The sequence below is a fragment of the Peribacillus sp. NPDC097295 genome (assembly GCF_044761665.1).
Taxonomy (GTDB): Bacteria; Bacillota; Bacilli; order Bacillales; family DSM-1321; genus Peribacillus.
In genome coordinates this window covers 1-115343 of the sequence record NZ_JBIWCW010000002.1, presented here as the reverse complement: position 1 = coordinate 115343, position 115343 = coordinate 1, and the positions used below count along the sequence as shown (strand labels likewise).

Genomic DNA, 115343 nt, shown 5'->3' with positions numbered 1-115343 from the left:
CTCTATGTATGGCTTTTTTAGCCAATTATCCAATTGTCATTGCTCCCGCGATGGGGTTGAATGCCTATTTCGCTTACTCTGTCTTAGGCACTCATGATATCTCATACACGGTCGCCTTTTCGGCAGTCTTTGTTACAGGGATTATCTTTGTCGTTTTATCGCTTACTTCCTTCCGGTCTAAACTGATCGAAGCCATTCCTAATAATCTGAAACACGCTATAAGTGCGGGGATTGGATTGTTTATCACCTTTATCGGGCTTCGTTTATCAGGGGTCGTTGCTAGTCATGAATCGAATCTAGTCGCCCTTGGAAGCTTTAGGGACCCTAGTGTAGCACTTACATTGATCGGTTTGGTAATAACCATCGTCTTGATGGTCCGTAAGGTTCAGGGTTCGATTTTCATCGGGATGATCATTACAGCCATCATCGCCCTCTTTACAGGTCAGCTAAAGATTGATCGTTTCGTTTCAATTCCGTCATTACCGGAAGGCATCATTGTTGCAAACCCTATCACTTCTTTTGCGGATGTCATAAACTACGGACTATATGGCGTAGTATTCTCCATCCTACTCGTCATGTTATTCGACACTACAGGAGCCTTAATTGGGATTGTGCGTCAAGCCGGTTTATTGAAAGACGGAAAGTTGGAGAAAGCAGGCAGTGCTTTCTTTGCGGATTCTGTCGGTACAACAATCGGAGCTATGTTCGGTACAAGTCCAACCGCTGCTTCCGTTGAATCTTCTGCTGGTGTAGGATCAGGTGGGAAAACAGGGTTAACTGCTCTTGTTGTAGCCATCCTTTTCTTGATAACAGCCTTTTTCAGCCCACTTATCGGTGCTGTCTCAAATATTGCGGCCATCACTGCACCCAGCTTGATCATAGTAGGCAGCATGATGATCAAAAGCATTAATGAGATTGACTGGACTCATTTCGATGAATCCTTTCCAGCCTTTTTGGTCATTGTGACGATGCCACTTACTTCAAGTATCGCCAATGGTATAGCACTTGGATTCATTTCTTATCCTATACTGAAAATTGCCAAAGGGAAGTTCCGGGATGTTCATCCGTTGGTGTACATTTTTGCCCTCCTTTTCCTTTACCAACTCATTTTCCTAGCATAAAAAAAGGAACCGTGAAATTTCACGGTTCCTTTTTCGTTTCTTACTTATTACAATAGATAACAAAAAGAAGGTATCCGACACACTGTTGGATATCCTCTTATATTTACTGGTTCATTTGATCAAGAAAATCACCAAGGAGGTCATCGAGGTTTTCCTCTTCAGATTCCGGATGCTCGGCCTGCTCGGACATATTTTCCGAACTCCAATCAAAGTCATCCAAATCCATTTCAGGTATGTCTCTCTGTACCTCTTCCACATTTTCTTCTACCGTTTCTACCTGATCCTTTAAATAGACATCCTCATTGATCACATTGCTGTTGAGTGAGGCTAATAATGCCGTGGCCCGCAATGGGTCGGATAAAAGGTGGTATAAAATCGTTCCAAGCATTGCTTCTGAGTGGGAATGCTTAAGCCAGTCACGCTGAGATTTACTAAGCTTGTTCGGCATGGGCAAGGCAATCATTTCCCGTTCCTGATGGGAGGATTGCCCGACGCCATCGAGAACATACTCAGCAATTTTACTGGAAAAATTCCTTCTTTCCGTTTCCTTTAACTTCTGCAGCTGTCTTAACGTATAATCTGATACATCTGAAGGGATACGAAAAGTGATGGCCTGTCCTCTTTTGATTTCAGAAGAAGCTGTTTTTTTCATCTTCTCACCTATTTAACTGAACCTGTACGTTGTTCTTTCTTCGTAGGTTGTGAATGTTGCTGTTCTTTTGAATTCCGGCGTTTAAAATCGGAAATCAACTTATAATAAGCATTGGCCATCATCCAAACGCTTTCTCTTTCATCTTCAAAAAAGTCGATATTGTACCCATCAAAGTTTTGATTGAGTGTTTTTAAGTAATCTTTCAGTACGATTGAACCTCCACCAACGAAATAACAAATCTCCGTCTGCGAATTTTTTTTCCAAACGTTACGAAGATGACGGTATTGTTTTTTTGCCAGTTCTCCTAGAATCCGGTCAACAATATCATGTACACTTGTCCGGCTTCCGCGAACCATAATATGGTTGCGATCATTTTTCTTCGTAATAATCTCTACCACGTCGCGTCTGCTATCCAGCTCGACACCATGTTTTTTCCTAATCTCTTCTCGAATTGACTCAAGAGCCTCAGCCACACCTAGATTGAACCCTTGGGCTTTATCATCATCCACTTTGCGATTCTTGATGACCGCGATATCCGTCGAAAGTCCACCGATATCTTGAATAAGGATTCTTTTATCGATTAGTTCACGGTTAATAATATTCAAATCATTGTCCATGACCAGGTTGATGTAAGCTGCAAATCCTTCTGGATAGACCTTGACTTCGTCAAATTTGATATTAACCTTCAGACCCTGGTATTTGGGTGTAATTAAAAATTCCACCTGGTGCACGGAGCCGACTAATTTAGAGCGGTATCCAACATCTTTCCCTTCCTTCACTTCACGGAGCGGTAGGCCCGTCCCTAACGTATAATTGGCTTCAACAACATTATTAACCTTTTTAAAACGATCATTGCTCCCTTGTTTAGCCGCATCCAATGCCAGCGCTGCAAAAAGCATAATTAACGTTTGATCTTCTTCCGATTTACTGCTGCCTAAATCCAATTCTGAAGGATTGTCACTTTTTGTCGCTAAATTGCCGACACGGTAAATGGCATTATTATCTTGTAGCGCCGGTGAGTGGACTCTAATGTGAATCCCATCTAACGGATTATTCTCATCAAGTTCTTCTATCCCAATTACCGGACGGTCCTCAATATCCTTTGCAATAACATTCGGTATATATAGTTCTGACTCTAGTTTTCCAAAAATAGCTTTGATAGCATCGTTTCCAACATCTACTGCTGCGATTCTAGAACTCATCTTAAAACATCCCCTTTTTTAAAAAAATTTAAGACTAAGACTGTGTACCTTAATAACAATAGAAAAAAATACCAAATTAGTCAATGATACATTAGGTATACATTTTTCCGTAATATGTATTCTTTTTGTATACATAGGAACAAATATGTACACATCCTTATATATAGCCATGTATACATCTTTGTAAACATGTATACATAATTGTTTACAAACAATCTTATTTTGTTTACAAGTATACATTTTTGTATACACTATCAAAATAACCTTTTCAATTCATCTTTCTCTACCAAAAAAAGAGAATATTAAAAAGGAATAATGGGAATGGTAATATACGGTAATAACTCTTAAACCTCTGGAGGTATATCAATGACTGATAATAATACAGAACTTCCTCAATACCCTGAACCCTTCTGGAGAAGCACATTGTCGTTCCCTTCATTCCCAAAGGTCGAATCAGATATCCAAACCGATGTCTTAGTTGTAGGAGGAGGGATTACAGGAATAACTTCTGCTTATCTTTTAGCCAAGCAAGGAGTTCAAGTCACACTCATTGAAGCTAGCGAAATCCTTAATGGGACAACAGGCCATACAACAGCCAAGATTACTGCCCAGCATGGCCTGATTTATGACAAATTGATTACTGAACATGGTGAAGAAAAAGCAAAGTTATATTACGAAGCAAATAAAGAGGGCATGAACATTATCAAAGGTTTGATAGATGAGCACTCCATCGAATGTAATTTATCCACTCAGGATGCTTACGTGTATGCCAATACCGATGAATATGTCAATAAAATCCGAAAGGAATTGAGAGCCTATCATAAACTGGAGATACCCGGTGATTATACCGACAACATCCCTTTCTCCATTCCTTGCAAAGCTGCCATAATCATGAAGGATCAAGCTCAGTTCCATCCTTTAAAATATTTAATGGCTCTCACCTCCCCCATTCTTGAAAGTGGCGGAAAAATTTATGAACATACCACAGCCATGAAGATTGAAGACGGCGCTAAACCGACCATTTTGACTGAGGACGGGCATAAAATCACCTGTAACCATGTCATTGTCGCGTCTCATTTTCCTTTTAACGACGAAATGGGATTATATTTTGCCCGTGTACATGTAAAAAGATCGTATGTACTTGGCGTTAAGACGAAAGAAGAATATCCAGGAGGCATGTTTTACAGCGCCGATACCCCCTCCCGATCGCTTCGCTATACGGAAAACGACGACGGGGAAAAGCTAATCCTTGTCGGTGGAGAAGGACATAAAACCGGGCAAGGCATATCCACGATAAAACATTATGAAGCGTTACAGGATTTTAGCTCTCACTATTTCGATGTGGAGGATATCCCTTACCGTTGGTCCGCTCAGGATATTATGACTCCCGATGACCTACCATTCGTCGGACCATCTACTCCGAATCACCCACGGGTGCTCATAGCAACGGGTTATGCAAAATGGGGCATGACCAATGGAACGATTGCCGCCAAGATCTTAACCGACCGAATTCTACAAAAGGACAATCAATTTACAGACCTGTACGATCCAGCCAGACTAGATGGAATTAAAAACATGGTGAAAGATAATACTGATGTCGCCAAGCATATGATTCAAGGTAAGCTCTCTATCCTTCATAAAAAGCCAGAAGACATAGGGATTGATGAAGGAGCCATTGTCAAAGTGAACGGAGATAAAGCCGGGTGTTATCGTGATAAAGAGGGGCAGCTATTTATCGTGGATTCCACATGTACCCATATGGGGTGTGAGGTAGCGTGGAATAGCGGCGACCGGACTTGGGATTGCCCATGTCATGGCTCACGTTTCTCTATTACGGGAGACGTAATAGAAGGGCCAGCTGTCGAGCCACTCAAAAAGATACGCTAAATGGTTAAGATATGGTCGTTACCACCTATTATTCGACTAACACAACTGTTTTCCTTATACTGAAGGTAATGCATTATCTTGCAAATACCTCTAAAAGGGATTGAATAAATTATGAACGGTAAAAATCGCAAAGATATCACACCGGGAACTTCTGTGGATATTGTATTAAAAGCAGATCAACGGAGTGGCAAACTAACAAGTGGAACAGTGAAGGACATTTTAACTAACTCCAGCAGCCACCCACATGGGATAAAAGTGAGGTTGACGGATGGACAGGTTGGTAGGGTCCAGGTCATCCACAAATAAAAACACTCGGCTCAAACCGAGTGTTTTTTTGTATCCTTCCCTCTGTCAATATAAAAGAGAGCATGTTTTCCCTTTTAGCTTCGTACAATAGGGTAAACTCATTATTAAAAAAGGTTGGTGTCATCATGAATCAGGAATTTAGCGCACCCAATCGCAACACTCGTCATAAGCCTCATGTTTTAAAGGTTTCCGGCTCTGAAACGCTTCAGACTGCCCCTGACCAAGCCACCATTACCCTTGGGGTCATAACAGAAGATCAAGATCCCCAGAAGGCTCAACAGGCCAATTCTCAAAGCATTGCACATCTCATTACCGGACTCCAGTCCATAGGCATCTCCGAAGATCAATTGAAAACGAGCGAATACAAGATTGACCCGCAATATGATTATATTGATGGAAAGGAATTCTTCAAGAATTATAAAGTTCAATATATTATCCAAATCCAAACCACTGAGATTGAAACGATTGGAAGCATAATCGACACCGCTGTCAGTCGTGGGGCCAATTCCATTTCCAGTATCCGCTTTTCGTTATCATCTCCAGAGCTCTACTATAACCAAGCTCTTTCGCTGGCTTTAAAGAATGCATATGAAAAAGCACTTTCCATGGCACGAACCATAGGAATCACCCTGAAACCCATTCCCATTCTGGTGGAAGAAATATCGGACACCACGCCTCCCATTCTCTACCAAACCAATTCCTATACCAAGATGGCCTCCACCCCCATCCAGCCTGGGGAACTAAACATAACAGCTACTGTAAGGATGGAATATACCTATTAAAGTATCGCATTCCAAAAACCCTCTATCGGCGAATGTTCTACGCTAAAAGAGGGTTCTGCTTTTTAAAAAACTACCGTTTTGTTTTCATGAACAAGAACGCGGTCTTCCAAATGCCATTTCACAGCATGAGCAAGCACCCTGCGTTCCGCAGAACGACCAATTTTCTTCATCTCTTCTGCAGAGTCCCGATGATCGACACGTTCAATGTCCTGCTCGATGATGGGACCTTCATCTAAATCATTAGTTACATAATGTGAAGTGGCCCCAATTAGCTTAACCCCACGGGCATAGGCACGTTCATATGGACGCGCACCAATGAATGCAGGTAAGAACGAATGGTGGATGTTGATGATCCTATTCGGATGAGCCGCAACGAACTCTGGCGTCAGAATCTGCATATATCGAGCCAATACGATTAAATCGATCTTATAATCCTCCAACAGTTTAAGCTGTTGTGCCTCTACTTCTTTACGAATATCCTTATTTGCTGGAATATAGTAAAAAGGAATGTTCATCGATTCGACAATCTCTCTATTATCTTCGTGATTACTGATGACAATCGCTATATCAGCTAATAGATTCCCACTTTGCCATTCCCATAACAGCTCAAGCAAGCAATGTGGTTCTTTAGAAACGAAAATCGCCGTCCTCTTTAAATCACTTACGTAATTAAACGTCCACTGCATGGAAAATCTTTCTGAAATTTCTTGAAATTCTTTTTCCATGTCTCCTGACTTTGCCTTTAAGCCTGGGCAATCAAATTCTATTCTAGTAAAAAAGGTCCCTCCATTAGGATTCATGGAGTACTGACTCAATTCAACAATATTCGCTCCATATTCTTTAAGGAATGCCGTTACCGTTGCGACAATTCCTGGTTGGTCTGGACACTTTATTATTAAGCGACCTCTATCTTCATTCTTTTCACGATATGCCTGTAACTGATCTTGCACGAAGTTATTCACCATTATCCCCACAGCCCTTCTTCTTTTTTGCTATATTATACTTTATTTCAAAGGCAAAGTTAATGTCAGTCCATCTAGAAGGAGGAAAAGCAAGGTCCAAAACCTCTATGCTGACATAATAAAAACAGAATAAATGACAGGAATCGACCCGTTCAAGGTCGGTTTTTTTGTCATTTAGGACGTTATACCTGAAATAGGAGGTTATGACAGATGACAACTGGGTATAGAACACTTTATTAGTTCTAAAAAGGGGGATTAGAAACAATCATGAAATTATCGGTAAAATTCATTCTTGCATTATTGGTCATAATTAGCCTCCTGTCCGGCTGTGCCGAGAAAGATCAGCTAGAGGATGGCAGTAAACTGATTAATGAAGATCAGTTCGTATTCGCTTCCTCAGGCGAGTTCAAACCCTTCAGCTATGTTAACGATGACATGACTGTGACGGGTTTTGATGTCGAAGTGGGAACGGCCATTGCCAAAGAATTAGGTCTTAAGCCAGTCCCTAAGCGAATAAAATTCAAAGGAATCGTTGAGGGGGTCAAAACCGGACGGGCAGATGCCGCTGTAGCCAGCCATACAATCAATGATCAGCGTAGTAAACATGTTGCCTTTTCCACCCCATATTACTACTCAGGTCCACAAATCTTTGTTCGACCCGATAGTGATATCAAGACAATTAAAGATTTAAAAGGAAAAGAAGTTGCCGCCTCTAAAGGCTCTACCTACGCGAATACCGCTGAAGAGTATACAACTAATGTAAAAACCTACGATAGTGACATCACTGCGCTGAAAGCACTGAGCGGGGGGCGTCATGATGCTGTCATAACTGATTTTGTCACTGGAAAAGAAGCCGTGAAAGAAGGCTTTGACATTGAAGGGAGACAGTTGATTGAACGTAGCGAACAGGCCATTGTATTGCCACAGGATAATCCTAAATTACTAGTGCGCGTCAATGGTGCCCTAGAAAACCTTCGTGAAGACGGAACACTTGCTGAAATCAGCAAAAAGTACTTTGGAGAAGATATCACAACCAAACCTGAATAAAGATTGAAAGAAAGGGAGTTGTCACATTGCCAAGTTTTTCACATTTTTTTGATACATTATTTAGTTCTTCGGATGTGTTCATCCGAGCCATGCTCCTAACCTTGGAGCTTACTGTCGTATCCATTTTAGTAGGGACCGTCATTGGATTACTTTTTGCACTCTTAAAAATTTCTAATATAAAAATTCTTGCCTGGATATCAGATGCGTATGTTTTCCTTGTCCGAGGCACGCCATTGATCGTCCAAATATTCATCCTCTACTTTGGTATAAGCAACATCTTCCTGCTTCCCGATTTCTGGGCAGCTTCCCTTGCCCTCGCCTTCCATAACGGGGCTTATATTTCCGAAATCTTACGCGGAACCATTCAATCCATCGATAAAGGACAGATGGAGGCTGGACGTTCACTAGGTATGAGCAGGTCCCTAACATTAAGAAGGATTATTTTACCACAAGCCTTCCGCCGTGCACTACCGCCACTAGGCAATCAATTCATCATTGGCCTTAAGGATTCTTCACTGGCCGCATTCATCTCGATGAATGAGCTCTTCAATGTAGCCACCACATTAGGTTCAAATAATTTTGATGAAATGACTTACCTACTGATTGTAGCTGTTTATTACTTGATACTTGTGGCCATCTTAACCATAACCGTCAATGCATTCGAAAAGAAATTGTCCATAAGTGATCGATAGGGGGAATTGAAAATGGAACAAAAAGAAATGATTCGCATAAGGAACTTAAATAAATCATATGGAGACCTACATGTCCTTAAGGATATTGACATGAAGGTTCTGGATAGCGATGTCGTCTGTCTGATAGGCCCTAGTGGTTCCGGTAAAAGTACATTGCTCCGTTGCCTTAATTATTTAGAGAAAAAGGACAGCGGACAGATTCTGATTGAGGGAACGGAAATTAAGCCTGGTAACCAGGATATTAATAAAATTCGTGAAAAAGTGGGCATGGTCTTTCAGCATTTTTATCTTTTCCCACATATGACCGTACTCGAGAACATCATAGAAGCGCCAACTCATGTTAAGAAGATCCCTAAATCCCAAGCCATCAAGGAAGCAAAAGAATTATTGGTTAAAGTGGGACTCTCGGATAAAGCGGATGTCTATCCAAGCAAACTGTCCGGTGGGCAAAAACAGCGTGTTGCCATCGCCCGGGCTCTAGCCATGAAGCCTGACATCCTGCTCTTTGATGAGCCCACTTCCGCCCTCGATCCTGAACTCGTCGGTGAAGTGTTATCCACGATGAAAGAACTTGCCATCGAAGGAATGACGATGGTCGTCGTGACCCATGAGATGAGCTTTGCCCGTGAAGTTGGCGATTGGATTGTCTTCATGCACAATGGGCGGGTCATCGAAAGTGGTCCTCCAGCTGAATTTTTCACCAACCCAAAAGAAGAACGGACGAAGGAATTTTTACAAACAACGGTATTTTAATCAATGTCATCCCGAAGCAATGCAGAAAAGTTTCTGCATTGCTTCTTTTCTTAACCTGATACTAGTTATATAGATTTAGGGACTACTTTCAAAGTTTCAGGGATATATTCTGCCCAGATGCACAAACTAAATACTAGATGAATTGTACAGAACATGTCCTTATCTCCCCATTCCGGCTCTATCATGGAAAAATGTCTGTATTTATGGTATATATACAGGTAAAATTAAAAGAAGTATATAAATGAAAGAGGTCGAATTCTGTTGGAACATAACTCTTCAAATTTTATTAAAAACATCATAAACGACGATTTAGAGTCCGGAAAACATGATCATATCATCACCCGCTTCCCTCCCGAGCCAAACGGCTACTTACATATCGGGCACGCAAAATCCATCATACTGAATTTTGGAGTGGCTGATGAATTCAATGGTAAAACGAACCTGCGTTTCGATGATACAAACCCATTGAAGGAAGATATTGAGTATGTCAATTCCATCAAAGAAGATGTCAAATGGCTTGGTTATGAGTGGGATAACCTTTTCTTCGCTTCCAATTATTTTGATGAAATGTACAAAAAGGCTGTATTGCTTATCACGAAAGGTCTAGCCTATGTTGATGACCTAAATGCAGACCAAATCCGTGAATACCGTGGATCGTTAACGGAGCCTGGTAAAGACAGCCCTTACCGCAATAGAACGGTTGAGGAAAACCTTGAGCTATTTGAAAAAATGCGCAATGGTGAATTTGAGAATGGCACAAAAGTATTGCGGGCAAAAATTGATATGAGCTCGCCAAACATTAACCTACGGGACCCGGTTATTTACCGTATCTCCCATACGGAGCATCACAACACTGGAGATAAATGGTGCATTTATCCAATGTATGCATTTGCCCACCCAATTGAAGATGCCATCGAGGGGGTCACTCACTCTATATGTACGCTGGAGTTCGAGGATCAACGTCCCCTTTATGATTGGATTGTTGACAATTGTGAAATGGAAAGCAAACCGCACCAATATGAATTTGGCCGTTTAAATCTGACGAATACGGTAATGAGTAAGCGTAAATTGAAACAGCTTGTCGATGAAAGTTTTGTCGATGGCTGGGATGATCCACGCATGCCGACTATCTCCGGCTTACGGAGACGAGGCTATACCCCAGAAGCCATCCGTGCCTTCTGCCAAGAAATAGGTGTGGCAAAAACCAGCGGCGTAGTCGATTCACAAATGCTCGATCACTTTGTACGTGAAGATTTAAAGTTGAAGGCTCCCCGCACCATGGGTGTTCTAAAACCACTTAAAGTCATCATCACCAACTATCCTGAAGGTGAAGTTGAAATGTTGGAAGCGGAAATCAATCCCGAAGTTCCTGAGATGGGTACACGACAAATTCCATTTTCACGTGAAATATACATCGAACAAGACGACTTCATGGAGAACCCACCGAAAAAGTATTTCCGTCTTTTCCCGGGTAATGAAGTGCGTTTAAAACACGCTTATTTCATTAAATGCGAAGAAGTCATAAAGGATGAAGCTGGAAATGTCATTGAGCTTCACTGCACATACGATGTTGAAACAAAAAGCGGATCTGGTTTCACTGGTCGTAAGGTGAAGGGTACGCTTCACTGGGTCGAAGCTACACAAGCCGTTTCGGCAGAGTTCCGTAACTTCCAACCTCTCATCTTGGATAACGAGGACAGCGAGGAAGAGGAAAAATCATTTTTAGAGCGTGTGAACCCTGAATCCATTGAGATTTTACAAGGATTCGTTGAGCCTAACATGAAAGACGTTAAGCCACAGGATAAATTCCAGTTCTTCAGACATGGCTATTACAATGTTGATCCGAAACTTACTTCATCCAATCAACTTGTCTTCAATCAAATCGTTGGCTTGAAAAGTTCATTCAAATTATAAAAAGCATTAAAAAGGACCAAATTCCATTATGGAGTTTGGTTCTTTTTATTCATTTTTTCATTCTTTTCGTATAGTTTAATCCCTTGTTTAATGAGTGCTTGTTTGAGGGTGCTGTGAGTTCGAACGTGACTGAAGTCAACATCAAGCTGAATGGATGTCTGTGCGACCTCAGGGCGTATCCCGGAAATCGTCGCTTCAATGCCCAACAAATTCAAGGTGCTGATCAATTGGTAAATTTGATGGGCTACCATCGTGTCTAAAAATGAAACACCGGATAAATCGATAAATAAATGAGAAACGTTTCGTTCAATACATTTAGATGGAGTCAAATTCAAAATTTCCTTTGCCCTAAATGTATCAATTTCTCCGATTAAAGGTAATACCGCAATAGCATCAACAATCGGAATCACTGGCGCACCGATTTCATTAATTATTTCCTGTTGAGCTATTAACTTCTTTTCCGTCAACCTGTAGTACTGTTCGGTAAACTCACGGTTCAACTGGTCAAAAGCCGCATGAATCAAGTCGCTCCACTGGATAATCATCTCCTTCGTGACTGCCGGTTCCTCCTGTAACATATAATCCTTCATAAAGGTCCAATATGTTACTCGTACTTTATTGAGGGCATCTAACACTTCGTATATGGGGGTTTCGAAGTCAACCCTGCTTTTCGCAACAATTAATGCCCAATTTTCCATATTTTCCATGAAAATAGTTTGGTCATCCAGTAAGATGCTTGTTACGGTCTTTATGGTCAGTGTATTTTGTTTTCTGAGAAGCGCTTCCACTTCATCATGATTGTCTACCGAATAAATGGATCCATCCACTTTTTCACGTAAAGCCAACCACCTTTCTGTAATCGTGGAAGAGTGGTCCATAATATAGCGATATAACAATTCATTAGCATGATTCATCATGTATTCTCCTATCTCTCAACAACATCATTTCATTCGGAATAGCAATAATAGGTCTCCGTACCCTTCCTGTTCCATTTCACTTTTAGGAATGAACCGGAGGGCTGCCGAATTGATACAGTAACGATTACCTTGTGGTGCCGGCCCATCCGGAAATACATGTCCAAGATGCGAATCTCCTTCCCTGCTTCTTACCTCAGTACGAGTAGACCGGTAACTTAGGTCAATTTTTTCATGGACACTTGCGGACATGATGGGCTTTGTAAAACTTGGCCATCCACAACCGCTATCATACTTATTCTTGGAACTGAATAGGGGCTCTCCAGAAACGACATCCACATAAATGCCTTCTTTGAAGTGATCCCAATATTCATTATCAAAAGGCGGCTCTGTGCCATTTTCCTGTGTAACGTAAAACTGACTTTCCGTTAAGATTTCTTTAAGGTGGGTTCGATCTTCGGGCCAGTTTTCTTTTAAGAAAGCATCCCGGCCTGAACCTTTGCGGTACAAGGCATATCGAAATTGATTCTTTCTGTAGAAGTCTTGATGATATTCCTCGGCTTCATGAAACTCCATTGCCGGTACAATGCTCGTTACAATCGGCTCATTGAATCGATTGCTCTCTCTTATTTCTTTCTTGGATTCCTCAGCTTCTTGTCTTTGACGCTCGTTATGATAAAAAATCACAGATCTATATTGCTTACCCCTGTCCGAAAATTGACCACCTTCATCGGTGGGATCAATCTGCTGCCAGAAAACCCGGAGTAACTCTTTATAAGATATGAGGCTTGGATCAAATACCATCTGAACCGCTTCTACATGATCGGTCTGCCCTGAAATCACTTGCTTGTATCTTGGATTGATAGTCGTTCCACCTGTATAGCCGGACATCACCTTTATCATTCCATCCATTTCATCAAAGGGAGCCACCATACACCAGAAGCACCCCCCTGCAAAAGTAGCTACCTCTCTTTCATTCCCCGTCATACATAGCATCCTCTCCGACTATTTATTCTGTTATATTATTACATATCCTAACAATAAAACCCTTCTATTCCCATGAAAATTTAATACTAAGCCAATAAAAAGGCACTTAGGATTTGTCCTAAGTGCCTTTCATCATCATTTATTATCAAGAAATGCATTAAAGGATGACGCTGACAATGATGGCTGAAAGAATGCTGACAAGCGTCGCACCATAAAGTAACTTCAAGCCAAATCGAGCCACAACGTTCCCTTGCTTTTCATTTAAACCTTTGACTGCACCTGCAATAATCCCGATTGATGAGAAGTTTGCAAATGATACCAAGAATACCGATACGATTCCCAAAGTCCTCTCACTAAACCCTGCATCCGCTAAACTCAGCATGGCAACAAATTCATTCGTAACTAATTTCGTAGCCATGATTCCACCTGCAGATACAATTTCCGACATCGGTACACCCATGATGAATGCAAACGGTGCGAAGATATACCCTAGTATTTCTTGGAAGCTGATACCTAGTACCAGATCGAATAAGCTGTTGATACCCGCAATCAAAGCGACAAAACCTATTAACATGGCCGCAACTGTTATTGCCACTTTAAATCCATCCATGATATATTCTCCAAGCATTTCGAAGAAAGATTGCTTTTCTTCCCCTTCTTCAACAGCAAGGATATCCTCTTCTTCGGACACCGTGTATGGGTTAATAATCGAAGAAATAATAAATCCGCCAAACATGTTAATAACGATTGCCGTCACAACATACCTTGGTTCGACCATGGTCATGTATGCCCCTACAATCGACATGGATACCGTGGACATGGCAGAAGCACAAAGCGTATACATACGTGAAGGCGGTATGGCTCCTAGCTGCTTTTTCAACGTGATGAAAACCTCTGATTGACCAACGATAGCAGAAGCAACCGCATTATAAGATTCCAGTTTACCCATTCCATTTATCTTACTGATCAGTAAACCAATCCACTTCATAATAAACGGCAGGATCTTTAGATACTGTAAGATCCCAATCAAGGCAGAAATGAACACGATCGGAAGAAGTACATTTAAAAAGAAGGGTGACGCTCCTTCATTGACGATTCCGCCGAAGACGAATGTTACGCCTTCATTAGCCCATTTCAAAAGCATTCCAAATGCGTCAGCAATGGCATTGATAATCACAAGACCAAACTTCGTATTCAATAATATATACGTCAATATAAGCTGTATCACAATCATTAAGATGATTGGTTTAACTTTGACCTTCTTACGGTCACTGCTCACTAATAAAGCAAGTCCAAAAACAACGATCAGCCCTAAAATTGCTATCAGAAATTTCATTATGCGGCCTCCACTTAGGTGAATTTAATTTATTTTACATTAATAACTGGTACCTTAAAGAATTATGCAAGCGTTTTCTCTTTTAGCCAAAATATCTTGTCCGTACCTCTTCAATTTTATATACTATACTAATAATTTTTTTAGTGCAATAATATTTTTTCTATTTAATCATTATGAAATGGTAAGCGACCTTTTCTTTAAATCATTCCCTTTATCGTGGCTCCATATCCACCCCTGTCCATGAAGAGCTTTTTCTCGTAGTTGACTATCCTTTTCCGATTAACATTTAACTTAAATTACCAGTAAATCCCCTTCTGTAACCCGATCCACTGTCAGCTTCAATATCTTTTTTTTACACTTTTTTTGTATCCTATTGCAGGTACATCATTGTGCCAATAATCGCTTGCACGATTAAAAAATTGAAACATATATCGCTATCAAGCTTTGAATTATTCGATTTTTTTCATTTCCCTCTATGAAATAAAAGTTATCTTAGTAAAAGGATTATCCAAAAGACCCTAACTTTCCATTAATTAAATGGGAAATCAGAGCCTTTTTCATTCATCATTTATCCCTTTGATTTCTTGGGAATGTTATGTCGAAACGTGTACGTTTATTTTCCTCGCTCGTCACTTTAATGGTCCCTTGGTGTGATTGGACAATCCATTTAGCGATAGAGAGACCAAGTCCAGAGCCTTCGTTCGAAGAGCGGGATTGTTCCACTTGATAAAACCGATCAAAAATTTTCGAGATTTCCTCTTGAGGGACCCCCTTTCCGTCATCCTCTACGGAAAGAATGATGGACGAGGCACTCTTGACGCACGATATAAAAATATTCCCGCCTTCCTCCGTAAACTTCAATGCGTTATCTACCAATATCACCAGTAACTGATGAATCCTTTCTTTATCCCCAAAAAACATAACTTGTTCGGAAGCAAAGCTAGTCATCGTTTTATTTTGGAAAGAAGCTATATCAGTATACTGTTCGACAATCTCGTTAATTAAATCATCCAAGAAAAAGCTGTCTTTCTTGACCTCCATTTGGTTCGAATCCGTTCGAGTCAAAATCAAAAGGCCATTAACTAACTTATTCAATCGCCGGACTTCTTTAGAAATAATCGAGATATCAACTGCCTTTTCCTCTATTGTCGCAGAAGGTGATTGAAATAAGAGGTCCGCTCTCGATTGAATGACAGCTAGGGGCGTCCTGATTTCATGAGAAGCATCGGAAACGAACTGTTGCTGTTGCTCCCACGATTTTTTTATCGGAATCAGTGCCCTCCCCGCTAAAAGGTATCCAGCCCCTATAGCCAAAAGGCTTCCCATTCCTCCGCCCATAATCAAAATGAGCAATAAACGATTAAGCATGGCTTTTTCTGAATCTACATTCCGTATGAATTGCCAGGTCATTTTTCCATACTCTGTATCGACCTGGGTGGAAATCGCCCGATATGTAGCCCCATCGACTGAAATTTCTTCAATCTCACCGAAGGTTTTCGGGAAAAATTCCGATTCATTGACCTTAAAGAAACTCTCTTCGTTTAATCTTGGCTCAATGATTGTTTCGGTCGGACCCCAGACGATCACACTCGGGCCTGGCCCTAATTGAAATTCACCTGGAGGTCGGTTTCCACCCGGCATGCCTCCCAGCCTTTGTTCAAGTAATGAATCATTAACCTCCCTGTAAATCTGGGTTTCTGTATAGAAATATATCGTTCTGCTTAATATGGCAATAAGAACAATGAAGACAATTGAATTTAAAAGGGTTAATTGAAGCCTCGTTTTTTGAAACATGCGATTCTCCCTTACGGTTGTTTTAACATATAGCCAATCCCCCGGACAGTCTGGATATCCTTATGGTATTGAAAGGGTTCTAGTTTCTTTCTTAAATGGTGCACAAACACTTCAACGATGGCAATCGTCGTATCGGAGTCGAACCCCCAAATCCGATCAAAAATCTGTTCACGGGTTAAAATCTTTCCTTTATTTTGAATCAAATATTCGAGCAGCTCATATTGTTTCAACGTTAACTTTACCGGCTCGCCGTCTACTAGAATATCTTTTTCCCTCTCCAATAAGTCGATTCCTCGATATTTCAAGCCCTGCTCAAGTGAAATAATTCCACTCCTGCGCAGAAGGGCCCGTATCCTCGCCTTTAGTTCGGCTGCTTGAAAGGGCTTCACCAAATAATCGTCCCCTCCAAGTTCCAAGCCCTTTACACGGTCCTCCAGGGAATCTTTTGCGGTTAAGAATAAGACACATGTATCAATTTTAGCGCTCCTCATTTGGCGGATGATCTCGAATCCATCCATACCCGGAAGCATTACATCCAAAAGTATGATATCGTATATACTTTGCTGAGCTAAAAAAAGGCCCTCTTCTCCATTATCAGCGGTATCGACTTCATATTCATCCTCTAATATTTGCCTGATCGATTCTAATAGTGAAAGGTTGTCTTCTACCACTAAGACCTTCATCAAAAGGGTCCCTCCCCACGTGCTTTTTTTCTGATATATTTTGTAATTTTATCCTTTTTTATATACAAAAGAAAGATGAATTCCCCTAGTATACTTTCTTATGATGAGAAGTTCTTTTTTCGTGTCTATATGCCTGTGTCGTGTTTAAGTAGTCGTCTTATTGGCAGGAAACACACCAAAAACAAAACCGATAAACATGAGGAGTTTCGACAATAACCAACGCTCTCAACTTGCCCAGAAAGAACACTTCATCGGTATCAGAAGAACGAAGGTCCTCTCTATGTGGCAGCGACCGAACCAGAACCGCTGATTTGCCCTTCCCATCATATTTCAACTTTTGAAGTCATTGTCTTGGCAAGAACATTACCGTTATCCTCTTCCATCACGGTTTTTCCCCTTTATGATTTCAATCATTAGATCATTATCGCGAAAGAAGCTTAATTTTTCCTTAATGATAGTTCTTGATTTTTATAAATCAAAACTAATTCTGGCCTCTTTTCATCGCTAAATACTATGTCGAATAAAAAAAAGGGGTTTTTTAAAAATTAAATTTACAAAATATTCTAATAAATATATACTGAGAGTGTTATCGGATCTTCTTGGTAAAAAATCTTGATTTATAAAGGGGGAACCACATTGCCATCCAACGAATCAGTGGCAAAAGACCAAAAAGAAAGCGCTTCCAGAAATTACACCGAAATTGTCCAATCTCCATCATTCCAAGAGCTCCTTAGAAAAAAACGTAAATTCATCGTTCCACTGTCCATCTTTTTCATGGTCTTTTATTTCTCATTACCCGTTCTCACTTCCTATTCTACCTTGCTCAATTCATATGCTTTCGGTGCTATCAGTTGGGCCTGGGTTCTTGCCTTCGCACAATTCATCATGACCTGGACCCTTTGCGTGCTTTATTCCAAAAAGGCGGCAACTTTCGATATACTCGTTGAAAAGATCATAAATGAAGTGAAAGGAAGAGGGTGATAAAGGATGAATGTACTCGCTTTTACATTATTTCTTCTTATAGTTGGACTAACGTTAGTCATCACCTTCTTTGCCTCACGCCGTACCAAAACGACTGCTGACTTCTATACGGCAGATAGTAGTCTGACTGGGTGGCAAAATGGCTGGGCTATAGCCGGGGACTATATGTCCGCTGCTTCATTTTTGGGAATTGCGGGGATGGTCGCACTCTCTGGATTCGATGGATTCTTCTATAGCATCGGTTTTCTAGTCGCTTACCTCGTCGTACTCTATATTGTAGCCGAGCCACTTCGTAATCTTGGGAAATACACCCTTGCTGACATGATCGCTGCACGCTTCAATGAAAAGAAGGTGCGTGGTGTAGCTGCTTTGAATACGATCTCCATTTCGACCTTTTATATGATTGCCCAACTTGTTGGTGCAGGCGCCCTCATAAAATTATTACTTGGAATCGATTATTTATACTCCGTTATCATTGTTGGGATTTTAATGACGGTATACGTCGTCTTTGGAGGAATGACGGCAACCAGCTGGGTGCAAATCGTCAAAGCCGTTTTGTTGATGGCCGGTACCTTCATCATCTCCATTATTGTCCTGGCAAAATTCGACTTCAGCGTGTTGGAAATGTTCAGGCAAATGAAAACAGCCACCCCTCTTGGCGGCGATTTCCTAAACCCTGGCAACAAGTTTAAAGATCCATTGGACACTTTATCACTCAACCTGGCTCTTGTACTCGGAACAGCAGGACTACCTCATATCCTCATTCGATTCTTTACGGTTAAAGATGCCATCACCGCACGAAAGTCCGTGGTATATGCAACATGGATCATCGGGATTTTCTATATCATGACCATTTTCCTTGGCTTTGGGGCTGCAGCTTTCGTAGGCTATGACAAAATCATTGGCGCTAACGCAGCTGGCAATATGGCGGCTCCTTTACTTGCTGAAGCCATTGGCGGTGACTTCCTGTTTGCCTTTGTCTCGGCCGTTGCCTTTGCTACCATCTTAGCCGTTGTAGCTGGACTGGTCCTTTCCGCGGCCTCTGCTTTTGCCCATGACTTTTATGGCCATATCCTTCGCAAAGGGGAAGCCACTGATAAAGAGCAAGTCGTTGCCGCTCGTTGGGCATCAATCGGTGTATCCATTCTTTCCATCATCCTTGCTCTATTTGCGCAAAATATGAATGTCGCTTTCCTTGTATCACTTGCTTTTGCCGTTGCTGCTAGCGCCAATCTGCCCATCATTCTCTTCACGGTATTTTGGAAACGGTTTAACACAGCCGGGGCGATCACAGGCATGCTTGTTGGCCTAATCAGCTCCCTGTTACTCGTATTCTTAAGCCCGAATGTCTGGTCTCCGGACGGGACTGCCATATTTGTCGGGAATCCGATCTTCCCTCTTGGAAATCCAGGAATCATCTCCATCCCGATTGGTTTTATCGCAGCAATCTTAGGTACCTTGCTCTCCAGTAAAAAAGCAGATGCCAAGAAATATGATGAAATATTGGTCAAAGCCAACACAGGTATGAAAGATTCCATATAAACAGAAAAAGAGGAGGATATTGATCCCCCTCTTTTTCTGTTATATCTTTTTTAGCTTCTTCATTTTTCTAATATTGTATTTAGTCACTAACTGATTCATGACTTCAGCAAAGATCAAACCCATGGCAATCGCTCCCGCTAGCATAAATGCTTTTGCTGCCAACTGGAATGCCATATTGAAATCGTTTTCCACGAAATGCTTCATCGCATCATAAGATAGCCCCCCAGGCACGAGCGGGATGATTCCAGACACATTAAAGATTGTGATCGGTGTTTTATACCTCTTCGCAAAATATTGGCTAATAACGGCTACGAGGAATGCTGCCGCCAAGGTTGCAGCAATGCTATTCACTTCATTCTCGACCAGATAATAATAAAGAAACCATCCTACCATCCCTACGGTCCCACATTGTATCAGTGAATTTTTTGGCACATTGAAAATGATTCCAAAGGCGGCAGAGGCAATAAAACTTGTAATTAACTGTGCAATCATTCTTTATACCTCCTCCTTCATCATAGGAAAACGAAGGCGACCGCTATCCCGGTACCAATGGCCAAGGCGGTCAACCCTGCGTCTGCCCCTTTGGACAGTCCCGAAACTAAGTGCCCCGCAATCAAATCCCTAGCCGCATTTGTAATTAACAACCCCGGCACAAGTGGCATCACTGCGCCAATAATTATCTTATCAAGCTGACCGCCCCACCCGAATTGGACAAATAGCATCGCTACCATTCCCACCACTAACGATGCGATAAATTCGGCAAAAAATCGAACTTCCAATAACCAATGTAAATAAAGCAGACAAGAAAATCCTAACCCTCCAGCTATACACGACCAGATAAAATCATTCCAATGTCCCTGAAACATAATTAAAAAACAACCGCTAGAAATGAATGCCGCAAAAATCTGGACACCTACCGAATACCCCATGCCGGCTTTTTCTATTTGCTTCAAACGGGTAAAGGCTTCCTGAGGGGTCATTTCCCGACTTGAAATGCTCCGGGAAATGCTGTTCACTAGCGTTACCTTGTGTAAATCAGTGGACCTTTGGGAAACCCTGATTAACTTAGATGCAGGGTGTTCTCCGTCCAAGGAAAAGATAATTCCCGTTGGTGTTGAAAAGCTATGTGACTCATCACAACCAAAAGCAGCGGCTATCCTAACCATCGTATCTTCCACCCTAGATGTTTCCGCACCGTTTTGGAGCATAATTTTCCCTGCAAGCAAACATACATCTATAATTTCATTGGTATGAAACTGATTATTCATTGTATCCTCTCCATTACTTCCTATATAGGAAATGTCTGCTTCATCAGTAAAAACTAACCCATTTAAATTCATTCCATGATAGCCTAATTTTCGAAAAAAGGATAGGAAAACCCATTCATATGCGGCGCTTATTCAAACGGATTATATATTTACCATCCCTCTTATAGTGCATGAACAGACGTACGCTTAAAGCTTATTTTAAATGAAAAATCATCCATAATCTGTTCTTAGCCTTTTCTTCTCATCAAAAAAGATGCAGTGTAAGCACCGCATCTTTTGTTCTATCATCTAGTTAGGCTTTGTTCCCCTTTTAATAAGTTATTCACTTCATCCATAGTGGGGGTACCTTCCCAATCTCCTTTAAACTGCGTAGCCAAGGCACCCAAAACATTAGCCCTTTGCAAGCCTTGCTTTAATGAAGCTTCAGAACCGAGGAAGTCCCCACTATCGAGGAACGAGGATATGAAGCCCGCTGCAAACGCATCACCAGCCCCCACCGTATCCACAACCTGGTCCACTTTGTACGGACTCACTTGAATGCTTTGACTCCGTGAAAAAGCAATCGCCCCTTTTTCCCCAAGCTTTAATACAACGAAATTGGCACCCATTTCAATGAATCGCTTCCCATACTCCTCTGTAGGGAGCTTACCTAATAAAAACTCGGCTTCATCCAGCCCAGGCAGGAAAATATCACAAAGTGGGATAAGTGAAAGGAGGACCCTTCTTGCTTGCTCCTCACCCCACAGCTTTCTGCGCAGATTGGGATCAAATGAGATGGTCATTCCCTTTTCCCTAGCCAAAGCCATCAACTGTCGAACCGTCTCTTCTGGTGATTCCCCGAGTGCAGGTGTTATGCCTGTCACATGCAGATGCTTGGCTCCTTGCAACCACTCTTCTTGTATGTCGTCAGGATGCAATCTGCTCGCTGCTGAATTATGGCGGTAGTAGTAAACAGAAGGGTCTCCGTACCCTTTAAAGTCTTTGAAGTATATGGCCGTCGGTGCCTCTTTATCCCGAATAACTTGTGAGACGTCCACCCCTTCGCCTGCCAATGTAGCAAGTACATAATCACCATGTGGATCTTCACCCACCCGGCTAATCCACCTTGTTTTTTTACCCAATCGTTTCAATACTATTGCAACATTGGATTCTGCTCCACCCAGCGACTTCATCAAGCTTGTTTCATACTGCAAAGGCCGATTCGTTAAAGACTGGAACAATACTAAACTTTCACCAACCGTCACGACATCCACGTTATTTGGTGACATGCATATTCACCTCTTCGGCCAATTGAACATATCGCCTGGCTATTTCCGTGATTTTCTTGAATTCGCCTTTTTTAATCAGGGCATTATCGACCAAATTACCGCCTAGTCCTACTGCAGTTACGCCATATCTTAATACTTCCTGGATATTTTCTTGATTGATCCCACCTGTTGCCACCATCGGAATATGAGATAAAGGTGCCCGGACATCTTTTATATATTTCACGCCCAATGAACCGATAGGGAAAACCTTGACCGCTTCAGCACCCAGTTGGTGGGCGCGTACCATCTCGGATGGTGTCATGGTGCCAGGCCAAACGACAACCCCTTTTTCACGCCCATAAGCTAATACACCTTCATCCAGATTGGGAGAAATAATATATTCCGCTCCGGCATCCACGGCTTTTTCAGCCATCTTGACGTCCAGGACCGTTCCGGCGCCAATTCGAAGCTTATCTCCGAAACTTTCCTTTAAATCTGTGATCATTTCGAGTGCGCCTTCTGTATTCAAAGTGATTTCAAGAAAGGATATCCCTCCTTCTGACAAAGCCCTGGCAGTCTCTCTTCCCGTACCAACTGGAATTCCCCGAATGATGGCGATGATCTTCGCTTCTGCTAAACTAGTTAAAAGTTCACTACCCATAGTTAAAAACCTCCATATTTTAGGTAAATTAAAGGGTTACCCCTGTTTTGAAAATAGCAAGCTCCCTGAAATCATTTTTTTCATTATTTACATATTCTCCATTAGCTACTTGAATGATATAGTCGATGAAGCTACGTAGGACAACATCAGGTGATACATCATCTTCCAATAAAGTACCTGCATTGAAGTCAATCCAATGAGGCTTACCTTCGAAAATTGCGGTATTGGTAGACACCTTCATGGTCGGTACGAATGTCCCAAACGGGGTTCCTCTTCCTGTAGTGAATAAAACCATTTGGCATCCTGCCGCTGCAAGGGCCGAGGAGGCTATTAAATCGTTCCCCGGAGCACTTAATAGATTCAAACCTTTCGTTTTCAACACTTCGCCATATTTCAGAACATCGACAACTGGGGATGAACCTGCTTTTTGTGTGCAACCCAGTGACTTATCCTCTAGCGTTGTAATCCCACCAGCTTTATTTCCTGGGGAAGGGTTTTCATAGACTGGCTGTTCGAACTTCAAGAAATACTCTTTAAAATCATTGATCAATGCTACCGTCTTATGAAAGACTTCTTCATTTTGAGCGCGCTCCATTAAGATGGTTTCCGCCCCGAACATCTCAGGAACTTCCGTTAAAACCGTCGTCCCTCCCTGGGCGATAAGGAAATCTGAAAATCTCCCTAACAAGGGATTGGCCGTAATACCTGAGAAACCATCCGATCCCCCGCATTTCAAGCCAATTTTCAATTCGGATAATGGTACATCTTCTCGCTTATCGTTCACTGCATATTCATGAATTTCCTTAACCAATCTCACCCCAGCTTCTATCTCATCCGTGACATCTTGAGAGACAAGGAACTTAATTCGATTATCGTCTATATTGCTTAATGCTTTTTTGAACTCGGCCATTTCATTATTCTCGCATCCTAAGCCTAATACCAGGACCCCACCTGCATTGGGATGATTCACGGCATTGAGAAGAATTTGCTTGGTATTTTCATGATCATCCCCCAATTGGGAACAACCATAATTATGTTTAAAGACAAGCGTGTTATCAAATGGGGCAATATCTCCGATTTCTTTTTCAAATCTTTTAATGATCTTCTCCGCTATGCCATTCACACAGCCGACCGTCGGTACGATCCAAAGCTCGTTTCTGATGCCAACCGTACCATTTTCCCTCTTGAACCCTTTGAAGGTTAACTGTTCATTTTCAAAAGGGTTCTCGACAAGCTTCCGTTCATAACGATATTCCTGTGTGCCTGATAGATTCGTTCTAGTATTGTGTGTGTGTACCCACTCACCGGGTTCAACCGTCTGCACTACGTGTCCGATTGGGAAACCATATTTAATAACATGATCATCCGTTTGTAGAGCTTCAATGGCCACTTTATGGCCCCTCTCAATATCTTGTTTTATTACGATTTCAGCTCCTCTTACGTTGAAGCATTCACCTTTCGACAGTTTTCTTAATGCGAGTGCGATATTGTCATATTCGTGAATTTGTAAAATATCCTTCATCATGAAGTCCCTCCTTATTTTACAGACTGTTCTTTCATCACTGTTTCAAGTGCGGTTTCCATCCCCGATTGTTCAATTTGTTTTAAATATTCCGTCACTAAATCCGTCAATCCCACCACTTCATTCAAGTCCATTCCCCAGATTTCTTGTTTACCGAGCGTCCTTTGTACGAGTTGTTCCACTTTCATCGTTTCATTGGCGACGGATTTCCAAGAGGCCTCAAACCATTCAAGGACCATTGGGTCGTCTTCTAACGGAATGACCTCTTTTCCTCTTTTTCCTTTATAAAAACTCAGTAGTGCGCTCAATGAAAAGACCATCCGATGTGGCAAGCAGGCTTTCCTCTCCACATAATCAAGGAGTGTCGGTACATTCCTCGCCCTAAATTTAGATGTCGAATTCAAACTTATGCTCATTAAGTAATGCTTCATAAAAGGATTTTTGAACCGGTTCAGCACATCTTCGGCAAATGCCTTCAACTCTTCCTCTGGCATCTCCAGTGTGGGCATGATTTCCTCAAAAATCAGCTTTTGAATGAAGGAACCGGTAGCCTTGTCATTTACAGCATCTGCCACAGTATCCAAACCTGATAAATACGCAACAGGTGTCATTGCTGTGTGGGAACCGTTCAGGATACGCACTTTTTGGATTCGGTAAGGTGTTAAATCATCGACAATGAATGCATTTAACCCTGCTTTGTCGATAGGGAATTCCTCTTTGATCCATTGTGGCCCCTCAATCACCCATTGATGATATTGCTCACCTACCACCAATAGCTCGTCTCGATATCCCAGTTCCTTTGTCATTTCGTCAATCGAATCTTTAGGAAAACCTGGAACAATACGATCTACCAAACTGTTACAGAAAGTATTGGCTCTATGAATCCACGCGACGAAATCATCTCCAAGATTCCATGAATTAGCGAATTGCAGAACGATTTCTTTAAGCCTTGCTCCATTTTCTTCAATTAATTCACAAGGAATGATCACACACCCTTTTCGAACATTTCCATTGAATGCCTTGAAGCGATGGTACAAGAAGGCGGTCAATCTACCAGGAAAACTCTTTTGCGGACGGTCCTCCAACTTATCAGTCGCCTCAAAATAAATGCCAGCTTCTGTTGTATTAGAAATAATGAAACGAAGCTGGTCGCTTCCCGCCAACTTCACATATTGATCATATTCATCAACTAAGTGAATGCCTCTACTAATCGATTCGACGACCATATGCTCATTTACGGCAGCACCGTCCTTCATCCCTTGCAGATATAGAGTGAATAATCCATCCTGCTCGTTTAACCGGGCAATTTTTTCAGATCCTCTAGGTTGGACCACTACCACGCTCCCATTAAAGTTCGTTTCTTTATTTAATACGTCTATTTGCCAATCCACGAATGCCCGTAAGAAATTGCCTTCCCCGAATTGGAGAATCTTTTCTGGGTAAAGGGGGCACTCCCCGCTGATTTGCTTATTTAATCTTTCCATCATTTTCCCCTCCTAATAATGCACACGTGAACATTTTTAAGTAAAAAAATGAACATTGTGACCAGCCCATCTATTGATATTAAATTAACAATAAACGGGCCTATTTATCATGTCAATTCCTTCACGGAATTCCGCACCATTAATTCAGTATTTACGAAAATCCGCTCACCATGCTGCCCCGGTTTCTCGATTAACGATAGGAGGTGTATGGCGCCTTTTACACTAATCTGCTCGATTGGTCTTTTGACTGTTGTCAATCGAGGAGTCGTATATTGAGCAAACCCTATATCATCGAAACCAATGATGGATACATCATCAGGAATCTTTAGGCCTGAAGCAAAAACAGCATTCATGGCACCGATGGCCATATCATCATTCGAACAAAATACAGCTGTTGGTGGCTTCTTATTATCAAGCAATTTTTCCATCGCTTTATACCCGCTGTGCATATCATAATTTCCTTGGACGACATAATCGCTTTGAATGGGAAGTTGATGATCAATCATCGCCTTTACAAAACCTTCTTTACGCTTTTTCGTCGACTTGAATCCTTCTATCCCTTCAATGATTGCGATATCCCGGTGCCCGTTTTGAATCAGATGTTCTATCGCTTGGTAAGAACCCTCTGTATCATTGGATAAAATGTTAATCAGTTTCTTTTCGTCAACTTGTCGGTTCAATACGACAATCGGTATATTCTTCTGTAGTACATGATAGATAAAGGTATTATCCACATCACTTTGGCTCATTAAAATGATGCCATCGAACCTACCACTGTTTATGGCTGAGAAATCCTCATAATCATCTATACCGCGTACAAAGAGGTTAAATTCTTCATTGATGACACTGTTGACTCCCCTGATGGTATCTGTAAAAAAGCTAGGCGATGTACCATTGGAAATGCTCGTAAAGAATAGTCCTATTGTATGCGATTTTTTCAAGACTAGACTTTTTGCATTATAATTCGGAGTGTAATTTAGCTGAGAGGCAAGATCGATTATTTTTTTTCTTGTATCCTCCTTAATCAACGGACTATTATTTAAGGCCCGTGATACGGTCGTATGAGATACATTTGCCAATTTAGCTATATCTTTTATCGTTACCATTCCAATCATCCTTTAAATCACAAAGTATACTTACCTAGTAGCATACCATGTTTATCAGGCATTGCCAGGCTGCAAATCCTCCTTCCATGGATAAACATGTAATCGAAGGGAGAAATCAGCCTGGTCATATTCATTACCAAGATAACCCCTTCTCATGCATTTCCCTATTACCTTGTTTTAAGTTCTTGAATGATTTCTGCATGTTTATCATCTGTTAACTTATACATGATACCAATGACAAGCATGGCAATCGTTAAAGCTACAGCGGGATATAGAGTCAGCAAGCCCTTAATTCCAAGCAAGGTTCCGGCTGTTTGGGCAACATTTGGTACATACCCTATCAAACTTAGCCCAAGGCCAGACAGGAATCCAGCCAAGGATTGAGCAAGCTTTCTGGAAAAATTGAATAAAGAATAGGTCGTGGCTTCTTTCCGTTCCCCAGAAACCCATTCCCCATAATCAATGATATCCGAGACCAGAGCCCAGGTAATGCCGTTTGGAATACTGATACCGATGAAAGCTATCGCAGATAGAATCGTAAATGAATAGATGTTAGTCGGAATAAGGAAATTAATTAAGTCAGCAGCAATACAAATTCCGAACCCAATCATAGCCGTATGTTTTTTACCGAATTTTTTGACAAGTTTCGGCATCATGATAACTCCTAAAAATGAAGACCCGATGATGACAAAACTCATATTCGCTACTAATGTTACATTTCCTAAATTATATTGTGCGAAATAAATCAGTAAAGCCGATTTGATATTATAAGCCGAGATCGAGAATATTGTCATGAGCACAAGCGTTAATAAGGGCTTATTTGTTGCAAATGTCCTAATGATGGACATGAAGGAAAGTTTCTCTTGTGGTGCTTCATTAACTACCACTCTTTCCTTTGTATTGCGGTAACAAATATAGAACCCAATAATCCCGACAATACACATGATTCCCATTACCACCGGGTATCCGACTTTGGGATTTTCAAATTTTACAATGATTGGCATTACGATGACACTCGTGATTAATAACGCTCCCAAAGAGCCTATTTGTCTGTAAGTAGCAAGTGATGTCCGATCTTCTGCATCCTGTGTCATGGCCGCCCCTAGTGATCCATAAGGAATATTGGTGAAGGAATATGCGATTCCCCAAATCATATAGAGACCATATGCATATATGAGTTTCCCTGTCGTTGATACTTCAGGAGAAATAAACAGAAGAACGGTAAATATGGCTAACGCAAGACTTCCAATGAGTAAGTAAGGCCTGAACTTTCCCCGCTTCCCGATATTTTTACGATAATCGATGGAGGAACCTACAATGGGATCCATAATGGCTGCAAATAACTTGCTTACTAAAAAGATGGTACCTGCCGCCGCTGCCGGGATACCAGCGACGTCCGTAAGGAATTTAAGCAAGTAGAGCTGACCTAAGTCAAACATGAAACCGTTTCCAAAGTCACCGAACCCATAAGAAATTTTTTCTTTTAAAGTCAGTTTTTCAATTTTTTCTTCCGTCTTCACCGTGACTTCTGGAGCAAGAACTGTACTCATATGATCCTCCTAACAATCTATAGTTTGTTCCGGCATGATATTTTGCTATACTTATATCGATTAATTTTTCCTAAGGGGCTCTCCATTCTACTTTTGGTCAAGGACGAATAGAGAGCTCTTTTTTATTCGTTGATTTCGAATCCAAAATAATCCTTCGCATTATTATAGGAAATCCCTTGTACGATACTCCCCAATAATTCCAAGTCGTTTGGCACTTCTCCGTTTTCGACCCATTCCCCGATTAACTGACATACAAGCCTTCTGAAATACTCATGCCGTGTATAAGAGAGAAAGCTTCTCGAATCCGTCAACATGCCAAGAAATCTGCTAAAGAGTCCCACATTAGCGAGCGCTTTCATCTGTTCCAACATGCCGTCTTTATTGTCATTGAACCACCATGCTGTCCCAAATTGGATTTTTCCAGGAGTCTTTCCATCTTGGAAACTATTAATGATGCTAGCGATGACATGATTATCATTTGGATTTAACGAATAGAGAATCGTTTTTGGAAGGGCATCCTCTTTATCCATTGCATCCAATATTTTAACCAACGGTTTAGCAATCCCATCATCGTTCATTGAATCATAACCGGTGTCGGGACCCAGTCGATTGAACATTCTAGAGTTATTATTGCGAAGCGCATTGATATGGAATTGCATCGTCCAACCCAACTCGGCATAGATTCGACCAAGGAAACTCAAGGTATACGTTTTATATTTTTTCTCTTCCTCATCTGAAACTTGGTTACCTTGCAGTCGTTTAGAGAAAATTTCAGCTACTTCTTCCTCAGTCGATTCCTCATACACGATGACATCCAATGCATGGTCCGACACCCGGCCACCAATTGAATGGAAAAAACGCACACGAGATTCGATAGCTTCAAGAAAACCTGCGTAGCTACCAATTTCCTGATTTGCCGCTTGCCCTAATTTCCCTACCCAATCCAGATAACCTGGACGATTAATTTCCAATCCTTTATCTGGGCGGAAGCTTGGTAAAACGCTTACAGGAAAGTCCTGATCTTCCTGTAATAACTGGTGATACTCCAACGAATCCACTGGATCATCCGTTGTACAAACCACCTGGACGTGGGATTTCATGATTAAATCCCGCGCGCCAAAACCCTCACCATTTAGGAGCGCATTCACTTTGTCCCAAATCGCTGGTGCGTTTTTTTCATTCAAAAGGTCATGGACATCGAAAAAGCGCTGTAACTCAAGATGCGTCCAATTATACAATGGGTTTCCGATGGTCATCGGGACTGTTTTTGCCCATGCTAAAAACTTGTCGTAGTCATCGGCATCACCCGTCACATAATCCTCTGAAATGCCATTCGCCCTCATGGCCCGCCATTTATAATGGTCTCCATATAGCCAAGCTTCCGTGATATTTTTAAACGTTTTATTTTCATAAATCTCCTGAGGACTTAAGTGACAGTGATAATCTATTATCGGCATTTCTTTTGCGTAGTTTTCATAGAGTTTGACCGCTGTATCACTAGTCAGCAAAAAGTCTTCTCCCATAAAGTCCTTCATCATTCCACACTCCTTTTATTTTTTATGTTAGCGTTAACATTTTTAAATAAATAAACAAATAAATAATTTACTTTAATTGATAAGATTTTATATGAATTACTTTATGTTAACGTTAACATTTTTGGATAAATTTAATTTTACAGACTATTCTTTATAATTACAATACTTTTTAGAGTTTAAACTAAATATGGTTATATAATATCCGGTGGGTTTCTCGCATACATATGGACTCTCTTTATGTATTCTTTTTATTTTGATTATTCTTTTAACGAAACTTCCTTGAATTAATTATTGTCAAACTTCACTCTAAAGTTGATAATTGAGCGTGTAATTTATTGTTTAGCCACATCCTGAAAGGAAGGAATATTTCATGAAAAGTTTCTTTAAAAACTATCGATCCTCCTTAATATTGCTGATGGCAATTATTATTGGCGGCATAGCTGGAATTGTATTTGGTGAAAAGACCTCCATCATCCAGCCGCTAGGGGACTTATTTTTAAATTTAATGTTCACCATAATTGTGCCATTGGTATTTTTTAGCATCTCATCTGCCATTGCCAATATGAGTGGAATGAAGCGTCTTGGGAAAATCATGGGCAGTATCGTCTTTGTTTTCCTTGCAACAGCTGCTCTAGCTGCCGTGATTGGCTTTATTGGGACCACGATCATCAATCCGCTGGACGGCACAGATACGACCGCGATTAAAGAACTAATGCAAAATAGTGATTCACAAGAGGCCGTTGAAGAGGTTTCATTACTTAGCCAACTTGTTCAAACGGTTACGGTATCCGACTTCCCGGAACTGTTTTCAAGAAGCAATATGCTTCAGTTAATAGTCTTCTCCGTTTTAATTGGACTTTCCACCGCATTAGTCGGTGAAAAAGCAAAACCGATTACTGTGTTTTTATCAGCTGGGACGGCTGTGATGATGAAAGTCGTTAAAATCGTCATGTATTATGCACCGATTGGTCTTGGCGCTTACTTTGCTTCGATTATCGGTCAACTCGGACCGCAAATTTTGGAAGGGTATGCACGCACCTTCGTTCTTTATCTCATTTTAACCTTGATTTATTATTTTGGGTTCTTCACTCTGTACGCCTTTCTTGCTGGCGGAAAAGAAGGTATTAAACTGTTTTGGAAAAATGCTTTTACGCCTTCCATCACAGCTATTGCTACCTGTTCAAGTGCGGCTTCCATTCCTGTCAATCTGGAATACGTCAGAAAAATGGGCGTGCCAAAGGATATTGCCGAAACAGTCATCCCGCTTGGAGCCAACACCCATAAAGATGGCTCCGTATTTGGCGGTGTCTTGAAAATCGTTTTCCTCTTCTCCCTATTTGGCAAGGACATGACAAGTATTTCTAGCATTCTAAGTATACTTGCCGTCGCCTTTCTAGTGGGCGCAGTTATGGGTGCCATTCCTGGTGGTGGAATGATTGGGGAAATGCTGATTCTAAGCGTTTTCGGCTTCCCTATCGAAGTCTTACCGATCATCGCTGTCATTTCCACCATTATCGATGCACCAGCTACGTTATTGAACTCTACTGGGAATACTGTGTGCGCTATGCTTGTCACACGACTAGTCGAGGGGAAAAATTGGTTAAAACAGGCTTTTGTCAAGGAAGATTCTGCTATATAACTTAAATGGGAAATAGACTCCAAGATCTTTGGGGTCTTTTTTTATGCTTTTGATTAGTTAACTTTCAACCAATTTTCCAACTGAAAAGGATTTCCCCTTGCTTAAATCGAATTAAAGAAGGAGACGCGAGGAGGGATAGAATGGTGAAAAATTGGCTGCCAGCCGGAATTCTTATCATGGGCTTACTCTATATATTTTTCATACCTGAAGACCCGTTAGCCATAAAGATTCTTTTCAAGATCATTCCGATGATATTGATCCTCTTATATGCCTACACGAAAAATGTGGAACGAATGACTCGATACCAACAGCTTGTTCTCTTTGGGTTATTCTTTTGCATGTTGGGCGACGGTTTATTGATTTGGTTTATCTTTGGCCTAAGTGCCTTCCTTATTGGACATATTTTTTATATAGCCGCTTTCTTGAACAATTGGAGCTTTTCATGGCTACGCATGTCTTCCCTTATACCGATTGCCGCCTATTCCACTTGGATTGGACGCGAAATAGTTCTTTCCTTAACCGAAAAGGGAGAACATAGCCTGATTATTCCTGTCATTTGCTATATAACGGTAATTTCCCTCATGGGCTGGACGGCATTCATGACCGGCAACCTAGCAGCCATAATCGGCGGTCTACTGTTTGTCCTTTCAGATTCCATTTTGTCCTGGAATAAATTCGTCGGGGAGATTACCTTTGCTGGACCCATGATCATGCTTACCTACTACACTGCTCAATTCTTCATCGCTTCAAGCATTCGTCCAGCGTATGCTTACCCTTCATTGTTAAGCAGGAAGTATAACGAGCCGACTATATACGACTGATTTCTTTCCGTCCGCCACCTAGAAAAAAGGCATGCACAGCCGATTTTCGGACTGTTGCATACCTTCTTTGATTTTACCTTTTGATTTTCTTAATAAATACTACTTTTAAATAATTGCCTTCTTTAAAATCCGAAGTGGTTCTGAAATCGGCTGGCAACGTAAACTCTTCCAAGAGTTCATATTTCCCACCCATTTCTCTGAATGCCACCTCAATGAAGTTCTTGAATTTTTTCATATCAAAGGTGCTACAGTTCGTAGATGCAATGATCACTCCATTGTCCTCTGTGATGGCAATGGCATCTTTCAATAAGTTGGTATAGTCTTTACCTGCACTGAAAGTGAACTTCTTTGACTTGGCAAAGCTCGGTGGATCCAAGATGACCATATCAAATTTCAAAGCTTTCTTCACTGCATACTTAAAATAATTAAATACGTCCATCACGACGATGTTCTGCGATTCCGGATCGATTCCATTCACGCTGAATTGTTCAACCGTTTTAGGCAGGCTCCGGTTTGCCAAGTCCACACTGGTCGTTTTAACGGCACCGCCTAAAGCTGCAAATACAGAAAAAGCGCCGGTGTAAGAAAACATATTCAAGACAGTTTTCCCTTTTGCGTACTTATCCCTTATTGTCCTTCTGACATCTCGCTGGTCAAGGAAAACCCCAACCATCGCCCCGTCATTCAGATAAACGGCAAACTGAACACCATTCTCCTTGACGAGAAGGGGGAACTCTGGTTGCACGCCCAGGACAAAGTCATCTTCTTCCACGTATTGTCCCTTCGTATCGAAACGCTTCTTCTGGTAAATTGATTTGACTGTGACTGTATTCTGCAAGGCCTTGATAATATAATCTTTATACGAATAGATTCCCTTACTATACCAGTTGATGACATAGTTGCCCTCGTAATGATCGATGATTATCCCGCCAATTCCATCTCCTTCACCGTTGAAGAAGCGGAAAGCCGTCGTTTCCGTATCCTTGAAGAAAGGCTTGCGGTAGTCATAAGCTGCCTGGATTATCTTATTGAAAAACTCCTGGTCAATGTTTTCATTCTCTTTTTGCGTTAATACCCATCCATAGCCTTTATTCTGCCTTCCATAATACCCCTTGGCAAGAAACCGGTTGTTTTCGTCGACCAACCGCATCAAGCAGCCTTCTTCTTGAAGGTCGTTGAGGTTGCCTATCGCCTCCTTGGCAATCAAAGGATAGCCTTTAGCGATTTTACCTACGAATTTAGTTTTTACTTTTACATCTATTTCTTTTATCAAATATATCATCCTATCTTTGGTATTGCCTTCCTCCCCATTTTACCCTAATCTCTACATAAATAGAAACCAGCCTGGTCCCTTGACCAAACTGGTTTCTACATTCTATTGAATCATGAAACTTTCAAATGAAGGTCTCCGGCATGTACTTTCCCCATCATTTTCATGATCCGATGTAAAACGATCGTAATCAAGGCTGGCAGCACCATACCGACTGCCACATAAATAAGGAACATATACAATCCTTGACCCGTAAGGACGGCAATCGGCGCAATTAAGGAGCTCAGACCCATCCCCCCAAGTTCATAAGGCACTTGAAATTCGAACAGCATCGTAGCTATTGGGGCACAGACCACCGCTGCCACGAATGGCGGAATGACGTATATTGGATTCTTTATTAAGTTGGGGAACTGAACCTTTGGCGTCACGACTATCTGGGCGAGAAACCCGCCCATATCATTATCTTTATAAGACATGACAGTAAAACCAACAAATTGAACGGTGCAACCAATTAATGCTGCTGCACTAGAGACAGGATCTAACTGAAGCGCAATCGCTAAAGCAGCGGAAGAAGCAGGTGTCATCAATAAAATGCTGAATACTAACGCAATGACCATGGAACCAAGTAAAGGAGAACCAGAAACGGCTGCGGTTATTTGAGCGCTTAACCAAGTCAATAATGGTGTTGTAACAAGAGATAGCCCATAACCGGCAACCCCTCCGACAAGCACAGCAGCCAAAGGGATGGCCATGATGTCCAACTTGGTTTTTCCTATCAACCGTTTACCAACATAGGTTGCAATCAATGCAGCTAAAACAGCACTGATCGGTTGACCAGTGGCAATCGTGAAGGCCCCCTCTGCCGTTCGGTTAATGGCAGCCCCTCCTACCGCACTGGATGCCATGGCACTAAAGATGACTAGGGAGTTACCTCCAAGCTGAAAGGCTATTCCCGCTCCTAAGGCAGGTGCCAGCAAGACCTTAGTCGCCCCACCGATCGCAAGGAAGACTTCCCACCCTAAATACCCTCCTATTGATTCAAACAATAAACCGATCCCTAACGTTACCAATACAGCATTGGCTATTCCTGTTGAAGCCTTATACATTCGTTCTGTGATGTATACTTTTCTGTTCACTTGATTTCCACTCCTATTTTTTAAATATTCTAATATTAAATATCAAATAAAAAACTGACTACGTTAAGCCTATATGATAGGCAGAATATACCCTAAACTATCCATCGTAAGATAGAGGTTAGAAAATCGATTTTCTCCTTCATCAATTGAGCTTGTTCGTATAGTAACACGAATATTCTGACAATGTAAACAGGATTTTTATTCTAATAAAATAAAAACGCTTACAAAAAATAACGGTTTCTTCATTAATCGCTTACCATTTTCCTTCCATTTATTATCTTCATGCCTATTTGGCACAAGATTTATGGTTACTCTACCTATATCCCCTTTCCCTCCCTCCACCGATTCCTTAGTTATTTCACTATAATAGACTTTTCTTTTTTTCTAAAAAAAAGAGAACCAATTTATAATGGATTCTCCTTTTTTTGGGTTTATGTCCTTACCTTTCCTACTATTGAAAACCTTCAAGGGTAGCAAAGGTTTCTCTAAGAAATTTATAAAATAACTTTTCCGTTGGCATTAATTCTCTTTCAGTAGGAATGATAACACCAACTGCCCGTGTTACGGAAGGTTCCTCTAAAGGCAATCTGACCGTGAAGCGAGGCAGGCTATCAATCAAAGAAATTTCAGGTATCAGCGTGACGCCAAGTCCGGCTGCCACCAATCCTTTAATAGCATCGGTGTCTTTCCCTTCGAAGGCAACTTCCGGCTCAAAGCCATTAAGCTTACATGCCTTCATGACCAGTTCCCGCAGAACATATCCCTTAGGGTAGACGATGAATGGGTTTCCCTGTAATTCATTTAACTTGATGGACTTCCTCTTCGCCAATGGATGATTTTCCGATAGAAGGGCAACGAGTTGTTCAATAAATAACGTTTCTCCATGAATTTTCTTTTCATTCGGTGGTAACGGCCCGATCAAGGCCATATTGATGTTTCCTTTTATTACAGAATCGATTAAGTAGCGATAGGAGCCCTGCTTTAATGTGAATTTAGCTTCCGGGTATACTTCCCTGAAGTCGGAAATAACCTTTGGCAATATATAGGAAGCCAGACTACTCGGAAAGCCGATCCGAATCGTTCCCTTTTCCGGATCCATGCTCTCAGCCATCTCCCGTTTCGCCCGTTCAATCATGTCGAATGCCTGTTGCATATGTATTAAAAACGTATTTCCTATAGGGGTCAGTTTAATTTTCCGTCCTTCACGGATAAATAACTGGACACCTAGTTCTTCTTCTAAGTTATATATTTGACGACTAACTGCAGATTGGGCTACATGCAACGCCACGGCCGCTTCTGTCATATGTTCTCGCTGTGCCACTTCAATGAAATATTCGATTTGTCTTAGTTCCAATGTTTGTTCCTTCTTTCATATCAAAACAGCATAAAATTTATCTAATATTCAGATTGTTTTCCTGGAATATAAATTATATCATGAAACTATCACATAAGAACCCATCGATAATCCTACTAATAATTCCTTACTAAATAACAAAAAAAGGGAGCTAAAGAAATGACAACTACCCAAGAAATCCAGCAAGATGAACTGCAGGTAGCCAGAGAATTCGTAAGCGAAGTATATGCAAAGGTAAAGGAGCGCAACCCTCACGAAAGTGAGTTCCAACAAGCTGTAAAAGAAATCTTTCTATCATTGGTTCCCGTATTTGCGAAGCACCCCGAATATATGAAAAATGGAATACTGGAAAGAATCGTAGAGCCAGAAAGAATGATCACCTTCCGTGTCCCTTGGGTTGATGACCTTGGCAATGTACATGTGAACCGTGGTTTTCGCGTGCAATTCAACAACGCAATCGGGCCCTATAAAGGCGGCCTTCGTTTCCATCCGACGGTCAATGCTAGCATCATCAAGTTTCTAGGATTCGAACAAATCTTTAAGAACTCTCTTACGGGACAACCGATCGGTGGGGGTAAAGGCGGAGCCGATTTCGATCCAAAAGGAAAATCAGACGCTGAAATCATGCGTTTCTGCCAAAGCTTCATGTCAGAACTCGGATTACATATCGGACCAGATACCGATGTACCCGCTGGGGACATTGGTGTGGGTGCCAGAGAAATCGGATATTTGTTCGGTCAATATAAAAAAATGCAGGGAAGCTATCATGCCGGTGTTTTAACTGGTAAAGGCATCAGTTATGGCGGAAGTCTAGCCCGTACGGAGGCAACCGGCTATGGCACGGTTTACTTTGTTGAAGAGATGCTAAAAGATAAAGGTTTACAATTCAGTGGCAGTACCGTTGTGGTATCGGGATCCGGTAATGTTTCCATCTATGCGATTGAAAAAGCGACACAATTAGGTGCCAGGGTAGTCGCTTGCAGTGATTCCAATGGATACATATACGATAGAAATGGTCTGAACCTAAATACTATCAAACGACTAAAAGAAGTAGAACGGAAACGTCTATGTGAGTATGTCGATGTTCATCCTGAAGCTGAGTACAATGAAGGCAGCTACGGCATTTGGTCTGTTCCGTGCGACATCGCCCTTCCTTGTGCGACACAGAATGAAATTGATGAAGATGCAGCAAAACTGCTAATCAAAAACAATGTAAAAGCAGTCGGAGAAGGTGCTAACATGCCTTCTACCCTTGAAGCGATTGAAGTATTCCTTAACCATGGGATTCTCTTTGGCCCGGCAAAGGCTGCCAATGCGGGTGGAGTGGCCGTTTCAGCTCTAGAAATGGCGCAAAACAGTGCCAGAATGCCTTGGACATTTGAAGAAGTCGATGAAAAATTACATGGCATCATGAAAAACATTTACAAAAATAGTGTGGAAGCGGCTGAAGCATATGGTATGCCAGGCAACTTAGTGGTCGGAGCCAATATCGCAGGGTTCCTTAAAGTTGCAGACGCCATGATGACTCAAGGGATACTTTAATACGTATTTAAAAGAAGGAGGCGATCCAGTTGGACCGCCTCCTCTTCATTGTAACATTTCACAAGAAAGGATAGCGCCGGAAAAAATACCGGCACTCTCCTTTCTTGCATACACTTTTATTCCTTAGTCACTAGCTTCAATGGAACAGAAATCGTACTATCCACTTTTTCGCCTTTAAGGACTTTTTCAGCCGCATTAACCGCTTCTTCACCGATAAGGACCGGTTGTTGGGCAACTGTTGCTTGTAAATCACCGTTTTTTACCGCTTTTAGAGCATCCTCGTTTCCATCGAAACCAACGACAATAACGTCTTTTCCGGCTGCCTTGATTGCCTCCACAGCCCCTAATGCCATTTCATCGTTATGAGCGAAAACCGCTTGGATGTCTTTTTTCCCTTGTAGGATATTTTCCATGACGTTCAGGCCTTTTGTACGGTCGAATTCAGCCGTTTGGCTTGTCAGGACATCTAATTGCTTATCTGCGATGTTATGGAAACCTTTCCCGCGTTCCCGAGTTGCAGATGCACCTGAAACTCCTTCTAATTCCACAACTTTTGCTTTTTCTCCAAGTTGTTTAACAAGATATTCAGCCGCTGTCTCTCCACCGGCTACATTATCTGAAGCAATGAATGTTTCAATGTCGCCTTCCTCGGAAGAACGGTCAATTGTTATGACGGGAATGCCCGCTTCATTAGCTGATTGGACAGCCGATGAAATCGCAGCCGAATCCGTAGGGTTGACTAGTAGTATATCGACATTTTGAAGAATCAAATCTTCAATTCCGCTAATTTGCTTGGCTGTATCGTCTTGTGCATCGACTACAGACACTTTCATGCCTTTTGCCTTTGCTTCTTTTTCAATCCCATCTTTTAATGCAACGAAGAAAGGATTATTTAACGTTGAAATGCTGACTCCAACCTTCACGTCTTTCATGGACTCTTTTACTTCTTTTTTATTATTGTTAAATCCCGATTCCATTGAACATGCTGCTAATACCACTAAAGACAGAACCATGAATAACGAAAGAACCTTTTTCATTTTGATACACCTCTACTTATGATTTTTTACGATCAAGTAAAACAGCAACCAATATAACTGCACCCTTTACGACTTGTTGGTAGAAAGAGGACACACCAAGTAAGTTCATTCCGTTGTTCAATGTACCGATAATCAAGACACCGACTAGCGTACCGAACATCCGGCCCTTTCCTCCTGAAAGGCTTGTCCCGCCTAATACAACGGCAGCAATTGCATCCATTTCGTAGGATTGACCAGCAGTCGGCTGTGCTGAATTCAAACGAGATGTTAGAATAGCACCCGCAAGCGCCGCCATTGTACCTGCAAGCCCATAAATGGCTACCTTGACCCGGTCCACTTTAATTCCGGATATAAGGGAAGCCTTCTCATTTCCACCGATTGCATACGTCTTACGTCCAAATGATGTTTTATGAAGCAAGAACCAGAGAATGATGAAAGCGATGACCATCACAACCGCTGGAACAGGAATTCCTAGGAAATATCCCCTTCCGAACAGTTGGAACATGTAAGAGTCACCAATACCCGTAATCGGCTTTCCATCTGTATACACAAGCGTTAATCCACGGAAAATGGTCATCGTTGCCAATGTGACAATGAAAGGAGCCATTTTTCCTTTCGAGATAAGAATCCCATTAATTACACCCATTATGGTACCTAATAAAACGCCTACTAATATGGCTAAAATAGGGTCCAATCCTGAAACCATCATGCCAGCCATAAGTGCACTGGATAGAGCTAGAATGGAGCCGACCGACAGATCAATTCCGCCAGTCAAAATAATGAAGGTCATCCCAAACGCAATCAATGCATTAATGGAGGTCTGACGCAATAGATTCAAGATGTTATTCGGTTCCATGAATGATGGGTTTAAAAAGGTTATTACGATAAATAAAAGAATCAAAGCAAGTAATGGACCAAATTTCTGCCAGATTCCAGTTTTCCCTGCAGCCTCAAGTTTCATCCTAGTTTCCTCCTGTTGCCAATGCCATAATTTTTTCTTGTGTTGCTTCATTCTTCATCAATTCCCCGGCAATTTTACCTTCGTGTACAACAAGAACTCTATCACTCATTCCCACAATTTCAGGAAGTTCTGACGAAACCATAATGATAGCGATGCCTCGTTCTGTTAATTCATTCATCAATTCATATATTTCACGTTTCGCTCCGACATCGATTCCCCTTGTCGGCTCATCCATGATCAACACTTTAGGAGAAGTTCCAATCCATTTGGCAATGACCACTTTTTGTTGATTTCCTCCAGACAGATTGCCAATGATGGATTCTGTAGAGGATGTCTTTACGTGAAGACGCTTGACCATCATCTCTGCAAATTTTTTCTCGTCGTCTGTTTTTACAACTCCCTTAGGGGCAAAGCTCTTTAGATTAGGAAGACCGATATTCTCGCGTATGGAAAAGTCTAAAATCAACCCTTCTTCTTTACGATTTTCCGTGATGAAGGCTAAACCATGACGAACTGCATCCGTTGGTTTCCGTATGGATACCTTTTTACCGTCTACTTCAATCTCACCACTACCTATTTGATCAACTCCGAAAATGCCCCGCATGATTTCTGTTCTTCCAGCTCCCATTAACCCGGCTACACCTACAATTTCACCTTGACGTACAGCAAAATGAACATTTTCAAAAAGTCCCTTTTTCGTGAGCGCTTTCACTTCAAGTACTACTTCACCAGGAGTTGCCTCACGTTCAGGAAAACGGTCTTCCAGCTCCCGACCGACCATTTTTTGGACCACTTCGTCAAAATTTGTATCTATGATTCTTTTCGTATCCACTGTTTTACCGTCACGCATGACTGTGATCCGGTCACAAATGGCAAAGATTTCTTCCATTCGATGAGAAATATAAACAAGTGATACCCCTTTTTTTATTAGGCCTTTCATCACTTCAAACAACTTCTCGATTTCCCGATCGGTCAGGGCGGCGGTTGGTTCATCCATGATGATGACCTCAGCGTCCGTCATCAATGCTTTAGCAATTTCAATCATCTGCTGCTCACCAACTGAGCAAAGACCGGCTTCCTTATCGAAAGGAAGCGAAATATTAAGCGTTTTGAAAATCTCGGTGGCTCTCGCTTTCATCTGTTTAGTCTTCAAGACACCGAAAGCATTGACCATTTCCTTACCGATGAATAGGTTTTCTAATACCGTCATTTCCGGCCAGATATTCAACTCTTGCCGGATAAAGGCCAATCCTGCTTTTTCCGCTTCCTTTGAGTCCTTGAAGGAAACCTCTTTACCATTGATCGTGATTGTTCCCTGGTCGTGTTTATGAAGTCCAGTCAAAATGTTCATCAAAGTCGATTTTCCCGCTCCGTTTTCTCCCATAAGTGCGTGGACTTCCCCCGCCTCTAAAGAAAAATGAACGCCCTCTAAAACCTTGTTCTGTCCAAATGCCTTATAGATATTACTCATTTCAATTTGCATACTTTTCACCTCATTTCGTTAAAAGAATACGCCAGACTGCAAAATGCAATTGGAATACGGCGTCGTTTCTCCGGTACGGATAACTGCCTTTGCTTTACGCGTCAATACTTTGAATTCCTCGTGGGAAATATAATCAATCGATTCTCCGAATTCTTGTTTCATGAAAAGATGCTGCTCTGGATTTTTTTCTATGATTTCATTAGCCGCAATCACCTTTTCAATAACCATATCGTCGTGAACAGCACGAACGACATCTTGAAAAGAAGGTGTTCCTGGTGTTAATGCTACATCTATTTTGAGCACTCCCGCAGGAACTGGAAGGCCTGCATCTCCAATGACGATATAATCTGTATGTCCAAGGTCGACTAGTACCTTGGCGATTGAACTATTGATGATTCCATGACGCTTCATGATTCAAAGCTCCCTTCGACTTCTTCTCTTGTCGGCATGCCGCCCTGTGCGCCAAACTTCGTCACCGAAATAGATGCTGCACGGTTAGCAAAGAGCAAACACTCTTCGAAACCTTTCCCTTCTGCAACGGCCACAGCAAATGCGGCATTAAATGTATCCCCTGCCCCTGTTGTATCAACTGCCTCGACCACGAAACTTGGAACGACTCTCTCTTGTTTCCCATCGAAATAGCGTACGCCGTCTTTCCCTTCCGTGATAAACAACTTATTAGGGTATTCGGCCAAAACTTCACTCCGATCCCTTCCATTGAAAAGGATTTCGAATTCATGCTCATTCGGTGTAATGAAAGCGGAACGTTGAATAACATGCTCGCTAATTTTACGCGCCGGCGCTGGGTTCAACAGTAACCTTTTCCCCAGCTTTTCACATAGTTCCGCAAGATATTCTACTGTTTCCTCCGGTATTTCCTGTTGGACCAGGACGATATCCGTTTCTTCTATGACTTTGACTGCCTTTTGAACATACTCTGGAGTGATAGAATCATTTGCCCCTTTAACGACGATGATACTATTATCTCCTTCTGCAAGCGTTATATGGGCCGTTCCCGAAACTTCACCTGGAACCGGTTCCACAAAATTGGTATAAACGCCGTTATTTTTTAAATTTTCGAGGATAATTTCTCCATAGAAATCATCTCCTACACAACCGATCATCGTTACTTCAGCACCCAAGCGGGCTGCTGCAACGGCTTGATTGGCTCCCTTTCCACCTGGCACTGTTACAAAGGAATCGCCCAGAACCGTTTCGCCAGCAATCGGGCGCTTCGTTGATGTTACTACTAAGTCCATGGATGAACTTCCCACTACTGCTATTTTAATCATGATGTTTCTACCTTCTTTCTTGTAGTTAATCTTTCAACAAAAGAAACTGGAAGTTGTAGATGTGTCTCTTCAATCTCTTCCTGATTGATCTTTTTAATCAATAACTCCGCTGCCTGCTGTCCCATCTCATAAGCTGGCTGTCGAATGGTCGATAATGGTGGATGCAATAAAGCCGTGAACGCGATATCATCGTAGCCGATCAATTGGATATCATCCGGGATCCGTTTTTCCCTTTTCAAGATTTCCTGCAGGACCGCTGCCGCAACAATATCATTACAAGCAATGACCCCATCCGTATTCGGGAACCGTTCTAATAACTCTTTCGCACAAATTTGGCCCCCTTGAATCGTAAGCGTCGAATCCATAACATGTATATTCACCTTCGCCCGCTTCAATTCTTCCAACGCTGCTACATACCGGTCATACACTGGTTTAATATCGACAGGTCCTCTAATTAAAACGATGTCCTTACTCCCTCGATCGATCAGTACACGGGCTGCCAGTTGACCGCCTGCCCTTTGGTCGGAATAGACCGCTGTTAGGTTCCCCACTGTACGGTCAAGTAAAACGACCGGAATTTGGAGGTTGCTGAAATTTTCATTTGCCGCCTCACTGGTAGAAGCGATCATTCCTACCACATTATTTTGCAAAAATGTATCTATATACTCTATTTCCTTATCTCTCTTCTCATCGCTATTGCCAAAGATTAACCGATATCCGTATTGTTGGAGATAATCTTCTACTCCCCTGGCCATTTCTGGAAAAAAGGGGTTCGTGATGTCAGGTAAAATAAGGCCGATCAGTTTGGATTTACGTTTATAAAGAGATCTTGCCACTTCATTCGGTTTATAATTCAATTTTTCTACGGCTGACATGACCGCTTTTTTTGTATCTTCATGTGCGTATCCACTGTCATTTATCACCCTAGAAACCGTTGCTACGGAAAAGCCTGACTCCTTCGCAACATCCCGAATAGTTGCCATACCTTTCACCTCAATGTGTTATCTGTAACCGTTTCCATAACAGCTTAACACCATTTTATATGTACGGCAAGCCCCAATATCTTAGTATTTATTGGTTATCTTGCACCAATAAGCATAACACAATGCATTATTTCAGAATAATTTTGATGAACATTGATTGGTTTGGTTATATATCTGAAGAAACCAGTATATTTTGCCTCACCCGTTGCAGGTAACTTTTCGTCTCGTAAAGTTTTCCAAAATCCGTTGCATGCCGCAAAAATCAATTTATCGATTTCATGACCACTATGGGAGAATCGCTTCATTTTGCAATTTGGATTCGTTTCTTAAGGATTACTTAAGCTTTTCCTTATAATCTTTACCGTGTTAAACAATTTTTAAAAAAGGGGGATTCCTATGAATGATTTGAAAGGCAGGCGTGAGCTCAAACATGCTATCACGAAAGCAGATTGCTATCTCTTAAGAAACAACCTACAAAACTTCATGAAGCTCGATCCTCATGGAGAGAATGGCAAATATGTCATTCGGAGTGCCTATTTCGATAACTTTGAAAATAAGATCATGCGCCAAAAAACGGAGGGTTTTTATCATCGAGATAAATTCAGAGCCAGGCTATACGACTATAATACTGATTTCATTAATCTGGAAAAGAAGAGTAAAAGGGATAATATAACGTATAAACAGAAATGTAGGCTTTCGGCCAAAGAATATGAACGGATTCGTTTTGGCGATATCTTTTGGATGGCTGAAGACCCTAGGGATTTAATTCGGGAATTATACATCCAAATGACGCTTTTTCAAATTAAGCCGACCACCGTCGTGGATTATGAAAGAGAAGTCTTCATCTACGAACCTGGTAACGTTCGGGTGACATTTGATAGCCATGTCAAAACGAGTTATCGCGATACCGATTTTCTTAACCCTGATTTGATGGTTGTAGATGCACTAGAGCCTGATTACGTGATTCTGGAAGTGAAATATGACGAATTTTTGCCTGATGTCATCAAACATTTGCTTTCCATTATCAATACTAGAAAAACGGCTTTTTCGAAATATCAACTAAGCCGAAGATACGGCTGATTCAACGAACTATATAATTTGGAGGAATAGCATATGGATACGAACACAAACACGACCAATTTTAATGATATTTTCAAATCTAGTTTTTTGGACAAAACAGAAAGCTTTTCCATTATTGACTCTCTCATAGGGTTACTATTAGCCTTTGCTATCGGTTTGTTCATATATGTCATATATAAAAAGACCTTTTCAGGCGTCATGTACTCACATAATTTCAACATCTCTCTAATCGTCATGACAATGGCTACCGCTTTGATCATCATGGGAATTTCAACTAACATCGTCATCTCGCTGGGTATGGTCGGTGCCCTTTCCATCGTACGTTTCAGAACCCCGATTAAAGATCCAATGGACTTGGTTTTTCTATTTTGGGCAGCCGCTTCAGGGATATTATGTGGAGCCGGACTTATTCCACTCGTCATTATAGGTGCCATCTTAATTGGTATTGTCATGCTTGTGTTTGCAAATCGCCTGACAGTAGAAAACCCTTATTTACTAATTGTAAGATACTCGAATGCTTCCATTGAGAAGCAGTTGGAAGCATTAGTTTCTGGTAAGGTGAAAAAACATTCTATTAAATCGAAATCCATCATGCCTGACAATAACAATGAAGTCACATATGAAATTCGGTTGAAAGATAACGATACGGAGTTCATTAATCAAGTCAAGGATATGGACAGTGTTCATTCTGCAATCATGTTAAGTTATGACGGCAACTTCACTGCCTAAGATAGAAGGAGCCCATTATGTTAAAAACAAGATACGTTGTTGCGTCGATTGGTTTATTGATAGTCATTTTCGTAGCCGTGATGTTTTTCCTTCCTAATTTTCAAATCGACAAGGCCACTAAAGGAAATACGTATATAGAATCAGTATTTGACCAAAGTAAAGTGACAAACGTTGAAATTACAGTGGCTGATGAAGACCTAGCTTCCATCCTGGAAAATCCCTCTCAAAAGGAAATCGTGAATGCCGATGTGACAATTGATGGAGAAACCGTTAAGAATGTAGGGTTTCGGACCAAAGGGAACCTATCCTTAAATTCTGTCGTTCAAATGGAAGATTCCGATCGATATAGCTGGAAGATTGACTTTGATCATTATCAGGAAGATCAGGACCTACATGGCCTGAAAAAATTAGCATTGAATAACAACTACAGTGATCCCACCTATATGAGGGAGTACCTTTCCTATACACTCATGGAAAAGATGGGAATCGCAACTCCCGGTCATTCCTATATGTACGTGACAATTAACGGTAAAGAATGGGGCTTGTATTTAGGTGTCGAGGCCATTGAAGAAACATTTTTAGACACTAACTTCTCTGACGGCACCGGCGACCTTTATTATCCTGATGGCACGGGAAGTGATTTAAAGTGGATCAGTGATGATATCGATGACTATACAGGAATCAACTTGAAAACAAACGATAATTCTGATCAATCTGCCATGATCAAAATGCTCGATGTCATCAATCACGGCGGGGATCTGGAAGAAGTTTTGAATGTAGATGAAATGTTGCGCTACTTTGCGGCCAATACAGCCCTTGTCAACCTTGATCACTATCAAGGCATGTTGAAGCATAATTACTACTTATATGAAGAGAACGGAATCTTCTCCATCCTGCCATGGGACTATAATATGTCATTCGGGGGATTTTCTGGCGGCGGTGGTGGCGGTCCAAATGGAAATAAGGAGACCGAAAAAGGACAAGATGCTGAGAATAGTGATGCCAAACCGAAGCTTCCTGATGCGGCACCGAATATAAACGGTGGTGCTCCGGTGGGGGACATGAGTGCTAATTTCATGGGTGAAAGCACCATTAATTTCAGTATTACAGATCCTGTAATGGGAACGACACTTGAAGATCGACCTTTATTGAATGCCCTGCTTTCTAATGAAGAGTACCGTGAAAAGTATTATCAATATCTAAACGACATTGCCACGGACTATTTCTCTGAAGAAAATATGACAGCGATGACGGAAGAAATAACTTCATTAATCACACCATATGTTGAAAAGGATCCGACTAAATTCTATACGATGGACGAATATATAGAAGCAACGTCCGGAGAGGAAACATTGGTTGATTTTTCTACTCAACGCGCCGATTCTATCTTGGCTCAACTTTCTGGAGATTTAGTTGTGGAAGCTGAGACCCAAAACGGTATGGGTGGACCTCCTAACATGGGCGGTGATGAAAACGGTGCGGCCATGCAGCCCCCTAACATGGGCGATGGCGAAAACGGCGCGGCCATGCAGCCTCCTAACATGGGCGATGGCGAAAACGGCGCGGCCATGCAGCCTCCTAACATGGGCGATGGCGAAAACGGCGCGGCCATGCAGCCCCCTAACATGGGCGATGGCGAAAACGGTGCAGCCATGGAGCCTCCCGGTATGAAAGGAAAGATGGATGCACAAGGAGGGGGTACCAGCAACTACTCCAAAGAAACCATCATTTTATCATCCGTACTCGTTTTATTGCTATTTGGTGCAATAACGTTTGCCCATTATTTTAAACGAAGGGGGAGAAATGGATAACCCTTTAAAATTCCATTACAAAAGGTATCCTTAATTTGGGATACCTTTTTCAATTGTTATATCCCTTAAACTACAGACAACGTATTATTCCTTCAAATAATCTAAGGATAATTTGATCTTACCTTTCCTGAAGCCAATAAAGCTCGTCTCCTGCGATAGAATAAATAACTCTTTACCTTATTTTTAAAAGGGAACCGAATATTATATCCATTTAGATTACAAGGTAGTAAAATAGTAGAAAATATGTATTTATTTTGCTTTAATCAAATACACTTGTTTACTACTTTTACATAAAGGGTAAAGATTTCCATTATTACTTTTCCGATCGTTCTATTTTGGTCTTGTCAAAACGTTTCGGTGTCAGGGGGGAAAGAATGAAAAGAAATCATACGATGATGCAGTTTTTCGAGTGGCATTTAGAATCAGATGGTAAACATTGGGAAAGGTTGAAGTATGCAGCCCTTAAGCTGAAAGATACAGGAATTGACTGTATTTGGCTTCCACCCGTTACAAAAGGCCAGTCCCAAGAGGATAATGGGTATGGAATTTATGACGGTTATGATTTGGGAGAGTTCGATCAAAAAGGGACCGTCCGTACGAAATACGGTACAAAGGATGAGTTACATCAAGCGATTGCTGCCTGTCATAACTATGGATTATGCGTGTATATCGATTTAGTCATGAATCATAAGGCGGGAGCTGATGGAACTGAGAAATTCGAAGTCATTGAAGTCAATCCGGAGAATAGGATGGAAGACATATCCGAACCATTCGAAATAGAGGGATGGACAATATTCGATTTTCCTGATCGTAATAACCAGTACTCCTCGTTTAAGTGGAACCATACTCATTTTAATGGAACAGATTATGATGCTCAACATGACAAAATGGGCATTTATCGGATAACAGGAGAAAATAAACATTGGAGTAAGCATGTTATTAATGAATTTGGTAACTATGATTACTTGATGTTTGCAAACATTGATTATAGTCTCCCAGAAGTACGTCAGGAAATGATTGCCTGGGGGAAATGGATGGTAGACACGTTGAAATGTGATGGCTTCCGTTTAGACGCTGTCAAACATATAGATTATGAGTTCATCAATGAATTTCTGCAAGAACTCATCCCTTACACAAAAGAACATTTCTTCATGGTCGGTGAATTTTGGAAAGCTGACGTAAATGCCTGTCAAACTTTTTTAAACCAAACGAATCATGACCTCAACCTTTTCGATGTTTCCTTACACTATAAATTCCATGAAGCCTCAAAAGCAGGATCTGACTTCGATCTCTCAACCATCTTTGATGATACCCTCGTTACAACTAATCCGGCACAGGCCGTCACTTTTGTCGATAACCATGACTCTCAGCCCCATGAATCTCTTGAATCCTGGGTTAAGGATTGGTTTAAACCATCAGCATATGCCTTGATTTTGCTTAGACTTTCTGGTTATCCTTGTGTCTTTTATGGAGATTATTATGGTATCGGCGGTCCTTCCCCGGTTCCTGGTAAAAAGGATATTATCGACCGTCTCTTACATGCACGGTACGAAAAAGCCTATGGCGAGCAAAAAGACTATTTCGACGATCCCCATACAATCGGCTGGGTTCGCCTAGGTGTAGATGAGCTTGAGGGGTCAGGTTGTGCCATCGTCGTCTCCAACAGTGAACAAAATAGTGAAAAAAGGATGTTCGTTGGCGAGCATCGCGCCGGTGAAATCTGGACCGACCTGACCTTCCATAGAGATAATCACATTACGATAGAAGATGATGGATATGCAACTTTTCCCGTTCATGGAAAAAGCGTATCCGTCTGGGCACTCAATGAGTAAGGACCATAAATAGCAAAAGCAAAAACAGTGTGGATTCCTTATCCTCCTGTTTTTGCTTTTTTTCGACTTGGGCGTAAAAATTTCCTCACCCCATTCATAACTCATGGCAATCGTTTTTCCAACTCTTGCAATCATGGTAAGATAAGGGAAAAGGAGCTGAATGAATCATGAAAAATAAAATTATCGAGAGATTTATTTCTTATGTAACGGTGGATACACAATCTAATGAGGAAGTTCCCACTTGTCCTTCCACGACAGGACAGTTGACTTTGGCAAAACAATTGGTAGAAGAATTACAGGCTATCGGAATGGCCGAAGTCACAATTGATGAAAATGGCTATGTCATGGCAACCTTGCCTTCCAATTCAGAAAAGCAGGTCCCGACTATCGGCTTCCTTGCACATGTGGATACAGCGACAGATTTTACAGGCAAAGATGTGAAACCACAGATTGTCGAAGCGTACGATGGGAGAGACCTCCTTTTACATAAGCAATTGAATGTCGTCCTTTCGCCCAATGACTTCCCTTCCCTTCATGACTATAAAGGACACACATTGATCACGACGGATGGAACTACCCTTCTTGGTGCGGATAATAAGGCTGGCATAGCCGAAATCATGACAGCCATGGATTATTTGATTCAACATCCGGAAATCAAACATGGGAAAATCCGCGTGGCCTTTACTCCTGATGAAGAGATTGGAAGAGGGCCCCACAAATTTGATGTAGAGGCCTTTAATGCCCAATTTGCTTATACCGTGGACGGTGGCCCGCTCGGTGAACTTGAATATGAGAGCTTTAACGCCGCATCTGCCAAAATTACCATCAAGGGCACGAACATTCATCCCGGTACAGCCAAAGGTAAAATGATCAACTCCGCTAAGATTGCCATGGAGCTTCATAATAAACTACCTGTTGAAGAAGCACCGGAATCCACGGAAGGGTACGAGGGCTTTTATCATCTTCTCTCAATTCAGGGAGAGGTAGAAGAAACCAAACTTTCCTATATCATTCGGGATTTTGACAAACAAAAATTTCATGACCGTAAAAAGTTCATCAAGCAAATCGTCGAGGAATTAAGGGAAAAGTATGGTCAAGAAAAAGTGATACTGGAATTGAATGACCAATACTTCAATATGAAAGAAAAAATAGAGCCGGTCAAGGAAATCGTCGATATCGCCTACGAAGCCATGGAAAGGCTCGGGATCGAACCAAAAATTTCACCGATTCGTGGTGGTACGGATGGATCCCAGCTCTCTTACATGGGTCTGCCAACACCTAATATCTTTACCGGCGGAGAAAACTTCCACGGTAAATATGAATTCATCTCCGTCGACAATATGGAGAAAGCGACCAATGTAATCGTTGGAATCGCTTCGCTCTTTGAGGAAAAGGCTGAATGAATGTTTACCCCCATGCAAAAACCCAGACTCCGTACTGTCTGGGTTTTAACATGTGAAGAAGTATTTATAGCGCTCTTGACCAATGCCGATGCTGAGCGATCGCCTCAACGAAACTATCGGCAGATTTACCGTCTGTATCCGCAGTAACCGTCACAACACCTGCAGTAGCGTCACCGACAGGTATTCCTGCCCGAGCAAGAATGTCAGCTGCTTCTTTCCCTGCTCCAATCGCTTTGAAATGATTATAAGCTTCATCAACAAAATAGATGGCATCTTTCGTGGTTCTCAATTTATCGATGCAATCCTTACCGCCTGCCACATACACGGCATCATATAGAACTGAATCTGTCGTCAGGAAGCTTTGAGTCACCTCGATTTGCTTCCCTTCTGCACTCTTGATCATTCCACGATTCACACTGATGATTTCTGATATGATTCCTGCTGTTTTAAATGCACCAAGAATCTGGTTCATTTCGGAGCCGTTAAATCCATCAGCCGCCAATATAGCCACTTTTCGTGTTGCTGGTGTATTGATTTTATTTTGCTCCTGGCTTAAAGCCGGGGAAGTCAATGCCATTTTTGACTCATTTTTATTGGTAGGAGGGTTTACACCCACTCCTTCAGCGATTTTTTTGGCCAATTCCACGTCGACATTGCTGAACATTTCAACGATTTGTTGTTGAATGTCTTTATCTTTCACTTTACCCACTTCAAAATGGAAAGCCTCGATTATATGTTCTTTTTCCACATCGGTCATGCTATTCCAGAATAGCTTTGCTTGGCTGTAGTGGTCATTAAAGCTTTCACTGCGCTGACGCACTTTCCGGCCATCGACTTTTTCTTGATAATGAGCATATCCACCTTCCGCTTCCGAAGCTGGTTCAGGAGAGTTATTGGCAAGTCCATTTTTATGATAGCTGACTTTCCCCTGATTGATGGCCATACGATGCATGCCATCACGTTGATTATTGTTAACCGGAGCTACTGAACGGTTAATTGGGAGCTCGTGGAAATTAGGACCGCCCAATCGTGATAGTTGGGTATCCGTATACGAGAATAATCGTCCTTGAAGTAATGGGTCATTGGAGAAGTCAATACCAGGGACGACATGTCCAGGATGGAAGGCGATTTGCTCCGTCTCGGCAAAGAAGTTATCCGTATTTCTGTTCAATACCATTTTCCCGATGATTTTCACGGGTATCTGTTCTTCTGGCCATAGTTTTGTAGGATCCAGGATATCGAAGTCGAAGTTGAATTCATCTTCTTCCTTAATCATTTGCACGCCAAATTCAAACTCGGGATAATTCCCCATTTCAATGGCCTCCCACAAATCTTGTCGGTGGAAATCGGAATTTTTCCCGGCAATTTTTTGTGCCTCGTCCCAAACAAGAGATTTCACACCAAGAACCGGTTTCCAATGGAATTTGACGAAATGGGAAACTCCTTCTTCGTTCACAAAACGGAAGGTGTGCACGCCAAAGCCTTCCATCATGCGAAAACTTCTAGGAATGGCCCTATCCGACAAATGCCACATGACCATGTGGGCTGTTTCTTCATTATTGGCAACAAAATCCCAAAATGTATCATGGGCTGATGCAGCTTGAGGTATTTCATTATGAGGTTCTGGTTTAACCGCATGGATTAAATCCGGGAACTTAAGGGCATCTTGAATGAAAAATACCGGAATATTATTCCCAACTAAGTCATAGTTCCCCTCTTCGGTATAGAACTTCGTTGAAAATCCACGGACATCCCGGACCGAATCAGCTGAACCGCGAGAACCCGCTACAGTCGAGTAACGGACAAATACTGGTGTCTTAACAGAAGGGTCTTGTAGAAATTTTGCCTTTGTGTATTCCCTCATTGACTCATAAACCTGGAAATAACCATGTGCGCCAGATCCACGTGCATGTACAATTCGCTCGGGAATACGCTCATGGTCAAAATGAGTCATTTTTTCTCGGAAATGAAAGTCCTCCATCAACGTTGGACCACGATCACCCGCCGTCAAAGAATGTTCATCTTCGGAAACTCGCAATCCTTGATTGGTTGTCATCTTTTTACCGGTATCATCCACTCGATATTGTTCCAACTGTTTGTTCTTGCTATGTTCGTTTTCTTTTGTCATCCTTGTCATTCCCTCCCGCATTATCTAAAAAAGTCGATTTCCTGATGTATGTATACTGATAGTTTTCTTAATCTTTAATACCACCATATTTTCGTGGGTAAACGGGATTCTCCAAAAGTTAAAGGTAAATCTCAGGGACTCGTTTCTCTTCTTCATCTAAGACAAAGGATCTTTCGGCTCTTAAGAAAAAACCATACAAAAAAAGGCTACGGAAAACAGTTCTCCGAAGCCCTTCATTTTAGACATCTTTAGTTTTTCACACTTCACCTTCCGCTAGCCAAGGGAAGAATCCATCCAGAAATCTCTCGGTTGCAGGCATGAAATACGAGCCATAGTGATAGTCGGGATCAAGTGTCATAATTACCCAAGTCCCTTTGGTACTGACCTTATCAATGTATAAGACCGCTCCCCCATCTTCTGTTGAAATCAGGATATCGGTTCCTCCTGGAGGCCAATATACGCCGTGTTGATGCCATGTCGCATCAGCAAGTGTCAAATAGCGGCTGAATAAATCATGATCGGGACGTTGCAGCACTAAACCACTTTTGGCATCCTTCTCAAGCCACCACCAAAAGTTCGTTTCCCTGAACTCCCAATTATGTCCCGGAAGCCACTCGTTTAGCTGTGGTCCAAAGGATACGATAATTCCTCCCTTATCGGCAAAATCCATTATTTTTTTCATGGATTTCATGAGAAGGCCCATATGCAGCTGGGATGGAAGCAGAAGTACATCGAATTCATCTATTGGCGTTTCCTCTAAATCGGGAAGGTAAATAAGTTTCTCTATATACTTTTTATATTTCGGTTCAGTATATGTCCGGTGGTGTTGCGAACTTCCTCCGTCGACGACTGCTATTTTCCTCATCCCATTTCACCTCTCTCCTGAAGCATTGAATATTCGTCCTGAACCCACTGTATGAGTTGTGGACCAATACGTTTTTTCGTTCCTCTTGCATTCATCGAGCCGAATAGGTCATTACCTACATGAACCAAAATAGTACCCTTTGTACTATTTCTGTCTATATACGTAATTGGTTCGCTGCCCGGTAATCTCAGGAGAACTTCTGCTCCTTCAGGAATGGGATGGTGGCCTCTCGCGAAGAATCCGGAAACTCCTTTGTTATAAGTCATCTCATCTTCCTCTACCCCATCAAAAATTGGGTGATAATGATCGACTGAGACCTCATAATCCTTGTAACTGTGAATCGTTTTAGGAATGAAGGGTGAGCCGCCTGGCAACCAGTCCAAATACAAATTGCCGCTAAAAACCAGGATCTTTTTATCGTCTAGAAACTCCCGGATGATATCTCTATGCTTAAATAAGAATTTCTGATCGATTAATCCCTGAATAACCAAGCATTTGTAAGGTTTCAAGTCTATATCGGGCAATTCATAAGTATCGATGAAGGTAAAGACATCCTGCATTTGTGAATCATTTACCCTGGCCTTTCCGAAATAACTTCCTGAATCCAGCATCAGAAAGTCTGTTTTATTCTCATTCACTTCTTTTCCTCCTTCATGTTGCTCTAACTCTAACGATGCTGTCATGAGACTTTCGTGAATAGATTTCGCTTTATTTATTTCTTGTCCGCTAAGAAGGGACCATACAAGAAACAAGAACTTCCCTATTATAAGCATGATAAATGCTATATCATAATAATACTTTCAATTTATCATCATTGATAACCATTATCAATGGAAGTGTTTTTTCTTTTTATAAAAAACCTCCAAATGTAGAGATTCATGAATCTTTATTATATTCTCGAATCAACTTATTCATTTATTGAATAGTTATTAGTTCTGCTGTTTAGCAAGATTTAAGACGGTCTGCTTTAGAAGCCAGAAGAAAGAGGCTCCTCCCCTTTGGAAGAAAACCTCTTACCTGTTTATTTAGCTAGCTTCACCATGCATCTACAACCCTTTGCTACTGTCTTTACGATTCCACTTGAGTAGTTTTGGGTCTTTAATTTTCATTTCCTTTTTATTCTCCCAATCCTCTTCCGTTCCATCAGCCACATATTCCTCAATTCCTTCAATCATCCACTTCTTCTTATCAGTATTATAGATCATTGAGAAATCACGTACGGCTTTATATGAAAGGTCTTCCATCTTCTTTTGGTTTTTCAATCTCATTTTGCTGTTATAGGAAACTACAGCTACCGCTTCCGCTCTCCACTGGCCATCAAAATAATTGACATCCAAATCATCGAGGTTAATGACTGCCCCTAAATATTGTGAATGCACTTCATCGACATAATTTTTGACCTGTTCGAAGTTTTCAGCTGCAATAGAGGTGTCATCTTTAATGTTATCCGAAACATTGGTGAGTTTCTTGGTATCGAAACTACTTGTTTCAAATACAGCCCAGTCATGGTTGAAAACATCGACAGCGGACATGACCGATTTTTGGACCTCTTTATCGTTTCTGGCCAAGGAGTCGGGATCCACTACAAGTGTGACTTCCTTAGAGCCTCCCCAGACATCTACCTTATCCTTTTTCATGAAGGTCCCCAGTTCATTTTCCACCGTGGTGACCGTGTTATATGTCCCCGGCAAAAATGGACCATACGTATCCTTCTTACTCTCTTTCACGGATTCCTTCAAGTTATCGACAGAAAGGGATAGTTGATCGTCATCATTTTGTCCCGACACTTTAATGAATCCGGTTTTCACTTTCAGCTTATATTCTCTAAATATCCCCCATTTTTTACCGGACTCGACCAGGCTTACTTGCTGGTTGGTTGCCGAATAATCTTTATCTTCCACTTGTTCATTCAATCCATCCTTAATGGCATCAAAGCTTGAGTCATTGGTATTTAAATACTTTGCAAACGCCTTAATGGATTCTTTGTTTACTACCGTTCCCTTTTTATCAGGATCGATTAACTCCTTAAGCTGACTGGTATCCTTCTTTTCAACTGCTTCTGTAAAAGATTCCACTACCTTTTTCGGTTTATTGTTTTGTTGAACGAAAAGCATGGTTACCAAGACCACGGCAAGTAAAGCAACAGCGGAGATACCACTTATAATCCAAGCTTTTTTTGACATATCTCACTGCTCCTTTAGTATTTTGATCCTGCTGCAAATATGTTCGCTATTCTTTCCTGACCATCTTCTGAAGAATCAACACTCCATTTCCCGTCCTCTTCTACCAAAAGAACCTTTAAATCTTCCCCTTCTTCGACATCTTGGGCATTTACGACTTTATCAAATTTAGATATTAAATACTTTTTAGTCGCTTTCTCATCATATTTACCCGTTTTTTCTCTATATTCAAATTGATAATCTGAAAGGTCTTCGTAAATGTTTCGTAATGAAACGGTTGAAAACTCAACTAAAACTACAGCCTTTCCATTTGCCTTTGCAGAAGTAACCGTTTTAAACTCGGCCTTTTGTGACTGAGCCGATTTATAAGTGGCGTAAAGTTTATCTACTTCAGCATCCGTCAACTTTCCAACGAAGTTCCTTTTCACCTTCTCTTTGAAGACCTCTTTCGCTTGTTCCTGCAAAGCTGCTTTGTCTGCAGAAACGAATTTCTCATAGTCACTATTGTCCTTATCTAGGTAAATCGCATCGATATAAGCGGCTAACGCTTTTGCAGGATCTTGAAGAGCATCAAAACTTTCAGCATAATCAGCCGTGTTCACTTTAATAATCACTTCTTCGATTTTCTTATCATAATCTTCCGATTGAGCTTTGACCCCTATTTCATACTCTTTATCTTTTTCCACTTCAAAAAAACCTGTGACCGTTTTTGTCTTTCCGGCACCCAGATCTCCACTGCCTTCAAACTCAATGCCCACATCAGTGTTATATGCATCTGAAATCGCATTAAATTCTTCATCGCCATCATATAGCTTCATTCCATCTCTAGTTGAAAGTCGAATAGATTCCTTGGCTTTATTATTCAGCTTAAAATTGACGGCCAAGATTCCTTTTTCCGTTTCTTCTTCTGCCACACCATCGTCTTTTCCAAGTAGCACAAAAGATGCATCCTCAATGGATACCTCTAAATCCTTATTCTTACTCTTGCTATCGCTCTTTTTTTCCGAAGATCCACTAGAATTGCTGCATGCAGATAACATCAGCATACAAATAAACAATACCGAAATACCCCTTAACTTAGACACCATATAAATTCCCCCCTATAAATAAATAAAAGACCGCACACTGATTTCCAGCGAGATCTTTGGATAGGGAAAAAGAATACCGAGAACCATTAGTTAATGCAGATCAATGATTTTAGACTAGTATGTATTGGATTCTTTTTCCACTTATCTTCATTTACCTCTAATCACCCTAATCCAAACCCAAAAACAACCTAATTAATACATATTTTGGTATATTTTTTATTGTTGAACAGGCATAAAGTATATAGACCAAATCTACTTCATTAATTTCATTGAGCCCTTTTAACCATTCCCGTTGAAAAAGAAGGGGTCTTAAAATTCCACTGAGATAAAAATCAACCCATTTCCTAGCGAACTGATAGCAAAAAGCCCAGAGATAAAATCGCTGGGCTATCAATCACAATCTATTCTTTATTTCGTTTAAACATCACATACAAGAAAATGAGCACGATGCATGCTATAACGGTTGGAACAACAAGAAAACCTTTACCCTGCTCATGTTCTCTTATTCCTCCTTGTTCCTCCTTATCTACTACTATGGATTTTTCCCCCTTTACAGAACCCTTTCCGAACTTCACCTGCTTCATGATCGGGCCATCTTCAGTTTGGGAAATCCACGATTCTTCAATCATTTTCCCCTTCCATAACACAGGATCGGCCGCCCCGTTCAAGACACGGGGATGTGCATCCATCAGGTATTCGTTATTCCCTATATCCAACTTATACGTTTGATCTTCACCCACTTCAACCTGGCTTACCTCTCCTGTCGGTCCCGGTGATAAACCCGCTTGTTCCATTAAAGTTTCACCATCGATTTCGATTCCTAAATTCCTGGCCATGAATATCACGAATTCTTCCCTCGTCATTTCTCCGTCAGGGTCATTCAAGTATAGTTTCCCTTTAAAAAAGGCATCTCCCACATCGCCATAGGTCGCATTTCCTTCTAGAGAGGATAGCAAGCTAGACTTCATTTCTCCACTATCTACGCCTCGGTATTGATCCAATCGAGATAGGAAGCCCACTGACCACTCTGCCAATTCTTTTCGGGTCAGTTTATCCTGTGGATGAAATAGGCTATCTTCGTGCTCATAACTGATGATGCCCATTCCGCTAAGAAGGACAACATCTTCTGCTGCTTGTGAATATTGGATATCATCATATACATTCTCTTTATTTACGACGTGTGCAGATACAACAGAAGGCACCAACATCATTAGCATCACATACACCAGTATCCAATTTTTCATTTGGCCACCACCCTATTTATTCCGGACGCAGAATGAGCGCCCCGTTTGTTTGTTCCAAATGTGCCATCTCTGAAATACCCGCCAGTCTTTCGAACTGACTATAAGGGATTTTAAATCCTTCCAGCTCATCCACCAGTGTATCGGGTAGCAAAAATCCATTGAAATATCCCGCTTCCAGCTTCAATTGTGCAACATCCTTGGACTCCTGCAGCACCTGACCCAGTAATAGAACATGCAAATCAGGCTGATTATAGACCAGATAAACATGATCTGACCGAAAGAAATACTGAAGGTCACTTCGTTCATTCAACCATTTCTCATCAAGTCGATAAGAGTCTTCCGATGTCTCAGCCATGGCCCACTTTCCTGCCTCTTTTTCAGTCAAAGTGGTATCCTTCCCTAGCTTTTCAATGAGGGATTCTTCCACTTCTGAAACCCAATCGATATCCAGATAGTTAGCAAGCTGTTCAAGGTCAAGTCCTGGATTATCGGAAAGAAATTTTTCCCGGCTTACTAAATTCCCCTCTATCACCTTCAGGAGCTCCTGGTGGCCCGCCATGGAATTTTTGGCACTTTCTAATTGTTTATAATGCAGGTAGAGCGTATTCAGGTCATCGATATAGGATTGGAGATTCCTTTCCATCAACCACTGACTCCCCATGATATCGACAAGATTCTCGCCTTCCATCAAAAAACCAAGCCATGAATCCAATCCTACGTCGCTATACAGTTGCAACTTATCCATCGCATTGCGCTTTTCATCCTTATATTCCTGTTCCATTTCATCCACTTTCGGGGAAATTTTCAATAAATCCTTTTTAGTCTCTTCCATTTCCCGTTTTAATTTTTCAGTCGTGCTTTCGTCATTAACCCCGTCAAGAAATTCCGCAAATGCACCCGTCAAATGTGCAAATGCAGGCGTCGTTGAAACAAGCAATATACCAGTAACTAGGATGATAAGTAACTTACGCATCTTTAATCAACTTCCTTGTCGCTAAATAACTAGCCACAACCCCTACAAGTGATCCGAGGAAAATAATCCATGTCATAATCCCGTAGACACCATTGTTTGTAAAAGTAAATAAGGACGGGAACCGCTGACCAATTGGCACAAGCACGAAGGTAAATAATAGATAGACGGCCAAGTCAGCAGCAAGACTTCCCATCAGCCCTACAATCAAGCCTTCGAACAAAAACTGATTCCGCACTGTGGATGGCTTGGCCCCAATCCATAATTTCACTCTTATCTCCTTCTGCCTTTGATAGAGCGCTAAATTGATAGCCATATAGACCATACCGAACGAGACAACAATGAAGAAGAATAACAGTAACAGTCCGTAAGCGTTTATCCGGTCCATCCAAGCTAAAATGGTCTCCGCCACTTTTTGGGGGTAAACGACTTTTGAGATTCCTTGCATCGACTCCAATTCTTTAGCAACCATGTACATTTGTGAATGTTCGTGAAGTTCTATGCGAATGGCATCCTCTATTTCGCCACCAGTCTGAAAGGATTCCAGCAGATGCTCCTTTCCCTTAAAAAAGAAAGCGAGGTTCTCAATCATTTGCTTGCCTGTTTCAACCTCAACAGAGTCTATGAAACTCCTTTTCTCAAGGATCGAAGCCACGGCTTCCGTATCGGCTGAAGGATCAAGGTAAACCTTCAGCGTGATTTGTGAATCCAGATATTCCAACAGGTCACCCACACCAGAACGAACCAGAATGAGGATTCCAGTAAGGAACATCGCTATGAAAATAAGGGCCATCGAAGCAAGAGCTGCACTCCAATTACGCTGAATCCCTTCTTGTGCATCCATTAATGTGCGTTTAATCTTTTGAAGCTTCATGGACTTGCCCATCTTCCATCACCCATATTTTCCCCGGAAGCGACTTTAAAACCTGCTCCGAATGTGTAACAATCAGCATGGAGATTTCCTCCTCTTCGTGAAGTTCTTTCAATAACTGCAACATTTCCAGTGCGGTTTCCGTATCCAAGTTTCCAGTCGGTTCATCAGCCAATAAAATCCGTGGTTTATTCAAAAGTGCCCTGACAATCGCTACACGTTGCTGTTCTCCTCCTGATAATTGATGAGGATATTTCCTTTCCTTCTCTTTCAATCCGACCCTCTCGAGGAGACGGTGTGCATCAGATTCTATTTCCTTCGTATCCCTCCCAACCACTTCTCCTGCAAGCATGACGTTTTCCAATACCGTTTTACGATCAAGTAATTCGAAGGACTGAAAAATGATACCCATTTTACGACGAAGCTTATATTTCGGAAGGTTTCCAATAGGAATCGAATCAATCTCGATTTCTCCTGTAAATCCCTCTATTTCACGATATAGCAATTTTAGTAGCGTACTCTTTCCTGATCCGGATTTCCCTTGAAGAAAAGCAAATTCCCCTGGTTCCAAATGAAAAGAAAGGTTACCGAGGACTTCACAATCCCTGTAACCTTTCGTAAGTTTTTCGATTCGAATCATTACATGTCACCTTCTGCAAGCCAAGGGAAGAATCCATCCAGGAACCTTTCCGTTGCCGGCATGAAATAAGAACCATAATGATAATCGGGATCGAGTGTCATGACGACCCAAGTACCACTCGTGCTGACCTTATCAACGTATAGAACGGCTCCACCATCTTCCGTGGAGACGAGGATATCCGTTCCGGTAGGAGGCCAGTAAACACCATGTTGATGCCATGTCGCATCACCAATTGTAAGATATCGGCTGAAAAGATCATGATCAGGTCTCTGAAGAACCAATCCACTTTTTGCATCCTTTTCTAGCCACCACCAGAAATTTGTTTCCCTGTATTCCCAATTATGCCCTGGAAGCCATTCATTTAATTGTGGACCGAATGAAACGACGATGCCTCCGGCGTCTGCGAAGTCCATCACTTTATCAATGGACTTCATGAGCAAACCCATATGTAACTGAGAAGGAAGAAGGAGGACATCAAAATCATCAATGGGCGTTTCTTCAAGATCAGGAAGATAAATCAGCTTTTCTATGTATCTACTATATTTTGGTTCGGTATAAGTCCGGTGATGCTGCGAACTCCCCCCGTCAACCACTGCTATTTTTCTCATTCCCCTTCACACCTCTCTTGAAGTTTTGAATATTCATCCCTAACCCACCGCATAAGCTGAGGGCTGATACGATTCGTCGTTTTTTTAACCTTCTTAGAACCAAATAAGTCATTTCCTGAGTGTACAAGAATGGTTCCACTTGTGCTGTATCGGTCAATATAGGTGATTGGCTCTCCTCCAGGAAGGGTTAAAAGCACTTCAGCCCCCTTAGGAACTGGATGATGCCCACGGGCAAAAAACCCCGAAACGCCTTTGTTATAGGTCATGTCGTCCTCTTCTACCCCTTCAAAGATGGGATGGGGCTGGTGGATCGAAACCACGTAATCTTGGTAACCGTTAATGGCTTTCGGAATGAAATTAGCGCCCCCTGGAAGCCATTCAAGATATAGGTTGCCACTGAAGACGACGATTTTTTTGTCATTCAGAAATGCTTGAATGATCTTTTTATACTTATAAAGAAATTTTTGGTCGACCAGGCCTGGAATCACCAAGCATTTATAAGGCTTTAAATCAATGTTCGGTAGCTCATAGGTATCAATAAAGGTGAAATCATCCTGATAATCCGGGTCATTTACCCTAGCCTTTCCAAAATAGCTTCCTGTATCGAGCATCAAAAAATCTTGTATATGTTCATTCATTTTCTTTCCTCCTAATAATGCTCCAACTCTAGCAATGCCTCTATCAAGCTTTTTGTGAAAGGATGCGCAGGATGATCGATTACATCTGACGTGCACCCCGATTCGACAATCTTTCCTCGATCTAGTACGATCAAACGGTCACAGAAACTACGGGTCAACGCAATATCATGAGTGACAAACAAATAGGAAACCCCATATCGCCTCCCCATTTCTCTCATTAACTGAAGAAGGTCAAGCCTCAAAGATGTATCGAGCATCGAGGTCGGTTCATCCGCTATAATCAAACGTGGCTGACAAATGAAGGCCCTCGCAAGCCCCACCCTTTGTCTTTCCCCCCCGGATAATTGATGTGGATATCTATTCATGTACTTTTCAGGGGCCAAGGCCACATCATTTAAAGCCTTTTGAACCAACTTCTTTCTTTTGAAACGATCACTTTCTAATTTTTGAATAACAAGTGGCTCGGCCACCAATTGTTCAATCGTCATAAGGGAAGAGAGTGACTCATAGGGATCCTGAAAGACCATTTGAATGGATTTAGCAGAAAGCCTACGCTCTTTGGCCTTCATGCTCAGCAAATCCTTGCCTTCTAAAAACACTTGGCCGCCATCCGCATTTTCCAGACCTGCGATGATTCTCCCGATGGTACTTTTTCCCGCTCCGCTAGCTCCTACCAGTCCAACCGTCTCACCTGGCATTAAAGAAAAGGTGACTCCTTGTAAAACAGGATCAACCTGTTTTCGGAAACCGCTACTTCTATATGTTTTTTTCAGTCCATTTACGACTAATAATGCTTCCTGATTTTGATTATCTCGATCCGGTTGATCATGTTTCAGTTCCACTTTTTCCACTCCTATCGATTCACTCATGATAATTTTTCCCTAATTATGTCAGGGTGTACTCTAGGGATAGAATCGATAAGACGGCGCGTATAGGGATGTGCCGACATTGTGGCCAATTCTTTAGCCGGGCCTTGGTCAATCAGCATTCCCTCTTTCATGATGATCAATCTGTCACTTAGTGACAGGACGACCGGTAAGTCATGGGAAATGAAAATCATCGACAATCCTAACCTTTTCTGCAAGTCGCGTAACAATTGGATGATTTCCACCTGGACTTTGACATCAAGGCCCGTTGTCGGTTCATCAGCAATGATGAAATCTGGCTCATTGATCAATGCCATTGCAATAATTACCCTTTGTCGCATCCCACCACTCAATTCATGGGGGAAAGCAGAACCCCATTTAGGGGCCAAACCTACCTGGTCGAGCATATAGTTCACCCGTTCCGCTACTTGAGCATGATCCATTTTATGATGGGTCGTTATCGCTTCCGCTAACTGACTCTTGATGTCCATGACTGGATTCAAGGCATTCATGGCAGCCTGTGAAATCAGGGCCATTCTATTTCCACGCAGGCTTTGCAATTCCTTCGAGGAAAGATCTGCTAAGTCCCTTCCCTTAAAGTGAATGGTCCCTTCTATGTGCGCGGGGCTTTTTACCAGCTGAAGAATGGCTGATGCAATCGTCGTCTTTCCACTGCCCGATTCTCCTACCAATCCGACGACTTCCCCCTTACTTATAGAAAAATCAACATTGGTAACAGCCTTGACCCTTCCCTTTTCTTTCGGATAGGTCACCGTTAAATTCCTAACATCCAGTATCGTATCGGAATTCCATTGTTCATCGAACTTACTAGAAACCCGACTTCTTTTCTTCCTCACAGGAGAAACGGTATAACTACTTAACCGCGGGTTCACTTTTTCTTCTAGATAATAACCAATCAACGAGAACGATAGTACAGTCAGTACGATACACAATCCAGGAGGAATGACCCACCAAACCCATGCATCTGTTAAAAAGGCACTTCTAGAATTGGCATAATACAGAATGCTGCCCCAACTTTTGATTAGCGGGTCCCCCATACCGAGAAAACTCAGTGACGACTCCATCATGATGGAGACATTCACCGCTCCCACGAACTGTGGAATGATAAGAGGAAAGACGCCGGGAAGTATATGTCTAGAAAATAAGTAATACTCGTTAGCCCCCATCGATCTTGCTGCCAATACAGGCCCCCTGCTCCTTAAGGAAAGGGTTTGGGCCCTAATTTGCCGCGCCTTTCCTGCCCACATTACCAAAGTGATGACAAATATTTGAGTCCACATGCTTGGTCCTAAAAAGACTCCTATGACAATCATTAGGGGCAAAAATGGAAGGGTCAGCGTAATATCGATGACCCTCATGCACAAGGTATCTAGCCAGCCTCCCGAGTATCCTGAAACCACCCCGATCAACGTCCCGATCAATGTTGCCAATAGGGCAGATAGGATACCGATCATTAAGGAAACACGGGCGCCTTCTATCACTTCTGCCATGATATCCTGACCCATATCATTGGTACCCATCCAATGGACGGAGGAAGGCGCTTCAAAGGGCTTACCCGCTTGTTCATCCGCGTCGAATGGAATTACATATGGTCCAGCAACCGCCATCAGAACCAGAACGGCCAATAGACATACACCTATCAATCCTATCTTCTTAGATCCAGTATGCATCATTGAGAATCCCCCACACTTTTTCTTGTACGAGCCCGCGGATCAAAAATTGGATAGGTCAGATCCGCAAGTAGGTTGGTGACAATCACTGCAAGAGTGATGATGAGAAACACACCTTGCATCATCGGGTAGTCGCGTGCAGTTACACTCTCGTATAGGAGCCTACCTATCCCCGGATAAGAAAAGACACTTTCAACAACCACCGCACCACTGACTAAAACACCTAAGCTCATAGTGAAGTGGGTATAAACAGGCAGCAATGCATTACGTAAAGCATGCTTGAAAATCAAACGGCCATTACTGACTCCTTTTAATTCGGCCATTTGAATATAGTCCTGGCCAAGCGTTTCGAGCATCGAGGAACGCGTCAAAAGAAAATTTGAACCAACCGATGCAATGGTCACCGTCAGTACTGGTAGAATGAGATGACTGAGTACATCCAACACGTCATTCATGGTTCCCCCGGTATGTACGGTCGATACCGCACCGAAGGAAGGGAACCAGCCTAGGTTGACAGAAAATACCGCTATGAGGAGCATGCCTATCCAAAAACCAGGAATCGATTCCAAGGTAAGCATACCTGTCAACGTCAAGACATCTCTTCGTTTTCCCCTGTTCCAGGCGGTATAGGCCCCTATCACAATTCCGATGATCGTACTCAAAATCAAGGCAGGTCCGACAAGTAGAAGTGTCCATGGTATCCGCTCTGCCAATACCTTCGTGACTGGGATTCCATATTTAATGGAGTTTCCTAGATCAAAATGAAAAATCCCGGTAATAAAAGTAAGATACTGTTCCCATACTGGGCTGTCGAGACCAAGCTCCCTTTCCACATCCAGCCTCTGTTCAGGCGACAATTCATTCAAGCTCGATTCGCCAAAATAATATTGAAGTGGATCTCCGGGTGCCAAGCGCGGCATGGAAAAATTGATAGTCAGCGCGACTAAAAAGACAAGAACGTACTGTAAAAACTTCTTACCAAAATCGAGGGAGAAACCTTTTCTTCTCATCACCGTTCCCCCATTCTATTTGATGATTTTTGCATCCGTTGCTGAAACTGCTTCTCTCACTTCTTGAGATAAGAATGAGAATTTATTAATAATTCCATATCCTGGAGACTCCACCCATTGATCATAGGCAGTAGCATTAAAAGCAAAATTCTCCTCAGGGTAATAAAGTGCGACACTCGTCGGCTGGCTGTTAAACAGTTCTTGCATGTCAAAGGAAATTTCCTTACGTTTATTTAAATCTCTTTCTGCCATCCAGTCGGTAATGAGCGCATCCATTTTTGGATATTCTTTATCCTTCGACCACAAATAGTTTGAACGGTGGGACATGATAAATTGATCAGGATCAGCTACACCATGTGCACCAATATTTCCAACACTCATATCAAAGTCTCTTGTTTCGAACAGTGCCGAAATCGTTCCAGCCTCCAACGCCTCTACCTTCACATTGATTCCCACATCGGCGAGTTGCGCCTTCAACATTTCAGATGTCCGAATATAGATTGGTTCGCTTGACGATACTTTCAAGGAAAGTTCTAGCTTCTTGCCATCAGGTGTTTCACGCATTCCGTCCCCATCCGTATCAACATACTTTAACTCGTCCAATATCTTCACCGCTTCCTTTTTATCATAAGGAGTGTTCAGGCTAGGGTTCGTCCAAGGAGAATCAGGATGTGGGTACCCCTTAGTACCTGCTCTTCCTTCTCCAAGCAAGACAGTGTCCACTATGTTTTGTCGGTCAACTGAAAGTGAGATTGCCCTTCGGAATTCCCCCTTATCAAATGGCGCATGATCATAATTCAACTTCAATTCCACAATCGACAGCGGTGATGTCTCTGCGACTTTCATGTTATCCATTTTCACGAAGGTATCATTTAATTCGGTTGGAAGCGCCCTCGCCGAAATATCAATTTCACCCGAACGTAAGGCATTAAACATTGCCGTGGAGTCCTTGATGATTGGCATATTCAATTTTTCCACAAGAGGGCTTCCCATAAAGTAGTCTTCATTGGCCTCAAACGTGTAAGATTGGTCAGCGACATAGTCCACTAATTTATAAGGACCGGTTCCAATCGCTAAATCAGTATATTTCCTTGGGTTTTTAACATTTTCCCAAATATGTTTTGGTAAGATCGGTAAATCAGCAAATGTAATGGTCTCAAGTGATGGACAAGCATATGCACATGTGAATCGAACAGTGTCCTTGTCATCTAACTCGATTTCTTTAATATGGGGAACCTCACTGACATGATGGGTATGACGGTTAGCCGGTCCATCCCTAAAGTATTCATATGTAAATTTTACATCCTCTGCCGTGAAATCTACTCCATCATGCCATTTAATGCCCGATTTGATCTTAACGACCCATGTTACCTCGTCAATCTGCTTAGCAGATTCCGCTAACCAGGGCTGCGGTTCATCTACATAAGGGGACGGAGAGAATAGTTTGTCATAAACTAGTTCCGTCAAATAGTCGATATTTCCGGTATAAATATTTAAAGGACCTGCATCTGTAGGAAGTCCAATATTCAATTCTTCCGCCTTACTGGTTTCATCGGTCTTTTCACCCGCATCTGCACTTTCTTTCATGCCCTCTTTGGAGTTGCATCCAACCAGGAGCAACGATAGTAATAAAAAACTAAAATAGTACTTGAATGATTTACGGGTAAACATGTGTAGAACCTCCTTCAATATGGACAATCTATTGTGAATCTATAAACCTATTAAAATATTATTTAGAAAAATGAGAAAATCGTTCCCCTTCTTAGGCATCATACTAAACGAACGACCCTCTCAATTTACCACCACTGATAATGATTATCAATATCGTTTATATCTTTGATTAAGGATTAAACCTTGTTTAGAAGGTGTTGTAAATCTTTTTATAATATTTTTGAATGCCTCTATTCAATTTTTGAATAAACAAAGTAGCCCTTTACGGTCTTTTACATGAAACCCGAGTTAAAATCAGCACAAAAAAAGATCATCCCTAAGGACGACCTCAAATCAATTGCTTAAATAGCTTTTCAATATTTCTACAAAAATCCTTTTGGCTTTCCGTAAACTGAATACCCTTTCGAGTGACTAAACCATTTTTCCGTTTTATTGTTAAACCTGAAACAGGCCTTGAGGATAATTCTCCCTTATTTATCTCCCCTACCACAGCAAAGCTAGGAAGAAATGCAATACCGTGCCCAGCCTTTACGGCCTTCTTTATCAGCTCAAAGTTGCTCATTTGTAAGTATCGGAGTTTTTTTATCTGCCGGCTATGTAAATGATTCTTGATATATTGCTGCAGATGGAGGCTCTTCGGTAGGAGAATTGTTTGATTATGTAAATCCCGGTAGTAAAGGGTTTTTCTTTCTTCCCAAGTGTGTTTAGCCGGAAAAATCAAGGATAGGGTGTCCTCGAATAAGATTGATGTGTCGTAATTATCCATGATATAGAAGTCTTCTGGATAGATTGGCATGATTGCAAAATCCGTCAGGTTATCTTGAAGACTCCTCTTTAAATCATCATAGCAAAAACTATTTATTTCGATGTACTTTGGTGGCGAGGCATCCTCAAACTGCCTGAGAATATCTGAAAAGAAATATTCCGCTATATAATTACTGACGAAAATCGATAGTGTCTGTTCATGACAGTCTACTTTTTTTATCGTCACTGAAGCTTCCTCAACGAGATTTTGAATCTGCTTAGCATAGGACAAGAGAACTTCTCCTTGCTTTGTTAACTCCACTTTCCTTCCGCTACGATTGAAGAGCCTCGAATCAAAGTCTTGCTCTAAGTGGTTGATATGGTGGCTAATCGTAGGTTGTGAGCAGTAAAGTCTCCGGGCAGCCTCGGTGAAAGAGCGACACTCAGCAAGAACGATGAATGACTCCATTTTCTCCAGTATATTCATTCTTATTAACCCCTCGATTAGCTTTTTTTATTTGAAAATGATAATCATTATCATCAATATTTTAACAGTTCCCAAATAACCTGTCCATGTGAAATCCTTCGATCTTTCAATTATCTTCCGTAACCTTATGAGATATAAACTCTTATTTACTTCGTTCATCAGGACTACCGACTCTTTTATCATAATTTCCATGTTTCATTTGAAAATGAGTAGATAAAACTGGTTCTACACCAAAAAAAAACCGGAAAGACTAATTTACGTCTTTTCCGATTCTTTCTTAATTTGGCTCTTTTATCGTTTATTCGCTTCTGAAACCTTCAAAACCTTGCCTTTGACTTTCGTATTCTTCATCACTTTCAAGACCAGTGGACCTTTGCCATTAAGGATCTCTACATAGGATACATTATCTTGAATGGTTATAATTCCGATGTCATCAGCTTTTACTCCATCTATCTTCGCAATTGTACCGACAAAATCGATGGCCCTAATTTTCTTTTTCTTCCCACCATTAAAATACAGCTTCATAATTTGTTTATTAAGCTGTTCCCCTTTGTCCTTTTTAATCTTCGGACGGGTCTTTAGCTTCGCTTCGAAGTCCGCTTTCATGTCTGAGACATTTTCTTTGGTCGGAATGGGCATGTTAGGAATCGTGAATCCGATGTAGCTTTGGATTTCAGTGAGGAACTTGCCTTCATATGGTGTCGCAAACGTGATTGCCTTCCCTTTTTTACCCGCACGTCCAGTTCTACCTGTACGATGGACATAACTTTCCTTTTCAAGTGGAAGATCATAGTTAATGACATGGGTGATATTATCAATATCAATTCCTCTCGCCGCTACATCCGTAGCCACTAAATAGCGGAATTCCCCTCTTCTATACTCGTTCATCACGGCCAGTCGATCCTCCTGAAGCATTCCACCATGAATCATATCACATGGATAATCTAATTCCATTAACTGTTCACATACTTCATCAACCTTATCTTTTGTACGGCAGAAAATGATACAGCTATCTGGATTTTCGACAATCGTAACATCTCTAAGCAAGTTAAACTTATCATCTTCCTTCACTTCGATAACAGCATGTTCGATTTTCTCAGTCGTTAAACCCGTTGCCTTTATTTCAATATCCAAAGGATCGTTCATATATTTATGGCACAGTTTTTTTATGCTCTCCGGTAAAGTGGCAGAAAACAGCATCGTTACACGGTTCTTTGGCAGCAATTTAATAATGGCTTCCACTTGCTCGATGAATCCCATATTTAGCATTTCATCCGCTTCATCGATAACTAAATGAGTCAGTCTATCTAAAACAAATGTACCCCTTTCAATATGATCAAGGACACGGCCAGGCGTTCCGACGACCATATGGCTTTTTTGCTTCAGTTCTGCTTGTTGCTGAGCAAAAGGAGATTTCCCATAAACCGCTGTTGCCTTAATCCGTTTAAAACGGCCAATATTCGTAATATCCTCTTTAATCTGTACAGCCAATTCCCGTGTCGGGGTCAATATGAGTGCCTGTGGCTTATTTTCCTGCCAATCGACCATATCACAGAGTGGTATGCCGAATGCAGCGGTTTTTCCGCTTCCTGTTTGCGACTTTACGACTAAATCCCTTTTTTCCATAGCCACGGGAATCACTTCACGTTGAACTTCCGTTGGGTGCTGATAACCTAGGCTATCCAAAGCCCGAACGATCTCATCACTTAATTTATAATCAATAAACTTAATTTCCGTCATATAACAGCCTCTTTTATTGTTTAGTGTGTCTTGCTTTATTGTTTCCGTAATGGTTATTTCCTTATACTAATTTCTATTATACGCGATATGCATCAATAAACCTTGTAATATCCTAAACCACTTGGTATTACAGCAGGTTTTTCATGGCATTTCAATTGCTAATGAAAATAGCTAATGAACTTACTCGTATGCTAAAATATGCATGTACGAATATAGTCAAATAAGCTTGTAAAGGAGAAGTGGGTTATGATAATCGTAGCGAATAAAATCAAAGTGAAAAAAGGAATGGGAGCTGTCATGGCACCGGGGTTTACGGCACCAGGTCCTTTAGATACGACAGAAGGCTTCGTTAAAGTTGAAGTATTGTTAACGCAAAACTTAACCGATTACGATGAACTAAACGTTAATATGTACTGGGAAAACTTAGACAACTTTACGGCATGGAGAAACAGCGATGCGTTTAAAGCTGCACATAAACGTCCAGAACCTTCTTCAGACGAAGCTAAAAAAGAATCGCCTATCATTGGTAGCGAACTTGTCACGTATGAAATCGCATCTGTAAAAGAAATCGCTAAATAATCACTTCTCACTTGAATGAGGCTGTAGGTTTACAGCCCCATTTTCATGTTCAGGCAAGCATAAAGGATTCGACTTTCCCAATGAAAAAAACAGTATGTAGGCGATACATACTGTTTTTTTCATTGGGAGTGGCGTGCTTCAATTAGCGGGCCTCCGTTTTCTTGATTTGTTTACTCCTTAACTGGCCACAGGCCGCATCAATATCCGTTCCATGTTCCTGACGGATTTTGCAATTCACGCCTCTCTTTTTCAACGTGTCATAAAATGCAAGCACCGACTCCTTCTCGCTTCTTTGATATTGACTGTGTTCATCTACAGGATTATATGGAATCAAGTTAACGTATAGGCGGTGTTTCTTATCATCTAGCAGTTCTGCAAGCTGTTCAGCTTCTTCACGATGATCGTTGACGTCCCTCAATAAGATATACTCAATCGTTATTCTCCGATTCGTTTTTTCCAAATAATAATCCAACGACTTCATTAATTTTTCAATTGGAATACCACGATTTATTTTCATGATCCTGGTTCTAAGTTCGTTGTTCGGAGCATGTAAAGAAATGGCCAAGTTAACCTGTAATTGAGTATCCGTGAATTCATAAATCTTATTAGCTAGTCCACTCGTCGATACTGTAATGCGTCTAGCTGCAATCGCCAGCCCCTTATGGTCCATAATGACCCTCAAGAAGTCAATCATGTTGTCAAAGTTATCGAATGGCTCACCGATACCCATCACTACTACATGACTTACGGTATCCCCATTCCCCAATTGATCAAGGTGAAGTTGAACATTCATAATCTGCTCGACTATTTCCCCGGCAGATAAATCACGGCTTTTCGCTAATAAACCGCTTGCGCAAAAACTACAGCCTATATTACAGCCCACTTGAGTGGTGACACAAACTGATATTCCGTATTTATGTCGCATCATGACCGTTTCAATCAGGTTGCCATCCAGTAATTTAAATAAGAACTTGATCGTCCCATCCGCTGACTCCTGCTTAACATGCTCAGTCAACGTTTGGATAACGAAGTTTTCTTCCAGCAATTGAATGCACTCTTTATTGACATCTGTCATTTCCGAGAATTCCGTAACACGCGTCCGATAAAGCCATTCCCAGACTTGTGTTGCCCGAAACTTCTTGTGGCCATGGTCCAAAAGCCACGCTGTCAATTGTTCAAATGTTAATCCATAAATGGACTCCTTATTCATACGTTACCCTCTTTTCATAACATTAAATTACATTCTACTACCTATCTAGCACTACCCACAATCCACTAGTACAGCTATTTTATTTATGGTATGGTTCATTTCTATTTATCCGAAACGCCCGATAGATTTGTTCCACTAAGACCAACTTCATCAGCTGATGGGGAAAGGTCATTTTAGAAAAGGAAAGTGCATAATCACTTCTTGCCATCACATCGGCACTGAGCCCAAGTGACCCACCGATAATAAAGGCTAGCTTACTTTTTCCATAAGTAGCAAGTTGGTCTATATGTGTCGCAAGTTGCTCAGAAGTGAGCTGTTTTCCATTGATCTCAAGCGTGACGACATACGTATCCTGACTGATTTTGGCCAAGATCCTCTCGCCTTCTTTTTGCTTGACGATTTCCATATCCGCAACACTCAAGTTTTCTGGAGCCTTTTCATCGGGCACTTCTATTAAGTCTATAGTAGCATAGGCTCCCAGCCGTTTTGTATATTCAGCAATTCCTTGCTTTAAGTATTTTTCCTTGAGCTTGCCAACAGTAACAATCGTAATCTTCATATATATCCTCTGACTTTCCATATGTTTTAATTCAAGTGTTGGAATTGCCTCCTATTATCATACCTTAGAGAGACCCATAAGCAAAACAAGCAAATCCTTGCAGACTTTTAAAGCGTAAGATTCTTGGTACAAAACCATAATATTTAGCCCATTTGTCCGTTATATAACAAAAAACCGCCCCCTTTCTAAAAGAAAAAGGCAGCGGGAATCTTCATAGGCTTTAACTTTATATTCTTCTCTAAAACAGGTTAAGAACAGGTTACAAACATGTTATCCACAATACTTATCCACATATCCACAATTTCTATCCACATGTTGTATGGGAATATTAGTTCGCTACTAGATATATAGCCATGTTTCGACAATATTCACAGGTTGTTGATAACTTATTTTCTTCTGAGACCAACGTTAAAACTGGGTATGTTTCACACTCATATACCACTTCATCGAGCGCCATTTCAACGTGTTCCTGACAACAGTATACATTCATTATTTATTCTTCCTTTCATTTTTAAATTCCTCATTCTTTTGAAAGTACTTATCCACAATTTATTTAGTATCTTTCGTACTTAACAAAATATCCACAAGTAATGGTATCAAACAGCAAGAAAACCACAAGCAAAAAGAACAGGAAAGCAAAGCTTCCCTGCCTTTCTCGCTTTTAAATTTCGCCACTTGATAGCTCAATTTCCGCCGTTTCCTTTTTGCCATCTCGGTAGTAGGTAATTTTTACTTTGTCACCGATTTTCTTTTCATTGTAAAGATACTTTCTTAACTCTACAATATCATGAATATTTTCATTATCCATTCCAACAATAACATCAAATTCCTCTAGGCCAGCTTTCGCAGCTGGGGAATTACTTTGAACACCAGTAACAGCAACACCGGACGTAACCTTTTTTGGTAACTTTAAAGTGTTTTGTTGATGATATTGTGAAATTTCTTCAACAGATGCCAAATTCACACCTAAATACGCACGTTTCACTTCACCGTATTTCTCAATGTCACTAATAATAGGAATGGCAGAATCTATCGGAATGGAAAGACCAATACCCTCTACAGCGCTTTCCGCAATCTTCATTGAATTAATTCCAATTACCTGACCGGACATGTTGACGAGGGCCCCACCGCTATTACCGGGGTTTATGGCTGCATCCGTTTGGATAACTTCTGCGTTCCAGTCCACTTGACCGTCCTCATCAATATCCACTTCAATCGTCCGCTCCACACCCGAGATGATTCCTTGTGTAACAGATCCAGAGAATTGAAGTCCTAACGGGTTACCAATGGCAATGACGGGTTCACCCGGCTTTAATTTTTCCGTTGACCCAAACTCAGCCACCGTCTTTACTTTATCATCATCCACTACCACGACAGCTAAGTCGGTCCAAGGGTCACTCCCCTGTAATTCAGCAGGTAGCTTGGTTCCATCGCTTAACGTAACTTCTAATTCATTGGCATTCTCGATAACGTGATTGTTCGTGACAATATAGGCCTTGCCGCCTTCCTTTTTATAAACGACTCCAGATCCAGTGCCGGCCTCGGCTGAACTGCTTTCATTTCCTCTTCCACTCCAAAAGGAAGTTTCTTGAATATTCGAGATGCCCACCACTGCATCACTTGCCTTATCTACCGCACCCGTGACAGCACTGGTGACGTCTACGGAAACTTTCTGTTGGATTGGTTTTCCCTCTTCCTTATTTGTCGGCGCCTCCGTCTCATGGTCCGTTTCGTTATTTAGCATTCCAACCCCCGGGAATGCTAATAAAATCAGCAGGGCCCCAATGATGGCGCCTCCTAAACCTGATAGAAAATAGCCGGTACGACTTCCTTTTTTCTGTTTATTTTGGTTCTCTTCATTCTCCTCGTAATAACCCAAGATAGCTCCATCCTCTCTTTTTAGGAATGAATTAAAGCAATTACTATTGTTTGATATCCACCCTTAATTATACTCATTTAACAGGAAATATCTAAAAAAAAGTATGTCTTTGCACATACTTTTTTTCCTATCAGTACTAACCAATCGGTACCCTTTTTAATCCAATTACTAACTAACTATCAAAAATAAAAAAGGAATGAAGCAGGTTCCCCCATTCATTCCTTTACTGATTATAATGAAACAAGCTCAGTCGGTTTTTTCGGATCGGTATCATATAGCGAAAACTGTTCACCAACGATTATCCCTTTTGTTTTTAACGTCTGCTCAACCGACATCCTTGCAAGGTCCTTCATATTATTATCCATACTTAAATGGGCCAGGTAAATCCGTTTCGTCTGATCCCCTGCCACTTCACTCATGGCCAGCGCCGCATCTTCATTGCATACATGCCCTACATCACTTAATATCCTGCGCTTGATGCTCCATGGATATCTACCCATCCGAAGCATCGACACATCATGGTTGCTCTCGAAAACATAGGCATCGGCATTCGAGATAATGCCTTTCATCCGATCGCTGACATAACCTGTATCAGTAATGACAACAAACTTCTTTCCTCCTTGGTGAAACACATAAAACATCGGTTCTACGGCATCATGAGATACACCAAAGGATTCTATATCAAGGCTTCCGAAGGTTTTGACTTGCTCCATCTCAAAGGCAAATTTCTGCTCAGGAGAAATTTCACCGATCGACCGCTCCATTGCTTGCCAAGTCTTTGTATTCGCATATATGGGGAGTTTATGTTTTCTAGCGACCACTCCAAGACCTTTAATATGGTCGCTATGTTCATGCGTAACCAGAATTCCAGAAAGCTTGGACATATCTCGGCCGATATCTTGAAATAATCCTTCCAAGGCTTTCCCACTCAATCCAGCATCTACTAGGAAAGAATGGTCCTCCGTCTCCACGAACAGGGCATTTCCCGTACTCCCACTTGCGAGTACACTAAAATGCATAGTCATCTATACTCACTCCAGTATTTTTTCTTCTGTATTTAACTCTATCACTTCACCATCAAACGCATTTACGAATAAATCCGTTTCATCATTCACCACTACCCACCATGTTGGTACAAGAAGATGCGAGGACGATGTGGTTTGCAGCGAATTATAAAAACCCAGCTTTACGTCCGTAACTTCGTCTTTAGAAACTATATTACCATGACTATATAAGGCATAAACAGCATCCAAGTCAGTATACAGCTCTTTCGGTTTATTGAACTTCTTTATTCCCACTAAATACGTCTGCTCATATGACGTTACCTCGGCCTCTTTATTCAAATATAGAGTGACCTTACCCTTACTATTGTTAAAAAACATTTTATTATCAGTAACTTGATAGCAGGTAATGGTCTGGCCTTCCTTATCATAGCCCCAATAGCCATATTCACTTCCGTATAATATATGATCCTTCAGGAATAGATCAATATCGGCAGACTTGATTTCTTTACCCAAACTGATGGGAGTTTTAAATGAACCGACAAGTTTATTCCCTTCGATGAAATTTACCTTTTGGTTTTTCAGATCCTTTAGTTCCTTCTTGTCGAAGTTTTTGCTTTTGGCAATTAAAAATTGATCCTTCACCTTTTGCTTTGCAAGCGGATTCTTGATTGTAATATCATCTTCTTTTAAAACTTCTTCGTAGGATGACTCCGTGATGAATTCGTCATATTGGTTATCATTGATTTTCTCAAGCAACTGATACAGTAAAAATATATTCAAAACGAAAAACACCATAATGAATATGGATTTTGTATTATTCCAATCCATCGTTATCGCCTCCTGCATCTTCAAAAGGCACAATCAACCATTTTTCACCGGACTGATAATACCAAGTCGGCTCTAGTGTAACGAGAGTAACGAGTTTAGAGTCCAACGATTTGTTTAACTTATAACCTATCGAAATGTCCTCTACACTTTCGAAATCGATGTTCTTGTTCTCCTTCAATTGGTCCACCACTTCATTGCCAGTTGGCAAGGTCACTACGGGACTTTCCGATGGCAGTAAAGAGGCCAATGAGAAGTAGGGGCGTTGATAACTATAAATATCTTCTTTCCCCCATACCTGCTCGATTTCAGTCATTCCATATTCATTGAAAGCGGGATAACCATCAATAAATAAACGGAATATCACACGTTGCTCATTTTCTGAAAGGTAATCAAATCGGTAATTATTACCTTCCCAGCCGGCATGATCATTGATAAAATCAATGCTTTTTTCCAAGAGCTCACTGGACCTGCTAAACACTTTGAGCTTTTGTGCCGGGTTTATATAAGAAAGAACATAATCTTCTTTATTAACCGACAACAATCTCGTTCCATCTGAATATTCTTCTCCCCGGGTTACCATTTCTTGTCGAACATATTTAGGGTTATTGAATAATGCATCTTTCAGATTCTCAATATCCAGATTATCAATATAATATTGGTATCGGTTGATTTTCGTGGGCTTCTCCGGAACGAAAATCGTCTTGGTACCTCCGATTGTTAGAGCTGTGTAAGTGGGATAACTTTTATTATAGAATTTCTCGCTGAAATTTCTAAGGTTATTGGTTTGAACCATACCTTGATAGATTTGCTTCTTTTTATAGGAAATAAAATAAACGGCAGATTGATCGCCACCGATATCCTTTTGTTTAATCACGATTCGGTCAAAGGAAAAACTCGACATGTCTTCGTCCTTAATATCCAGTACCGATTTATATAAGGACATCGGTACGACATCGGAAAAGTTGATTTCGATGGATCTGTCTTCATGGACGAAGTCCTCAAACTCCTGTTGGATCATCTTCAAAGGGACCTGCTTTACATCACTATAGGCCCATTTGGAAAACTCTTTCTCCATTTTTTCAATCTTCACGGGGTCCACGGTCTGGAAGTGCTGGCCATTGCGATGAAAAAGGACACTTACAGGTTTGATGACATCACTTACAATTTGTTCATCACTCTTGATCTTAATTAAATCAGATTCATCGATTTTTTCATATTCAGGCTCGTACGTCCAAATATTCCATGTCAAGAAAACGCTAGTCCCAACTAAAATAATCAGTATGATACTTTTAGCACGTTCAAAATTCATGCCCAATCATCCTCTTCTTCCTGTTCGTAAGGAAGTGTAAAGAACACCGTAGTTCCTTTTCCATCCACACTTTCCGCCCAAATCTTCCCGCCATGGGCTACGACCATTTCTTTTGCAATTGCCAACCCAAGGCCCGTTCCACCAAGGTTCCTTGCCCGGGCTTTATCCACTCGGTAAAACCGATCAAAAATCTTATCGATCACTTTTTTAGGGATACCGACCCCTTGATCCGTTACACTGATCACAATAAAGTTTTCCTTTGGCCTGATACGGAATGTCACTTGACCTCCTTCAGGAGAGTACTTCAAGGAATTCGAAATGATATTATAAAGAACCTGAGTAATTTTATCTTCATCGATATCGACAAAATACGCTTCTTCCGGGATATCCCTTTTAAAGGTGATGTCATCATTTTTCGTCATTTCAAAACGGTCAATAATATGGTCGTAAAACTTATTCAAATTTACCCATCCGGTTTTAAGCCGGTAATCTTTACTGTCCATTTTTGAAAGCTGCAACAAATCATTTACAAGCCTGATCATCCGCTCCGTCTCATTTTGTGTCACACTTAAAAAGGAAGGGGCAATCTCCTCATCCTTCCAGGCACCTTCAGCCAAAGCTTCCAGATAGCTTCTCATCGTCGTTAGTGGGGTACGTAGCTCATGTGATACATTAGCGACGAATTCCCTACGCTCTTCCTCTATTTTTTCCTGCTCCGTGATATCATGCAACACTGTAATCAACCCATTCACGAAGCCTGTTTCCTTTTGGATAACGGAAAAGTTCCCTCTTAAAATGAAGGGCTGACCCTTTTTGCTGTAATCAAGGATGATGGATTCTCTTTCTTCCAGCAAGTCTTCAAATTTGTATTCTTCTTCAAGTCCCAACAATTCGATGATAGGTTGGTTCATGACTGCTTCGCGTGAGACACTCAAAAGCTGTGCGGCAGGTTCATTAATCAAATTCACCCGACCACGTCTGTCCGTCGAAATCACGCCATCCGTCATGTTAGCGAGAACTGATGAAAGTTTCCGCCGCTCCCCTTCCGTACTCGATTGCGACTCTTGTAGTTTTTTGGTCAGATTATTAAAGGTAACGGCCAGCTGACCTATTTCGTCATCGCCATATACTTTTACTTTCCTCGAGAAATTCCCCTTGGCCATCACCAACGCCTGTTTTCTCATATCCGACATCGGTCTTGTGATGGTCCGAGCAAGCAGAATCCCCAAAATGGCAGTAATGGCTAGAGCAATGGCCGTTCCTGTCATGAAGATGGAGTTAATTTCATCCATTTGTTCGAAGACGTTCTCCATCTCTGCGATAACATAGACCGCTCCTATAACCGTTTCGTTCGCTTCAACAGGTGTGGATAGGACCCACACCCGCCTGCCGCCTGTATTCTTGTCTCTGTATATATCGTGGTCTTCACCACCATATGTCAATGTTTTCTTGATGATAGGAAGGGTCGTTTTCTTCCCTACAATTTCCTGGTTAGCTGGATCCGAGGTCCCGATTACCCGCCTGCTGCGTGTATCTATAACGCGCACTTCCGAAATATCATTCGTTGAATTATCGCGATCTTTCAATACCGTGTTAATTGCTTCTTCGAGGGTCGGATCTTCCTCCCCCCTCACCTTTTCCATCTCTTCCCCAATGCTATAGGTAAGAAGGTTAACGTGGCCCTTTATCGACTTTGTAAAATTCCCAACAAGATTTTTTTCCAATTCCCCAACAAAATAAACCCCGATTATTTGCATTGCCACGAAAATAAGCAACACATAAATCAGGACGAATTTAAAATGAATTGAACGAAAAAAGCCAACCTTTTTCATAAAATTTACTCCTGTTCAGGGTTACGCAGGTAATAACCGACCCCTCGTCTAGTTACGATCCAGCCCGGGTGGCTTGGATTATCCTCAATCTTTTCCCGAAGACGTCTCACAGTTACGTCGACAGTCCGGACATCCCCAAAATAGTCATATCCCCACACGGTCTGCAATAAGTGCTCCCTCGTCATGACCTGGCCGATATGTTTGGCTAAGTAATGAAGTAACTCGAATTCACGATGCGTTAACTCGATCGTTTCTCCTCGCTTTGAAACGACATACGCATCAGGATGTATAGTAAGATTGCCTATCGTAATTTCCTTCGGTTCATTTTCTTGATCCGGCACCGGGACGGCTTGTTGACGTCTTAAGTTCGCCTTTACACGAGCAATTATTTCCCGGGTACTAAATGGCTTCGTCACATAATCATCCGCGCCAAGCTCTAATCCTAATACTTTATCAATTTCTGAATCCTTTGCTGTTAACATGATGATTGGCGTTTCATACTTCTTTCTTACTTCTCTGCAAACTTCCATCCCATCACGCTGTGGAAGCATGATATCAAGTAATATCAAATCAGGTTGAAGCTCCTCTACCATTTTAAGCGCTTCGTTGCCATCATAAGCACAGGTAACATCGTACCCTTCTTTTTTTAAATTGAATTGTAATATATCTGCAATCGGCTTCTCATCATCCACTACCAAAATCTTCTTGTCCATCTACCTATCTCCTTTTTAAAACTAAACTTTTATCTATTATAAAACATGTCCTTGTCCGGGACATTTACTCGCATGATCATGCTGTTTCAACTTGCCTATCGAACTAGTAAATTAGATACCCACAATATATTCCCTGTAAAACGGTCAAAACACCTATAAACGGCATATTGTACCTCTTCTACTTTATCATTTTACAGGCATTAAATCACCTTTTACCTATTATTCTCAACTATATAAATAACAGAATAAGTCCCCGAAATAACTTTCGAGGACTCCCAACGACCTACTGGCTTATATAATCCAATGGATTTGCAAGAACTCCATTTTTATAGACTTCAAAATGAAGGTGAATGCCAGTGGAATTACCTGTTGAACCCATACTACCAATTTTCATTCCTTTTTCAATCTTTTGTCCTGCTTCAATATTTATCGATTCCAGATGGGCATAATTCGTTTTATATCCGTTGTTATGATTGATGGTCACCTTATTACCATAACCACCCGAGTTACCAGCAAATTCAACGACGCCATGATCCGTAGCCTTAATGGTCCTAGAGGTAGGTCTAGCAATATCTATTCCCTTATGGAGCTTGCCCCACCGATGTCCTTGCTTACTTGAAATATACCCTCCATCAGCGGGCCATGCAAAGGTGCCGCTCCCTTCAGAGGGAATGATCTTCGTGCCTTTTCTAATGACCTGTTTTTGTTTGTGTTCCGTAATTTCCTTTTTAACGATGGTTTCAGTGATTTTTTCACCGTTTGTTTCCGTAACCTTATAGGTGAATGACTGGACGCCTTCACGTCCTTCTTGTTCAACGACTGACTCGCCTTTTTGCAAATTCTTATCTCTTATCACTTTTCTCTCAAATGGGATTACAGTTTCTTTCAATACTTCCCTTTCGACTACTACATCCACGTAGGGCATTATCTCCATCACTTGAACCTTTTGCCCTTCACCAATCCTATTACCCTCTTCAAGGCCTGGATTAAGCTTTATCAGTTGCTCTAGTTTCATATCATAACGATCAGCAACCATTTCCAGTTCTTCTTCCCCAGATGCCTCATAGGTAACTTCTTCTTTCTTGCCTTTCTCTATCAAGGAGATGGCCTCATTCACTGTCATGAGCTTGTCCGGTTCCACAGTGGTTTCCTTCCAGGTAACCGGCACCGTGTACTCGATAGAAAGAATTCTGCTTCCTTTCTCTTTTAATGAACCTGGTTGCTCTAATACCCCTGCTTCCTGGTTGGATTCATATTCGGCCAATTCTTCTTCATCCATATATAATAAATTAATCTTCTTTAAAACTTCCTTTGCGTCCTTTTTAGTAGGTACATAAGAAACTACTTGATTATCGATAATGATTTCAAATGCAGTAGCCTTTACAGTAAACTCATCCTCAAGTTCCTCCATGGTCTGTTTTTCATCTATTTCTGCATTAAATACATTCTCTCGCACAAGTGTCATCTGCGCTTCCTCATCAAATGTATATTCTGGGTATTCAGACTCTGCCTCGCTTACCTTTTCACTTACCAATTTTTCTATTTCCGTTTCATCCGTTACACTTCCGATAAACTCTTTATCCATATACACATGCTGAATGGAAGTGATTTTTACAATCTCAGCGGCCGTTGCACGATTTCCGGCAAGCAATAAGATTATGGAAACGACCAATAGAAAGCTTCCTTTGATTTTTGAGCTAAACATCTATTGTCCCCCTTAATGGCCCATGAGCCATTTAAGAAACTAATCAAAAAATTATGAGTGAGATTAACTTATTTTCAAAATTTACATGGATATGATTAATTTCTACAACTATTTTTCCACTCATAACTTTACCATAATGAAAAAAAAATCAAGAAATAGACTTTGTTTTGTAATATAAATGTATAAATAGTGACAACAAGTACCAAAAATATGCAGAAAGAAAAAGAATGATAGTAGGAAGGTTACCACGGGAAAAGGTCGCGCTCGTTGAGGAGTGGAGTATAGTGGATATTCTTGGTACATATGAATTGTTACAAACTGATAACAAACACTTAACAGAGGTACGATGGTTTTTCATAAAAAAGATTATATTTTACCTTTTAAGACAAACAAAAAAAGTGCCTTCAAGGGCACTTTACAAAAGGATGGCTCAGGACGGAATCGAACCGCCGACACAAGGATTTTCAGTCCTTTGCTCTACCGACTGAGCTACTGAGCCAAATATTCTATTTCATATGAAAGGATCATGTAAAAAATAAAATGGCGGTCCCGACGGGAATCGAACCCGCGATCTCCTGCGTGACAGGCAGGCATGTTAACCGCTACACCACGGGACCAGCAAAAATATTATATGAAGAAAAGTGACCCATACGGGATTCGAACCCGTGTTACCGCCGTGAAAGGGCGGTGTCTTAACCGCTTGACCAATGGGCCGAAAAAAAATGGTGAGCCATGAAGGATTCGAACCTTCGACCCTCTGATTAAAAGTCAGATGCTCTACCAACTGAGCTAATGGCTCGTACTAATGAATCTTGCATTGTCATTACTTTGTTCTACTGTGACGACGCTTTTTATATTATCATAGTTTTTATAGTTTGTGCAATAGTATTTTAAAATAAATTAAAATTAATATAAGTTATTTTGTTCCGCTAGTCTTCAAGATGATATCTTCTGTCATCTAGTTTGGTAGTAAAGTAAAAAAGAAGCTGCACTAAGTCAGCTTCTTTCCTAACATTTAAGCTAAACGCCAAGGGCTTCTCACGATATTTGTTTGATTACGGTCAGGACCAACAGAGAAAGTAGTCAAAGGTATGCCTACTAGTTGAGATATGCGCTCTACATAGTGACGAGCGTTAGCAGGTAATTCGTCCAATGATTTACATCCTGTGATATCTTCCGGCCAGCCTGGTAGCTCTTCATACACTGGCTTACATTCACCTATCGCTTTCAAAGTCGCTGGAACTTCATGAATGATTTCACCTTTATAATCATAAGCTACACAAATTTTAACCGTATCAAGACCTGATAATACGTCAATGGAATTCAGAGATAAATCGGTGATCCCACTTACACGGCGGGCATGGCGAACGACAACCGCATCAAACCAGCCAACACGTCGCGGTCTCCCCGTTGTTGTACCGTACTCACGGCCTACTTCACGGATTTGATTGCCAACTTCGTCTTGCAGTTCTGTTGGGAAAGGTCCATCCCCCACACGGCTTGTATAGGCTTTACATACACCGACAACATGGTTGATCTTCGTTGGTCCAACACCCGAACCAATGGTTACGCCGCCTGCGACTGGATTCGATGAAGTAACAAAAGGATATGTTCCTTGATCGATATCAAGCATGACCCCTTGAGCTCCCTCAAACAAAACGCGTTTCCCATCGTCAAGCGCATCATTTAAGACAACCGATGTATCGCATACATATTTCTGCACTTGTTGTCCATACTCATAGTATTCTTCAAAGATATCTTCGATTTTAAAACCTTCCGTTTCGTAAAAACGTTCAAACATGCGGTTTTTCTCGACAAGGTTTTGATTCAATTTTTCTTCGAAAATTTCACGGTCCAATAAATCTGCCATACGGATTCCATTACGCGCAGCTTTATCCATATAAGCAGGACCGATTCCTTTTTTCGTCGTTCCAATTTTATTGGCACCCTTACGATCTTCTTCCACTTCATCCAACTTGATGTGATATGGAAGAATGACATGCGCACGATTTGAGATACGAAGATTATCTGTGCTGACTCCATGACTATGTAAATAAGCAAGCTCTTCTACAAGCGCCTTGGGATCGACTACCATTCCGTTCCCAATGACACAAATCTTATCACTATAAAAAATTCCAGAAGGAATTAAATGCAGTTTATATGTTACTCCATTAAATTTAATCGTATGTCCTGCATTATTACCACCTTGATAACGAGCGATGGCCTCTGCATTCTGGGATAGAAAATCTGTTATTTTACCTTTACCTTCGTCTCCCCATTGTGTACCGACTACTACAACTGATGACATCTGAAAAAAGCACCTCCAAAGGTTCACGTAATACCGATTTTTAACCGGTTCTTATCATTCAACTCTATTTTATCAATAATTATAAAGGGAAGTCAACACAAAATCCGAACATTATACATACTATCAATTAATTTGTTCGTAAATGAATATTCTCTCCAATTCTTGACACTTACGTGGGACCAGAGTAATTAATCGTTGCATTGATTAATATTTGTTTAAAATGGTAAAAGAAGAAAGGGTCCTTTCTCCTTTATAAGCTTTACCTTATCCTTTTTTATTAATTTCATTAATCAATATTCTTGGTTGTAAAAAAACAGCCCACCAAAAAGGCGGGCTGATACTTTAATGCAAAATAGTAAAAAACGAATTAAGCTCCAGGGGACATCGAATCATCATCGAAGCGCCGTTCGAGGTTCACGAATTTATTGTATTCTTTTACGAATGCCAGCGAAACCGTACCAACCGGGCCATTCCTCTGTTTTGCAATGATAATCTCGATGATGTTTTTGTTCTCGGACTCTTTATCATAATAATCATCACGGTATAAGAAAGCCACGATGTCTGCATCCTGCTCAATACTCCCTGATTCCCTTATATCGGACATCATCGGACGTTTGTCTTGTCTTTGCTCCACGCCACGGGATAACTGAGAAAGAGCAATCACCGGAACTTGCAGCTCACGAGCTAGAGCCTTTAGTGAACGAGAGATTTCCGAAACTTCCTGCTGCCGGTTATCGCCTGAACGGCCATCTCCTTGAATCAATTGTAAGTAGTCAATCAATATCATACCGAGGCCATGTTCCTGCTTCAAACGGCGGCATTTTGACCGGATTTCGCCAATACGAACTCCTGGTGTGTCATCAATATAGATACCCGCATTCGACAAACTTCCCATTGCCATAGTCAGCTTGCGCCAATCCTCATCTGTTAAGGCACCCGTCCGCAAATTCTGGGCATTTATATTACCTTCAGCACAGAGCATACGCATGACGAGCTGTTCAGAACCCATCTCCAAACTGAAAATCGCAACGTTTTCATCCGTTTTGGTTGCAACATTTTGGGCAATATTCAAAGCGAAAGCCGTTTTACCAACAGAGGGACGCGCTCCAACAATAATGAGGTCATTTCGTTGGAATCCCGCCGTCATTCTGTCTAGTTCAGCGAATCCAGTTGGGATTCCCGTTACATCACCTTTTCGGTTGGTCAAGATTTCGATATTATCATAGGTCCGAACCAATACATCTTTTATGTTTTGAAATGAACCGGAGTTTTTACGCTGTGCCACTTCCATGATCGTTTTTTCAGCTTCCCCGAGGAGCTCCTCGACCTCGTCCTCACGGCTATAGCCTTCCTGGGCAATGGTTGTCGCCGTTCTGATTAAACGACGAAGCAACGACTTCTCTTCCACGATTCGGGCATAATATTCAACATTGGCTGCAGTAGGAACCGAACCGGCCAGCTCACTTAAATAAGAAACTCCGCCCACTTCTTCGAGATTTTTAGTGGCAGAAAGTTCTTCTGTCACCGTAATCAAATCGACAGCCTTACCTTCGTCGTTCAACTTGAGCATCACGTTAAAGATCTTTTGATGCGAACTTCTATAAAAATCCTCCGGAATCAACAATTCCGATGTAACAGTTAGTGAGGATGGCTCCAAGAATATGGCCCCGAGTACCGCTTGCTCCGCTTCTATATTTTGAGGGGGAATTCTGTCCTGAAATTGCTCTATCATATCTTAAAACCTCCCAATCTAAGAGGATAATTTTTTAATTAATTCGTAGATTTTAGTTAAAAAAGAAAAAAAGTGACAGGACACCAAAGCCCAATCACGTTTTTTTCGTCTCTTTCTATTCTATCAATTTTTTTCAGATATGAAACCACTAAAATTAGTTAATTTCTTTCACTTGCACAGTTAAAGTCGCTGTAACCTCAGGGTGAAGCTTCACTGGGACCTTCGTATGCCCTAAAGAGCGAATGCCTTCTGCAAGCTCCATTTTACGTTTGTCGATTTTAATACCGTGTTTTTTCTGAAGCTCTGAAGCTACCTGCTTCGTCGTGATAGACCCGAATAAACGCCCGCCTTCACCAGCTTTTGCGGATAATTCGACCGTTAACTTTTCGAGTTCCACTTTAAGATCTTTTGCCTGTTGAAGTTCTTCTGCTGCCAGAGAATCTTCTTTATTTTTCTGCGCTTCCAACGTTTTAACATTGGCATTATTCGCCTCGATCGCCAATCCTTGCTTAATCAGGAAGTTATGCGCATATCCATCCGCTACATTCTTAACTTCGCCTTTTTTCCCTTTTCCCTTAACGTCTTTTAAAAAGATCACTTTCATTCTTTTCGTCCTCCTTCTAAATATTCATCAATTGCTGCTTTCAACTGGCTCTGCGCTTCTTCAATGGAGCAGACCATCTGGGTGGCGGCATTCGTTAAATGCCCGCCACCATTCAACATTTCCATGATTACCTGCACATTAACATCACCTAAAGAACGGGCACTTATGCCAACTGTATCCTCAGACCGTTTAGCCATAACAAAGGACGCGGAAACGCCATCCATGGTCAAGAGCGTATCGGCTGCCTGGGCGATTAGAACCTGATTGTGTATCTGTTCGGATTTTGCGGAAGCAATTGCAATGCCCTTTTTATAAAAGACCACTTCTTCAATTAGTTTGGATCGCTTGATATACGTGTCCACATCTTCCCTTAGGAATTTCTGCACCAGTACAGTGTCCGCTCCATGTGCTCGTAAATATGAGGCTGCATCGAATGTACGTGAACCAGTCCTTAAAGTAAAACTTTTTGTATCGACAATGATTCCTGCAAGCAGGGCCGTCGACTCAAGCATATCAATTTTACTACGCTTTGGCTGATATTCAAGAAGTTCCGTTACCAGTTCAGCCGTCGAAGATGCGTATGGTTCCATATAAACAAGCAGGGAATTTTTGATGAATTCTTCGCCGCGGCGATGATGATCGATGACGACCACCTTATCAATCCGATTTAATAGTCGTTCTTCTATTACCATCGTAGGCTTATGAGTATCGACGACGACGAGTAGCGTTTCATCTGTAATCATTTCCAATGCATCTTCAGGAGTTATAAATCGTGCGTATAAGCCCTCTTTATTTTTAATCTCTTCCATCAAACGAAGAACACTGCTATCGAGTTCCTGCGTATTGATTACAATATAACCTTCTCGCTCATTCATCTGAGCCACTTTCAAAATACCTATAGCCGAGCCTATCGCATCCATATCCGGATTTTTGTGGCCCATTACAATGACCTTATCGCTATCGAGGACGATATCCTTTAAGGCGTGAGAAATCACGCGTGCGCGCACCCTCGTGCGTTTTTCCATGGGGTTGGTTTTCCCGCCATAAAATTTCACTTTCCCATTTGCCTGTTTAATCGCCACTTGATCACCGCCGCGACCCAAGGCTAGATCCAAACTCGATTGAGCAAGCGTCCCCAATTCCGGTAAGGAGGAAACGGCCGAACCCACACCGATGCTAAGCGTCAAAGGTACATTCTGTTTGGCTGTCGTTTCCCTGATTTCATCCAAGATTGAAAATTTATCGTTCTCTAACTGTTGCAGGATATGCTCATTGAAGACAGCAATGAACCGTTCAGAAGATACCCTTTTGAAAAACACCCCATTATCCCTTGCCCACTTATCAAGCAGCGAGGTAACTAGGCTATTTATGCTACTTTTCCGCTGGTCTTCCATCCCCTGCGTCAAATCATCATAATTATCAAGTAATATAATCGCTATAGCTGTCCGCTCATCTTCATATTGTTTTTCGATTTCCACTTGCTCTGTTACATCGAAAAAGTAAAGAAGTCTTTCCTCACGCTTATGAACCACTTTGAATTTCCGGTCATAAAGTGTGATGGTTTCCGTTTCAATCTCTTGCTTTATTAACGGGACAAGCGAGTCAGCCATATCATAAAGAGACCTTCCTGCCAGTGAATCTTCACTAAAGCATGAAGCAAGGAATGGGTTGGTCCACTCAATATAAAAATCATCATTAAAGAGCATGATCCCAATCGGCATTTCTAACAAGGCTTCCTCCCCTACCTTCTTTAAGCGGTAGGATAACGTCGTGATGTATTCTTCTGTCTTACGCTGTTTTCTTTCTTCCTTTTTCAATATCAAATAAAATAAACCGGCCAGAATCAATAATCCAATAAGCGCAACAAACCAATTGTAATAAGTTAGTACGCCCAAAAGTATCAATACTGCAACCAGTAACCCGTATAATAGGGACTTAACCGAATAATCCTTTAAATAAGATGGCATATTTTCAGCTCCTAAAAGCATCTGTTTAACAGACTATTCCTTTTTCTTGATTGTCTCCCGAAAAGGGAACCCTAAATCCATTATACCTAAAAAACGAATGATGATTGCCAATATCGGCATTAATAACGAGACAATCACTATCAAAATAGGTATAGTCCTTGCCCAACCCTTGACATGACTGATATAAAACACAAGTGAATATCCTTGAATCATGATGAAAAATTGGAGAATGAAAAATAGGTTCGTAATGGCCATATATACAAAACCGCCATTATCCATATTCATAAAAAGAGCTAAAAGCATCATAATTAAATAATACCATAAAAGACTTTTCGGAAGACGAAGATCTCGGAAACGAGGCCAATTCAGGGGTTTATCACTGAACCTTTTTAGTATGGGGTGGGCCGCTAGGAAAATCAGTAAAACCATGAAAACAGATGTAATCACGAATAGGCTAGGTAAAAGCGTATTCAACATGTCAATTGAATCGTGCATTCTTTGGATTACTTTCTCCGTTGGTTCCTGACCAAATGATTCCATGATTTCTGTAGAGGAATCAATGGACTTCTCTAACATCATCATGGTTTTCTCTATGTAATTCACTCCAAATAATAGTACTGTGGCAGCATAGGTTGCTAATGTTCCTCCCAAGAAAACAAGAACCGCACTGATGAACATGGGAACCATCGATTTATCTCTTTTCAAAAAGGAACCGATCGTCATGCCCGTCACTCCCATCAGCAAGGTCAGCGGCAAGGACAAGAAAGTACTAATCAAAATTGTTAATAATGACCCAACAAACAAAAAGCCAATTGCCCACGAAAGCTTTTGTTTAATCGTCACCAGAATGAAAGGAATCGGCAAAAAGAAAAAGGTTATGAATCCTAACAATGGAATATAAACCGTAATGAATAATAATATACAATATAACGCTAACAGAGCACCGCCCTCAGCGATTTTTCTACCGCTATTCAACCAGATCCCCCCTATCATAAAATAGTCGCAATATCTTTACCTACATATTGTATCCGTTAAGCCCAGGATATTTCAAACATCCCATTCTTTTTTTTCAATGAATATTCCACTGCCTTAATCATACGGAGAAATGAAAATCATAAAAGCAGGACGTTGAATTGAATTTCCCGGTAAATAAAAAGATCCGCTATTTTAGCGGATCTACAAAAAAAGCACACCAAGGATTTCTCCTCAATGCACTCCGTTGTTATTATTCACCAGATACGTATGGAAGTAATGCCATAGTACGTGAGCGTTTAATAGCAATCGTTAATTTACGTTGATATTTAGCGCTAGTTCCAGTTACACGACGTGGTAAAATCTTGCCGCGTTCTGAGACGAATTTTTTAAGAAGGTCTGTATCTTTGTAATCAATTTTAGTGATTCCGTTTGATGTGAAGTAACAAACCTTTTTACGCTTACCGCGTCCTTTACGTCCACCCATTGCCATAATAATTTCCCTCCCTACTTAAGAATTTTTCGCTTTAAACATTTGTTTAAAACGGAAGATCGTCATCTGAAATGTCGATAGTTTTACCGTCATTAGCAAATGGATCATCATCTACACGAGTGTAGTTGTTGTTCCGTTGATTCTGATTAGGATTTTGTCCATACGAGTTTTGATCATTTCCGCCATTATTGTTATAGCTTTTTTGACCTCCACCGTAAGAACCGCCATCATTTCTTTCACCCGCTGAACTGCTTCGTGGTTCAAGGAACTGAACGCTCTCAGCCAGAATCTCCGTCACATACACGCGTTTGCCGTCTTGTCCTTCATAATTACGTGTTTGGACACGTCCATCCACGCCAGCTAAACTACCCTTTTTCAAGAAGTTAGCCACATTTTCTGCCGGTTTACGCCAAACAACACAATTAATGAAGTCCGCTTCACGTTCACCTTGCGCATTCGTAAAAGTACGATTGACTGCTAAAGTAAAGGTAGCCACTGGAACCCCATTAGGTGTATATCGTAATTCAGGATCTTTAGTTAAGCGTCCTACCAAAACTACGCGATTCATCATCAGAATCAACCCCTAGTTTTCAATCTTACTTCATGAAGCAAGATTAGAATTTATATGAAATATTGAATTAAACGTCTTCTCTAGTAGCCATATGGCGGATAATGTCTTCACTGATTTTAGCAAGACGATCGAATTCTTGAATCGCAGCACTTTCAGCGTTAACTTTAAGAAGCATGTAGTAACCATCACGGAAATCATTGATTTCGTATGCAAGACGGCGTTTACCCCATTCTTTTGCTTCTACTTCCGCACCATTATCAGAAAGGATTGTGTTGAAACGTTCAACTAAAGCTTTTTTAGCTTCTTCCTCAATGTTTGGACGGATGATATACATAATTTCGTATTTTCTCATCACTGTCACCTCCTTTTGGTCTAAGCGGCCCATTTGGGCAAGGAGCAATTATTTATAATTACTCACAAGAAAAAATTATAGCATAGTTAAACTGCGTTTGCAACGAATGTCGGGGGGATTGCCCGATATAAAAAAGACTCTGCGGAATCAAACTGCAGAGTCTTTGATTATTATACGTTAAAGCGGAAATGGACAACGTCTCCATCGTTCACAATATATTCTTTACCCTCTAGACGTACTTTACCCGCTTCTTTAGCCGCACTGTGGCTGCCCGCTTCAAGTAGATCATCATAGGCAACGACTTCTGCGCGAATGAACCCGCGTTCAAAGTCTGTATGAATCACACCCGCACATTGAGGCGCCTTCATGCCTTTACGGAATGTCCAGGCACGCACTTCCTGTACCCCAGCTGTAAAGTAAGTCGCCAAACCAAGCAAATTGTAGGAAGCACGGATCAATTGATCAAGACCTGACTCTACAATGCCTAGCTCAGATAGGAACATTTCCTTTTCGTCACCCTCAAGCTCGGCTATCTCCTCTTCAATTTTGGCACAGATCACAATAACTTCTGCATTTTCGTTGGCCGCATATTCACGGACTTGTTGTACATATTCATTATCGTCCGCAATAGCTACTTCATCTTCACTGACATTTGCCACATAAAGGATCGGTTTCGCTGTAAGTAGGTGCATACCTTTCACGATCTTCAGTTGTTCCTCAGTGAATTCAACTGAACGGGCAGGCTTTTCGGCTTCTAAAGCTTCTTTTAATGCAACAAGGATTTCGTGTTCAGCCACGGCGCCTTTATCTTTTTGCTTAGCCATTTTTCCAACCCGGTCGATACGCTTGTCTACCGATTCAAGGTCAGCAAGTATCAATTCAAGGTTGATGACTTCGATATCATCAATGGGATTAACTTTTCCGGAAACATGAGTGATGTTATCATCAGCAAAGCAGCGTACTACCTGACAAATCGCGTCTACTTGACGGATATGGGATAGAAACTTATTACCTAAACCTTCTCCTTTACTCGCTCCCTTGACAATCCCTGCAATGTCGGTGAACTCAAATGCGGTCGGCACGGTTTTTTTCGGTTGCACCAGTTCCGTCAATTTTTGCAGACGATAATCAGGCACTTCTACAATTCCGACGTTTGGATCGATTGTGCAAAAAGGGTAATTGGCAGATTCCGCACCTGCTTGAGTTATTGCATTGAACAAAGTGGATTTACCTACGTTAGGCAAACCGACTATACCAGCTGTTAAAGCCATTTATATTTCACTCCTTCAAGATAATTCGTTCATTAATACTAGCAAATCTTCACTAAAGACAATCCTAATACCTAAACCTTTCCCAATTATAGATTTCACTTCCTAAAAAGACAAGTAAATCATTAAGAGAGCGGAAACGCTTTCTCTACATGGAAAAAGCATGATCATTCCTCATGCTTCAGCAAAACCTTTTTCATTTTCTTGGCGAAATCACGCCGGGGCAACATTACGCTATGGCCGCACCCTTCACATTTAATCCGGATATCCATGCCCAGGCGGATGATTTTCCACTTATTGATCCCACATGGATGCGGCTTTTTCATTTCGACAACGTCATTCAATGCATATTCCTTTTCTTCCATCAACAGGTGTCCCCCCTAGTTCCTATGACTCGCTGCCTTTGTATGTAGATTGAATCCCACTTGATTCAAGGGCAGTACTAATTTCTTTTCTCAATATCCTACTCATCTCGAAATGACGCATCGGCTTGGTTTCTGCAGTGACTCGCAATACCACTTCTTCCGGAGTAATTGTCTCAATTCCTAATAATTCAGGATCTCTGACTAAATCATCATATTTTTTTACTAAATGGACCAAATGTTGGATCAATACCTTTTCAGCAAGTTCAATTGAACCATCATTAGGGATCGTCACATCCACCACAGCTTTACTATTTAATATGGAGTAATTGGTTACTTGCATGATGCTCCCATTTGGTATGAGATGCAATTCCCCTTTACTACTTTTAATTTTGGTAGTGCGTAGCCCAATTTCCAGAACTTCACCCTCAAAAGTATTAATTTTAATATAATCACCGACTGAAAAATGATCTTCGAAAATGATGAAAAATCCTGTAATAATATCCTTGACCAAACTTTGGGCGCCGAATCCTACTGCGAGGCCGATAATCCCGGCACCTGCTAGTAAAGCCTTTACATCTAGGCCGCAAATCTCAAGGATCATGATCAAGGATATGAAATTCACCACATAAGTAAGGATATTTTCGAGTAACTTAATGAGCGTCGCTTCTCTGCGCTCCGAAACGCGGAGTGGGGTTTTAGTTCGAACAAGAAAAAATTTATTTAAAACCGTCTTTCCTATTCTAATAATAATACGCGATAAGAGAAGAACAAGGAAGATTTTAATAATCCCCTCACCTAGCATAAGCCATACCTTCTCATCCGTAATTTCTTCCGTGAGTTTATTATACGTGCTATTATCCATGCGTTCCTCCTACCTAATGCTAAACATTCAAGGAATCTAGTTTTTCCTGTTGAGTTTATTCTCTCTACCCTTCGGTTTGGGATGTAATCCTGAATGGGAGAAGTTTTCTTTATAATATCCTCAAATAAAGGGTTTCTGTATAAAAATAACATGGGTATATAGAAAAGAAATTAGAAGTTTTTTTCCATTTTAAATCATGATCTTTATACCATAAATTGATATGTAACTATCAACGGGCAATGGAAAGGATACAGATTGGTTTCTGCCCTTCAGCCATTTAACTGCTCTTAATAAATAAACCCCCATCAATTTAACCTATATCCCGTATATTTTTTCCTTTTCAACCGTATACTGTTAACACAAAACAAAGTAAAGGAGTGGAGCCGATGAATCTAAATCCCAATCTATTTAATAATAAAACTAGATTAAGTCGTATCCTTCATGAAGATGCAGACGCAACCAATCAAATTTCCCAAGAATTACTCAATCTCTTGCCTTCAGGAAAGCTTCAACCTATCGTTTTTGTCTGCATTGGCACAGATCGTTCTACTGGCGATTCCCTCGGTCCACTTGTCGGCACCCTGCTTCAAGAAAAATCTGAATTAGGTGCTTCATCCTTCCATGTGTATGGCACTCTCGATGATCCCATACATGCAATGAATTTGCAGGAAAAATTAGATGAGATAAAAAGGATCCATGTAAATGCTTTTATCGTGGGCATAGATGCCTGCTTGGGCAAACTAAAGAGCGTCGGTATCGTCCAACTCGGTAAAGGTCCGGTGAAACCTGGAGCAGGCGTCAATAAAGATTTACCAGCCGTTGGCCATGCACATATTACGGGCATCGTGAATGTCAGTGGGTTCATGGAATTTATGGTCCTTCAGAACACCCGACTAAACCTCGTTTTAAAAATGGCCAAAACCATAGCTGAAGGTATTAATGAGGCACAACGGCGTTATCCTGCAAAGCCGGCAATCACTCCATTTACCTGGTCATTCAAAAAGGAAAAAACACTATAACAATTTAGCGTCTTATAAAAATAAAGGAAGGGGGTTTCCCTTCCTTTATTTTTATGCATGATACATGGTCGTGACAAGTTCTCCAGGGAGCAAGTTGCCTCCTGTTCCAGGTCATAAGGATTTAAGAAGAGATATCTTCTCGGTCGATTAAATCTAGTATTCTTTCTAAATCTTCTTTTGAAAAGAACTCTATTTCTATCTTTCCTTTTTTCTTGCTTTGTTTTATCGTCACGCTTGTCCCTAGTTTCTCCCGCAAGATAGATTCCCTTTGCTTTATGAATATATCTTTTTTCGGTTGTTTAGCATTTTTCGTTTCACGTGAAACGGTATCATTCAATTGATGAATATAATTCTCAAGCTGGCGTACATTCATCGTTTCTTTAAGGATTTTTTCTATGACGGACGTAAGAAGCTCTTTTTTCTTTAGGCCTAGCAACGCTCGGCCATGCCCCATGGAAATCTTGCCTTCCGAGATATAATCCCTGATTCCTTCAGGCAAAGAGAGCAAGCGGACATAATTTGCTATATGAGGTCGGCTTTTTCCGAGACGGTGTGCTAGCTGTTCCTGTGTGAAATTTAATTTCTCAAGCAATGTTTGATAGGCTGCTGCTTCCTCTATCGGGTTTAAGTCTTCCCGCTGTAGGTTTTCTAATATTGCCAGTTCCATCATCTGCTGTTCATTTAATTCTCTCACCACGACGGGAACAGTTGTTAACCCCGCTTCTTTCGCCGCTCGAAAACGTCTTTCTCCGGCAACTATTTCATACCCTCTAATACTTTTCCGGGCAATAATCGGTTGAAGGATCCCGTGCTCCATAATTGACTGTTTAAGTTCTTCAATCGCTTCAGTTCGGAAGTTTTTTCGAGGCTGATAAGGATTCGGTCTTAATTCCCTCAATTTGATTTCCTGTACAGTTTCATCCTTGCTGACTTCTACATTAGGAAAGAGTGCGTCGAGTCCCTTTCCAAGTCCTTTAGCCATTTGAGACCACTTCCTTTGCCAATTGTAGATAGACCTCCGCACCTCGTGATTTCGGATCGTAAATAATGATTGGTTCTCCATGGCTAGGAGCTTCACTTAAACGAACATTTCGGGGAATGATGGTTTGATATACCTTATCCTGAAAGTATTTTTTTACTTCCTCGATCACTTGAAGACCTAAATTCGTTCTGGCGTCCAACATCGTCAACAAGACACCTTCAATTTTCAAATCATGATTTAAATGCTTTTGTACAAGTCGCACCGTATTTAACAGTTGACTTAACCCCTCCAACGCATAATATTCACATTGGACTGGAATTAAGACCGCATCAGCTGCTGTTAAGGCGTTCAGCGTGAGCAAGCCTAAAGAAGGCGGACAGTCTATGACGATATAATCAAACTGGCTTTGCACCTCTTCTAATGCCCGCTTCAATCGGATTTCCCTAGAGATGGTTGGCACCAGCTCAATTTCTGCACCTGCTAATTGAATCGTCGCAGGTATGGCATATAGGTTTTCTACCTTCGTTTCCAAGATAACGGTACTAGCTTCTACGTCATCTACCAATACGTCATAAATACACTGTTCCACATCTGCTTTATCAATACCAGTGCCGCTAGTCGCATTTCCCTGAGGGTCTATATCGACCAACAGGACTTTCTTTCCTATATATGCAAGGCAAGCACTGAGGCTGACCGAAGTTGTCGTTTTTCCAACACCGCCTTTTTGATTGGCAATGGCGAGAATCTTCCCCACGAATTCACCTGCTTTCAACATCTTATCATTCTATTGACGTACTATATTTCTTCTATTTTATCATGAATAATCATTAAGGCACTCGATTTCTTGAATTCGACGGAAAATTCGGTATTCTTTCAAATTATTCAAATCATGCAGTTTATGAAGATAATTATTTCATTTTCCGGTTGCATTCCACAATAAAAAAACTTGGTAATCGATGACTACCAAGCGGTGTTGGAACCAGATCAAGATTTTTTCTTTGGGATTTTTATCGTAAACTGATAATATTCCTCGAATTCCTCTTCTTCTGCATCCAAGTTTATTCCATTGTCCGTTACCATATTCAACGATTGACGGATCGTATTAACTGCAATCCTCATGTCCCTACTGAATGCCTTGCGTTTCGGCTTAGGCTTTTGGGTTTCCTTTGTGCCTGTGAGGAGCTTGACAACCAACTCTTCCGTCTGCTTGACGTTCAAGCCTCTTTCAATGACTTCCTGGAGCAGCTTGACCTGATTTTCAGGATTTTTCAATGGAATCAATGAACGGGCATGACGCTCCGTAATCTGTTTTTGAAGCACTGCATCTTGGACTGCCTGAGGCAATTTTAACAGCCGAAGCTTATTAGCAACGGTTGATTGGCCAATCCCTAATCTTTGAGCGAGTGCTTCCTGTGTTAAATTATGAAGCTCTATCAGTTTTCCATAAGCTAAGGCCTCTTCAATAGGTGTCAATTCTTCACGCTGTAGATTCTCTATCAAAGCCACTGAAGCCGTCTCGGTATCCGTGAAATCTTTGACAATGGCGGGCGCGAACTCCCAACCAAGCTTTTGCATAGCGCGAAAACGACGCTCACCTGCAATGATTTCATATTTCCCTTGATCATATGACCTAACTACAATCGGTTGGATGATACCATGTGTATGAATCGTCTGAGCAAGTTCCGATATTTTATCGTCATTAAACACAGTCCTCGGTTGAAATCGATTTGGCACAATGTCAGAAATGGATATTTTCCTTATTTCTTCATTATTATTGCTTGGTGTCTCCATCTCTAGTTGCTGTTCTTCTTTTTCGCCAAACCTTAAGAACCGCGAAAAAGGATGCTTCATCTTCCTACACCACCTTTTAAAACTCCCAAATAACATATTCTCTATTGAAAGGACAAGTCCTGCAAACATTTCCCGACATGAAAATACATATCGTCCATTGCTGTATAAACATGTCGACTGGCGTCATCAAGGCTTTCTTGAGACCTGAATGTCCATTTGTCAGGATACTTATTCACCTGTCTTAGATTATTTCCCCATCACGTAAAAAAATCACTGTCTTCGTCAAAAAGTATCGAAGCCGAAACGGCCACTTCTATCAAACTGTTTCTTCTAGACTTCCTATACATAAAATAGAATAAAATCTTGTAAGTCACTCTTTACAGCGACTTACATAGCTTACGCCTAACGGTTATTCAATAGGCTGTTTATTCGGTGTACCCGGTTTCCTTGGGTATTTTTTCGGTGTCTTCTTCACTTTTTTAACCGTAATGATGTTTCTCTCACTATTTTCTTCTGGCAACATGAAAGGATGTATTTCCTCGATTTTTCCACCTAATGTGAATATCGCTTTTTTCCCTGTATCCATTTCATCTTGGGCACTGGCTGCTTTCATCGCAATAAATGTCCCATCGGGTTTAACAAGAGGTAAACATAGCTCGCTCAGGACAGACATTCTCGCCACCGCTCTTGCCATCACAACATCATAGACTTCCCGATGCTCTGGCTTTTGAGCAAAGGATTCTGCGCGATCATGATAAAAGGATACGCCTTTCAATCCCAAAGAGTCAGCAAGGTGGTTTAAAAAAGAAATCCGCTTATTCAACGAATCAACAATCGATACGTGAATATCCGGGAAACAAATCTTTAATGGAATACTTGGAAATCCAGCTCCTGCTCCGACATCGCAAATACGATGAGGTTTATTGAAATCAAAATAAAAAGCTGCGCTGATCGAATCATAAAAATGCTTTAAATACACTTCTTCTTTATCGGTTATGGCCGTTAGGTTCATCTTCTCGTTCCATTCCACCAATAAATGATAATACGTATCAAATTGTTCAAGCTGACGAGGAGAAAGCTCAATGCCTTTCTCCTTCAGTGCTTGTTGGAATTGCTCAATATTCATGATCTCTTCAATCCTTTTCGGGTATTCCCGTTTACTTAGAAATTCTAGCGATCTTTCCTTGTTCTAAATAAACAAGCAAGATCGAGACATCAGCAGGGTTTACACCCGAGATTCGCGAAGCCTGGGCAACGGATAGAGGGTGTACCTGTTTTAATTTTTGGCGAGCTTCTGTAGCCAGTCCATTGATCGCATCATAGTCGATGTTTTCCGGAATTTTTTTATTCTCCATTTTCTTGAGGCGGTCAACCTGCTGCAAGGATTTTTCAATATATCCTTCATATTTGACCTGGATTTCAACTTGTTCCTTCACTTCATCGCTTAGTTCGTCATCACTCGGAGCCAGCTTTTGAATATGAGAATAATCCATCTCTGTACGCTTTAATAAATCAGAAGCGCGAATGCCATCTTTTAGTTCGCTCCCGCCACTTGCGATGATAATATCCTGCACCTCTTGAGTAGGTTTGATAAAGGTAGATTGCAATCGTTCTCGTTCTGCCTCCACTGCCGTTCTTTTCACAAGGAAACGGTTGTAGCGCTCCTCCTTGATCATTCCGATATTATAACCTATTTCCGTCAAACGTAAGTCTGCATTATCATGACGTAACAGTAACCGGTATTCTGCACGTGAAGTCAGTAGGCGATAAGGTTCATTCGTACCTTTTGTAACAAGGTCATCGATCAAAACGCCAATATAAGCATCTGATCGGCTTAGGATAAGTTCTTCTTTTTCCAATGCCTTCAAGCCTGCATTGATACCTGCCATTAGACCTTGACCAGCCGCTTCCTCATAACCGGATGTTCCATTAATTTGGCCAGCCGTATACAGGTTTTTCACTTTCTTCGTTTCCAATGTTGGCCAAAGTTGTGTTGGAACGATTGCATCATATTCAATGGCGTATCCCGCGCGCATCATCTCAGCCTTTTCAAGGCCTGGAATGGTTTGAAGGATTCTAATTTGAACATCTTCCGGAAGGCTCGTAGACAGTCCTTGCACATAAACCTCTTTCGTATTGCGTCCTTCTGGTTCCAAGAATATCTGGTGACGCGGCTTATCATTAAAGCGTACGACCTTATCCTCTATCGATGGGCAGTAACGAGGGCCCGTCCCTTTAATCATTCCAGAATACATCGGGGAACGGTGTAGGTTCGCATCAATGAGCTGGTGAGTCCCTTCATTTGTATACGTTAACCAACATGGTAATTGGTCGGTTATGAACTTTGTCGTTTCAAAAGAAAAGGCACGTGGAACCAAGTCACCCGGCTGAATTTCCGTTTTACTGTAATCAATAGAGGAACTATTGACACGTGGAGGAGTTCCAGTTTTAAAGCGAACTAAATCAAAGCCCAATTCCTCCAAGTGTTCGGAAAGCCTGATGGAAGGCTGCTGATTGTTAGGGCCACTTGAGTATTTTAGTTCCCCTAAAATGATCTCGCCTCGTAAATAGGTACCCGTCGTGATAACGACCGTTTTCGCACGGTAAATCGCACCCGTTTTTGTGAGAACACCTGTACAAACGTCATTCTCAACAATCAATTCCTCGACCATTCCTTGAATCAATGTCAAATTCGGCTCATCTTCTATTGTCTTCTTCATTTCTTGCTGATAAAGGAATTTATCCGCTTGTGCACGTAAAGCACGAACAGCTGGACCTTTAGCCGTATTTAACATCCTCATCTGGATATGGGTCTTATCGATATTTTTCCCCATTTCACCGCCTAAGGCGTCAATTTCCCGGACAACTATCCCTTTTGCCGGACCACCAACAGAAGGATTGCATGGCATAAAGGCAACCATATCCAAGTTGATCGTTATCATCAGTGTTTTGGCACCGACTCTAGCAGATGCAAGGCCGGCTTCACTTCCTGCATGGCCCGCTCCAACTACTATGACGTCATAGCTTCCTGCTTCATATTGCATATTATTTTCCTCCTTCTCCTTTTATTTTCCTAAACAGAATTGCGAGAACAATTGATTGATCAAACCATCCTGAACACTCTCGCCAATGACTTCACCGAGTAGCTCCCAAGCCTTTGTGAAATCAATCTGCACTAAATCAATAGGGGTACCCATTTCTATCGCTTCCATTGAGTCCTCAATCGCTTGCAAAGCCTGTCCAAGTAGTGCAATATGACGGGCGTTGGAAACATAGGTAATGTCGCCCGCCTCCAAAGAGCCCTCAAAGAATAAAGCGGCAATCGCTTCTTCCAATTCATCGACACCCTGATCTTCAAGTAAAGATGTAGTGACTATTTTATGAGAGTTTGCCTTTTCCTTAACCTGCTGCATATTAATTTTCTGTGGCAAATCCGTTTTATTGATGATGACGATGACGTCCATTCCCTCGACCGCTTGAAACAACTTTTCATCTTCCGGGCTAAAGTCATCGGAGTAATTTAAAACGAGTAAAATTAAGTCCGCCTCTTTTAATACAGCTCGAGATCGTTCCACACCAATCCGCTCAACAATATCTTCTGTTTCACGAATACCAGCCGTATCGACAAGTTTAAGAGGAACTCCACGAACATTGACATATTCCTCAATAACATCTCGGGTCGTCCCAGGAATATCAGTCACAATCGCCTTATTTTCATGTACTAAGCTGTTTAGCAAAGATGATTTTCCTACATTCGGACGCCCGATGATGACCGTTGCCAATCCATCACGCAAAATTTTTCCTTGTTGGGCCGTCCGGAGAAGCTTCTCGATCTCCTCCTTCACATAGCTGCCCTTTTCCAAGAATAATCGATGGGTCATTTCTTCCACATCATCATATTCCGGGTAATCTATATTAACCTCGACTTGTGCGAGAGTCTGTAATATTTCATGACGTAGCTTTTGAATTAATTTCGAAAGACGTCCTTCCATTTGTCCCAAAGCAACATTCATCGCTTTATCCGTTTTGGCACGTATTAAATCCATGACAGCCTCTGCCTGGGAAAGATCGATTCTTCCATTCAAAAAAGCTCGTTTCGTGAATTCGCCAGGCTCTGCTAAACGTGCTCCCTGTGAGAGGATAAGCTGTAATACCCGATTAACCGAAACGATTCCACCATGACAATTTATTTCAACGACATCTTCTCTCGTAAAGGTTTTGGGACCTTTCATGACGGAAACCATAACCTCTTCAATGATTTCTCCTGTTTTAGGAACCATTAAGTGCCCGTAATGAATGGTATGTGAATCCACTTCCCGCAAACTCTTACCATTTGGTCCTTTAAAAATTCTATTGGCTATTTCTATGGCCTCATCACCGCTGATTCTTACGATGGCTATTGCCCCTTCCCCTAAGGGAGTTGAAATGGCGGTGATTGTATCGAATTCCATGCTTTCACCTCTTATATATTAATGTTTCTATATTTATCAGATAAAGAAAAAATGTTCGATTCCCTAAATTACAACAATAACACAGTATAATCACGAAAAAAAGTAGATACTCCTTCCTTTCAGGAGTTATCCACACGCCTCGAAATCATGATTTCTGTACGCTTCATTTTAACTTATCCACATGTGAATAACAAATAAAGCCTAACTTTCTTCCTTCCCCAATTTTTAAAAAGTCTTCTTAAAATCGAAGAAGGAAGAATTATCGAGAAACATGTCGATATTTATTGGGTTAGATGCTCTTAATGAATCAAATTTTTCAATACGGAATTTCACACATCAATTTGAACAAAAAAAAACCTTCGCTTAAAAAGCAGAAGGTTCATTTAATCGGAGTGATGACCAAATGGCGAAATGGCTCTGTACCATTTGAAGTGGTCTTGATTTTCGGGTAACGAAGAAGTGCCTTATGAATGATCTTCCGTTCATAGGATGGCATGGGTTCCAATGCAACAGTTTTACCAGTTTTCAGGGATTTATTAGCCATTCTTTCAGCTAATAGGATTAAAGTATCCGTACGACGGTTGCGATAATCCTCTGCATCCACAGTCACATTCAAATACTGCTTCGAGTAACGATTGGCAACTAGTTGTGTTAAATACTGAAGGGAATTTAAAGTTTGGCCCCTTTTACCAATCAATAATGCAATTTTTTCACCTGACAATTGGAACGTTACGTTCTTACCCTGGCGTTGGATGGAAACTTCCGCCTTAACTCCCATTTCCCGAGTGATATCCTGCAGGAATTTCAGTGATTCTTCAACCGGATCGGCAGGCAATGTCACATGGACGATTGCTTGCCTTGCTCCGAACAAACCTAAAAATCCTTTTTTTCCTTCATCTTCAATTTCTATATCCACGCGATCTCTTGTGCTGTTAAGTTGAGCTAAAGCTGAATTTACTGCTTCTTCGACAGATTGTCCTGTAGCAGTTATCTTTTTCACTTTTTCTTTGCTCCCTCCGCGTTTTTCGCAGCTGCTTTTCTAAGATCTGGACCTTTGATGAAATACGTTTGAACGATGCCGAAAAGGTTACCTACTACCCAATAAAGTGAAAGAGCAGCCGGGAAATTAATTGCAAAAATAACAATCATGACTGGCATGATGTAAAGCATCATCGTCATTTGTGCCGCCATTTGAGGATTTGAGTTCATACCCGTCATTGATAACTTTTGTTGAATGAAGGTAGTAATACCAGCAACGATCGGCAAGATATAATAAGGATCTGGAGAACCTAAATCAAACCAGAGAAAACTATGAAGAGAAATCTCATGCGTACGGCTGATTGCATGGTAAAAACCAATTAAAATAGGCATTTGAACCACGATTGGTAAACATCCGGCCAATGGATTCACATTATATTTTGAAAATAACGCCATTGTTTCTTGCTGTAGTTTTTGTTGTGTGGCAGCGTCTTTTGAGCTGTATTTTGCTTGAAGTTCTTTCAATTCTGGTTGAATGGCTTGCATTGCCTTTGAGCTTTTCACCTGTTTAATCATAAGTGGAAGTAATATCAAACGTATGATCAAGGTAACAACAATGATTCCCCAACCATAGCTTCCGCCAAATAATTCAGAAATATAAATAATGAGGGATGATAACGGATAGACAATATATGAATTCCAGAACCCTTCACTATCTGCCGTTATCGGTTCTTTAATCTCCGTACACCCTGATAGCAACATCATTATGGAAGCTAAACCAATGATGAGTAATATTCGTTTCTTCAACCGTTTTTTCCTCCTAACTTCAATCAATCTTTTTTTGAATAAATGTAACCTGATCACAAGTGAACTACAAGGAAAAGTCATCCACTCATTAACGTGAAATTCTATTTTTCAAAGCATCATATCTAACTATGTCGAAAACAGGAGTTTTTTTTGGCATTTTTGGCATTAATGAAGCATTATCTTTTTTTTATATTAAAGTTTAACGATTTAGAACGTTTCAGGACATGAATCAAACTGCTCTTCACTTGAGTGAAATCCATTTCTGCAGCGGGTTTTCTAGCAATCACAATATAGTCTTTTCCCTCATCTATATCTTCTTTCAATTCCAGGAAAGCTTGCCTTATGTACCTTTTAATCTGATTCCGAACAACGGCATTGCCAATTTTTTTACTGACAGAGAGACCGATTCGGAAATGATCCTGTTCGGGCTTTTGAAGGACATAGATAACGAATTGTCGATTAGCAGAGGATTCTCCCTTTTTAAAAACAAGCTGGAATTCGTCCTCTTTCTTTATCCTTAACTTTTTTTTCATCTTTACACCTTCATTGAATGAATTGAGTCTCAGTAAATCCTTTATTCTGCGAAAAAAAACCACTGAGACTTTTCAGTGGTCTATGCAGATAGTACTTTTCTACCTTTACGGCGACGTGCTGCGATTACGTTACGTCCGTTTTTCGTGCTCATACGTGCACGGAAACCGTGAACTTTACTATGTTTGCGATTATTCGGTTGATAAGTTCTTTTCATTATATGACACCTCCCTGAGGAATAACAGTTAAAGACAGTCTTTACAATTATATAGATGTTGGTTTCAACTTGTCAACCACATCTAAAAAAATATTTCTTTTTTTGCTTAATGTCCAGTGGGTCTTTTTGTACTACCTAGCTTATTGTAAATGATTTTGCCTATAACTGATATAGAAATTTTTGGTCAGAAGGAATTTTTCTTGAAATTCACCCTTCAGATCGTCCCTCTTTTTACTACTTTACCATGCAGGTAACGAATCGACAAAAACAAATGAGCTGCAAAATGGGGAAATGCGTTTGGAGGATGGTATACAGCAGGCTTTACAGCCAGTCCTTCTATAAATTATTTTCTATGATCTCAACTTTGAACATCCAACTGTGGATAAAATTCGACACGTTTTTTTCTATCCACAGCCCGTTTCGTGTAGTTTTGCACAAAAAAGCAGCCTGTGGAAAAGTTTTTCCCACAGGCCTATTGAGTTGTGGATAAAGTTTACTAAGTCATTGCAACACGTTCAAATATCTGATATTATATTTGTGTTTTCACTCTGAATAACTTTATCAACATATGTCGGTTATCCACAGACTGTGCATAACTTGTGGATAGTTTATTCAACCTGTGAATATTAATCTGTCCACAACCAGTGGATATTGTCGAAAACCCTTTTTTCTTCTTATTATATATTTCTAGAAATACCTGTTGATGAATAAACATGCGGACCTGCATCTTATTACTGGATGCTATTTATACAAAGGTTGTACAATGCGCGATATAGTTCCAGGGACCCAACTTTTTGTGACATCCAATATCCCTTATACAGCTCACCGAACCTTTGCTGTCCCAATTTATTTTAAAGACAGCAATCGATGAGTTTATTTGTGCCTAGACCTTTTAATACTATAGAAAAATATTTTGCAAAGGAGGGATAAGTTTGGATAACATCGATAGCCTCTGGAATCAGGCACTCGGAAAAATTGAAAAGAAAATCAGTAAACCAAGCTTTGAAACTTGGCTTAAATCTACTAAAGCTTATTTACTTCAAGGTGATATTTTAACAGTCACCGCTCCCAATGAATTTGCTAGGGACTGGCTCGAGGAACGCTATTCACACCTCATTTCCGATGTTTTATTTGAACTAACGGGTGAGGAATTGGAAGCGAAATTTATTATTCCTCCCAATCAGGAAGATGATGACTTTTCCGCTCCTGTTCAGCCCAAGAAGATTAAAAAACAGGATAAGGAAAACAATCCATTTCCACAGCACATGCTGAATTCAAAAAATACTTTTGATACGTTTGTCATTGGCTCCGGCAATCGTTTTGCCCATGCTGCGTCTCTCGCTGTCGCAGAAGCACCTGCTAAAGCCTATAACCCTTTATTCATCTATGGAGGAGTAGGACTTGGTAAAACTCATTTAATGCATGCCATCGGTCATTATGTATTAGAGCATAACCCGAAGGCCAAAGTTGTTTATTTGTCATCTGAAAAATTCACGAACGAGTTCATCAACTCAATCCGGGACAACAAGGCAGGAGAATTTCGAGATAGGTACCGGACTGTTGATGTCTTATTAATTGATGATATTCAGTTCTTAGCAGGAAAAGAACAAACTCAAGAAGAGTTTTTCCATACATTCAACGCCTTGCATGAGGAAAGTAAGCAGATCGTCATCTCGAGTGATCGCCCACCCAAAGAGATTCCCACACTCGAAGATCGGCTCCGTTCCCGCTTTGAATGGGGTTTAATAACGGATATTACACCACCTGATTTAGAAACTCGGATTGCCATTTTACGTAAGAAGGCAAAAGCAGAGGGACTTGATATCCCGAATGAAGTCATGCTTTATATCGCCAATCAAATCGATTCGAATATAAGGGAGCTCGAAGGTGCACTTATTCGTGTTGTCGCTTATTCTTCGTTAATTAATAAAGATATCAATGCTGATTTGGCAGCTGAAGCGTTAAAAGACATCATCCCTAGCTCAAAACCTAAAATAATCACGATTTTAGAAATTCAAAAAACAGTCGGTGAACATTACAGCGTGAAATTAGAGGACTTCAAGGCGAAGAAGCGAACTAAATCCGTTGCCTTTCCAAGACAGATCGCCATGTACCTTTCCCGGGAGATGACTGATTTCTCCTTACCTAAAATAGGCGATGAGTTTGGGGGACGGGACCATACGACCGTAATCCATGCCCATGAAAAGATATCGAAGCTCATGCAAACGGATACCCAGCTTCAACGTCAGGTTAAAGAAATCCAGGATCAGTTAAAGGTATAATGGTTACGGGATAATGTGTATAACTGATGACTACTTACACACAGTCTGTCCACATGTGGATAGACTGTTTTATCTTAGGCTAAACCCACTTATCCACATATCCACAAGACCTACTACTATTACTACTATCTTTTTTAAATAAAAATATTAATAAAATGCCCGTTTTGGCAATTAAAATTGGAGGATGGAACATGAGATTCGTAATTCAAAGAGATCGATTAGTTCATAGTGTCCAAGAAGTAATGAAAGCTGTCACGTCAAGAACCACGATTCCTATTTTAACGGGGATAAAAATAAGCGTTACAACAGAAGGCGTTACATTAACGGGAAGTGACTCTGATATTTCCATTCAATCATTCATTCCAGCCGAGGTAGATGGTGATGAGATTGTTGAAGTGAAAAGCAGCGGAGGCATTGTCTTAAATGCTCGCTTTTTCAGTGAAATTGTCAAAAAGTTGCCGATGGATACTGTAGAAATAGAAGTTCAAAATAATTTCCAAACCATTATTCGATCTGGTAAAGCGGAATTCAACCTAAATGGACTGGATCCTGAAGAATATCCTCATTTACCGATCATCGAAGAAGAAAATATCTTTAAACTTCCCACAGACCTTTTAAAAACCCTGATTCGTCAAACCGGGTTTGCAGTGTCCACCTCAGAAACACGACCTATCTTAACAGGTGTAAACTTGAGGGTCGAAAATGACGAACTAACCTGTATTGCAACAGATAGTCACAGGTTGGCCATGAGGACAGCGAAAATAGAAAATAAAATTAATGGAGCCTATAGTGTCGTCATTCCTGGGAAAAGCCTGAGTGAATTGAGTAAAATCCTTGATGATACGAACGAACTTATCGAAATCGTCATAACGGATAACCAAGTTTTATTCAAAGCAGAAAATTTATTGTTCTTCTCGCGTCTACTAGAAGGGAACTACCCAGATACTTCCCGATTGATCCCTACGGATAGCAAAACAGATGTGATAGTCCACACGAAAGATTTCTTGCAAGCGATTGACCGGGCCTCTTTATTAGCTAGAGAAGGAAGAAATAATGTGGTTAAGTTAACAACCGTTGAAGGCCGCATTATTGAGGTATCTTCCAATACACCGGAAATAGGTAAAGTAAGTGAAGAAGTACAAGCTGAAGCCATTGAAGGGGAAGATTTAAAAATATCCTTCAGTGCAAAATTTGTCATGGATGCCTTGAAGGCTTTGGAAGGAACGGACATTAAAATCAATTTCACCGGGGCTATGCGTCCATTCGTTATTCGACCGCTACATGATGAATCCATGCTCCAATTGATTCTGCCTGTAAGAACTTATTAAAATAATATGTTCGAAAAATTAAAGACCTGATTAGCGGGTCTTTAATTTTTTTTAAAATATATAAATACCGTGGACTTCTCAGGAGGGTCACCTGTAAAAAAAAGGATGTACAAAAGCTTTACTTTGTCTTAATCCGATTTATTTAGTAAAATAAAGTATTACAGACTACTTAGAAATGAGTGAGGCACCGAATGGACTCAATAAAAATAAACACGGAATATATCACACTAGGACAATTCTTGAAAGTAGCCGATTTAATTCAAAGCGGCGGAATGTCAAAATGGTTTTTAAGTGAATATGAAGTTTTCATTAACGGCGAATTAGACGTGAGACGAGGAAGAAAGTTACGATCAGGGGATAAGATAGAAATTCCTGAATTCGGCACCTTCACGATAACAAGCTAAAACATAAGGGAAGAGCGGATCATGTATATTGAAAATATAAGCTTGAAAAACTACCGCAACTATACCGAATTAGACCTTACCTTTGAAAATAAGGTCAATGTTATCCTTGGGGAAAATGCTCAAGGCAAAACAAATGTCATGGAATCCATTTTTGTTTTAGCGATGGCAAAATCCCACAGGACTTCAAATGATAAAGAACTTATTCGCTGGGATGAAGAGTATGCTAAAATAGAAGGCAGAGTAAGAAAAAGAAATACATCAATCCCACTCGAGCTGACCATTTCAAAAAAAGGTAAAAAGGCGAAATGTAACCATATTGAGCAAAGGAAATTAAGTCAGTATGTCGGCAATATGAATGTGGTCATGTTTGCTCCTGAGGACCTTAATCTCGTAAAGGGAAGTCCTCAAGTCAGACGCCGTTTTATAGATATGGAAATTGGCCAGGTTTCTCCCGTATACCTTCATGATATGAGCCAATATCATAAAATACTTCAACAAAGAAATCATTACTTAAAACTTCTGCAGACCCGTAAACAAAAGGATGAGGCGATGCTGGGTGTATTAACTGACCAGATTATTCAGTATGCAGCGAAAATTGTCGAAAGAAGGTTTCACTTTCTTTCCAAGCTTCAGCAATGGGCTGAGCCGATTCATTCAGGTATCTCCAGGAATTTAGAAGTATTGAAAATCCAATATAAACCGTCGCTTGATGTATCAGAATCCATGATTTTGACGAAAATAATAGAAGTATACACAGAAAAATTTGATAAAATAAAAGCAAGAGAAATTGAACGGGGCGTAACACTGATAGGACCTCATCGGGATGACTTGATATTTTATGTGAATGACCGTGATGTTCAGACCTATGGTTCCCAGGGGCAACAGCGTACGACTGCTCTTTCCTTGAAACTTGCTGAAATTGAATTGATTCATGAAGAAATCGGAGAATATCCGATTTTATTATTGGATGATGTGTTATCCGAACTTGACGATTACCGTCAATCTCACTTGCTAAATACGATACAAGGAAAAGTGCAGACATTTGTGACGACTCCTTCTGTTGACGGAATCGATCACCAAACCCTAAGAGAAGCGTCCACCTTTTATGTGAGTGAAGGCAGTATAAACAAGGTTAAATAACGAGGTGAAGGCATGTATCTCCATATTGGTGAGGATATTCTTGTGAAAACGGACGATATCATAGCTATTCTAGATAAAAAGATGCTTCAATCTTCTCCGATATTCGATGAATTCTTGGAGAAAAGGGTAGATGCAATCTCTCATTTAACAAAAAACTCGGTTAAATCGATTGTAGTGACAGAAAAGCAGGTTTATTATTCGCCGCTTGCCTCAGTCACGCTGAAAAGGCGCTCACAGCAGTCACCGTCATTAATCGATGAATAAATGCTTTATAGATGTTTAGAGTAATCCTTTAAAAGTGATAAATGCCAAAAGAAAAGTGTAGGTGATACGTATGACAATGGAACAAAAAGAAGTACAAGCTCAGGCATACGATGAGAATCAGATACAGGTTTTAGAAGGCTTAGAAGCAGTACGTAAGCGTCCCGGCATGTATATCGGTACCACGTCTGCAAAAGGACTTCACCATCTTGTTTGGGAAATTGTCGATAATAGTATTGATGAAGCGCTAGCAGGTTTTTGTGATGAAATCAAAGTCACGATCGAAGCAGACAACAGTATTACCGTTGTCGATAATGGCCGTGGTATTCCAGTAGGTATCCACGAAAAAATGGGACGTCCTGCCGTAGAGGTCATCATGACGGTCCTTCATGCTGGTGGGAAATTTGGCGGCGGAGGCTATAAGGTTTCCGGAGGTCTGCATGGCGTAGGTGCCTCAGTCGTAAATGCCCTTTCGACTGTTTTAGAAGTATTTGTTCATCGCGATGGAAAAATACATTATCAGCAATTTAATCGGGGCGTACCTAAAGAAGATCTGAAGGTTATAGGCGAAACCGATCATACGGGCACGACGGTCCATTTCATACCGGATTCAGAAATCTTCACGGAATCCTTGGAATATGACTTCGATACATTAGCCACTCGTATTCGTGAGCTAGCATTCTTGAATAAAGGCTTGAAACTGGTCATAGAAGACAAGCGTGAAGAAGAAGAAAAAATTAAGGAATTCCACTATGAGGGCGGCATTAAGTCTTACGTGGAGCATTTGAACCGTTCAAAACAAGTGCTACATGAGGAGCCAATCTTCATGGAAGGTGAGCGGGACGGCATTACTGTCGAGTTAGCTTTACAATACAATGATAGCTATATCAGTAACGTCTTTTCTTTTGCGAATAATATTCATACGTATGAAGGCGGTACGCATGAATCAGGCTTCAAGACTGCATTGACCCGAGTGATTAATGATTATGCCCGGAAAAATAGCCTGTTAAAAGAAGCGGACTCCAATTTTTCAGGTGAAGATGTGCGTGAAGGTCTAACGGCCATCATTTCCATTAAGCATCCTGAACCGCAATTCGAAGGACAAACAAAAACCAAACTGGGTAATTCCGAGGTAAGAACCGTTACGGATTCCATTCTTTCAGAAAGGTTGGACTCTTTCTTATACGAAAATCCTTCCGTTGCCAGAAAAATCATTGATAAAGGACTTATGGCTGCAAGAGCACGGATGGCTGCCAAGAAAGCCCGTGAGTTAACAAGAAGAAAAAGTGCCTTGGAGGTCTCCAATCTACCAGGGAAACTAGCAGATTGTTCCTCGAAGGACCCAAGTATCAGCGAACTGTATATCGTGGAAGGAAACTCGGCGGGAGGTTCTGCTAAACAAGGTCGTGACCGTCATTTCCAAGCTATTTTGCCACTAAGAGGTAAAATTCTAAACGTAGAGAAAGCCCGTTTGGATCGAATTCTTCATAACGAGGAAATTGGTACGATTATTACAGCACTTGGAACGGGTATCGGTGATGAATTTAACATTGAGAAAGCAAGATACCATAAAATAGTCATCATGACCGATGCCGATGTAGATGGTGCCCATATCAGAACGTTAATGCTGACATTCTTCTACCGCTATATGAGAAAAATTATCGAGTATGGTTATATTTATATCGCCCAGCCACCTCTTTTCAAAATTCAACAGGGGAAAAAAGTGGACTATGCCTATAATGACCGGGAGCTTGAACAAATCTTGGCAAACCTGCCAAGCACTCCGAAGCCTAACATGCAGCGTTATAAAGGGTTGGGGGAAATGAATCCAGAGCAACTATGGGATACAACCATGAGCCCAGATACAAGAACACTGCTCCAAGTTAGTTTGAAAGACGCTGCCGAGGCAGATGAAACTTTCGAGATGTTGATGGGAGACAAGGTAGAGCCGCGACGTAACTTCATTGAAGAAAATGCGATTTATGTAAAAAATCTAGATATTTGATTTTTTTGACAGGATGAGGATATGTCCTGTTCTTTTACATAGTGCACGATCAGTTTGAAAAATGAGAGTAAAAGCTTTATATAGGAGGTTGGCTCCATGTCAGAAAATGAAAGATCAGGTGTAAAAGAAATAAATATAAGTACCGAGATGCGAACGTCATTTTTGGATTATGCAATGAGTGTTATCGTTTCTCGGGCTTTGCCTGATGTAAGGGACGGTTTGAAACCGGTCCACAGAAGAATCCTTTATGCAATGAATGACCTGGGAATGACTTCGGATAAACCATTTAAAAAATCCGCCCGTATCGTCGGTGAAGTAATTGGTAAGTATCACCCGCATGGTGATTCTGCAGTGTATGAAACGATGGTCCGGATGGCACAGCCTTTTAATTATCGCTATATGCTAGTTGATGGCCACGGGAATTTCGGTTCGGTCGATGGTGACCAAGCGGCCGCCATGCGTTATACAGAAGCGAGAATGTCGAAGATTTCCATGGAACTGCTTCGGGATTTAAATAAAGATACGGTTGACTACCAAGATAACTATGATGGTTCAGAGAGAGAACCTGCTGTAATGCCAGCACGTTTCCCTAACCTTTTAGTGAATGGTTCATCTGGGATAGCAGTCGGAATGGCTACCAATATACCACCTCACCAATTAGGGGAGATTATAGATGGTGTGCTGGCTTTAAGTAAAAATCCTGAAATCACGATTCCAGAGTTGATGGAATACATTCCTGGACCGGATTTCCCGACTGCCGGCCTGATATTGGGACGTAGTGGCATTAGAAAAGCCTACGAAACTGGAAAAGGCTCTATCATTCAGAGGGCTAGAGTGGAAATCGAAGAGAAATCCAATGGTAAGCAAGTCATCGTTGTTAACGAAATACCTTATCAAGTGAACAAGGCAAGGTTGATTGAAAAAATAGCCGAGCTTGCCCGTGATAAGAAAATCGAGGGAATTACCGATTTAAGGGACGAATCAGATCGTAACGGCATGCGTATTGTCATGGAACTTCGGAAGGACGTAAATGCAAATGTCCTTTTAAATAATCTTTACAAGCATACCGCTATGCAGACGACCTTTGGAATCAACCTACTTGCTTTGGTTGATGGACAACCTAAAGTCCTGAACTTAAAGGAATGCCTCTATCACTATTTAGAACATCAAAAAATCGTCATTCGGCGTAGAACGGAATTCGAATTAAGAAAAGCGGAAGCTCGTGCACACATATTAGAAGGGTTGCGCGTTGCTCTCGATAATTTGGATGCCGTCATTACATTAATTCGTGGTTCGCAAACCACCGAGTTAGCTCGTGAAGGGCTAATGACACAATTTTCGCTTTCGGAAAAACAAGCCCAAGCTATTTTAGATATGCGTCTACAGCGCTTAACTGGTTTGGAAAGGGAAAAAATCGAAGAGGAATACCAAACGTTAATGGCGTTAATCGCAGAATATAAATCGGTTCTTGCCAATGATGAAAAGGTTCTTGAAATTATTCGTGAAGAGCTTCTTGAAATTAAAGACCGCTTTAATGATAAACGGAGAACTGAAATCACATTAGTAGGATTTGAGAGCCTAGAGGATGAAGATTTAATCCCAGAGGAAAACATTATCGTGACACTGACCCATAACGGCTATATCAAACGCTTGCCTGCAACTACGTACCGTAGTCAAAAACGCGGTGGACGAGGCATACAGGGTATGGGTACGAATGCTGATGACTTTGTCGATCATCTATTAACGACTTCGACCCACGATACATTATTATTCTTTACCAATAAAGGGAAAGTCTATCGAACTAAAGGATATGAAATACCCGAATATGGACGTACAGCAAAAGGGCTGCCACTTATCAACTTGTTAGAAGTTGATAAAGGTGAGTGGGTCAATGCAATCATCCCGGTAAAGGAATTTGCTAGTGATTGGTATCTATTCTTTACAACAAGGCACGGGATATCCAAGCGTACGCCACTATCATCTTTCGCCAATATCCGGAATAATGGTTTGATTGCTGTAGGCCTTCGCGAGGACGACGAACTGATTTCCGTACGACTTACGAATGGAGAGAAACAAATTATCATCGGAACAAAAGCTGGGATGATGATTCGTTTCCCAGAAACGGATGTCCGCACAATGGGGCGTACCGCTGCTGGTGTAAAAGGTATTTCCTTACGAGCTTCCGATGAAGTAATCGGTATGGAAATCTTGGAAGAAAATGAAGAAGTCTTGATCGTTACGAAAAATGGTTATGGTAAAAGGACAAATGCCGAGGAATACCGTATCCAAAGCCGGGGCGGTAAAGGAATCAAAACGTGTAATGTCACTGAGAAAAATGGTGAGCTTATTGCCGTTAAAACCGTGACAGGAGAAGAAGAGGACTTAATGCTGATTACGGCTGCTGGCGTATTGATTCGTATGGAAGTTGAAGGAATTTCCAAAACGGGTCGTAATACACAGGGTGTTAAGCTTATCCGTCTTGAATCTTCAGATAATGAATATGTTTCGACGGTTGCCATTGTTGGACGTGAAGAAGAAGAAGAATTTGAGGAACCAATAGAAAGTATGGAAGAAAATGCTCCTGTTGCAGATTCGGTAGAAAATGCAGAAAATGTAGTGAAGGATGAGAGTGAATCAGACTCGGAAGAATAAAAATTAATCCAAGAAGGATCTCAGCTAATTATGCTGGGATCTTTTTTTATGGAAATCAAGCAATAAAAAGAAAGGGGAAATAAGATATTAGGTACAAAGAAATAGGCTTTTTGTTGTGTTATATCTTGATTTCGATAGATATAATCCTAAAATAAAGAAAAAATATAGGTATTTAATCATAAATAAAGATGGTCAACTCCATATTTTACTAGTAAAATAAACTACATTAAATCACTGTTACAGAGGTGAGCAGTTTTGCTGGTGAAAACTAAATTTTTGATTGAAGGTTGCATACTTTCAAAAGATGTTAAGGGATATGCGAGTCAACCCATCATGAATGAAAAAACGGTATTGACTTCAGAGTTGATAGAAGTCCTCCAGGTATTTTTGATAGAAGAGGTTAGCGTTGAAAAGATATTGATTGATGGAGAAAAATTTCTTCCGAAGGAAATCATTGATAATGAACTGGAAGATATAGAGGATATCTCTAATTTTACCACCCAATATTTAAAAACCGTACAAACCTATAAGCAGCTTTTTAAAAATTGGCAGGCAGGAAGTAAGGTTGAAGTGGCTCTAGTCCGTTCGTTCCTAATTCCTCTGGTCGATAAAGCTCTGGAAGAACCAAGTGATATCCTAAAACTCCATCATTACAGTACTAAAGAAGATTATGTCTATCACCATGCAATATCAATCGGCTTAATAGGAGCATTCATTGCATTTAAAATGAAATGTCAGTTACCGGATGTCTATCAAGTAGCCCTTGGCGGATGTTTAGCAGACTCTGGGATGGCAAAATTATCACCAGGTATTCTCAATAAAACCACAACTTTAACGTTGGAAGAACATCAGGAGATTCAGAATCATCCTATTTTCAGTTACCAAATGATCAAAGATAGTACCGTCATTACGGATAGTGTGAAGTTAGCGGTACTAGAGCACCATGGGAGGTTGGATGGAAGTGGGTATCCCCAGAAAATACGCACCAAAACCATGCACCTGTTTTCGAAAATAATAGCAGTGGCAGATGTTTTTCATGCTATGACATCCGAAAGAGTCTATAGGAAAAAGCAATCGCCATTTAAAGTTATAGAGATGATAATGCATGATAATTTTGGGAAATTCGACATCACAGTCGTTCAAGCGTTATTAGATGGCTTTTCTAGTTTTTCTATCGGTAGCAATGTCAAACTGAACAATGGTTCCAGGGCCGGGATAATATTTATTGATGCGAACTCACAAACTAGGCCACTTGTTCAATTACATGATAGCGGGGAAATAATTAATTTAGGAGTAAATAGAGAGTTATATATAGAAGAAATCTTATGAGTCAGAGGAAGCTTGCTAGATTAACTGGGTAAGCCTCTTTGGCTAAAATAGAAGCCGACTGGAGATGAAATAGAATTCTTTTTTTTATTTTGAAATAACACTTGCATTTATTAGCTATAATAGATATACTAATTAAGTCGACAAGCGAGATAAAAAAGTTGTTGACAAGAGATAATATATTTGATATATTATTAAAGTCGCTTCAGGGCGAATGTTTATTGCTCTTTGAAAACTGAACAAAACAAAGCGCCAACGTAAATTTTGAGTGAGCACACACTATTAAAAAAGCAAAATGAGCAAGTCAAACATTTC

At 41.0% G+C, this 115343-nt stretch carries 102 protein-coding genes and 4 tRNA genes (1 of these 106 running past the window's edge); 28 read left to right on the top strand and 78 right to left on the bottom strand.

Features of this window, described 5'->3' with window-relative positions:
* On the top strand, positions 1-1121 hold the 3' portion of the coding sequence (locus ACIQXN_RS03800; protein ID WP_402961966.1) for an NCS2 family permease. Its footprint begins 172 nt before the window's first position; the window shows 1121 of its 1293 coding nt (coding positions 173-1293); the start codon falls outside the window, past its left edge; its stop codon occupies positions 1119-1121.
* Positions 1122-1224: 103 nt separating this feature from the next.
* Here ACIQXN_RS03800 and ACIQXN_RS03795 read toward each other — a convergent pair whose 3' ends face one another.
* Positions 1225-1773: a hypothetical protein gene (locus ACIQXN_RS03795; RefSeq protein WP_402961964.1), complete on the bottom strand. Its 549-nt coding sequence runs from the start codon at positions 1771-1773 to the stop codon at positions 1225-1227.
* 8 nt (positions 1774-1781) lie between these two features.
* On the bottom strand, positions 1782-2975 hold the full coding sequence (locus ACIQXN_RS03790; RefSeq protein ID WP_402961961.1) for an Alp7A family actin-like protein: 1194 nt from the start codon (positions 2973-2975) through the stop codon (positions 1782-1784).
* 366 nt (positions 2976-3341) lie between these two features.
* Between ACIQXN_RS03790 and ACIQXN_RS03785 the strand changes: the two genes are divergently transcribed.
* The 3 genes from ACIQXN_RS03785 to ACIQXN_RS03775 all read left to right on the top strand — a co-directional run bounded on the left by ACIQXN_RS03785 (position 3342) and on the right by ACIQXN_RS03775 (position 5950).
* Complete coding sequence (locus ACIQXN_RS03785; RefSeq protein ID WP_402961959.1) at positions 3342-4862, top strand: FAD-dependent oxidoreductase; 1521 nt, start codon at positions 3342-3344, stop codon at positions 4860-4862.
* A 111-nt stretch (positions 4863-4973) separates the two neighbouring features.
* A complete protein-coding gene (locus ACIQXN_RS03780; protein ID WP_057914066.1) occupies positions 4974-5168 on the top strand; it encodes a YwbE family protein in 195 nt (64 codons plus the stop codon).
* A gap of 125 nt (positions 5169-5293) precedes the next feature.
* Positions 5294-5950 carry an SIMPL domain-containing protein gene (locus ACIQXN_RS03775; RefSeq protein WP_402961956.1) on the top strand — a complete coding sequence of 219 codons (657 nt, stop codon included), beginning with the start codon at positions 5294-5296 and terminating at the stop codon, positions 5948-5950.
* Positions 5951-6012: 62 nt separating this feature from the next.
* Here the strand turns inward: ACIQXN_RS03775 and purU are convergent, their stop codons facing one another.
* On the bottom strand, positions 6013-6915 hold the full coding sequence (purU, locus tag ACIQXN_RS03770) for a formyltetrahydrofolate deformylase (protein ID WP_402961954.1): 903 nt from the start codon (positions 6913-6915) through the stop codon (positions 6013-6015).
* Between the two features lie 264 nt (positions 6916-7179).
* On the opposite strand from purU, the gene ACIQXN_RS03765 reads away from it, so the two are divergent.
* The 4 genes from ACIQXN_RS03765 to ACIQXN_RS03750 all read left to right on the top strand — a co-directional run bounded on the left by ACIQXN_RS03765 (position 7180) and on the right by ACIQXN_RS03750 (position 11318).
* Positions 7180-7959 carry a transporter substrate-binding domain-containing protein gene (locus tag ACIQXN_RS03765; protein WP_402961951.1) on the top strand — a complete coding sequence of 260 codons (780 nt, stop codon included), beginning with the start codon at positions 7180-7182 and terminating at the stop codon, positions 7957-7959.
* Positions 7960-7985: 26 nt separating this feature from the next.
* Positions 7986-8651 carry an amino acid ABC transporter permease gene (locus tag ACIQXN_RS03760; RefSeq protein ID WP_402961949.1) on the top strand — a complete coding sequence of 222 codons (666 nt, stop codon included), beginning with the start codon at positions 7986-7988 and terminating at the stop codon, positions 8649-8651.
* A 12-nt stretch (positions 8652-8663) separates the two neighbouring features.
* On the top strand, positions 8664-9404 hold the full coding sequence (locus tag ACIQXN_RS03755; protein ID WP_402961946.1) for an amino acid ABC transporter ATP-binding protein: 741 nt from the start codon (positions 8664-8666) through the stop codon (positions 9402-9404).
* Between the two features lie 261 nt (positions 9405-9665).
* Entirely contained in the window at positions 9666-11318 is a 1653-nt protein-coding gene (locus ACIQXN_RS03750) for a glutamine--tRNA ligase/YqeY domain fusion protein (protein ID WP_402961944.1), read from the top strand.
* 26 nt (positions 11319-11344) lie between these two features.
* Here ACIQXN_RS03750 and ACIQXN_RS03745 read toward each other — a convergent pair whose 3' ends face one another.
* From ACIQXN_RS03745 to ACIQXN_RS03725, 5 genes are all read right to left on the bottom strand, one after another.
* A complete protein-coding gene (locus ACIQXN_RS03745; RefSeq protein WP_402961941.1) occupies positions 11345-12232 on the bottom strand; it encodes an STAS domain-containing protein in 888 nt (295 codons plus the stop codon).
* A gap of 27 nt (positions 12233-12259) precedes the next feature.
* Positions 12260-13219, bottom strand: a complete 960-nt coding sequence (gene msrB / locus ACIQXN_RS03740; RefSeq protein ID WP_402961939.1) for a peptide-methionine (R)-S-oxide reductase MsrB — start codon at positions 13217-13219, stop codon at positions 12260-12262.
* A gap of 157 nt (positions 13220-13376) precedes the next feature.
* Positions 13377-14555, bottom strand: coding sequence for a NupC/NupG family nucleoside CNT transporter (locus tag ACIQXN_RS03735; protein WP_402961936.1), 1179 nt, complete (start codon positions 14553-14555; stop codon positions 13377-13379).
* A 564-nt stretch (positions 14556-15119) separates the two neighbouring features.
* On the bottom strand, positions 15120-16349 hold the full coding sequence (locus tag ACIQXN_RS03730; RefSeq protein WP_402961934.1) for a sensor histidine kinase: 1230 nt from the start codon (positions 16347-16349) through the stop codon (positions 15120-15122).
* Positions 16350-16360: 11 nt separating this feature from the next.
* Positions 16361-17032, bottom strand: a complete 672-nt coding sequence (locus ACIQXN_RS03725) for a response regulator transcription factor (protein ID WP_402963306.1) — start codon at positions 17030-17032, stop codon at positions 16361-16363.
* Between the two features lie 636 nt (positions 17033-17668).
* Between ACIQXN_RS03725 and ACIQXN_RS03720 the strand changes: the two genes are divergently transcribed.
* Both ACIQXN_RS03720 and ACIQXN_RS03715 read left to right on the top strand, forming a co-directional pair.
* A complete protein-coding gene (locus ACIQXN_RS03720; protein ID WP_402961932.1) occupies positions 17669-18013 on the top strand; it encodes a DUF485 domain-containing protein in 345 nt (114 codons plus the stop codon).
* A 6-nt stretch (positions 18014-18019) separates the two neighbouring features.
* Complete coding sequence (locus ACIQXN_RS03715; RefSeq protein ID WP_402961929.1) at positions 18020-19555, top strand: solute symporter family protein; 1536 nt, start codon at positions 18020-18022, stop codon at positions 19553-19555.
* A 39-nt stretch (positions 19556-19594) separates the two neighbouring features.
* Here ACIQXN_RS03715 and ACIQXN_RS03710 read toward each other — a convergent pair whose 3' ends face one another.
* The 9 genes from ACIQXN_RS03710 to uxaC form a co-directional block, all read right to left on the bottom strand.
* Entirely contained in the window at positions 19595-20047 is a 453-nt protein-coding gene (locus ACIQXN_RS03710) for a threonine/serine exporter family protein (protein WP_402961927.1), read from the bottom strand.
* 20 nt (positions 20048-20067) lie between these two features.
* The gene (locus tag ACIQXN_RS03705; RefSeq protein WP_402961924.1) at positions 20068-20823 is read right to left on the bottom strand and encodes a threonine/serine exporter family protein; all 756 of its coding nucleotides are present in this window, start codon (positions 20821-20823) and stop codon (positions 20068-20070) included.
* A 284-nt stretch (positions 20824-21107) separates the two neighbouring features.
* Positions 21108-22091 (bottom strand): sugar kinase, encoded by a 984-nt coding sequence (locus ACIQXN_RS03700; RefSeq protein WP_402961922.1) that lies wholly within the window; start codon positions 22089-22091, stop codon positions 21108-21110.
* Positions 22078-22731 (bottom strand): bifunctional 4-hydroxy-2-oxoglutarate aldolase/2-dehydro-3-deoxy-phosphogluconate aldolase, encoded by a 654-nt coding sequence (locus ACIQXN_RS03695; RefSeq protein ID WP_402961919.1) that lies wholly within the window; start codon positions 22729-22731, stop codon positions 22078-22080. Before ACIQXN_RS03695 ends, ACIQXN_RS03700 begins: the two co-directional genes overlap by 14 nt.
* Positions 22732-22759: 28 nt before the next feature.
* Positions 22760-24253 carry a UxaA family hydrolase gene (locus ACIQXN_RS03690; RefSeq protein ID WP_402963303.1) on the bottom strand — a complete coding sequence of 498 codons (1494 nt, stop codon included), beginning with the start codon at positions 24251-24253 and terminating at the stop codon, positions 22760-22762.
* Positions 24254-24267: 14 nt separating this feature from the next.
* On the bottom strand, positions 24268-25737 hold the full coding sequence (locus tag ACIQXN_RS03685; protein ID WP_402961917.1) for a tagaturonate reductase: 1470 nt from the start codon (positions 25735-25737) through the stop codon (positions 24268-24270).
* Positions 25738-25844: 107 nt separating this feature from the next.
* Positions 25845-26843, bottom strand: a complete 999-nt coding sequence (locus ACIQXN_RS03680; protein ID WP_402961914.1) for a LacI family DNA-binding transcriptional regulator — start codon at positions 26841-26843, stop codon at positions 25845-25847.
* Positions 26844-27010: 167 nt separating this feature from the next.
* Positions 27011-28393, bottom strand: a complete 1383-nt coding sequence (locus ACIQXN_RS03675) for an MFS transporter (protein WP_402961912.1) — start codon at positions 28391-28393, stop codon at positions 27011-27013.
* A gap of 122 nt (positions 28394-28515) precedes the next feature.
* Positions 28516-29928, bottom strand: a complete 1413-nt coding sequence (gene uxaC / locus ACIQXN_RS03670; RefSeq protein ID WP_402963300.1) for a glucuronate isomerase — start codon at positions 29926-29928, stop codon at positions 28516-28518.
* A gap of 370 nt (positions 29929-30298) precedes the next feature.
* Here uxaC and ACIQXN_RS03665 point away from each other — a divergent pair, with 370 nt between their 5' ends.
* Both ACIQXN_RS03665 and ACIQXN_RS03660 read left to right on the top strand, forming a co-directional pair.
* Complete coding sequence (locus ACIQXN_RS03665; RefSeq protein WP_402961909.1) at positions 30299-31567, top strand: dicarboxylate/amino acid:cation symporter; 1269 nt, start codon at positions 30299-30301, stop codon at positions 31565-31567.
* Between the two features lie 140 nt (positions 31568-31707).
* On the top strand, positions 31708-32388 hold the full coding sequence (locus ACIQXN_RS03660; protein ID WP_402961907.1) for a lysoplasmalogenase: 681 nt from the start codon (positions 31708-31710) through the stop codon (positions 32386-32388).
* Between the two features lie 73 nt (positions 32389-32461).
* On the opposite strand, the gene ACIQXN_RS03655 is transcribed toward ACIQXN_RS03660, so the two are convergent.
* The 3 genes from ACIQXN_RS03655 to gltC all read right to left on the bottom strand — a co-directional run bounded on the left by ACIQXN_RS03655 (position 32462) and on the right by gltC (position 36148).
* Entirely contained in the window at positions 32462-33670 is a 1209-nt protein-coding gene (locus tag ACIQXN_RS03655) for a class I SAM-dependent rRNA methyltransferase (protein ID WP_402961905.1), read from the bottom strand.
* Between the two features lie 101 nt (positions 33671-33771).
* Entirely contained in the window at positions 33772-34764 is a 993-nt protein-coding gene (locus ACIQXN_RS03650) for a PTS sugar transporter subunit IIC (protein WP_402963297.1), read from the bottom strand.
* A 481-nt stretch (positions 34765-35245) separates the two neighbouring features.
* Entirely contained in the window at positions 35246-36148 is a 903-nt protein-coding gene (gene gltC, locus ACIQXN_RS03645) for a glutamate biosynthesis transcriptional regulator GltC (RefSeq protein WP_402961903.1), read from the bottom strand.
* Positions 36149-36307: 159 nt separating this feature from the next.
* Here gltC and gdhA point away from each other — a divergent pair, with 159 nt between their 5' ends.
* Positions 36308-37690 carry an NADP-specific glutamate dehydrogenase gene (gene gdhA / locus ACIQXN_RS03640; protein ID WP_402961901.1) on the top strand — a complete coding sequence of 461 codons (1383 nt, stop codon included), beginning with the start codon at positions 36308-36310 and terminating at the stop codon, positions 37688-37690.
* A gap of 116 nt (positions 37691-37806) precedes the next feature.
* Here the strand turns inward: gdhA and rbsB are convergent, their stop codons facing one another.
* From rbsB to ACIQXN_RS03610, 6 genes are read right to left on the bottom strand one after another with little or no spacing between them, the layout of a single operon-like run.
* On the bottom strand, positions 37807-38727 hold the full coding sequence (gene rbsB, locus ACIQXN_RS03635; protein ID WP_402961898.1) for a ribose ABC transporter substrate-binding protein RbsB: 921 nt from the start codon (positions 38725-38727) through the stop codon (positions 37807-37809).
* Between the two features lie 16 nt (positions 38728-38743).
* Positions 38744-39688 carry an ABC transporter permease gene (locus tag ACIQXN_RS03630; RefSeq protein ID WP_402961896.1) on the bottom strand — a complete coding sequence of 315 codons (945 nt, stop codon included), beginning with the start codon at positions 39686-39688 and terminating at the stop codon, positions 38744-38746.
* Position 39689: 1 nt separating this feature from the next.
* The gene (locus ACIQXN_RS03625; protein ID WP_402961894.1) at positions 39690-41171 is read right to left on the bottom strand and encodes a sugar ABC transporter ATP-binding protein; all 1482 of its coding nucleotides are present in this window, start codon (positions 41169-41171) and stop codon (positions 39690-39692) included.
* 18 nt (positions 41172-41189) lie between these two features.
* On the bottom strand, positions 41190-41582 hold the full coding sequence (gene rbsD, locus ACIQXN_RS03620) for a D-ribose pyranase (protein WP_402961891.1): 393 nt from the start codon (positions 41580-41582) through the stop codon (positions 41190-41192).
* The gene (gene rbsK / locus ACIQXN_RS03615) at positions 41579-42463 is read right to left on the bottom strand and encodes a ribokinase (protein WP_402961889.1); all 885 of its coding nucleotides are present in this window, start codon (positions 42461-42463) and stop codon (positions 41579-41581) included. The genes rbsD and rbsK overlap by 4 nt, the downstream gene beginning before the upstream one ends.
* Entirely contained in the window at positions 42460-43446 is a 987-nt protein-coding gene (locus tag ACIQXN_RS03610) for a LacI family DNA-binding transcriptional regulator (protein ID WP_402961886.1), read from the bottom strand. The genes rbsK and ACIQXN_RS03610 overlap by 4 nt, the downstream gene beginning before the upstream one ends.
* Positions 43447-43842: 396 nt before the next feature.
* Here ACIQXN_RS03610 and ACIQXN_RS03605 point away from each other — a divergent pair, with 396 nt between their 5' ends.
* The 5 genes from ACIQXN_RS03605 to pepT all read left to right on the top strand — a co-directional run bounded on the left by ACIQXN_RS03605 (position 43843) and on the right by pepT (position 50301).
* Positions 43843-44526, top strand: coding sequence for a polyphosphate polymerase domain-containing protein (locus tag ACIQXN_RS03605; RefSeq protein WP_402961884.1), 684 nt, complete (start codon positions 43843-43845; stop codon positions 44524-44526).
* 33 nt (positions 44527-44559) lie between these two features.
* On the top strand, positions 44560-45255 hold the full coding sequence (locus ACIQXN_RS03600; RefSeq protein WP_402961881.1) for a DUF4956 domain-containing protein: 696 nt from the start codon (positions 44560-44562) through the stop codon (positions 45253-45255).
* Positions 45256-45272: 17 nt separating this feature from the next.
* Positions 45273-47066, top strand: a complete 1794-nt coding sequence (locus ACIQXN_RS03595; protein WP_402961879.1) for a CotH kinase family protein — start codon at positions 45273-45275, stop codon at positions 47064-47066.
* Positions 47067-47440: 374 nt separating this feature from the next.
* Positions 47441-48898 (top strand): alpha-amylase, encoded by a 1458-nt coding sequence (locus ACIQXN_RS03590; protein ID WP_402961876.1) that lies wholly within the window; start codon positions 47441-47443, stop codon positions 48896-48898.
* A 167-nt stretch (positions 48899-49065) separates the two neighbouring features.
* Positions 49066-50301: a peptidase T gene (pepT, locus tag ACIQXN_RS03585; RefSeq protein ID WP_402961874.1), complete on the top strand. Its 1236-nt coding sequence runs from the start codon at positions 49066-49068 to the stop codon at positions 50299-50301.
* 64 nt (positions 50302-50365) lie between these two features.
* On the opposite strand, the gene ACIQXN_RS03580 is transcribed toward pepT, so the two are convergent.
* The 17 genes from ACIQXN_RS03580 to ACIQXN_RS03500 form a co-directional block, all read right to left on the bottom strand.
* Entirely contained in the window at positions 50366-52429 is a 2064-nt protein-coding gene (locus ACIQXN_RS03580; protein WP_402961872.1) for a catalase, read from the bottom strand.
* 256 nt (positions 52430-52685) lie between these two features.
* Positions 52686-53294 carry a hypothetical protein gene (locus ACIQXN_RS03575; protein ID WP_402961870.1) on the bottom strand — a complete coding sequence of 203 codons (609 nt, stop codon included), beginning with the start codon at positions 53292-53294 and terminating at the stop codon, positions 52686-52688.
* Entirely contained in the window at positions 53291-53932 is a 642-nt protein-coding gene (locus ACIQXN_RS03570; RefSeq protein WP_402961868.1) for a phosphate starvation-inducible protein PhoH, read from the bottom strand. The genes ACIQXN_RS03575 and ACIQXN_RS03570 overlap by 4 nt, the downstream gene beginning before the upstream one ends.
* 408 nt (positions 53933-54340) lie before the next feature.
* The gene (locus ACIQXN_RS03565; RefSeq protein WP_402961865.1) at positions 54341-55477 is read right to left on the bottom strand and encodes a TcaA second domain-containing protein; all 1137 of its coding nucleotides are present in this window, start codon (positions 55475-55477) and stop codon (positions 54341-54343) included.
* A gap of 14 nt (positions 55478-55491) precedes the next feature.
* Complete coding sequence (locus tag ACIQXN_RS03560) at positions 55492-56562, bottom strand: DUF5105 domain-containing protein (RefSeq protein WP_402961863.1); 1071 nt, start codon at positions 56560-56562, stop codon at positions 55492-55494.
* A gap of 401 nt (positions 56563-56963) precedes the next feature.
* Complete coding sequence (locus ACIQXN_RS03555) at positions 56964-57806, bottom strand: hypothetical protein (RefSeq protein WP_402961860.1); 843 nt, start codon at positions 57804-57806, stop codon at positions 56964-56966.
* Positions 57807-57822: 16 nt separating this feature from the next.
* A complete protein-coding gene (locus tag ACIQXN_RS03550; RefSeq protein WP_402961859.1) occupies positions 57823-58779 on the bottom strand; it encodes a hypothetical protein in 957 nt (318 codons plus the stop codon).
* Positions 58772-59662 (bottom strand): cell division protein FtsX, encoded by an 891-nt coding sequence (locus ACIQXN_RS03545; protein WP_402961856.1) that lies wholly within the window; start codon positions 59660-59662, stop codon positions 58772-58774. The genes ACIQXN_RS03550 and ACIQXN_RS03545 overlap by 8 nt, the downstream gene beginning before the upstream one ends.
* Positions 59631-60287 carry a cell division ATP-binding protein FtsE gene (locus tag ACIQXN_RS03540; protein ID WP_402961854.1) on the bottom strand — a complete coding sequence of 219 codons (657 nt, stop codon included), beginning with the start codon at positions 60285-60287 and terminating at the stop codon, positions 59631-59633. The genes ACIQXN_RS03545 and ACIQXN_RS03540 overlap by 32 nt, the downstream gene beginning before the upstream one ends.
* Positions 60287-60895: a hypothetical protein gene (locus ACIQXN_RS03535; RefSeq protein WP_402961851.1), complete on the bottom strand. Its 609-nt coding sequence runs from the start codon at positions 60893-60895 to the stop codon at positions 60287-60289. The genes ACIQXN_RS03540 and ACIQXN_RS03535 overlap by 1 nt, the downstream gene beginning before the upstream one ends.
* Positions 60892-61533 (bottom strand): phosphate starvation-inducible protein PhoH, encoded by a 642-nt coding sequence (locus ACIQXN_RS03530; RefSeq protein ID WP_402961849.1) that lies wholly within the window; start codon positions 61531-61533, stop codon positions 60892-60894. Before ACIQXN_RS03530 ends, ACIQXN_RS03535 begins: the two co-directional genes overlap by 4 nt.
* 11 nt (positions 61534-61544) lie before the next feature.
* Complete coding sequence (locus ACIQXN_RS03525) at positions 61545-62402, bottom strand: ABC transporter ATP-binding protein (protein ID WP_402961846.1); 858 nt, start codon at positions 62400-62402, stop codon at positions 61545-61547.
* Positions 62399-64093: a dipeptide/oligopeptide/nickel ABC transporter permease/ATP-binding protein gene (locus tag ACIQXN_RS03520; protein WP_402961844.1), complete on the bottom strand. Its 1695-nt coding sequence runs from the start codon at positions 64091-64093 to the stop codon at positions 62399-62401. Before ACIQXN_RS03520 ends, ACIQXN_RS03525 begins: the two co-directional genes overlap by 4 nt.
* On the bottom strand, positions 64090-65100 hold the full coding sequence (locus tag ACIQXN_RS03515) for an ABC transporter permease (RefSeq protein WP_402961841.1): 1011 nt from the start codon (positions 65098-65100) through the stop codon (positions 64090-64092). The genes ACIQXN_RS03520 and ACIQXN_RS03515 overlap by 4 nt, the downstream gene beginning before the upstream one ends.
* A gap of 15 nt (positions 65101-65115) precedes the next feature.
* On the bottom strand, positions 65116-66771 hold the full coding sequence (locus tag ACIQXN_RS03510) for an ABC transporter substrate-binding protein (RefSeq protein ID WP_402961839.1): 1656 nt from the start codon (positions 66769-66771) through the stop codon (positions 65116-65118).
* Between the two features lie 328 nt (positions 66772-67099).
* Positions 67100-68002, bottom strand: coding sequence for a LysR family transcriptional regulator (locus ACIQXN_RS03505; RefSeq protein WP_402961836.1), 903 nt, complete (start codon positions 68000-68002; stop codon positions 67100-67102).
* Positions 68003-68293: 291 nt separating this feature from the next.
* A complete protein-coding gene (locus ACIQXN_RS03500; RefSeq protein WP_402961834.1) occupies positions 68294-69742 on the bottom strand; it encodes a DEAD/DEAH box helicase in 1449 nt (482 codons plus the stop codon).
* A 246-nt stretch (positions 69743-69988) separates the two neighbouring features.
* Here ACIQXN_RS03500 and ACIQXN_RS03495 point away from each other — a divergent pair, with 246 nt between their 5' ends.
* Positions 69989-70321, top strand: coding sequence for a heme oxygenase (locus tag ACIQXN_RS03495; RefSeq protein WP_402961831.1), 333 nt, complete (start codon positions 69989-69991; stop codon positions 70319-70321).
* Positions 70322-70463: 142 nt separating this feature from the next.
* On the opposite strand, the gene rlmN is transcribed toward ACIQXN_RS03495, so the two are convergent.
* From rlmN to ACIQXN_RS03370, 25 genes are all read right to left on the bottom strand, one after another.
* Entirely contained in the window at positions 70464-71531 is a 1068-nt protein-coding gene (rlmN, locus tag ACIQXN_RS03490) for a dual-specificity RNA methyltransferase RlmN (RefSeq protein WP_402961829.1), read from the bottom strand.
* 79 nt (positions 71532-71610) lie between these two features.
* A complete protein-coding gene (rlmH, locus tag ACIQXN_RS03485) occupies positions 71611-72090 on the bottom strand; it encodes a 23S rRNA (pseudouridine(1915)-N(3))-methyltransferase RlmH (RefSeq protein ID WP_402961826.1) in 480 nt (159 codons plus the stop codon).
* 328 nt (positions 72091-72418) lie between these two features.
* Positions 72419-72580: a CxxH/CxxC protein gene (locus ACIQXN_RS03480; protein WP_402961824.1), complete on the bottom strand. Its 162-nt coding sequence runs from the start codon at positions 72578-72580 to the stop codon at positions 72419-72421.
* A gap of 171 nt (positions 72581-72751) precedes the next feature.
* A complete protein-coding gene (locus ACIQXN_RS03475) occupies positions 72752-73969 on the bottom strand; it encodes a S1C family serine protease (RefSeq protein ID WP_402961821.1) in 1218 nt (405 codons plus the stop codon).
* Positions 73970-74199: 230 nt separating this feature from the next.
* A complete protein-coding gene (locus ACIQXN_RS03470; RefSeq protein ID WP_402961819.1) occupies positions 74200-74994 on the bottom strand; it encodes an MBL fold metallo-hydrolase in 795 nt (264 codons plus the stop codon).
* A gap of 6 nt (positions 74995-75000) precedes the next feature.
* Positions 75001-75801: a two-component system regulatory protein YycI gene (locus ACIQXN_RS03465; RefSeq protein WP_402961816.1), complete on the bottom strand. Its 801-nt coding sequence runs from the start codon at positions 75799-75801 to the stop codon at positions 75001-75003.
* The gene (locus ACIQXN_RS03460) at positions 75788-77110 is read right to left on the bottom strand and encodes a YycH family regulatory protein (RefSeq protein WP_402961814.1); all 1323 of its coding nucleotides are present in this window, start codon (positions 77108-77110) and stop codon (positions 75788-75790) included. The genes ACIQXN_RS03465 and ACIQXN_RS03460 overlap by 14 nt, the downstream gene beginning before the upstream one ends.
* On the bottom strand, positions 77107-78942 hold the full coding sequence (gene walK, locus ACIQXN_RS03455; RefSeq protein ID WP_402961812.1) for a cell wall metabolism sensor histidine kinase WalK: 1836 nt from the start codon (positions 78940-78942) through the stop codon (positions 77107-77109). Before walK ends, ACIQXN_RS03460 begins: the two co-directional genes overlap by 4 nt.
* Before the next feature lie 5 nt (positions 78943-78947).
* Positions 78948-79655, bottom strand: a complete 708-nt coding sequence (gene yycF / locus ACIQXN_RS03450) for a response regulator YycF (protein ID WP_402961809.1) — start codon at positions 79653-79655, stop codon at positions 78948-78950.
* 283 nt (positions 79656-79938) lie between these two features.
* Positions 79939-81360 (bottom strand): peptidoglycan DD-metalloendopeptidase family protein, encoded by a 1422-nt coding sequence (locus ACIQXN_RS03445; RefSeq protein ID WP_402961807.1) that lies wholly within the window; start codon positions 81358-81360, stop codon positions 79939-79941.
* A 426-nt stretch (positions 81361-81786) separates the two neighbouring features.
* Positions 81787-81859: transfer RNA gene (locus tag ACIQXN_RS03440), tRNA-Phe, on the bottom strand.
* 42 nt (positions 81860-81901) lie between these two features.
* A tRNA-Asp gene (locus ACIQXN_RS03435) sits at positions 81902-81977 on the bottom strand.
* Between the two features lie 25 nt (positions 81978-82002).
* A tRNA-Glu gene (locus ACIQXN_RS03430) sits at positions 82003-82074 on the bottom strand.
* Between the two features lie 9 nt (positions 82075-82083).
* Positions 82084-82159: transfer RNA gene (locus ACIQXN_RS03425), tRNA-Lys, on the bottom strand.
* A gap of 216 nt (positions 82160-82375) precedes the next feature.
* Positions 82376-83668, bottom strand: coding sequence for an adenylosuccinate synthase (locus ACIQXN_RS03420; RefSeq protein WP_402961804.1), 1293 nt, complete (start codon positions 83666-83668; stop codon positions 82376-82378).
* A 367-nt stretch (positions 83669-84035) separates the two neighbouring features.
* Entirely contained in the window at positions 84036-85400 is a 1365-nt protein-coding gene (gene dnaB, locus ACIQXN_RS03415; RefSeq protein WP_402961802.1) for a replicative DNA helicase, read from the bottom strand.
* Positions 85401-85554: 154 nt separating this feature from the next.
* Positions 85555-86004 carry a 50S ribosomal protein L9 gene (gene rplI, locus ACIQXN_RS03410; protein WP_402961800.1) on the bottom strand — a complete coding sequence of 150 codons (450 nt, stop codon included), beginning with the start codon at positions 86002-86004 and terminating at the stop codon, positions 85555-85557.
* Positions 86001-87971, bottom strand: a complete 1971-nt coding sequence (locus tag ACIQXN_RS03405; protein WP_402961798.1) for a DHH family phosphoesterase — start codon at positions 87969-87971, stop codon at positions 86001-86003. The genes rplI and ACIQXN_RS03405 overlap by 4 nt, the downstream gene beginning before the upstream one ends.
* Positions 87972-88004: 33 nt before the next feature.
* Positions 88005-88946 (bottom strand): YybS family protein, encoded by a 942-nt coding sequence (locus tag ACIQXN_RS03400; protein ID WP_402961796.1) that lies wholly within the window; start codon positions 88944-88946, stop codon positions 88005-88007.
* A 250-nt stretch (positions 88947-89196) separates the two neighbouring features.
* Complete coding sequence (gene rpsR / locus ACIQXN_RS03395) at positions 89197-89436, bottom strand: 30S ribosomal protein S18 (protein WP_053348323.1); 240 nt, start codon at positions 89434-89436, stop codon at positions 89197-89199.
* A 46-nt stretch (positions 89437-89482) separates the two neighbouring features.
* On the bottom strand, positions 89483-90007 hold the full coding sequence (ssb, locus tag ACIQXN_RS03390; protein WP_402961794.1) for a single-stranded DNA-binding protein: 525 nt from the start codon (positions 90005-90007) through the stop codon (positions 89483-89485).
* A gap of 67 nt (positions 90008-90074) precedes the next feature.
* A complete protein-coding gene (rpsF, locus tag ACIQXN_RS03385; RefSeq protein ID WP_402961791.1) occupies positions 90075-90359 on the bottom strand; it encodes a 30S ribosomal protein S6 in 285 nt (94 codons plus the stop codon).
* Positions 90360-90529: 170 nt separating this feature from the next.
* On the bottom strand, positions 90530-91630 hold the full coding sequence (gene ychF / locus ACIQXN_RS03380) for a redox-regulated ATPase YchF (protein ID WP_402961789.1): 1101 nt from the start codon (positions 91628-91630) through the stop codon (positions 90530-90532).
* A gap of 164 nt (positions 91631-91794) precedes the next feature.
* Positions 91795-91992 carry a DUF951 domain-containing protein gene (locus ACIQXN_RS03375; protein WP_402963294.1) on the bottom strand — a complete coding sequence of 66 codons (198 nt, stop codon included), beginning with the start codon at positions 91990-91992 and terminating at the stop codon, positions 91795-91797.
* A gap of 22 nt (positions 91993-92014) precedes the next feature.
* Positions 92015-92854, bottom strand: a complete 840-nt coding sequence (locus tag ACIQXN_RS03370; RefSeq protein WP_402961786.1) for a mechanosensitive ion channel family protein — start codon at positions 92852-92854, stop codon at positions 92015-92017.
* Positions 92855-93240: 386 nt separating this feature from the next.
* Between ACIQXN_RS03370 and yyaC the strand changes: the two genes are divergently transcribed.
* Positions 93241-93873 (top strand): spore protease YyaC, encoded by a 633-nt coding sequence (gene yyaC / locus ACIQXN_RS03365; RefSeq protein WP_402961783.1) that lies wholly within the window; start codon positions 93241-93243, stop codon positions 93871-93873.
* A 121-nt stretch (positions 93874-93994) separates the two neighbouring features.
* On the opposite strand, the gene ACIQXN_RS03360 is transcribed toward yyaC, so the two are convergent.
* The 10 genes from ACIQXN_RS03360 to rpmH form a co-directional block, all read right to left on the bottom strand.
* A complete protein-coding gene (locus ACIQXN_RS03360) occupies positions 93995-94855 on the bottom strand; it encodes a ParB/RepB/Spo0J family partition protein (protein ID WP_402961781.1) in 861 nt (286 codons plus the stop codon).
* Positions 94848-95609: a ParA family protein gene (locus ACIQXN_RS03355; RefSeq protein WP_402871289.1), complete on the bottom strand. Its 762-nt coding sequence runs from the start codon at positions 95607-95609 to the stop codon at positions 94848-94850. The genes ACIQXN_RS03360 and ACIQXN_RS03355 overlap by 8 nt, the downstream gene beginning before the upstream one ends.
* A gap of 230 nt (positions 95610-95839) precedes the next feature.
* Positions 95840-96706 carry a nucleoid occlusion protein gene (noc, locus tag ACIQXN_RS03350; protein ID WP_402961777.1) on the bottom strand — a complete coding sequence of 289 codons (867 nt, stop codon included), beginning with the start codon at positions 96704-96706 and terminating at the stop codon, positions 95840-95842.
* Positions 96707-97055: 349 nt separating this feature from the next.
* On the bottom strand, positions 97056-97772 hold the full coding sequence (rsmG, locus tag ACIQXN_RS03345) for a 16S rRNA (guanine(527)-N(7))-methyltransferase RsmG (protein ID WP_402961774.1): 717 nt from the start codon (positions 97770-97772) through the stop codon (positions 97056-97058).
* A gap of 31 nt (positions 97773-97803) precedes the next feature.
* Entirely contained in the window at positions 97804-99690 is a 1887-nt protein-coding gene (gene mnmG / locus ACIQXN_RS03340; RefSeq protein WP_402961772.1) for a tRNA uridine-5-carboxymethylaminomethyl(34) synthesis enzyme MnmG, read from the bottom strand.
* A gap of 21 nt (positions 99691-99711) precedes the next feature.
* Positions 99712-101097, bottom strand: a complete 1386-nt coding sequence (mnmE, locus tag ACIQXN_RS03335; RefSeq protein WP_402961769.1) for a tRNA uridine-5-carboxymethylaminomethyl(34) synthesis GTPase MnmE — start codon at positions 101095-101097, stop codon at positions 99712-99714.
* A gap of 379 nt (positions 101098-101476) precedes the next feature.
* A complete protein-coding gene (jag, locus tag ACIQXN_RS03330) occupies positions 101477-102097 on the bottom strand; it encodes an RNA-binding cell elongation regulator Jag/EloR (protein ID WP_402961767.1) in 621 nt (206 codons plus the stop codon).
* Positions 102094-102882: a YidC family membrane integrase SpoIIIJ gene (gene spoIIIJ / locus ACIQXN_RS03325; RefSeq protein ID WP_402961764.1), complete on the bottom strand. Its 789-nt coding sequence runs from the start codon at positions 102880-102882 to the stop codon at positions 102094-102096. Before spoIIIJ ends, jag begins: the two co-directional genes overlap by 4 nt.
* A 176-nt stretch (positions 102883-103058) precedes the next feature.
* The gene (rnpA, locus tag ACIQXN_RS03320; RefSeq protein WP_402961762.1) at positions 103059-103415 is read right to left on the bottom strand and encodes a ribonuclease P protein component; all 357 of its coding nucleotides are present in this window, start codon (positions 103413-103415) and stop codon (positions 103059-103061) included.
* Positions 103416-103495: 80 nt separating this feature from the next.
* The gene (rpmH, locus tag ACIQXN_RS03315) at positions 103496-103630 is read right to left on the bottom strand and encodes a 50S ribosomal protein L34 (RefSeq protein WP_402869919.1); all 135 of its coding nucleotides are present in this window, start codon (positions 103628-103630) and stop codon (positions 103496-103498) included.
* A gap of 932 nt (positions 103631-104562) precedes the next feature.
* Here rpmH and dnaA point away from each other — a divergent pair.
* From dnaA to ACIQXN_RS03275, 8 genes are all read left to right on the top strand, one after another.
* Positions 104563-105912, top strand: coding sequence for a chromosomal replication initiator protein DnaA (gene dnaA / locus ACIQXN_RS03310; protein ID WP_402869917.1), 1350 nt, complete (start codon positions 104563-104565; stop codon positions 105910-105912).
* Between the two features lie 191 nt (positions 105913-106103).
* Entirely contained in the window at positions 106104-107240 is a 1137-nt protein-coding gene (gene dnaN, locus ACIQXN_RS03305; RefSeq protein WP_402961760.1) for a DNA polymerase III subunit beta, read from the top strand.
* 191 nt (positions 107241-107431) lie between these two features.
* The gene (yaaA, locus tag ACIQXN_RS03300; RefSeq protein ID WP_402961758.1) at positions 107432-107644 is read left to right on the top strand and encodes a S4 domain-containing protein YaaA; all 213 of its coding nucleotides are present in this window, start codon (positions 107432-107434) and stop codon (positions 107642-107644) included.
* A gap of 21 nt (positions 107645-107665) precedes the next feature.
* The gene (gene recF / locus ACIQXN_RS03295) at positions 107666-108784 is read left to right on the top strand and encodes a DNA replication/repair protein RecF (protein WP_402961756.1); all 1119 of its coding nucleotides are present in this window, start codon (positions 107666-107668) and stop codon (positions 108782-108784) included.
* A gap of 12 nt (positions 108785-108796) precedes the next feature.
* On the top strand, positions 108797-109048 hold the full coding sequence (remB, locus tag ACIQXN_RS03290; protein ID WP_402961754.1) for an extracellular matrix regulator RemB: 252 nt from the start codon (positions 108797-108799) through the stop codon (positions 109046-109048).
* A gap of 76 nt (positions 109049-109124) precedes the next feature.
* Complete coding sequence (gene gyrB, locus ACIQXN_RS03285; RefSeq protein ID WP_402963291.1) at positions 109125-111050, top strand: DNA topoisomerase (ATP-hydrolyzing) subunit B; 1926 nt, start codon at positions 109125-109127, stop codon at positions 111048-111050.
* A gap of 96 nt (positions 111051-111146) precedes the next feature.
* A complete protein-coding gene (gene gyrA, locus ACIQXN_RS03280; protein WP_402961752.1) occupies positions 111147-113702 on the top strand; it encodes a DNA gyrase subunit A in 2556 nt (851 codons plus the stop codon).
* 261 nt (positions 113703-113963) lie between these two features.
* Positions 113964-115031: an HD-GYP domain-containing protein gene (locus ACIQXN_RS03275; protein WP_402961750.1), complete on the top strand. Its 1068-nt coding sequence runs from the start codon at positions 113964-113966 to the stop codon at positions 115029-115031.
* Positions 115032-115343: the final 312 nt, after the last annotated feature.

Coding starts and splice junctions, on each gene's coding strand:
- ACIQXN_RS03795 (WP_402961964.1), bottom strand. CDS start 1,773: ATGAAAAAAACAGCTTCTTCTGAAATCAAAAGAGGACAGGCCATCACT.
- ACIQXN_RS03790 (WP_402961961.1), bottom strand. CDS start 2,975: ATGAGTTCTAGAATCGCAGCAGTAGATGTTGGAAACGATGCTATCAAA.
- ACIQXN_RS03785 (WP_402961959.1), top strand. CDS start 3,342: ATGACTGATAATAATACAGAACTTCCTCAATACCCTGAACCCTTCTGG.
- ACIQXN_RS03780 (WP_057914066.1), top strand. CDS start 4,974: ATGAACGGTAAAAATCGCAAAGATATCACACCGGGAACTTCTGTGGAT.
- ACIQXN_RS03775 (WP_402961956.1), top strand. CDS start 5,294: ATGAATCAGGAATTTAGCGCACCCAATCGCAACACTCGTCATAAGCCT.
- purU (WP_402961954.1), bottom strand. CDS start 6,915: ATGGTGAATAACTTCGTGCAAGATCAGTTACAGGCATATCGTGAAAAG.
- ACIQXN_RS03765 (WP_402961951.1), top strand. CDS start 7,180: ATGAAATTATCGGTAAAATTCATTCTTGCATTATTGGTCATAATTAGC.
- ACIQXN_RS03755 (WP_402961946.1), top strand. CDS start 8,664: ATGGAACAAAAAGAAATGATTCGCATAAGGAACTTAAATAAATCATAT.
- ACIQXN_RS03745 (WP_402961941.1), bottom strand. CDS start 12,232: ATGAATCATGCTAATGAATTGTTATATCGCTATATTATGGACCACTCT.
- msrB (WP_402961939.1), bottom strand. CDS start 13,219: ATGACGGGGAATGAAAGAGAGGTAGCTACTTTTGCAGGGGGGTGCTTC.
- ACIQXN_RS03735 (WP_402961936.1), bottom strand. CDS start 14,555: ATGAAATTTCTGATAGCAATTTTAGGGCTGATCGTTGTTTTTGGACTT.
- ACIQXN_RS03730 (WP_402961934.1), bottom strand. CDS start 16,349: ATGTTTCAAAAAACGAGGCTTCAATTAACCCTTTTAAATTCAATTGTC.
- ACIQXN_RS03725 (WP_402963306.1), bottom strand. CDS start 17,032: ATGAAGGTCTTAGTGGTAGAAGACAACCTTTCACTATTAGAATCGATC.
- ACIQXN_RS03715 (WP_402961929.1), top strand. CDS start 18,020: ATGAATGTACTCGCTTTTACATTATTTCTTCTTATAGTTGGACTAACG.
- ACIQXN_RS03710 (WP_402961927.1), bottom strand. CDS start 20,047: ATGATTGCACAGTTAATTACAAGTTTTATTGCCTCTGCCGCCTTTGGA.
- ACIQXN_RS03705 (WP_402961924.1), bottom strand. CDS start 20,823: ATGAATAATCAGTTTCATACCAATGAAATTATAGATGTATGTTTGCTT.
- ACIQXN_RS03700 (WP_402961922.1), bottom strand. CDS start 22,091: ATGTCACCAAATAACGTGGATGTCGTGACGGTTGGTGAAAGTTTAGTA.
- ACIQXN_RS03695 (WP_402961919.1), bottom strand. CDS start 22,731: ATGGGTAGTGAACTTTTAACTAGTTTAGCAGAAGCGAAGATCATCGCC.
- ACIQXN_RS03690 (WP_402963303.1), bottom strand. CDS start 24,253: ATGAAGGATATTTTACAAATTCACGAATATGACAATATCGCACTCGCA.
- ACIQXN_RS03685 (WP_402961917.1), bottom strand. CDS start 25,737: ATGGAAAGATTAAATAAGCAAATCAGCGGGGAGTGCCCCCTTTACCCA.
- ACIQXN_RS03680 (WP_402961914.1), bottom strand. CDS start 26,843: ATGGTAACGATAAAAGATATAGCTAAATTGGCAAATGTATCTCATACG.
- ACIQXN_RS03675 (WP_402961912.1), bottom strand. CDS start 28,393: ATGAGTACAGTTCTTGCTCCAGAAGTCACGGTGAAGACGGAAGAAAAA.
- uxaC (WP_402963300.1), bottom strand. CDS start 29,928: ATGAAGGACTTTATGGGAGAAGACTTTTTGCTGACTAGTGATACAGCG.
- ACIQXN_RS03665 (WP_402961909.1), top strand. CDS start 30,299: ATGAAAAGTTTCTTTAAAAACTATCGATCCTCCTTAATATTGCTGATG.
- ACIQXN_RS03660 (WP_402961907.1), top strand. CDS start 31,708: ATGGTGAAAAATTGGCTGCCAGCCGGAATTCTTATCATGGGCTTACTC.
- ACIQXN_RS03655 (WP_402961905.1), bottom strand. CDS start 33,670: ATGATATATTTGATAAAAGAAATAGATGTAAAAGTAAAAACTAAATTC.
- ACIQXN_RS03650 (WP_402963297.1), bottom strand. CDS start 34,764: ATGTATAAGGCTTCAACAGGAATAGCCAATGCTGTATTGGTAACGTTA.
- gdhA (WP_402961901.1), top strand. CDS start 36,308: ATGACAACTACCCAAGAAATCCAGCAAGATGAACTGCAGGTAGCCAGA.
- rbsB (WP_402961898.1), bottom strand. CDS start 38,727: ATGAAAAAGGTTCTTTCGTTATTCATGGTTCTGTCTTTAGTGGTATTA.
- ACIQXN_RS03630 (WP_402961896.1), bottom strand. CDS start 39,688: ATGAAACTTGAGGCTGCAGGGAAAACTGGAATCTGGCAGAAATTTGGT.
- ACIQXN_RS03625 (WP_402961894.1), bottom strand. CDS start 41,171: ATGCAAATTGAAATGAGTAATATCTATAAGGCATTTGGACAGAACAAG.
- rbsD (WP_402961891.1), bottom strand. CDS start 41,582: ATGAAGCGTCATGGAATCATCAATAGTTCAATCGCCAAGGTACTAGTC.
- rbsK (WP_402961889.1), bottom strand. CDS start 42,463: ATGATTAAAATAGCAGTAGTGGGAAGTTCATCCATGGACTTAGTAGTA.
- ACIQXN_RS03610 (WP_402961886.1), bottom strand. CDS start 43,446: ATGGCAACTATTCGGGATGTTGCGAAGGAGTCAGGCTTTTCCGTAGCA.
- ACIQXN_RS03605 (WP_402961884.1), top strand. CDS start 43,843: ATGAATGATTTGAAAGGCAGGCGTGAGCTCAAACATGCTATCACGAAA.
- ACIQXN_RS03600 (WP_402961881.1), top strand. CDS start 44,560: ATGGATACGAACACAAACACGACCAATTTTAATGATATTTTCAAATCT.
- ACIQXN_RS03595 (WP_402961879.1), top strand. CDS start 45,273: ATGTTAAAAACAAGATACGTTGTTGCGTCGATTGGTTTATTGATAGTC.
- ACIQXN_RS03590 (WP_402961876.1), top strand. CDS start 47,441: ATGAAAAGAAATCATACGATGATGCAGTTTTTCGAGTGGCATTTAGAA.
- pepT (WP_402961874.1), top strand. CDS start 49,066: ATGAAAAATAAAATTATCGAGAGATTTATTTCTTATGTAACGGTGGAT.
- ACIQXN_RS03580 (WP_402961872.1), bottom strand. CDS start 52,429: ATGACAAAAGAAAACGAACATAGCAAGAACAAACAGTTGGAACAATAT.
- ACIQXN_RS03575 (WP_402961870.1), bottom strand. CDS start 53,294: ATGAGGAAAATAGCAGTCGTCGACGGAGGAAGTTCGCAACACCACCGG.
- ACIQXN_RS03565 (WP_402961865.1), bottom strand. CDS start 55,477: ATGTCAAAAAAAGCTTGGATTATAAGTGGTATCTCCGCTGTTGCTTTA.
- ACIQXN_RS03560 (WP_402961863.1), bottom strand. CDS start 56,562: ATGGTGTCTAAGTTAAGGGGTATTTCGGTATTGTTTATTTGTATGCTG.
- ACIQXN_RS03555 (WP_402961860.1), bottom strand. CDS start 57,806: ATGAAAAATTGGATACTGGTGTATGTGATGCTAATGATGTTGGTGCCT.
- ACIQXN_RS03550 (WP_402961859.1), bottom strand. CDS start 58,779: ATGCGTAAGTTACTTATCATCCTAGTTACTGGTATATTGCTTGTTTCA.
- ACIQXN_RS03545 (WP_402961856.1), bottom strand. CDS start 59,662: ATGGGCAAGTCCATGAAGCTTCAAAAGATTAAACGCACATTAATGGAT.
- ACIQXN_RS03540 (WP_402961854.1), bottom strand. CDS start 60,287: ATGATTCGAATCGAAAAACTTACGAAAGGTTACAGGGATTGTGAAGTC.
- ACIQXN_RS03535 (WP_402961851.1), bottom strand. CDS start 60,895: ATGAGAAAAATAGCAGTGGTTGACGGGGGGAGTTCGCAGCATCACCGG.
- ACIQXN_RS03530 (WP_402961849.1), bottom strand. CDS start 61,533: ATGAATGAACATATACAAGATTTTTTGATGCTCGATACAGGAAGCTAT.
- ACIQXN_RS03525 (WP_402961846.1), bottom strand. CDS start 62,402: ATGAGTGAATCGATAGGAGTGGAAAAAGTGGAACTGAAACATGATCAA.
- ACIQXN_RS03520 (WP_402961844.1), bottom strand. CDS start 64,093: ATGATGCATACTGGATCTAAGAAGATAGGATTGATAGGTGTATGTCTA.
- ACIQXN_RS03515 (WP_402961841.1), bottom strand. CDS start 65,100: ATGAGAAGAAAAGGTTTCTCCCTCGATTTTGGTAAGAAGTTTTTACAG.
- ACIQXN_RS03510 (WP_402961839.1), bottom strand. CDS start 66,771: ATGTTTACCCGTAAATCATTCAAGTACTATTTTAGTTTTTTATTACTA.
- ACIQXN_RS03505 (WP_402961836.1), bottom strand. CDS start 68,002: ATGAATATACTGGAGAAAATGGAGTCATTCATCGTTCTTGCTGAGTGT.
- ACIQXN_RS03500 (WP_402961834.1), bottom strand. CDS start 69,742: ATGACGGAAATTAAGTTTATTGATTATAAATTAAGTGATGAGATCGTT.
- ACIQXN_RS03495 (WP_402961831.1), top strand. CDS start 69,989: ATGATAATCGTAGCGAATAAAATCAAAGTGAAAAAAGGAATGGGAGCT.
- rlmN (WP_402961829.1), bottom strand. CDS start 71,531: ATGAATAAGGAGTCCATTTATGGATTAACATTTGAACAATTGACAGCG.
- rlmH (WP_402961826.1), bottom strand. CDS start 72,090: ATGAAGATTACGATTGTTACTGTTGGCAAGCTCAAGGAAAAATACTTA.
- ACIQXN_RS03480 (WP_402961824.1), bottom strand. CDS start 72,580: ATGAATGTATACTGTTGTCAGGAACACGTTGAAATGGCGCTCGATGAA.
- ACIQXN_RS03470 (WP_402961819.1), bottom strand. CDS start 74,994: ATGACTATGCATTTTAGTGTACTCGCAAGTGGGAGTACGGGAAATGCC.
- ACIQXN_RS03465 (WP_402961816.1), bottom strand. CDS start 75,801: ATGGATTGGAATAATACAAAATCCATATTCATTATGGTGTTTTTCGTT.
- ACIQXN_RS03460 (WP_402961814.1), bottom strand. CDS start 77,110: ATGAATTTTGAACGTGCTAAAAGTATCATACTGATTATTTTAGTTGGG.
- walK (WP_402961812.1), bottom strand. CDS start 78,942: ATGAAAAAGGTTGGCTTTTTTCGTTCAATTCATTTTAAATTCGTCCTG.
- yycF (WP_402961809.1), bottom strand. CDS start 79,655: ATGGACAAGAAGATTTTGGTAGTGGATGATGAGAAGCCGATTGCAGAT.
- ACIQXN_RS03445 (WP_402961807.1), bottom strand. CDS start 81,360: ATGTTTAGCTCAAAAATCAAAGGAAGCTTTCTATTGGTCGTTTCCATA.
- ACIQXN_RS03420 (WP_402961804.1), bottom strand. CDS start 83,668: ATGTCATCAGTTGTAGTAGTCGGTACACAATGGGGAGACGAAGGTAAA.
- dnaB (WP_402961802.1), bottom strand. CDS start 85,400: ATGATAGAGCAATTTCAGGACAGAATTCCCCCTCAAAATATAGAAGCG.
- rplI (WP_402961800.1), bottom strand. CDS start 86,004: ATGAAAGTGATCTTTTTAAAAGACGTTAAGGGAAAAGGGAAAAAAGGC.
- ACIQXN_RS03405 (WP_402961798.1), bottom strand. CDS start 87,971: ATGCCATCTTATTTAAAGGATTATTCGGTTAAGTCCCTATTATACGGG.
- rpsR (WP_053348323.1), bottom strand. CDS start 89,436: ATGGCAATGGGTGGACGTAAAGGACGCGGTAAGCGTAAAAAGGTTTGT.
- ssb (WP_402961794.1), bottom strand. CDS start 90,007: ATGATGAATCGCGTAGTTTTGGTAGGACGCTTAACTAAAGATCCTGAA.
- rpsF (WP_402961791.1), bottom strand. CDS start 90,359: ATGAGAAAATACGAAATTATGTATATCATCCGTCCAAACATTGAGGAA.
- ychF (WP_402961789.1), bottom strand. CDS start 91,630: ATGGCTTTAACAGCTGGTATAGTCGGTTTGCCTAACGTAGGTAAATCC.
- ACIQXN_RS03375 (WP_402963294.1), bottom strand. CDS start 91,992: ATGGAAGAAAAGGAATATGCATTGAATGACGTTGTCGAAATGAAAAAG.
- ACIQXN_RS03370 (WP_402961786.1), bottom strand. CDS start 92,854: ATGGATAATAGCACGTATAATAAACTCACGGAAGAAATTACGGATGAG.
- yyaC (WP_402961783.1), top strand. CDS start 93,241: ATGAATCTAAATCCCAATCTATTTAATAATAAAACTAGATTAAGTCGT.
- ACIQXN_RS03360 (WP_402961781.1), bottom strand. CDS start 94,855: ATGGCTAAAGGACTTGGAAAGGGACTCGACGCACTCTTTCCTAATGTA.
- noc (WP_402961777.1), bottom strand. CDS start 96,706: ATGAAGCATCCTTTTTCGCGGTTCTTAAGGTTTGGCGAAAAAGAAGAA.
- rsmG (WP_402961774.1), bottom strand. CDS start 97,772: ATGAATATTGAGCAATTCCAACAAGCACTGAAGGAGAAAGGCATTGAG.
- mnmG (WP_402961772.1), bottom strand. CDS start 99,690: ATGCAATATGAAGCAGGAAGCTATGACGTCATAGTAGTTGGAGCGGGC.
- mnmE (WP_402961769.1), bottom strand. CDS start 101,097: ATGGAATTCGATACAATCACCGCCATTTCAACTCCCTTAGGGGAAGGG.
- rnpA (WP_402961762.1), bottom strand. CDS start 103,415: ATGAAAAAAAAGTTAAGGATAAAGAAAGAGGACGAATTCCAGCTTGTT.
- rpmH (WP_402869919.1), bottom strand. CDS start 103,630: ATGAAAAGAACTTATCAACCGAATAATCGCAAACATAGTAAAGTTCAC.
- dnaN (WP_402961760.1), top strand. CDS start 106,104: ATGAGATTCGTAATTCAAAGAGATCGATTAGTTCATAGTGTCCAAGAA.
- yaaA (WP_402961758.1), top strand. CDS start 107,432: ATGGACTCAATAAAAATAAACACGGAATATATCACACTAGGACAATTC.
- recF (WP_402961756.1), top strand. CDS start 107,666: ATGTATATTGAAAATATAAGCTTGAAAAACTACCGCAACTATACCGAA.
- remB (WP_402961754.1), top strand. CDS start 108,797: ATGTATCTCCATATTGGTGAGGATATTCTTGTGAAAACGGACGATATC.
- gyrB (WP_402963291.1), top strand. CDS start 109,125: ATGGAACAAAAAGAAGTACAAGCTCAGGCATACGATGAGAATCAGATA.
- gyrA (WP_402961752.1), top strand. CDS start 111,147: ATGTCAGAAAATGAAAGATCAGGTGTAAAAGAAATAAATATAAGTACC.